The following is a 113,979-nucleotide window of genomic DNA, read 5'->3' as shown; positions in this document are numbered from 1 at the left end:
TGCTGTCGGCCAGCGCCTGGCGTACCGGCAGCACCCTTGGCGTCACCAGCGCCAGATAGGCGCCCCCCACCAGCGCCAGCACGATGCCCAGCGGTGCGATCTCGAACAGGGAGAAGGCCGGCAGGCCCAGCCCGTGCGACACGCCATCCACCAGCAGGTTGGTCGAGGTGCCGATCAGCGTGCAGGTGCCCCCCAGGATCACCGTGAAGCTGAGCGGCATCAGCAGCCGCGAGGCGCTGGTGCCCATCTGCCGCGCCAGCCCGAAGACCACGGGGATCAGGATCATCACGACGGGAGTGTTGTTCATGAAGGCCGAGGCCAGCCCGGCCAGACCGAAGAAGCCGGCCATGGTCAGCACGGGGCGGGCGCCCAGCTGGCGGCCCAGCCCCTCGGCCACGGCCTCAAGCACCCCGGTGCGCACCAGTGCGGCGCTCAGCACGAACATGGCGCCGATGGTGGCGGGGGCGGGGTTGCTGAGCGCCTTCAGCACATCCTCGACCGAGACGAGCCCGACCAGCAGCGCCAGCGCGACCCCGCCGAGGGCCGTCACTTCGGCCGAGAAACGTTCGGTCAGGAAAAGGATGAAAACAAGGACGATCAGGACAATCGCCCCATAAGGCGCGTAGGGTCCGAGGTCGAAAAGCATTTGCGGGTCCAGGGAGAATGCCGTGCTGTTCCGCGCTGACGGCAAGGCGCGTGGCGGGACAATCCCCGGGCCAGCGCCGAACATGACAGATTCTCGGGGCGCGCGCGCGGGAATTCTGCGATCCCCGCGCGCGGGCGGTCGGCTCGGCGCGAACCTGCCACAGGGGCCGGCCTGCGGGGCTCAGGCGGCGGGCGCGCTCCAGTAGGCGGCAAGGTAGTGGCGGTTGCGCGGCAGGGCGCCCTCTGCCTGCACCCTCTGACGGACCTCGCGCACGATGGCGGCTTCGCCCGCGACCCAGAGGAACAGGCCCGGTTCCGTCAGCGGGCAGGCGGCCAGCGCGGGGGCCAGGGTCTCTCCGGCGGTGCGGTCCAGCCAGCGCAGGCGGAAGCCCTCGGGGATCTCCTCAAGCAGGCGGTCGGCGGGGTCGCCGGTTTCGATCAGCACCTCTCCGGTGGTGCCGGGGGCGGCCTTCGCCAGGATGTCGCGGATCGCGGGCAGGGCGGTTTCATCCCCCGCCATCAGCAGGTGGCGGGCCGAAGGGGCGGTGCCGCCCCCGGGCCCCGAGACCATCACCGCATCGCCGGGGCGCGCCCGCGTCGCCCAGTCCGAGGAGGGGCCGCCGGCATGTTCGTAAAGATCGAAGCTGAACCAGCCGGTGTCCGGATCGCGCTGCACGAAGGTGAAGACCGCGCGGTGCAGCTTGTCCGCGCCCGCAGGCCAGACGGTGCGGCCCTTGTCGTTCAGGGCGGGCCAGACCGGCGCGCGCCCCTCGGGCGGCAGCAGCAGGGTGAAATGCATCCCCCCCTCCATCAGCTCGGCGGTGCCGGGGCAGTCCATTTCAAGGCGCAGGAAATGCGGACTGAGCCGGGTGATCCGCCGCAGCCGGGCCGGGTGCATCCCCGGCGGCAGCCCTTCGGAGACGGGAAGGCCCTGCCAGCTGATCGCCGGGGCGGCCTCGGGGCAGACCTGGTCGATCATGAAGATTGCCCCCTCGCACAGCTGGTGACGGAAGGCGGTGTCCTCGCCCGCAACCTCAAGGCGGAAGCCGCCGGGAGTGGCGTGCAGGGTGGTGGTGCCGCGCGGCAGCACCATGCGCACCCAGTCGGGCCCCTGTTCCATCGGCAGGTCGTAGCCGTTCAGGTAGCTGCGGGTGCGCGCCAGCAGGTCGTCGGGGCAGGGGCCGGAGTACTGGGCGGTGGCGGTGTGGGGATGGGTCATGGGGGATCTCCCGGTCAGCAGGGAATGACCATCGGCGTGCCGCTGACCGGATCGGGATGAACCAGCGCGGACAGGCCGAAGGCGGCATGAAGGGTGTCGGGGGTCAGCACGGCGGAGGGGGCGCCTTCGGCGACCAGCCCATCGGGCCCGAGCAGGATCAGGTGGTCGGAAAAGCGTGCCGCGAGCGAGAGGTCGTGCAGCACGCTGACCACCGTGAGGCCGCGGTCGCGGTTCAGCCGTTGCAGCAGCCGCAGCACCTCGATCTGGTGCACCAAATCAAGGAAGGTCGTCGGTTCGTCCAGCAGCAGGTGGCGCGGGGTCTGCGCCAGCACCAGCGCGATCCAGGCGCGCTGGCGCTGTCCGCCGGACAGCGCGGCCAGCGGACGGGTCGCCAGATCCTCCAGTGCGACGGCGGCCAGGGCTTCGCGGCAGGCGGCCTCGTCGCTGTCGCGCCAGGGTCCCAGCAGGCCGCGCCAGGGAATGCGGCCCCGGCGCACCAGATCGCGCACGGTGATGCCCTCGGGGGCTACGGGGGATTGCGGCAGGATCGCCAGGCGCCGGGCCAGGGCGCGGCTGTCGTACTGGCCCAGCGGTTCGCCCGCCAGCAGCACGGCGCCCGCTTGCGGCGCGGACAGCCGCGCAAGGGCCTTCAGCAGGGTGGACTTGCCGCAGCCATTGGGGCCGAGGATGGCGGTGACGCGGCCCTCGGGGATTTGCAGCGACAGGCGCTCCAGCACCGGGCGGCGGTCGTAGCCCAGGGTCAGGTCTCGGGTTTCCAGCATCAGAGCTCGCCTTTCTTCATCTCGCGCGACAGGCGCCAGAGCAGGTAGGGGGCGCCCAGCAGCCCGGTGACGACGCCCGCCGGCAGGCTGAGGCCCGGGATCGTGGCGCGCGCCAGCAGGTCGGCGGCGACGACGATCATCGCCCCGGTCAGCGCGGCGGCGGCCATCCGGGGGGCCAGCGCCGTCCGGCCCAGCAGGCGGGCGCCCAGGGGCCCGGCCATCAGCGCGACGAAGGGCAGGGGCCCCGCGACACTGACCGCCAGTGCCGCCAGCAGCACGCCGGTCACGGCAATGGCGATGCGGGCACGCCCGGGATGCAGGCCAAGGCCCGCCGCCAGCTCCTCGCCCAGATCAAGCGCCTCCAGCCGGCGGATCTGGGACAGCGCCAGCAGGCCGAGCACGGCAAGACCCGCCGCCAGCAGGGCGACATGGCCCCAGTTGCGGGCGTTCAGCGATCCGGTCAGCCAGCGCTGCGCATCGGCGGCCTGTTCGGGGGGCAGCGCCGTCATCAGGAAGCTGGAGGCCGCCTGGGTCAGGAACCCCACCCCCAGACCGACCAGCACCAGCACCAGCGGCGCCAGCGCCTGCCCGGGTTTCCACGCCAGCAGCAGCACCAGCGCCGCCGCGATCAGCCCGCCCAGTGCGGCGACCAGCGGCACCGGAAGGCCCAGCCCCAGGGTCATGGCCAGCACGATCGCCAGCCCCGCGCCCGAGGTAAAGCCCATCAGGTCGGGCGCCGCCAGCGGGTTGCGGAACAGGGTCTGGAACAGCATCCCCGACAGGCCAAGCGCCGCGCCGGTGCCAAGGGCCGCCGCCACGCGTGGCCCCCGGATCACCGCCAGCACCAGATGGGCGGGCCCCTCGGCGCCGCTCAGCCCCTGCCACAGTTGCAGCGGCGAGAGCGCCAGCTGGCCACGCATCAGCGCCAGCGCACAAAGCGCCAGCAGGGCGAGAAGCATCAGAAGAAGCCGCCTCATGCGCCCTCTCCCGGGCGCAGGCGGCGGGCGATCCACAGGAAGACCGGCCCGCCCAGAAGCGCGGTCATGACGCCGGCGCGGATTTCCCCCGGGGGGATCAGCAGGCGACCGGCGATATCGGCCAGCAGCAGAAGCCCGGCGCCCAGCAGGGCGGCGGCGATCAGGCCGCCGCGCATCTCGGTGCCCATGATGCGGCGCGCCAGCGGCGGCACCACAAGGCCGAGGAAGGCGATGGGGCCGGCGACGGCCACCGCCGCCCCGGTGCACAGGGTGACTGCCAGCAGCGCCCCCGCCAGAACGCGACCGGGATGGGTGCCAAGGCCCCGCGCCAGCGCACCGCCCAGCGACAGCGCCTCCAGCCGCGGTGCCAGCAGCAGCGCCAGCACGATGCCGCAGAGCGCCAGCAGCGCGAGGCCCGTCAGCGGGCGTTGCCCGGCCTCGGCCAGCGATCCGGCGACCCAGAAGCGGAAGACATCCAGGCTTTCGCGGCGCAGCAGCACCAGCAGCGACACCAGCGACAGCAGGAAGGCATTGAGCGCGACCCCCGCCAGCGTCAGCCGCACCGGGCCGGCATCCCCCGCCAGACCGCCGCCCAGCGAAAAGACCGCCAGCGCGGCAAGCCCGGCACCCGGCAGGGTCAGCAGCGACAGGCTGGCGGCATCGCCGCGCCCCAGAAGCGTGGCCCCCAGAAGCAGAGAGAAGGCCGCCCCCGCATTCACCCCCAGCAGGCCCGGATCGGCCAGCGGGTTGCGGGTGACGGCCTGCATGACCATGCCCGCGACGCCAAGCGCGGCCCCGGCGATCAGTCCGGCGACAAGGCGCGGCAGGCGGATCTCAAGCAGGGTGATCTGGGCGGGGTCGGTCGGGTCGTAATGGCCGAGCAGGGCCGCCAGATCGGCGGGCGCAATGCCGCGCGCCCCGGCCAGCATCGCCAGCAGCATGATCGCCACCAGCCCCGCGCCCAGCAGAAGCAGTCGCATGTTCATCCCGCCAGGCCGTTTTCCACGGCAGAGGGCACGGGCGTTGCGGGATCGCCGTCCAGCGCCAGGTTGAACTCCGGCTCCAGCCGGTCGATGGCCCAGGGCAGCGAGAGCACCGAGCCGAAGGACAGCGCGCCGCCCAGCTCTTCTCCGGCGAAGACCTCTCGGCCCTCGCGCACGGCGCGCAGGGTGCGCCGCATCGGCAGCGCGGCCAGGTCCCGCGCATGGGCCGCGTCCGAGATCCAGACCAGCAGGTCGGCGTCGATGGGCGAAAGGTCCTCGGGCGAGAGGTTGGCGTAGAAATCGCTGATCGGGGTCAGCCCGGCATAGCCCGGCGGATCGACAAAGCCCATGTCGCGCAGGAAACGGCGGCGGGCGTCCTGGGCAAGGAAGACGCCGGTCTCGCCGCCGTCATGCCAGGCGGCAGCGGCGGTGCGGCCCTGCCAGTGCGGGTTGCGGGCGCGGATCTTGTCGAAATGCGCGGTGGCCTCGCGCGTCAGCCGCTCGGCCTCGGCCTCGCGCCCGATGGCGCGTCCGATCAGCGACAGTTCCAGCTGCCAGGGGGTGCCGTAGACCGGCACGTCGGCGGGCTGGACCAGCACCGGGGCGATCATCGACAGCAGCTGGTACTCGGCCGCGCTGAGGGCGGCGCCGATGGCGACGATCAGGTCGGGGGCGAGGCCCGCGATGGTCTCGGCGGAGGGTTCGCCGCGCAGCACCACGGGCTTTTCGGACCCGGCGAGCGGCTGCGCCCAGGGCCAGAGGCCGTCCTGATAGGGGCCGTACCAGTAGCGCAGCGCCACCGGGGGCAGTCCAAGGGCCAGCAGGCTGTCCTGGGTCGCGTAGCCCAGAGAGACGACGCGGCGCGCCGGCGCCTTCAGCACCGCTTCGCCGAAGGCGTTGGGGAAGCGCAGGCTGTCATCGGCACGCAGCAGGGCGGGGGCGGCCAAGGCCGCCCCCAGTCCCGTCAGCACCGCCCGGCGATCGGGGCGAAAGACGCGGCTCACCAGCGGTACCGCAGGGTGGCCGAGACCTCGCGCCCTTCGCCGTAGTAGTTGGTGCCGTAGTAGTTCACCGCCACGTACTGCTTGTCGAAAAGGTTGGTGACGTTCAGCGACAGGTCGACGTTCTTCTGCAGCGCATAGGTCATGGCGACATCGACCAGCGTGCGCGCGCCCTGAGAGCTGGTATTGGCATCGTCCGAATAGGACTGGCCGACATAGCGCAGCCCGCCGCCCAGCGTCAGGTCGCCCCGGCTGTCGTTGCCCGGCAGGGTCCAGTCGGCCCAGAGCGCGGCCACCTGCTTGGGCACGAAGGCGGGGCGGTTGCCGGTGTTGCCGGAAATGCCGTCCTCGCGGATCTCGGCATCCCAGAGCGACCAGGAGGCGGTCAGGTCGAGGTTCTTCGTCAGCTCTCCCTTGGCTTCAAGCTCCAGCCCGCGCACGCCGACCTTGCCGATGGTGGCATAGGTGGTGGGGCTGGTCTGGGTGCGCACGTTGGTCTGCGTCAGGTCGAAGTAGGAGGCGGTGAACAGCGCGTTCATCCCCTCGGGGCGGTATTTCACGCCGACCTCGTACTGCGTGCCCTCGGTCGGTTCGGTGGCTTCCGAGAAGACATCGGGCGGGTTGAAGGATTGCGAGTAGTTGGCGAAGACCGAGAGGTTCGGCGTGGCCTTGTAGGTCAGCCCCAGGCGCCCGGTGGTCTTGGTGTAGGTCGTGTCGGTGGTGGTGCCCGCCAGGTTGTCCTGAAGCTTCATGTCGACGTCGTCGTAGCGCAGCCCGCCGGTGACGATCCACTTGTCGGCGAAGGTGAATTCCTGCTGGGCATAGACCGCCTTGGTGGTCAGCTCGGGCACCCAGTCGTAGTAGACGGTCGACAGGTCGATGCAGGCGGTGCCGCAATATTGCGGGTCGTAGATGTCGATCCCCCCGGCGGTGCCGTAGAGGTCCTTCTCGGTCACCTTGATCCAGGTGTATTCGGCGCCGACCAGGGTGCGGCTTTTTACGCCGCCGAAGGTGCCGTCGAATTGCAGGCGGTTGTCCACGCCCATCTGCCGGGAGTCGCTGTAGACCGCCCAGCTGCTGCGGTCGGCGCTGGCATCGGTGGAGGCACCGTAGACTTCCTCGTAATCCATGTCGAAGCTGGAATAGCGCCCGACCTGGTGGAAGCTGAGGCCGCCGCCGAAGTCATGGTCGAACATCCAGCCGACCGAGCGTTCGGTGGTGTCGACGCGGTTGAAATCGGGTTCCCCCAGGAAGGTCGAGGGATCAAGACCGCTGTCGGCGGGCAGGCCGGTGCCGGGGGTGCCGTTGCGCTGGTTGTACTCCAGGAAGGTCGTCAGCTTTGTTGCGGAACTCGGTGTCCAGCTCAGGCTGAGCAGGGCGAACTTGCGGTCATCATTGGAGTAATCATAGGTCTTGGCGCCGTCCTGCACCTTGGCGGTGACCCGGTAGGACAGCGTGCCGGACTTGTTCAGCACATCGCCGAAATCGGTGCCGACTTCGGTGTGATCCTTGCCGAGCGTGGTATAGGCCTCTCCGAAGCGGTAGGATTTCGGGGTCTTGGTCACCGCGTTGACCAGCCCGCCCGGGGCGTTCAGCCCGTAGAGCGAGGAGGTCGAGCCCTTCAGCACCTCGACGCGCTCGTAGGCATAGGGTTCGCGGCGCGAATAGGTCCAGCCGAAGCCGCGCACCGGCAGGCCGTCGCGGTAGGTGCCAAGCGCCATCTCGTCGAAGCCGCGGATGCGGTAGGTGTCGTAGCGGTCATCGCCGCCGCCCCATTCGTCGGTGACCACCCCGGCGGTGTAGCTCAGGATCTCTTCCAGGTCCTTGGCGCCGCGGGTCTCGATCTCCTTGGCGGTGATCACCGAGACGGAGGCGGAACTGTCCAGCGCGTCGGTCTCCATCTTGGAGCCGGTGCCATTGCCTTTCGCGGCGATGGTGGTGCTGTCGTCGTCGCCCTCCACGGCGATGGCCGAAAGGTCGGTGACATCCTGGGCCTGCGCGGTCAACGGCAGCAGCGCGGTCGAGGCCAGCAGGGCCAGCAGCAGGGGACGGCAGGAACGGGGGGCGGGGGGCGATCGGAACACGGGCAGCGCTTCTCGTTTGAGGGCAAGGAGAAAGCTGGCTGGACCGATGGGACTCGCGGGCTTGAATTCCTGAGTCGTTTAGGTGGTTAAAATCTTCGGCGCAATCCAGCCGATCCGAAAAATCCGGAAAAAGCGCGGGGTGATGCAACCGGGTCCCGGGCGGGGCTGGTCGGGCCTTAGCCGACGTTCAGGGCCAGGTCCTCTTCCATGGCCGCGATCAGCAGGTGCAGCAGCGCATGGGCCACCGGCGCGATGGTGCTGCCGTGACGGGTGACGATGCAGCTGCGGCTGCCCGCCAGCAGGTCGCTGCGGATCGGCAGCTCGACCATCTGGTCGTCCTGGCCCAGGTCCGCCCGGTCGCGGTCGGCGGTGATCGCGTAGCCCAGACCGGTGCGCGCCAGCTGGAACGCCGCCGAAAAGGAATTGGTCGTCACCGCCGCCGTCAGGGTGACGCCTTCGGAAAGCTCTGCCAGCCGCAGCAGCCGGCGCACCCCCAGCTGGTCCTGCAGCAGGATGCCCGGCCAAGGCGCCAGGTCGGCCAGCCGAACCTCGGGGCCCAGCTGCGCCAGCGGATGATCGCGGTGCACCAGCGCCGCCATGCTGTGGTGCACCTCGTGGTGGATGCGCAGCCAGGGGCTTTCGGGGGGCTGGAAGATCACCCCGATGTCGGCCTGGCCGTCGATGATGCGGCTGGCGATCTCGCGCGTGCTCTCGATCGTGAGGTTCAGCGTCACGCCGCTGCGCGCGGCGAGGAACTCGGCCACGCCGCAGGTGGCGAACCAGCGCACGAAACCCTCTCCGACGGCCAGTTCGATATGGCCGCTCTCGGCGGCCTGGATCTTGCGGATGCGGTCGAAAAGCTGCCCCTCGCGCAGCGACTGGCGGCGGCAATGGGCGGCCACCAGCTCTCCGATCTCGGTCACTTGAACGCCGCGGCCCTGCCGGCGCAGCAGCGTCGCACCCAGTTCCTCCTCCAGGGCGGCCACCGCCCGGCTGACCGCCGAGGCGTCGATATGCAGCCGCTCTGCCGCCGCCCGGACCGATCCCGTCTCGATCACTTCGAGGAAATAGCCCAGACGCCGGCCCGAAAGGCGCGAGATGCTCATGTCATGCTCCGTTGCATTAATTGCAACGAAACTAGGAGAAACGTGTCATTGGTGCAATCTCCTGCCGATTCTAAGGTCCGGCCAATGTCCCGCAGGAAGGACGCCAGGAGAGGTGACGACAGATGGCCATGACCGAGAGCAACCTGATGCAGGGGCCGCGCCCGCTGCTGGCCGGCAAGGCCAAGCTGATCATCGGGGGGCTGATCCTTGTCGCCCTGGCCGAGATGATCGGCCGGGTGGGCTTCAAGCTGGGGCCGGGGCAGGTGACGCTTCTGCCGATGCTCTGGGCGCTGCTGATGGCGGCGCTCTGGGGCGGGCTGCACCGGCGGCTGCCGGGGGCGCTGGCGGTGTCGCCGCAGGTCCAGGCCTGGGCCAGTGCCGCGCTTGGCGTCGGCGTCATGCTGTTCCTGTCGCGCATGGGGCTGACGGTGGGCCAGTCGCTGCCCACGGTGATCGCCTCGGGCCCGGCGCTGATCTTCCAGGAGCTCGGGCATTTCCTGGGCACCATCGTCATCGGGCTGCCGCTGGCGCTGGTGCTGGGGATGAAGCGCGAGGCCGTGGGGGCCACCTTCTCCATCGGGCGGGAGGGCAGCCTGATGATCATCGGAGAGCGCTACGGCCTCAACAGTGCCGAGGGGCGCGGCGTGCTGGGGGAATACATCACCGGCACCGTGCTGGGGGCGATTTTCCTGGCAAGCTTCGCGGGTTTCCTGGCCAGCCTCGGGGTGTTTGACCCGCGCTCGCTCGCCATGGGGGCGGGGGTCGGATCGGCCAGCCTCATGGCGGCCTCTCTTGGTGCGGTGATGGCGCAAACCGATCCCGCCCAGCACGAGACCCTGACGGCGCTGGCCGCCACCGCCAACATGCTGACCGGCATCGTCGGCTTCTACTTCACCATGCTGGTGTCGCTGCCACTGTGTTCCTGGCTCTATCACCGGCTGGAGCCGGTGCTGGGCCGGCTGACCCGGCGCGGTCGCGCGCCGCAGGACACCGAGGCCGGCATGGAGGCGATTGCGGCGCCGCCCTTCGGCTGGGGCGACCGGCTGCTGGCCTGGGGCTTTGTGGTGCTGGGCGCGGCGCTGGCCAACCACCTGGGCTACGGCGCCGACCTGCTGCAATCCCTGGCCGGCTGCCTGCTGCTGATGGTCCCGGTGGTGATCGCCGCCGCGCTGCGCCAGCGCTTCGCCCGCTTCCCCGAGATGATCGCCCTGTCGCTGATGACGGCGGTGGTGGCGGTGCCGGGGCTGCTGCCGGCCTTCGCGCCGCTGGTGGCGCTGGCCGCCAAGATGAACTTCCTCGCCTTCACCACGCCGGTTCTGGCGCTGGCGGGTTTCTCGGTCGCGCGGGACCTGCCGGTGTTCCGCCGGCTGGGCTGGCGGATCGTCGCCGTCTCGCTGGCTGCCGAGGCCGCGACCTTCCTGGGCGCCGTGCTGGTGGCCGAGCTGTTCCACTGATCCCGGGCGGGCCGCCCGGCCCGCCGCAACTGCCTGCGGAGAGACAAGATGCTGTCGAATTCCCTGCCGGCGTTCGAGGCCGACATCCTGGAGCGGATGGTCGCCTGGCGCCACGATTTCCACGAAAACCCCGAGACCGGCTTCGAGGAGCACCGCACCGGCGGCATCGTCGCCGAAACGCTGGAGCGGCTGGGCTACGAGGTGCATCGCGGCCTGGGGCGCACCGGCGTGGTCGGCGTGCTGAGGAACGGCGAGGGGCCCTCCATCGGGCTGCGCGCGGACATGGATGCGCTCGACATGGATGAGCTGGGAGATGTGCCGTGGAAGTCCAAGGTGCCGGGCAAGATGCATGGCTGCGGTCATGACGGCCATACCGCGATCCTGCTGGGCACGGCGGAATACCTTGCCCGCCACCGGCCCTTCAGCGGCACGGTCCACCTGATCTTCCAGCCCGCCGAGGAAAACCTGGGCGGCGCCCGGGAGATGGTGGCCGACGGCCTGTTCGAGCAGTTCCCGATGGACAGCGTCTACGGGCTGCACAACATGCCCAATCTGGCGACCGGGCGCATCGGCATGTGCTACGGCGCCGCCGCTGCCGCCTACGACAATTTCGAGATTACCATCACCGGCAAGGGCGGCCATGGCGCCGTGCCCGAGCTGACCATCGACCCGGTGCTGATCCAGGCGCAGCTGGTCAATGCCCTTCAGGGCATCGTCAGCCGCAACCTTGGCGGGCTGGACGCCGGGGTGGTTTCGGTCACGCGGGTTCATGGCGGGAACACCTGGAACGTGGTGCCCGAACAGGTCGTGCTGGGCGGCACCGCGCGCAGCTTCGATCCTGCGGTGCGCGACCGGATCGAGACGCGGATGAACGCGCTTTGCGCGGGGCTTGCCGCTGCCCACGGTGCCCAGATCACGCTGGATTACGCCCGCGGCTACCCGACCCTGATCAATGCCGAGGCCCAGACCGACCGGGCCCGCGAAGCCGCCACGCGGCAGCTGGGTGCGGACCATGTCGAGGTGATCGAACGCCCGATGATGGGTTCCGAGGATTTCGCCTACATGCTGGAGAAATGCCCGGGCGCCTATGTGCTGGTCGGCTCGGGGCGCAGTGCCTCGGATCCGATGCCGCACAATCCCTATTACGACTTCAACGACGAGATCCTGCCCATCGCGGCGGGCTTCTTTGCCGGTCTGGTGGCGCAGGAACTGCCGCGCCGCTGAGGCGGATCCGGCGTCCGGGGCAGGCCCCCGGGCGCCGTTGCGGCTCAGACCGTCCAGACGCGGTCGAGCAGAGAGAGCCAGTTCTCGCCCATGATGCGGCGGATCTTGGTCTCGGACCAGCCGGCGCGCTGCATGGCGGCGGTCAGGTTGGGGAAGTCGGCGACGCTTTCCAGCCCGTCGGGAAACTCGACCTTCCAGATCTCGGTCAGCTGGCGGGCATAGCCCTTGTCGCGGTTGAGGTATTCGAAGAACTTCGCGCCGTAGCCCATGGTGAAATCGGTGCCGAAGCCCACGCTTTCCTCGCCCACCAGGTTCACGATGTAGTCGATGGCGGCGACGTAATCGTCGATCGTGGCATCGTTGCCGGCCGCCAGGAAGGGCGGGAACATGGTCACGCCGACAAAGCCCTCGTGTTCGGCGATGAAGCGCAGCTGATCGTCGGTCTTGTTGCGGGGATGGGCCTTCAGGCCATAGGGCAGGCAGTGGCTGTAGGCGACGGGGCGTTTGGAGGCCTCGATCACGTCGCGGGAGGTCTGCGGGCCGACATGGCTCAGGTCGCAGAGCATGCCGACGCGGTTCATCTCGGCCACGACCTCATGGCCGAAGTCCGACAGGCCGCTGTCGCGCCCCTCGTAGCAGCCGCTGCCGACCAGGTTCTGGGTGTTGTAGGTCATCTGCACGATGCCCACGCCCATGTCCTTGAACAGCTCGATGTATTCCAGGCGGTCCTCGAAGGCGGTGGTGTTCTGGAAGCCCAGCACGATGCCGGTCTTGCCCTCGGCCTTGGCGCGGCGGATGTCGTCGGTGCTGCGCGCCTTCAGCAGGCTGTCGGAATGGGCGCGGATCATGCCGTTCCAGGCGCCGATGTTGCGCATCGTGTCGCGGAAGCCTTCCCAGACCGAGCAGGTGCAGTTCGCCGCCGTCAGCCCGCCCGCGCGCATCGCGCCAAAGACCTCGGGGCCCCAGTCCGAGATGATGAGCCCGTCGAACACGATCAGATCGTCATGCAAGCTTTGCTGTGCCATTGGTTTCGTAAGTCCTTCGTATCAAAGATAGATGTTGCGCACGATCGCATCGTGATCGCCCGCCATGGCCCGCACGTCGCCGCCATCGACGACCTTGCCGTCGCGCAGCACGATGAAGCGGTCCGCCGCCCGGAAGGCGAGGTTGAGGTTCTGTTCGACCATCAGCAGGGTCATGCCCTCGGCCTTCAGGCTGTCGATGATCTGCGCGACCTCCTCGCAGAACTGCGGAGAGAGCCCGCCCGAGGGTTCATCAAGCAGCAGCAGCCCCGGGCGCGACATCAGCGCGCGTCCGATGGCGACCATCTGCTGCTCGCCCCCCGAGAGGGTTCGGGTCGCCTGCTTGCGGCGCTCGGCCAGGCGGGGGAAGCGTTCGTAGATCCCGGCCAGGGTCTGCGCGGCACTGTCGCCGCCCCGCCGCATGGCCCCGAGGCGCAGGTTGTCCTCGACCGAGAGGTCGGGGAAGAGATCGCGCGCCTGGCTGACCTGGGCGATGCCGTGGCGAAAGATCCTGTGCGGCGCGAGGCCCGCGATCTCGGTGCCACGGTAGCGGATGGAGCCGGCGGTGACCTTGACGAAGCCGCAGATCACGTTGAGCGAGGTCGACTTGCCCGACCCGTTGGCCCCCAGCAGCGTCAGGCATTCGCCGGGCCGCACGTCGTAGCTGGCGCCGGTCAGGATCGGCTTCTTGCCATAGCCGGCCTCAAGGTCGGTGATGGTCAGCAGCGGGTCGGTGGGGGTGTCATGCGTAACCAAGGTAGGCCTCCAGGACGGCGCGGTCTTCGCGGATTTCGGGCACGGTGCCATCGGCGATCCGCTTGCCCGCCGCCATCACCAGGATGCGGTCGGCGACCGACATCACCAGTTCCACCGCATGTTCGATCAGCAGGATGCCGACGCCCTTTTCGCCGGCCAGACGCCGGATGATCTCCAGCATCTGGTCGCGGGCGACGGGCGAGAGGCCCACCGCCGGTTCGTCCAGCAGCAGCACGGGGGGATCGGAGGCGACGGTGCGCACGATCTCGACGATGCGCTGCTGGCCGCCGGACAGATCGCCGGCGCGGTGATCGGCCATGTGGTCCATCGACATGAGTTTCAGCAGGTCATGGGCCTGGGCGCGGGCGGCCTGTTCGGCCTCGATGGCGTGGCGGCGCCCCAGCACGATGTCGAGGAAACTGCCCGGGGTCTGGGCGTGCAGCCCGGTCATGACGTTTTCCAGCACCGTCAGTGCCGGGAACAGCCCGCCGTTCTGGAAGGTGCGCCGCACGCCGTGTTCGGCGATGGCATGGGGGCTTTGCCCGGCCAGGTCGCGCCCCTGCAGCAGCACCGCGCCGCTGGTCGGGGTGACATAGCCCGAGATGGCGTTGAAGAGGGTCGTCTTGCCGGCGCCGTTCGGCCCGATGACGGCGCGCACCTCGCCTTCGCGCAGGGTGAAGGAGACGTCGTCCAGCGCCGTCAGACCCGAGAAACGGACCCCGAGGGAGGAGACCTGGAGAAGATCGCTCATGCTGTCATTCCCTGTAGTAGCGTTCGGAGAAGAGCGGCGAGGCGCGCCGCAGCAACGAGGCCAGGCCCATCGGCAGCACCAGCAGCACGGCACCGACGATCAGACCGAAGAACAGCTCTTCCAGGCCGGGGAAGGCGCGCAGATACTCGGGCAGGGCGGTCAGCAGCACGGCCCCCAGCACGGCGCCGAGGATGGAACCGAGCCCCCCCACCAGCACCATCGCGAAGCTGGAGATCAGCTGGATCATCCCGAAGCTTTCCGGGAAGACATGGCCGACGTGACGGGCAAAGAGCGCGCCCGCGCAGCCGGTGACGAAGCCCGACCAGGCGAAGGTCATCAGGATGATGCGGGCGGTGGGAATGCCGAGCGAGGCGGTGGCGACCTCGTTCTCGCGCACGGCCATGATGGCGCGCCCCAGCCGCGAGCGCAGCAGGTTGGAGGTGGCCTTGATCAGCAGCACCGCGACCAGCAGGAAGACGTAGAACTTCACCTTGTCGTCGCTGAGCGAGAAGCCGAAGAGCGTCTCTTTCGGCAGCGCGAGGCCGTTGGTGCCGCCGGTGACGGGACGGGCGTGCACGTAGACCCACCGCATCAGCTCTCCGAAGGCGAGGGTGATGATGGCCAGGTAATAGGCGCGGATGCCGCGCAGCGCGGCAGAAGAGGCAACGAAGCCGCCAAGCGCACCGACCAGGCCCGAAAGCGGGATGGTGACGATCCAGGGCAGGCCCAGCGTGGCGCTGAGGATCGCGCTGGCATAGGCGCCAAGGCCGAAGAAGGCGGTATTGGCAAAGGCCAGCTGCCCGAGGTTGCCGATCACCAGCGAAAAGCCCAGCGTGACCAGCGCGGCGATCAACATGCCGTTGGCGACGAACTGGGTGTATTCGTTGGTCAGCAGCGGCAGCGCCAGCAGCAGCACGGGAACGGCCCAGAACAGGCGGCGGCGCAGGCGGGGAAGAGAGGAAACCTGCATCTTACACCTTCACCACGGCCTTGCGCCCAAACAGGCCCTGCGGGCGCAGGAACAGCACCAGCACGATGACCAGATAGGCGGTGATCTCGATCAGGGAGGTGTCGATATAGGCGCCGGCATATTGCTCGGCCACGCCCAGGATCAGCCCGCCCAGCACCGCGCCGAAGGGGGCGCCGAAACCGCCCAGGGTCATTGCGGCGAAGCCCTTGATCAGGAAACTGGCGCCCAGATCGGGGTGCAGCAGCGACACCGGCGCGATCAGGATGCCGCCGATGGCGCCCAGGGCCGCCCCGACGCCCCAGCTGAAATCATCGAACAGCTCGACGTTGAGCCCGATGAGACGCGCGCCCCGGGGGCTCTGGTAGACCGCCTGCACCATCTTGCCCAGATCGGTGAAGGCCAGCAGGCCGAAGAGCGTCAGCAGCAGCACGAGGACGGTGCCGATGATGAAGACCGCATCCCCGGTGATCACCAGATTGCCGATGAAGATCGGCTCGATGTCGAAGACGCGGGGCATCGGAAGGACCTCGCGGCCCCAGACCATGCGGGCGATGCCGCGCAGCACGTAGCCGGCGGCGATGCACATCAGCGCCAGACCGATATGCGGGCCGCCCCGGACCCGGCGGATCAGGCCGCGGCTGAACAGCACCCCGAGCACGAACATCGCCAGCACCGCCAGCACGGCCGCGGGCAGGAAGGCCACCCCGGCGATCACCACCAGAACGTAGCTGATGAAGGCCCCGGCCATGACGAAATCGCCATGTCCGAAGTTGACCACGGTGGTCGAGCGGTAGACGACGGTCAGCGAAAGCGCGACCAGCGCGTAGATTGCGCCCTGGGAGAGACCTCCCAAAGTCAGTTGTAGAAACATCGGTCTGTCCTGCGAGTTGCGGGTCCGGTCCGGGTCCCGCCCGGCGAAGGGGCGGGGCCCGGGTGGTCCTGGTCTCAGTGGGGGATCAGTAGGGCTGGCCCCAGGCCTTCAGCACGGTGGGCTTGCCATCGACAAAGCCCGCCACCGCCGAGCCCTTGACGCCCTGGTGATCCTCAGGCGTCCAGGTGATCGGGTCCGACAGGATCCCGGTGTCGAAATCATGCACCTGGTTCAGTGCGTCGATCAGCTTGCTCCGGGTCAGGTCGGGTCCCACGGCCTTGAGCGCGGCAACCAGCGCCTCGGCCGAGCCGATGGAGACGAAGCTGAAGGTGCTGAGCTGTTCGTCGGGGTAGTACTTGTGGATCATGTCGGCCCAGGGCTTCATCTTGGGGCCGTCCAGATTGTCGATATAGGAGTGGATCACGTAGTAGTTCTTCACTGTGTCGAAATCGCCGGTGCGCTTCATCGTGTTCTCAAGATCGGTGCCGGCGGTGCCCATGACGGGGATGTCGCCCAGCCCGTATTTCTTCAGGTCCCGCAGGAAGATCGCGGTTTCGGCCTCGTAGAGGGCGGCGATGATGAAGTCGGGCTTGTCCTGGCGCAGCCTGAGGACCTGGGCGGTGGCGTCGGTCTCGCCGCGCTCCATGGTCAGCTCTTCGGTCGGGGTGACGCCATGCTCTTCCAGATAGGCGCGGGCCGGGTCGGAATAGCTGTGCGCCCAGTCGTTGGAATGCTCGATGATGGCGACCTTCTTGGTGTCGGGCTTGGAAAGCACGAAGGCGGCCATGGCGCGACCATTGGCGCTGCCGGTGGGCACGCCGTGGAAGATGTTCTTCGCCAGCGGATCGGAGATCGAGTCGCTCACCGCATGGGCGACGATCCAGGGCACGCCGGAATCCTCGATGATCGGGCGCATGGCCAGCGCCACGCCCGAGCAGGAATTGCCCTGCAGCATGAAGACCTTGTCCTGCGAAAGCAGCTTCTTGGCGGCGGCGATGCCCTTGGCGCTGTCGCAGGCGGTGTCCTCCTGCACGGCGACCAGCTTGCGACCGTAGATCCCGCCTTCGTCGTTGATCTTGTCGTAATAGGCCATCATCCCGATCAGCGCCTTGCTGTAGGAGGCCGCGTTGCCGGAAAACGGCCCCATGACGCCGATGGTGATGGCGTCATCGCTGAGGCCCTCGGTTTCCCAGTCCTGCGACTGGGCCTGCGCGGTGACGGCGCTGGCGGCAAGCACGGCGCAGGCCAGCACTGTTTTCAGTCTCTTCATTCCAGTCTCCTGTTGGCAATAGTCATTCCCTGCACCCGCGCGGAAGGCGACGGGCACATGCGGGGTCTCTGCGGACCCCTTTAAATAAACCGTCCGGACGGTTTGTTTTTCCGGGCGGAGAGGGCATCGGATCGCCGGAGCGAGCCGGTGCCGGTTCAGGGCCGGGGCGGTGCCGGCACCGGGGTTGCGGCGCGGGTGCGTGGCCGCAGATGCGCCGCGATCATGGTCTTGAGGACATGCATGATCTCTTCGAAATAGCGCGGCTCGGGGCGCAGCACGGCCTGGACCGCCATGCCGCGGAAGACGTTCATCACCAGGTTCATCACCGGGCGGGGGCCCAGACCTTCGGGGTCGGTGGCTTCGAAGCTGCGCAGCCAGGTCGCCTCAAAGCGGGCATGCAGCACCATGATCAGCGGTTCAAGGTGCTGGCGAAGTTCTTCATCTCCCCGTGCTGCAACGATTATTTCAAGGGATGAGTAGAACCAGTCACCGTGCTGCATCTCTTCCCAAAGGGCATCGAAGAAGCTGTCGTAATCCAGCCGGCCGGCGCGCAGATCACTGCCGAGCGCCTCCAGCTGGTCGGCGAAGTTGCGGAACATGTATTCGGTGGCGGCAACGATCAGATCCATCTTGCCGGGATAGTGGTGCGTCTGCGCCCCCCGGGACACGCCGGCCCGCCGGGCGATCTCGCTGGTGGAAGTGTTGGCATAGCCCACTTCCATCAGCGAGCGCACCGTCGCTTCCTGAAGAAGGCGCCGGGTCTCGGTGCTGCGTTCGTCCTGGGTTCGGCGCTTGATCATCAATCCTGCCTCAAAGTTAAAAGCAGGTCTGTACGTTTGTTGATTCGATACAAGCCTTTCGGAGTCATTTTTCTCCGCGCGCGGAAAGCGGCGGGGGCGGAACGGTCCGAATGCCCAAATCCGATGCAGCCTGCCAGTCTGAAGAAGGGGGGCGGCGCGCGTCGCGTCGCTGGGCGGGGGGCGGTTGGGGGCCGCCCCCGGGATGTCACATCGGTTCCTTGACGCCGGCGCGCAGCAGCGCCCAGTTCATCGGGTAGGATGTGACAAAGCCGCAGAGCATGGCGATCTGCATGGCGAACCAGAACTCGGCGCTGAGCGGGGTCAGCGGCTGACCCAGAACCTGCGGGAACAGCCAGAAATGCGCGACGGCCATGAAGCCGTACATGCCGACCTGCCAGGCAATGAGCGAGGCCGCATCGGCTTTCAGCGCGTCGACCAGCGCCTGGCGCACGGTAATGTCGCGCATCGGCTTGATGGCGAAGTACTGGAAGGCGATGCCGAAGCCGAAGGCCAGCAGGAAATCCAGGATCCAGACCGCAAAGATCTGATCGCCGAACAGCCAGGGATAGCCGAAGAGCAGGGGCAGGGCGGGGATCAGCGCGGCCAGCGTTTCGGCCAGGAGGTCGCCGAGGGTGCAGCCGCTGCCGCAGTGCAGGGTGCCGTGCATCACGGAGACCGGGAAACTGTGCGCGGGCATGTGACCATGGGCATGGCCGTGGTGCTCGTGATGCCCGTGATGATCATGATGTTCATGGGTGTGGCCCTGTGCCATGCCCGGCCCGGGCTTCACAGCCCGTCCGGTGGTCAGGTAGGCGATCAGCACGAGGACGCTGCCGAACAGCGCGCAGAGCGGCCAGACCAGCGACATGATCCACATGTGCGGTGGTCGCCGTCGCAGATCGAGTGCGATCAGGAGGGCGCAGATCCCCCCGGCAACCAGCGAGACAATGGCGATGAGGTGAAGGCTTTGGGTCATGAAACGGAAACCTGACTTTGGCGGAAGGTTCCGGACTCAACGGTCAGGGGGCGGCAGGGTTCCGGTAACCCCGCCGGGCCCCCGCACCGGAGAGCGGCGCGGGGGCGGGGACGCTCAGGCGCTCAGCGGCTGCGAGTCGTAGCCGGCATCCTTGATCGCGGCGCTCAGCGCCCCGGTGGCCAGCTGGCTTTTCACAGAGACCACGTGTTCCGTCAGGTCGCAACTGACGGCGGCAGCCGGATCGGCGGCCTTGATCGCCTTTTCGATGGCGGACGTGCAGTGGCCGCAGCTCATTTCGGGAACCTTGAAGTCCATGATTCACCCTCCTTGGATTGGGGACGACCCTGACTTGGGGGTTCCAGTAGGGGGAAGGTCAAGAACCCGGTCGCATTCTGGAAAGAGTTTTCCCGTGCCCCTTGACCTTCCAGTTGATGGAAGCCCGATCTAGGCGTCATCCCGGAACACGTCCCGGCGGGAAAGGAAGACACATGAGCGAGCAAAGACCCATCACCCTTTCTGTTGAAGGCATGTCCTGCGCTTCCTGCGTGGGCCGCGTGGACCGTGGCCTGTCGGCGCTGGAGGGCGTGAAGGATGTCTCCGTCAACCTGGCCTCCGAAACGGCGCGGATGACCTTCGACCGGCCCGACCGGCTGGCCGAGGCGGTCGCCGCCCTGGACAAGCTGGGCTATCCGGCCCGCAGCGAGACGGTGACGCTGAACGTGGAATCGATGTCCTGCGCTTCCTGCGTGGGGCGGGTGGACCGGGCGCTGGAAGCCGTGCCGGGGGTGCTGGAGGTGAACGTCAACCTTGCTTCGGAAACCGCGCGGGTACGCTATGCCGAAGGGGCGGTCACCCCGGCGCAGCTGATCGCGGCCAGCGCGGCGGCGGGCTATCCCGCGACGCTGCCCGAGACGCCCGAGGCGGTGGACCCCACGGCCCGCAAGCAAGAGGAGGCGCGCAGCCTGGCGCGGCGCTTCCTGCTGGCGGCGGTGCTGACCCTGCCGGTCTTCCTGGTCGAGATGGGCGGCCATGTCTTCCCGGGCGTGCATCACTGGATCGACATGACCATCGGGCGTCAGGCCAGCTGGATCGGTCAGTTCGTGCTGACGACGCTGGTGCTGGCGGGGCCGGGGCGGATGTTCTACGCCCGCGGCCTGCCGGCGCTGCTGAAGGGCGCGCCCGACATGAACAGCCTGGTCGCCGTGGGCTCGGGCGCGGCCTATCTTTATTCCGTGGTCGCGACCTTCCTGCCGGGGCTGCTGCCCGAGGCGGTACGCGCGGTCTATTTCGAGGCCGCCGCCGTGATCGTGGTGCTGATCCTGCTGGGCCGGATGCTTGAGGCACGGGCCAAGGGCCGGACCGGGGCCGCGATCCGCAAGCTGCTGGGGCTGCGGGTGCGCCGGGCCAGGGTGCGCCGCGACGGAACCGAGACCGAGCTGGATGTCGAGCAGATCGTGCCGGGGGATCTGGTGATCGTGCGGCCCGGCGAACGCCTGCCCGTCGATGGCGAGGTGATCGAGGGCGAGAGCCATGTCGATGAAAGCATGCTGACCGGAGAGCCCCTGCCGCTGCACAAGGGGCCGGGCGATGCGGTTACCGGCGGCACGGTGAACGGCGCCGGCAGCCTGGTCTTCCGCACAACCCGGGTCGGCGCCGAGACGACGCTGGCGCAGATCATCCGCATGGTCGAGGAGGCCCAGGGCGCCAAGCTGCCGATCCAGGGCCTGGTCGACCGGATCACGCTGTGGTTCGTTCCCGCGGTGATGAGTGCTGCTGTGCTGACGGTGCTGATCTGGCTGATCTTCGGGGCGGGGGCCGGCGCGACGCTGGCGCTGGTCGCCGGGGTCTCGGTTCTGATCATCGCCTGCCCCTGCGCCATGGGGCTGGCGACGCCGACCTCGATCATGGTGGGGACGGGGCGGGCCGCCGACATGGGGGTGCTGTTCCGCAAGGGCGATGCGCTTCAGCAGCTGGCCTCGGTCGGGGTGGTGGCGCTGGACAAGACCGGCACCGTCACCGAAGGCCGCCCGGCGCTGACGGAGCTGGAGCTGGCTCCGGGGATGGAACGCGCCGGGACGCTGGCGCGGATCGCTGCCGTTGAGGCGCTGTCGGAACACCCGGTGGCGCGGGCCATCGCCCGGGCTGCCGAGGAAGAGGGGCTGCCCGTGCCTGCGGCGGAGCAGTTCGCCTCGGTCACCGGCTATGGTGTGCGGGCGCAGGTCGGCGGGGCAGAGGTGCTGGTCGGTGCCGGGCGCTTCCTGGAGCGCGAGGGGATCGACACGACCGCCCTTTCGGCGCGCGAGGTCGAACTGGCCGGGCAGGGGCGCACGGTGCTGTTTGCGGCCATCGACGGCAAGGTCGCGGCGCTGATCGGCGTGGCCGACCCGGTGAAACCCGCAAGCCGCGCGGCCATCGCCGCGCTGCACGCCAAGGGATTGAAGGTGGCGATGATCACCGGCGACCGCCCCGAGACCGCCCAGGCCATCGCCCGGGAGACCGGCATCGACCATGTGGTGGCCGGGGTGCTGCCCGATGGCAAGGTGGCCGCGCTTGAGGCCTTGCGCCAGGAGGGGCGGACGGTGGCCTTCGTGGGCGACGGCATGAACGATGCGCCAGCGCTCGCGCGGGCCGATGTGGGCATTGCGATCGGCACCGGCACCGACGTGGCGATCGAATCCGCCGACGTGGTGCTGATGTCGGGCGACCTGCGCGGCGTGGTCAACGCGGTCGAGGTGTCGCGCCGCACCATGGGCAACATCCGCGAGAACCTGTTCTGGGCCTTCGCCTACAACATCGCGCTGATCCCGGTGGCGGCCGGGGTGCTCTATCCCGGTTTCGGGATCCTGCTGTCGCCGATGCTGGCGGCGGGGGCGATGGCGCTGTCCTCGGTCTTCGTGCTGAGCAATGCGCTGCGCCTGCGCCGCATTGCACCGGTGATGGACGAGGCCGTAGCCGCCTGAAACATCCCCGGTCCGGACGTCCTCCGGACCGGGGGGCTGCCGGGGCACCGCGCGCTGCGGTGACCGCTCCTTCAGGGAAGGGGCGCATACCGGCATCGTCTTCAGGGAGGATGCCGATGCCGATAATCGATGAAGCCACCCTTTTCCGGATGGCCGGCGGCGCGCCGGATCCGGCGAATGTCGCCTCGGTCTGCGCCGGGCTCGAGATGCGGGGGCGTGCCTTTGGACTGGCGCAGCCGCATCAGCTGGCCTGCTACCTCGCCCAGTTGCTGCACGAAAGCGCCGGCCTGCGCCATGACCGGGAGATCTGGGGGCCGACGGCGGCCCAGAAGCGCTATGAACAGCGCACCGATCTGGGCAACAGCGCGGCGCTGGATGGTGACGGGTTCCTGTACCGGGGGCGCGGTGCCATCCAGATCACCGGCAAGGACAATTACCGCGCCTTCCGCGACTGGGCCCGCCGGGAATGGCGCCGGGCGCCCGACTTCGTTGCCGAACCCGATGCCGTTCTGCTGGATCCCTGGGAGGGGCTGGTGCCGATCTGGTACTGGGAAAGCCGCAACCTGCAGCGCTACGCGACCGCGGGCGACATGGAGATGCTGACCCGGCGTATCAACGGCGGCCTGAACGGCTATGCGGACCGTCTGGCCTGCTACGTCCGGGTGGCGCTGGTCCTGCTGGACCGGGCGCCCGGGGACATCACCGGCTTTCAGGCCGGGGCCGGGCTGGAGGCCGACGGCATTGCTGGGCCCCGGACCCGGGCCGCCCTGCACCAGGTCCTGTGCGCGCAACCCGAACGCGGTCGCGCGCCGGCAGGGGCGCCCTGGCTGTCGGCGCTGCTGGGCGCCGTACTGTCCCGTTTCGACAGGAGCGCGGCATGAGCCTTGTCCTGGCACGCATCCTTCTGCGTTACCTGGCCGGGGCCATGGTGTCCTACGGGCTGCTCGCGCCCGAGGTGGGCTCTTCGCTGGCGCAGGACCCGGATCTGATCGTTCTGGCCGGCGCGGTACTGGCAAGCGCGACAGAGGGGCTTTACGCCTTTGCCCGCCGGGCAGGGTGGGCAACATGATCCCGTTGGGCAAGATGCTGGGCTGGCTGGCGGGCGGGCTGGGGCCGGCACTGGTGCGGGCCTACGAGGCCCGCAACGCGGCGGGCAGCGAGCAGGAACGCATCGCCGCCGAGGTGGAGATCGCCCGGCTGCATGCGCAGCAGCAGAACCGCGCCCTTGGTGGGCGACTGACGGCGCTGATGCAGGCGCTCTGGGCGGCCCCCTTCGTCATCTACGACTGGAAGCTTCTGGTCTGGGACAAGGTCCTTGCCGCTGGGGCGACCGATGGCCTGTCCGTCAGCCTGCTGGAGATGCAGCTGCGCATCGCGACCTTCTATTTCGGGGGCGCTGCACTGGTCGGGGCGGTGCGGGCGCTGCGCCGGTGACCCTTCGGAACCCGACAGGCGGAACAGGCGGGCGGGATCCTGCCGTTCAGAGTGGCAGAAAGGGCGAAGTTTCGCGGAAGAGGGACGTGTTTCCGCCCTAGAAAGTGTCTTCGCCGCCCTTCTCTGCTACTTAGTACGTATCAGTGATCTTTTTACTCTTTATACGTACTAAAATCGTGTTACGGCTGAGTCGTTCCAAGTTCGTTTTTAGTGGAGAACAAGATGCTGAAGGCAAAATCTGTTCGCGTGGGTGCTCTGGTATCAGTCCTGTTTCTGTCTGCGGTCCCCGCCGCAAACGCCGTTGGCAAAGGCGTGATCGGTGCGGGCGCGGGCAATGCATCCGGCAGCAACGGCATGGCAGCGGCGATCAATGGGGTGATCAATTCCGCAACCCGTGCCGGGCTGAGCAACGTTTCGGTCCTGAGCGCGCAGCCCACCGGCGGCGGCTCTTTCCTGGTCACGGTCCTGGGGACCAACTCGACGGGTGACACCGTGACCTCGACCTACAGCACGTCCGTGGGCAATCACTGACATATCTTCCGGGCGTGACCGAACGCGCTCCCGGTTCGGTTTAGGCAACGTCTGGGCGGATGCCGGCACGAAAGTGCCGGCATTTTTGCGTCTGCGGTCCCCGGGGGCATACGAAGGTATAGGATTTTCATATCGAAATAAGAAAAAAATCCAATTTCAAATTATGAAAATGTGGGGCTACTGTGAGCGCAGGGAGAGGAAGACAATCCACGATGGGATCCGGGGCACCTTGAAAGAAGGCGTCCCGCCCTATCGTCTTCCCTGACAGTTCAAACGCACCTACCCGGAGGCCATGATGGACGGAAATGATATGCCGCAGGCAGGCAAGTGCCCCGTGATGCACGGAGGCATGACCTCGACCTCGAATTCGGTGACCAGCTGGTGGCCGAACGCGCTGAACCTCGACATCCTGCACCAGCAGGATCTGAAGACGAAACCCTTCGCCCCGGGCTTCGATTACCGCGAGCAGCTCAAGAAGCTGGACGTGGAGGCGCTGAAGCAGGATCTGCGCGACCTCATGGAGGACAGCCAGGACTGGTGGCCGGCGGACTGGGGCTCCTATGTGGGCATGTTCGCGCGCGTCGCCTGGCACTCCGCCGGCTCCTATCGTCTGGCCGATGGCCGTGGCGGGGCGGGCACCGGCAACCAGCGTTTCGCGCCGCTGAACTCCTGGCCGGACAACGTCAACACCGACAAGGGCCGCCGGCTGCTCTGGCCGATCAAGAAGAAATACGGCAGCAAGGTCTCCTGGGCCGACCTGATGATCCTTGCCGGCACCATCGCCTATGAGAAGGCCGGTCTGAAGACCTTCGGCTTCGCCTTCGGTCGCGAGGATATCTGGCACCCCGAGAAGGACACCTACTGGGGCGCCGAGAAGGAATGGCTGGCGCCGTCGGACAACCGCTACGGCGATGTGGCCAAGCCCGAGACCATGGAGAACCCGCTGGCCGCCGTGCAGATGGGCCTGATCTACGTGAACCCCGAGGGGGTGAACGGCAAGCCCGATCCGATGGCCACCGCCGCCCAGGTGCGCGAGACCTTCGCGCGCATGGCGATGAACGATGAGGAAACCGCAGCGCTGACCGCCGGCGGCCACACCATCGGCAAGAGCCACGGCAACGGCAATGCCGATGACCTTTCCGCGGATCCCGAAGCGGCGGATGTCGAATACCAGGGCATCGGCTGGATGAACACCAAGGGCCGGGGCATCGGGCGCGACACCGTCGTCTCGGGCATCGAGGGCGCCTGGACCAAGAACCCCACCCAGTGGGACATGGGCTGGTTCGACATGCTGTTCGGTCATGAGTGGGAGCTGACGAAATCCCCCGCCGGCGCCTGGCAGTGGAAGCCGGTCGACATCAAGGAAGAGGACATGCCCGTCGACGTGGAGGACCCGTCGATCAAGTGCATGCCGATGATGACCGATGCCGACATGGCGATGAAGGTGGACCCCGCCTACAACGCCATCTGCCAGAAGTTCATCGCCGATCCGCAGTATTTCGCGGATACCTTCGCCCGCGCCTGGTTCAAGCTGACCCACCGCGACATGGGTCCGAAGGCGCGCTACATCGGCCCCGATGTGCCTTCCGAAGACCTGATCTGGCAGGATCCGATCCCCGCCGGTCCGACGCAGTATGACATCGGCCACCTGAAGGCGCAGATCGCGGCCTCGGGCCTCTCGGTTTCCGATCTCGTCTCGACCGCCTGGGACAGCGCGCGGACCTATCGCGGCTCCGACATGCGGGGCGGGGCCAATGGGGCCCGCATCCGCCTGGCGCCGCAGAAGGACTGGGAAGGCAACGAGCCCGCGCGCCTTGCGAAGGTTCTGGCCGTGCTGGAACCGCTGGCCGCTGCCGCCGGGGCCTCTCTGGCCGATACCATCGTGCTGGCGGGCAATGTCGGTGTGGAGATGGCGGCGAAGGCTGCCGGCCACGACATCACCGTGCCCTTCACCCCGGGCCGGGGCGATGCCACGGACGAGATGACCGATGCCGACAGCTTCGACGCGCTGGAACCGCTGGCCGATGGCTTCCGCAACTGGCTGAAGAAGGACTATGCCGTCTCGGCCGAGGAAATGCTGCTGGACCGTGCGCAGCTCATGGGCCTGACCGCCCCTGAGATGACGGTGCTGATCGGCGGCATGCGGGCCATGGGCACCAACCACGGTGGCGCCGCAACGGGCGTCTTCACGGACCGTCCCGGCGCGCTCAGCACGGATTTCTTCGTCAACCTGACCGACATGGCCAATTCCTGGCACCCGGTGAAGGACGGCGGTTACGAGATCCGCGACCGCAAGACCGGCGCCGTGAAGTGGACGGCCAGCCGCGTCGATCTGGTGTTCGGTTCGAACTCGATCCTGCGCGCCTATGCAGAGGTCCATGCCGAGGACGGCGCCGAGGCGGACTTTGTCGCCGCCTTCGTCGCCGCCTGGACCAAGGTCATGGAGGCCGACCGCTTCGACGTGAAGTGATCGCGCCCAACCTGGGAAAAGGGCCCGCAGCATCCGCTGCGGGCCCTTTTCATGCCGGAACCCGGGCCTCGACGGCATCGGCCAGCGCCGCGAGCGAGGTGAAGTGATAGTCGGGCACGGTGACTTCCGCCGGATCCGGCGAGGCGCCGAAACCGTCCTGATCGGCGCGCCGCTCGATCCAGCAGGTCGTGTAGCCAAGCGCCTTCGACACGCCGATGTCGTGGTACTGGCTTTGCGCCACGTGCAGGTAGTCGGACCGGCGGAAGCCCTTGTCGAACATCAGCCCACGCACGAAGCCGAAGACCTGGGGATCGGGCTTGCAGGCCTCGGCCTTCTCGGCGGTCACCAGCACGTCGAACGGGTGGTCGAGCGTGGCATCGAAGTGATCCAGCGCCCAGTCGTCGGAATTGGTCATGGCGACCAGGGTGTAATGCTGGCCCAGCCGCTTCAGCGCCGCGACACTGTCGGGGAAAGCGGGCCAGTCGGGGATCGACAGGCGCAGCCCCTCGCGCAGCTCGGGCGTGTCGGGCAGGTCGAAAGTGTCGGCGATGGCCGAATAGATCGGTGCCAGCATCGGCGGGAAGGGGATGCCGGGGGTGCGGTGATGTTCGGCATCCTCGGCACGGCCATAGGCGGCCAGCACGGCCTGGCAATCCATCTCGCGGCCGAGGTCGGCGAAGATCGGGGCGAAATAATCGAGGATGCCGGTCTCGAAGTCGATCAGCGTGCCGACAACGTCGAAGGTGAGGATCTTGTGGTCTGTGAGGGACATGGGATTCCGTCATTCGCTGGGAGGGGGGGCCGGGGCCCTGACGGAAGGGGAGCGGAGCAGGACCCGCCCTGTCCAGAAGAAAGCCGCCCCCGCCGGTCGGGAACCGGCGGGGGCGGGATAATTTGGGCACAGTTGGGGGCAGGCGCGGGGAGGTCGCTGCCCGCCGGCCTCCCGGTTGAGCGCTCAGTCGGCGTGGGCGTCGGGTTCGGGGGCCAGTGCGCCTTCTTCGAAGTGGTACATCTGGTCCTCCGCCCAGAAGCGCACATCCTGCTTGTGGACCATCGCGCGCATGCTCTTCATGCGGTCCCGGCGTTCCTCCTCGGCCATGCCGAGGGCGAATTCGATCCCGGTGTCCATGGAGCGGTAGGAGAACGGGTTGGTCGGCACCGCCGCCGCCAGTTCCACCGCGGCGCCGGCGAATTCCGACAGCACGACGACGCCGTCGCCATCGGTGCGCGCGGCGCAGTATTCCTTGCACACAAGGTTCATCCCGTCGGCCAGCGGGGTGATCCAGGCCACGTCCGCGACCCGGTAATAGGCCACCAGATCCTTGAACGGGATGGGGCGAGAGATCAGCGCGATGGGCTGCCATTCGAAGCTGCCGTAAAGCCCGTTGATGCGGCCCGCCATGGCCTCCAGGTCATGCTGGATCTCCTCGTAGGCCACCATGTTGGAATTCGCCGCGACCGAGACATGCATCAGGCGGACCTTGCCGCGCAGGTCGGGCCGCGCCGCCAGCAGGCGCTCGAAGCTTTGCAGCTGCTCCAGCCCGCCCTTGGTGTAGTCGGTGCGTCCGACCGACAGGATCAGCTTGGCATCGCCCAGTTCCTCGCGGATCTCGGCCTCCTTCGCGGCGGTGACATCATTGGCCGAGACGGCCTCGATATAGTCGACATCGACGCCCACCGGGCTGGCCTGCAGCCGGATGATCCGGTCGTCATAGCCGATCTGGGTCACCACGCTCTGCTCCGACAGCGCCGAGGTCTGGCCCGAAAGCTCGGGCTTGACCTTCTGGCGCTTCAGCGTCTCGACATCCAGCAGCGAACGCGCGGCCGAGACGAAGTTGTTGACGTAGCGCGGAACGTGGAAGCCCACCACGTCGCAGGCCAGCAGGCTTTCCAGGATCTCGCGCCGCCAGGGCAGCACGTTGAACATGTCCGCCGCGGGGAAGGGGGTGTGGTGGAAGAAGCTGATCTTCACGTCCGGGCGCAGGGTGCGCAGATAGCCCGGCACCAGCCACAGGTTGTAGTCATGCACCCAGACCACGGCGCCCGGTGCGGCCTCGGCGGCGGCGGCCTCGGCGAAGGCCCAGTTCACCTCGCGGAAGGTCGGCCAGTCGACGGGGTCGTAATTGTAGCGTTCCTTGAAGCCGTGCAGGATCGGCCAGAACGCCTCTTTCGAGGAGATGTGGTAGAAGCTGGTCACCTGCTCCGGCGTCAGCGGCAGCCGCGAGACGGTGTATTTGCCGTAGGCGTCGTCGATCTCGATCACCTGTTCGAAATCGGGGTTGTTCGGATCGTCGGCATGTTTCCAGGCGATCCAGGCACCCTTTTCGAAACGCCCGAAGAAGCTTTTCAGCGTCGGCACGATGCCGTTCGGGCTCTTGTTCTCGCGGTACTGGATCTTCCCGTCGACCTCGACTTCCTCGTAGGGCTGGCGGTGGTAGACGATGACAAGGTTGGACGGCATCTCAGACTCCTTTCGGGCTGTCGTGCAGGTCAAGGGCGGCAATCGCTTCGAGGATCCCGGCGGCGCCATGGGCCTTTGCATGGTAGACGCTGCCGATCCCGTCGAGGCGCGCGACCAGCGCGGCTTCGGAATTGCCGACGGCAACCGCCGGCAGGCCCGAGGCCAGCATGGAAAAATCATTGAGCGTGTCGCCGGCGCAGAGCACGCGGGCTTCGGCCAGGCCCAGGTGTTCGACCAGTCGCCGGATCGAGGGCCCCTTTGAGACCCCCCTGGGCAGCACGTCGAAATAGCGGTTGTCCGAGATCAGCCAGTCGAGGCCCAGTTCCTCGACCCTTGCCTTGGCGCTTTCGTCGAAATCGGCGGGCGTCAGGTCGTAGCTGACCCGGTAGCGAAAGCGCGTCGGTTGCAGCGACAGGCCCGGCTGGCCGTCCAGCGTCGCACGCACCCGCGCGCCGCTGTCGGCCCAGCGGGTGGCAATGTCTTCCTCCAGCGGGGCGATCGGGGTGATCGAGCCGTCCGCTTCCACATGGGCGATGGTGGTGCCGACGTCGCCGACCACGTATTCCGGCCAGGGCAGGCCGCGCTCGCGGCACATCTGCATGATGAATTCGGGATCGCGCCCGGTGACGAAGATCAGGCCGATGCTGTCGCGGTTGGCCTCGATCCAGTCGTAAAGGATGGCCCTCTGGGCCTCGGTGCCACCCAGGAAGGTGCCGTCCAGATCGGTGGCAAGGGTGAAGCGGCGTTCGGCGATGGCGGGGCGGGGGGCTGCGTGTACGTTCATCTCTCAGTCGGCCTTGAATTGGATCGGCATGGCGTCGGACGGGTGCTCCAGCGAGAAGTCGAGCATGAAGGGCTCGGCCTCCAGCGGACGGGCCCAGAGCGCGTTGAAGGCATCGCGCAGGTCGGCGCCCTTGTGCAGGATGGCGTTCACCGTCTCGCAGATCGGCATGTCCACCCCGATGCGGGCGGCCAGGTCGGTGACCGACACGGCGTTCACCTCGCCCTCGACGACGACGCTGCGGCCTTCGAAGCAGGAGGGGCGGGGGATGCCCTGGCCCAGCTGCGTGCCCAGCGACATGTTCCGCGAGGTGGTCGAGGAGCAGGTCAGCGTCAGGTCGCCCGCGCCCGCGAGGCCCGTCACCGTCTCGCGCCGCCCGCCAAGCGCCTGGGCGAGCAGCTTCATCTCGTCCGTGCCGCGGGTGATCAGCGCGGCGCGGGTGTTCTCGGCAAAGCCCGCGCCCGACATCATGCCGCAGGCGATAGCGATAACATTCTTGATGGCTCCGCCCACCTCGACGCCCACCAGGTCATCCGAGACATAGGGCCGGAACGCGCCGCCCGAGAGCGACAGCGCCATGCGCGCGGCCGGGCTGTTGCGGGGCTCAAGCCGGTCGGCATAGCGGAACGGGAAGGCCACGGTGGCGGCGGTCGGGTAGTCGAGCGCGGTTTCGCGGGCAAAGGTCGGCCCCGAGACGGCGCCAACCGGATGGCCCGGCAGTTCCTCCGAGACGACCTCGGAGAGCAGGTATCCGGTGCGCTTCTCGACGCCCTTGCAGGCCAGCGCCAGGGGGATGCCCTCGGGGATGTGGGGGGCGATGGCCTGGCACATGGAGCGCAGCGTCGAGGAGGGCGTCACGAGCAGCACGGCCTCCGCCGCGTCCAGCGCTTCGGCCAGTTCGGCGGTGGCGGTGATGCCCGGGGGCAGGTCGATGCCCGGCAGGTAGGCCTCGTTGCGGCCCGTCGCGTTGATGTCGGCGGCGCGCTCGGGGCTGCGCGCCCAGAGCCGGACCTCGCAGCCGGCGCGGGCGGCGACGCAGGCCAGCGCCGTGCCCCAGCTGCCGGCCCCCAGGACCGTAAGGCGGGTATAGGGTGAAGGGCTGTCGGAAACGGTATCCTTAATGGGAAAATCCTCCGGAGTTTTCGCGATCTGTTCCTGTCCGAAATGGGCGGGACAGATCGCGGGCCTTCCCCGGAAGGGGCAAGAACGCGCGCGAAACTGCGGCGTGCCCGGCCAGTTCCGAACCGGTCGGACACCCTGATCGCCCTCGGAACTCATTGAAAAAATTAGGGTCCAGGAACCTGAGGTCAACCGCTTCTTGCCGCGGTGCAGCGTAAACTTCTGAAATGCATCGTGATTTTCCGGTTTTCCGGCAGGCATTTTCGCCGCGCGGCGGCGAACAACTTCGAATTGTCCGCAAGCCGGGGCGGATTGACGGCTTGGTCATTTCTGTCCCGCAGTCTGCCGCAGCGATGCCGTTGCCAGCGGGAAGGAGTGACCGTGGCCCTGACAAGGTTCGAGGACCTGCCGACAAAGGCAAAGATCCTGCGCGTGAACATGATGCCGCTGATCCTGATGTGCTGCATCGGGCTGGTGGGCATCGGCTCCCTGCTGTTCATCTCGCGCAGCGTGCGCCAGGTGAACGCGACCCAGGGGGTGCTGTCGGGCGCGCAGGAGGTGCTGGCGGTTGCGGTGGACATGGAAACCGGGATGCGCGGCTACCTTCTGGCCGGGCAGGAGGCCTTTCTGGAACCCTATCACACCGGGTCCGAGCGGATCGGCGCGCTGTTCGAGGATCTGGGCACCCTGGTCGCCGCAGAGCCCGGGCAGGTTGCCCGGCTCGACCAGGCGGCGCAGATCATCCGCGACTGGCAGAGCCAGGTGATTGCGCGCCAGATCGCCCTGCGCCGCGAGATCGGCGATGCCGAGACGATGAACGACATCGCCCGGATGGTCGCGCAGGATGGCAGCGAGCGCTACTTCGAGGATTTTCGCACCCAGGTCGATCAGTTCCTGAAGAACGAGCGGGCCCGGCTGGAGGCGCGCCAGGACGGGTTCGAGGCGCTGCTGTCGGCAGGGTTCGTCAGCCGCACCGCCACCCGGGAGGGGATCGAGGCGCTGGTGGCGGCTTCGGAGGCGATGGATACGGTGCGGGCGCTGCAAAGTGCGGCGCTGGACATGCAGGCGGGGCTGCGGGGCTTCCTGCTGGCCGGAGAACGCCGCTTCCTGGCGCCCTACGAGGCGGGCCAGCGGGAGGTCGAGCAGCAGCTGATCCAGCTCACGGGGCAGGTGGGCGACGACCCTGCGCAGATGGAACTGCTGACCCGGATGCAGGGCGCGCTGGACGAATGGATCCGCAACATGGCGGTGCCGATGATCGGCCTGCGCACCCGGATCGGCCATGCCAGCACCATGGACGACATGGCGGCGCTGATCCGCAAGGCCGAGGGGAAGGCCTATTTCGACCGGTTCCGCACCGTGATGACGGCGTTCGAGGCCGAGGAGCGCGCGCTGATGCAAAGCCGCAGCGCCACGCGGCAGGTGACGGAGTGGCTGGCGATGGCGGCCATCGTGCTGTTCATGATCGTCGCGGGGATCAGCGGCATCGTGCTGTCGCACCGGGCCGGTGCGGCGATCGCCGCGCCGATCATCGCCATCGTCGGCGCGATGCGGCAGATCATCGACGGGGGCACCGAAATCGAGATCGCCGGCCAGGACCGCGGCGACGAGGTCGGAGAGATCGCCCGCGCCACCCAGATCTTCCAGGAGAATTCCCGCAAGGTCGTGGCCCTGGCCCAGGCGGATGCAGAGAACGCGCGCAAGCTGGAGGAAACCGCCAAGGGCATTGCCGAGGCCGCCGAACAGGCCGCCGAGCGCGAGAAGCGTGATCGCACCGAGGCGGAGCGCCGGCGCGGCCAGGTCGACCGGCTCCAGCAGGAAATCTCGACGGTGGTGCGCGGCGCGGTGCGGGGCGACTTTTCGGGGCGCATCGAGGCCGGGTTCGAGGATGCCGATCTGGGCACGCTCGCGCAAAGGGTGAACGAGCTGATGGTGGTGGTGCAGGAGGGGCTGGACCGGACCATGGCGGTGCTGCGCCAGTTCGCCGACGGCTCCCTGTCGGTGCGCATGGAGGGCAGCTTCGAGGGCGCCTTCGGGGATCTGCGCGACAATCTCAACGTCACGATCTCGCGGTTCGAGGAGATGGTCGGCCAGCTCTCCAGGACCAGCGGCATGGTGATGTCCAAGGCCGGGTCGATCACCCGGGCCTCGGGCGACCTGTCGGGGCGCTCGGCGGAACAGGCGGCGGCCCTGGCCGAGACCGCCGTCGCGGTGGAACAGATCGGCGCCACGATCAAGAGCACCGCCGCCAATGCCCGCGAGGCCCGCGAAATCAGCACGCGCTCCTCGGACAAGGCCGAGGAGGGGGTGGGCGTGGTGCGCCGCGCGGTCGAGGCGATGTCAGCCATCGAACGCAGCGCCGCCGAGATGCGCCACATCGTCGACATGATCGAGGAAATCTCCTCCCAGACCAACCTGCTGTCGCTGAATGCCTCGGTCGAGGCCGCGCGGGCCGGCGAGGCGGGCAAGGGCTTTTCCGTCGTCGCTTCGGAGGTGCGGGCGCTGGCGCAGCGCTCGGCCGGGGCGTCGACCAAGATCCGTCAGCTGATCGAGGAAAGCCGGCGCTCGATCACCCATGGGGTGACGCTGATCAACGGGGCCGGCACCACCCTGGACGATCTCAGCGCGGCGGTGAACCGGGTCGCGGGCTTCGTCAACGACATCACGTTGGCGACCTCGGAACAGGCGACCGGGATCGGAGAGATCGAGACTGCGGTGGCCGATATCGACCGGATGACCCAGGAGAACGCCGCCATGGCCGAGGAAAGCGCCGAGGCGGCCAAGGCGATGATCCTCAGCGCCGAGCAGATGGAGGATCAGCTGGCCTATTTCGCCGCCCGGGAAGCCGCATCGCCGCGCAGCTCCTCCGGCCGGCGCCGGGCCTGAGAAGCCGGACGCCGGCCCGCGTCCTCAGGCCCGGAAGCTGCCGGGGTCGGGCCCGAAGGCGCGGCCTAAACCGCGGCGCGCGTGGTTGCGGGCCTCAGCGCCGCGCCGCCAGCAGGGCCAGGCAGTCGGCAAAGGCCGTCAGGTCGCTGTACAGCGCTTCCGGGTCAACATCGCAGGCAATCAGCTTGCCGCCCCGCGCGATGATCCCGCCGGGCAGCATCAGGTTGTCGGCCATGTCGAAATGCTCGACCGCAAGGCCGTCATCGCCGCGCAGGCTGCCGTCCTCATCCTGCATCATCTGGCCGTCGTAATAGTTCACCAGCCGCTCGAAATGGTTCGAGGCGACATTGGTGTAGCCATAGGCCAGCTTCTCGCGGCCGCACATGTAGCCCAGTTCATAGACCGTGCCCGGATCGGCACCGACGCCGCGGAAGGGCGTCAGGTTGGCGATGATCGCATCGGCGGCGTGCATCAGCGCCTCGTTCTTGCGGCTGATCCGCAGGCCCTTCTCGTGGCGGCTCTCGCCCTCGGGGCCTTCGTCCAGGTCACCGGGGGCCAGCGGCTCCAGCCCGGCCTCGCGGGTCAGGGCGATCTTGCGATCCAGCACCTCCCGTGCATCGGGGAGGAAAACTTCCGGTCCGGCGAGGTAGACCCGCATGGGCATGTCCTTTCACTAGGGCGTCTGGCAATCGCCCGACAGGAACACGCGGCCCCTGCAACCGCAAGGCCGGGCCCGGCGTCAGCTGCCAGGCCCGGGGCAGGGGGGCATTGCAACGTCCGTATCGCAGGCAGCTCCGGTCGATCCGCCTTGCCATTCCGGCGCGCGCGGGCAAGTCTGCCGCCAACCTGGGGTCCAGCCACCGCCCGACCCGCCGCCCCCCAAGGAGCTCCCATGACTGCCGTTTCCGCCTTTCTCGCCGACCGCGCGCCCGGGTACAGCACCCTGCGCCGCGACCTGCATGCCCATCCCGAGCTCGGCTTCGAGGAGCATCGCACCTCGGCCCTGGTGGCCGAGCGCCTGCGCGCAGCCGGCTACACGGTCGAGACCGGGATCGCCGGCACCGGCGTTGTCGGCACGCTGAGCCGGGGCGCGGGCGGTCCGGTGATCGGCCTGCGCGCCGACATGGACGCCCTGCCGATGCAGGAGCAGACCAACCTCGCCCATGCCTCGACCGCGGAGGGCAAGTTCCACGGCTGCGGCCATGACGGTCACACCGTCTCGCTGCTGGCCACTGCCGAGGCGCTGGCCGCCGAGGGGCGCTTCTCGGGCACGCTGCGCGTGATCTTCCAGCCTGCCGAAGAAGGCCTCGGCGGCGGGCGCCGCATGGTCGAGGAGGGGCTGTTCACCAAATTGCCCTGCGACCGGATCTTCGGTTTCCACAATGAGCCCCGGCTGCCCTTTGGCACGGTCACCACCCGGCCCGGGCCGCAGATGGCCTCGGCGGATCGCTTCATCATCCGCCTCACCGGGAAGGGGGGCCATGCCGCGACGCCGCACATGACCCGCGACAGCGCCCTGCTGGCCGCCGAGATCACGGTGGCGCTTCAGGGGCTTGTGTCGCGCGGGATCGACCCGCTGCATGCGGCGGTGCTCTCGGTCACCCAGATCCATGTCGGCAGCGCCGACAATGTCATCGCCGGGGAGGGCCAGATCAGCGGCACGGTGCGCTGCCTGCACCCCGAGGACCGCGCCTTCCTCGAGGCCGGCATCCGCCGCATCGCCCGCGCCCAGGGCGCCGCGCGCGAGATCGACGTGGAGGTGATCTGGGAAGACGGCTATCCGCCGCTGGCCAGCGATGCCGCCGCCGCGCAGGCCGCGCAAGCCCTGCTCAGCAGCGCGGCCGCGCCGGTCCGCTTCACCGATATGCCCCCGATCATGGCGGCCGAGGATTTCGCCTACATGCTGCAGGCCTGCCCCGGCGCCTACCTGTTCTTCGGCATGAAGCGCGACGGCCAGGACTGCCCGATGGTGCACAGCCCGTTCTACGATTTCGACGACGGCCTGATCCCGGTCATCGCCGAAAGCATGGCCGCCCTGGTCGAGGCCGAACTGCCGGTCTGAGGGCAGACACGCCCCGGCATTTTCTTGTTCCAAATACCTCCCGCGGAGCGTCGGGCGCGCAAGCGCCCGATCCTCATAACCCGATCCCCCGAAACCTGACCCCTAAAAACCGATCCCCCGCATCCCCGCTCACTGCCGGCTGATCTCCAGCCGGGCGCAGATCCCGCTCCTGCCGTCGCTGAAGCTCAGCCGCCCGCCATGCTGCTCGGCCACGGCGGTGACGATGGTCAGCCCCAGCCCGAAGCCCTGCACCTGGCCCACGTTGGCGCCGCGCCGGAACGGCTCGCGCAGCGCCTCGATGTCGGCGGCGCGATGATCCGAGCCGGCATCCTCGATCAGGATGCTGGCGCTCTGCGAGCTGGCCTCCAGCGCGACGCTGGCGCGGCGCCCGTATTTCAGCGCATTGTCGATCAGGTTCTCGATGGCACGCTGCAGGGCCAGGGGGCGCGCCATCACCAGCACCGGAGAGGTATCGGGCAGCTGCACGCTGCCGCGCCGCGCCGCAAAGAGCGAGGCCGCGCTTCCCGCCACCACCGGCGGCCCGGCGGGAAAGGCCACGGGCCGCCCGGTGTCCTGGTAATCCGCCACGATGGCCTCCAGCAGCGAACTGAGAGAGATCTGCCGCGGCGTCTCGTCCGAAAGCTCGGATCGCGTATAGGTCAGCACCCCCTCGATCATCCCGGTCATGCGGTCGATGTCGTGGTCGAACTTCTCGCGCAGGTGGTCGTCCTCAATCAGCGCGGTGCGCAGCCGCAACCGCGTCGCCGGCGTGCCCAGATCATGCGACACCCCCGACAGCACGCTGGCGCGCCGTGCCAGCTGGGCGCGTTCGGCCTCCAGATAGGCGTTCACCGCGCCGACGATGGCATGCAGCTCTGCCGGCCCCTCGACCCGGTAGCTTTCCGGTCCGCCCAGCCGGCGGCGCGCCTTCAGCGCCTCGGCGAAGGCGGTGAAATGGCCGGTGCTGGCGCCGATCTTGGTCCACAGCCCGCCCAGCGTCAGCAGCATGATCAGCAGCGCCGGCAGCCGCAGGTCCCGCGGCTTCGCATCGCAGCCCCAGACCGCGCGGCCGTCGATCCTTAGCCAGGGCTGCTCTCCGACCTGGGCAAACAGGATCGGGCGCGAGCAATAGGTTGCCAGCAGCCGCGTCACCGCCCCCAGCTTCTCGGGTGCGGTGCGGGCGCTGCCGTTCTCGACCCGGGCGACCTCGTAGCGCAGCCCGTCCGAGACGATGGCCAGCTTGATGCGCTGGCCGCCGAAGGTTTCGTCCAGGCTGTCGCGGACCGAGGCATGGGTGACATAGGCGGGCGTCGGCAGTCCCGAGAGGATGGCGAAATCGCCCTGGGTCACGGCGGCCTGTCCGGCGTCGGGCACCGGGGTCACGCGCACCCCCAGCGGCGCCATGGTGCCCCGGGTCAGGCTGTCGTAGAGCGCCACGCCCGCGACCTGTGCGCGGGTCAGGTAGGCGCCCCAGGCGGCGACCGATCCCATCCACATCCCCGCGCCCAGCAGGCCCGCCAGGAAGGCCAAAACCATCCAGAGCGTGCCGAGCCGACGCAGGCTGAGGGGGCGGCGCGCCATCGGGGCCTCAGGCCGGATCGGTGGTGACGTCGGCGGCCAGCACGTAGCCGGTGCCGCGCAGGGTCTTCAGGATCTCGGGGTCCTTGGGATTGCGCTCGATCTTGGTGCGCAGCCGCCCGACCAGCACGTCGATGGCCCGCCCCGAGGCCTCGGCCTCCTCGCCCATGTCGAGGGCGGCGGCGATCTCCTCCCGGGTCAGGGGGATGTGGGGATTGGCCAGCAGCACCTTCAGCAGCTCCGTCTCGCGCCGCGACAGCGCCACCTGGAAGCCGCGCGGGGACAGGGCTTCGTTCTTCTTGCCGTCGTAGTGCCAGCCGGCAAAGCGATAGGCAGAGGTGGTGCGCCGATAGGCGAGCGAGGGGGTGCGGCGGGCGCGGTTCAGCACCGCGCGCACCCGCGCCAGCAGCAGCGCCGGGTTGAAGGGCTTGGCGATGTAATCGTCCGCGCCCATTTCGTAGCCCGCCATGCGCTGGTGATCCGCCGACAGTGCCGAGACCAGGATGATCGGCATGTCGTGATCCCGGCGCAGCGCGCCGCAGATCTCGACCCCGCTTTCGTCGCCCAGCATCACGTCCAGCAGGATCAGGTCGATGCGGCCACGCGCCAGGTGGCCCTCGATCTCTGCACGGCTGGCGGCGGGCAGCACGAAGAATCCCGAGCGGCGCAGGAAGTCCGTCAGCATCTCGCGCATCTCTGCATCGTCATCGACAACCAGTAGCCGTGCGATCGTCATGTGGCCCCCCGTTGCCCCCGCTCCGGGCGCCACATTAGCGGGCGGGCAGGGGCGGGGCAATCGGCCCGGTCGGCCGGTTCGGCCTGAAAACCAAGGGGCTGGAAGCGATAGCGATAACGCCGCAATGCGGCATTTTTGCTTGCGTAACAACGTGTAACAGAGCGGCGGGAAAACTGTGCCGCAGCCCGATGCAGCCTGTTGCCAGCGCGGGGTGGGGCCTGAAAAGATGCGCTCCACGACAGCCGCCTCACGGGGTGATCACGGGATCGCGACCATGGGGCGGGCATTCGGGAGGATGACATGACAATCAAACACGTAATCGCGGCCTCGTCCGCGATGGCCCTGCTTGCGTTCCCGGCAGTGGCCGAACCGACCGCCGAAGTGCTGCACTGGTGGACTTCGGGCGGCGAGGCCAAGTCCGTGGCCGTGCTGCAGGAGCAGTTCAAGGAACGCGGCGGCGTCTGGACCGACATGCCGGTGGCCGGGGGGGGTGGCGATGCGGCCATGACCGCGCTGCGCGCCCGCGTGCTGTCGGGCAACCCGCCGACCGCCGTGCAGCTGAAGGGCCCGGCGATCCAGGAATGGTACGAAGAGGGCGTGCTGGCCGATATTTCCGACGTGGCCGAGGAACAGCACTGGGGCGACGTGCTGCCCGCGCAGATCGCCGAGCACATGAAATGCGACGGCCACTGGTGCGCGGCGCCGGTGAACGTGCACCGGGTCAACTGGATCTGGGGCAACAAGAAGATCCTCGATGACAACGGCATTGCCATGCCGACCACCTGGGAAGAGTTCAACGCGGCGGCCGAAAAGCTGAAGGCGGCGGGCATCACCCCGCTGGCCCATGGCGGCCAGGCCTGGCAGGACGCCACCGTCTTCGAGACCGTCGTGCTGGGCATGGGCGGGCCGGAGTTCTATCAGAAGGCGCTGGTCGATCTGGACATGGATGCCCTCGGCTCCGACACCATGATCAAGGTCTTCGACGAGATGCGCGTGCTGCGCGGCTTCGTCGATGAAAACTACCCGGGCCGCGACTGGAACCTGGCCACCGCCATGGTGATGAACGGCGAGGCCGCCTTCCAGATCATGGGGGACTGGGCGAAGGGCGAATTCCTGGCCGCCGGCAAGAAGCCCGGCGTCGATTTCACCTGCGCCGCCACCCCGGGCCACGGTTTCCTCTACAACGTCGACAGCTTTGCCATGTTCGACGTCGGCGATGATGCCGACAAGGTCGCCGGCCAGAAGCTGCTGGCCGAGCTGATCGTCGCCCCCTCCTTCCAGGAGACCTTCAACCTCAACAAGGGCTCGATCCCGGTGCGCACCGACGTGTCGCTCGACAAGTTCGACGACTGCGCGAAGCTGTCCTCCAAGGACATGAACGCGGATGCCAAGGACGGCTCCCTGCTGCCCAGCTATGCCCATGGCATGGCGCTGCGCGGCGAACCGGCCGGCGCCATCACCGATGTGGTGACCGCGCATTTCAACTCCGACATGACCTCTGAAGAGGCCGTGAAGCAGCTTCAGGACGCCGTCGCGAACGCGATGTGATCCCCTGACGACCCGGCGCCCGGTCGGTTTCGGCCGGGCGCTTCCTATTCCGGGAGTTCCCTATGTCCAACCTGTTGGAAAGATGGGTTCCGAAGGTGGTCCTTGCGCCAACCTTCGTGGCCGTCCTGATCTTCGTCTACGGCTTCATCGGCTGGACGGCGTGGATCTCGCTTACCAAGTCGAAGATCATGCCGCGCTACGAGATCGACGGCTTCGACCAGTATACCAAGCTTTTCGCCACGCCCCGCTGGGACACGGCGATGAACAACCTTTACCTTTTCGGCGGCCTCTTCATCGTGATCTCGATGGTGCTGGGGCTGATGCTGGCGATCTTCCTCGACCAGAAGATCCGCACCGAGGGGGTGATCCGCACCATCTACCTCTACCCGATGGCGCTTTCGATGATCGTCACCGGCACCGCCTGGAAATGGATCCTCAACCCGCAGCACGGGATCGAGGCGATGGTCCAGGGCTGGGGCTTTGCGGGCTTCCGCTTCGACTGGCTGGTGAACCCCGACATGGCGATCTACACGATCGTGCTGGCGGGCGTCTGGCAAAGTTCTGGCTTCGTGATGGCGCTGTTCCTCGCGGGGCTGCGCTCGGTCGACGGGGAAATCATCAAGGCGGCCCAGGTCGACGGCATCCCGAACTGGCGGATCTACACCGCGATCATCATCCCCTCGATGGCGCCGATCTTCCTGTCGGCCTTCATCGTGCTCTCGCACCTCGCCATCAAGAGCTTCGACCTGGTCGTTGCCCTGACGGGGGGCGGTCCGGGCTATGCCACCGACCTGCCGGCGACCTACATGTACGCCATGGCGTTCTCGCGCGGGAACCTCGGCCAGGCGGCCTCCTCGGCGATGATCATGATGGCCGTCGTCTTCGCCATCGTCGTTCCCTACCTCTACTCCGAGCTGAGGGCGAAACATGACTGACGCAACCTACGTTTCCCCGCTGGCGGGCCAGCGCTCCACCTCGGCGCGCTTCGGTCGCATCGCCCTGCGCGCGGGCCTCTACGCGATGCTGATCCTCTTCGCGCTGTGGTACCTGATGCCGCTCTTCGTGATGATCACCACCTCGCTCAAGTCCCTGGACGAGATCCGCACCGGCTCCCTCGTGGCGCTCCCGCGCGAGATCACCTTCGAACCCTGGCGCATCGCCTGGTCCCAGGCCTGCACCGGCACCCAGTGCGAGGGGCTGAAGCCCTTCATGTGGAACTCGGTCATCATCGCCATCCCCGGCGTGCTGATCTCGACCCTGATCGGGGCGCTGAACGGCTATGTCTTCGCCCAGTGGCGCTTCCGCGGCGCCAACATGATCTTTGCGCTGCTGCTGTTCGGCTGCTTCATCCCCTTCCAGGTGGTGCTGCTGCCGATGGCCAAGATGCTGGGCATCCTGCATCTTGCGGGCACCATCCCGGGGCTGATCCTGGTGCACACGATCTACGGCCTGGGCTTCACCACGCTGTTCTTCCGCAACTACTACGTGACGATCCCGCAGGAACTGGTGCGCGCCGCCAAGATCGACGGGGCCGCCTTCTTCCGGATCTTCTGGTCGATCTTCCTGCCGCTGTCGCTGCCGATCATCGTCGTCTCGGTCATCTGGCAGTTCACCCAGATCTGGAACGACTTCCTCTTCGGCGTCAGCTTCTCCGGCCCCGGCACCCAGCCGGTGACCGTGGCGCTCAACAACATCGTCAACTCCACCACCGGCGTGAAGGCCTACAACGTGGACATGGCCTCGGCGATCATCGCGGCCCTTCCCACGCTCTTCGTCTATGTCGTCGCCGGCAAGTACTTCATCCGCGGCCTCACCGCCGGCTCTGTGAAGGGGTAAGAACATGGCACCCATTCTCGATATCAAGCACCTGCGCAAATCCTACGGCCCGGTGGACATCCTCAAGGACATCAACGTCTCGATCGAGCCGGGCGATTTCCTGGTGCTGGTCGGCCCCTCGGGCTGCGGCAAGTCCACCCTGCTGAACTGCATCGCCGGTCTCGAACCGATCACCGGCGGCCAGCTGCAGATCGCCGGGCAGGACATGACCCATGTCAGCCCCAAGGACCGCAACATCGCCATGGTGTTCCAGAGCTACGCGCTCTATCCCACCATGACGGTCGCCAAGAACATCACCTTCGGCATGAAGGTGAGGGGCGTCGATCAGGCGAACCAGCAGGCCAAGCTCAAGGAGGTGGCCGAGCTTCTCCAGATCGACCACCTGCTGAACCGCAAGCCCGGCCAGCTCTCGGGCGGGCAGCGCCAGCGGGTCGCCATGGGTCGCGCCCTGGTGCGCGAACCCGCGCTCTTCCTCTTCGACGAGCCGCTCTCGAACCTCGACGCCAAGCTGCGCGTCGAGATGCGCACCGAGATCAAGAAGCTGCACCAGACCCTGAACGCCTCGATCGTCTACGTCACCCATGACCAGATCGAGGCGATGACGCTGGCCACCAAGATCGTCGTCATGAAGGGCGGCGTGATCCAGCAGATCGGCACCCCGGCGGAAATCTACAACCAGCCCGCCAACCTCTTCGTGGCCGATTTCATGGGCTCTCCGGCGATGAACCTGATCCCGGCCAAGGTCGCTCGCGACGGCGGCAGCCACCGGATCGAGATCACCCGTCCGGGCGAGGCGCCGCTGGTGCTTTCGGATCCGCGTCCGCTGGATCTGCCGGGCGATGTCATCATGGGCCTGCGCCCCGAGGATATCGCCGAGGCGGGCTTCCGCGCCGGTGCCCAGGTCCAGCAGGCCAGCTGCATGGTCGACATGGTGGAACCGGCCGGCGCCGATACCTACGTGGTCTCCAGCCTCGGCGGCCGCCAGGTCACGGCGCGGCTGCATGCGGAAACCAGCGCCCGCGCCGGTCAGCCGCTGGATCTGGCCTTCGATCTCGCCAAGGTCTCCTACTTTGCCCCCCAGACCGGCGAACGCCTGAACTGAGGCCGCAACCGACCGCCTGCTCCCCCGGCCTCCCTGTCATCTGGCTTCCCTGTCATCTGGCCGGAAATATCCCGGGGGAGTCTTCCGGCACGGAAGACGGGGGCAGCGCCCCCTTCCCGCTGCCCTTCCTGCGGCCTCACCAGGGGGCGTCCCCGACCCCGGGGGCGCCCCGCCGGTGCCTCAGCAGGCACCCACCCGAAGCCGCGGGCACAATCGCCCGCCTGGCCGCAACTCTGGTCACAGCGCCATTGGTTTCACCGCTAACATTCGCTATGGCTCGGCTCGACTTTGGAAAACAGCAAGGCATTTGGTCATGAAACTGGTAGCTGATGTCGGCGGCACCAACGTGCGTTTCGCGCTCGCCGAGGGGGCGGTGGTCCTGCCCGAGACCATCCGGTCCTTCCGCAACGACGATTTCCCCACCTTCGAGGAGGTGGCCCAGCTCTATGTCGCCGAAACCCGCCCCGAGGCACTCCAGAGCATGTGCGTCGCCGTCGCCGGCCCGGTGAACGAGACCCGCGCCCGGCTGACCAACCGCAACTGGCATTTCGACACGCTGGAACTGGGCCAGATGTTCGGCGTCACCGCCCGGCTGATCAATGACCTCGAGGCGCTCGGCTATTCGGTGCCCTCGCTGGGGCAGGGCGGTCTGAAGACCATCACCGAGGGCTATGCCCCGCGCGGCCACCAGGCGCTGGTGGCGGGTATCGGTACCGGCTTCAATGTCTCCCCGGTGGTGATCACCGCGCGCGGCCCCGTCGTGCCCAAGGCCGAGCAGGGCCATGTGCAGATCGCCTGGCGCATCCGCGACGCGATCAGCGCGCGCCTCGGTACCACGGATCACGGCTATGACACGGTCGAGCATGTCTTCTCGGGGCGCGGCTTCGAGCGGATGTTCCGCCTCGCCTCCGGATCGGATCGCAAACCCGCCGAGCTGATGGCCGAGAAGGATCCGGCGATCCTCGATTTCGTCGGCTTCTACGCCGGACTGATGGCGATGCTGGCGCAGGACCTGACGCTGGGCTTCCTGCCGGGCCGGGGGCTGCTGTTCTCGGGCGGCGTGGCGCGCGCCGTGCTGCTGGGCGGCGGCGCCCCTGCCTTCCGCGAGACCTATGCCGCGCCGCTGGCGCTCGACACCGCGGCGCATGTGCCTGTCTCGGTGATCCTGGACGACACGGCGGCGCTGGCAGGCTGCGCTGCGGCGTGACAACGCGGGGCGTGCATTGCCGTCCCGTTTGCGCCATCATGAGCCCCGAAGGGCGCGCCGGGGACGCGCGCCCGACGGACGGAGGCACTCATGACCGGATTTTCCACTTCGGGCCGCGGACGGCTCTACGATTCGATCACCGACACGGTGGGCAACACGCCGGCGGTGAAACTGGCCAATATCTCGCCTGCGGGCGTCACGGTCTATGTGAAGGCCGAATTCTTCAACCCGGCGGCCTCGGTCAAGGACCGGCTGGCGCTCTCGATCATCGAACATGCCGAGCGCACGGGGGCGCTGACGCCCGGGCAGACCGTGGTCGAGGCGACCTCGGGCAACACCGGCATCGGCCTGGCGATGGTCTGCGCCGCCAAGGGCTATCCGCTGGTGATCACCATGGTCGAGACCTTCTCTGTCGAGCGGCGGCGCCTGATGCGGATGCTGGGCGCCAAGGTGATCCTGACGCCCAAGGCCGAGAAGGGCACCGGCATGGTCCGAAAGGCCAAGGAGCTGGCCGAGGCCCATGGCTGGTTCTTCGCCCGCCAGTTCGAGACCGAGGCCAATGCCGCCATCCACGAGGCCACCACCGGCCCCGAGATCGTCGCCGATTTTGCCGGTCACCGGCTGGATGCGGTGGTCACGGGCTATGGTACCGGGGGCACCTTCACCGGCATCTCGCGGGTGCTGCGCCGGGAACGGCCCGAGACGAAGATCTACCTGGCCGAGCCCGATGCCGCGCCGCAGGTCGCCTCGGGTGAGGTCCAGCCGCGCAATCCCGACGGCACCGCCTCGGCCAGCCATCCGAAGGCGGCGGCGCATCCGATCCAGGGCTGGACCCCGGATTTCATTCCCGCCGTGCTCCAGGACGGGCTGGACCACACGCCGCCCGATGCGGTGCTGCCGGTGAGCGGGGCGGAGGGCATGGACTGGGCACGGCGGCTGGCCGCGCGCGAGGGCATCCTGACCGGCATTTCGGGCGGGGCGACGCTGGCGGTGGCGATGAAGCTGGCGGCCAAGGCCGCCCCCGGCACGGTGATCCTGGCGATGCTGCCCGACACCGGGGAGCGCTACCTGTCGACGCCGCTGTTCGAGGCGATCGAGCCGGAGATGACCGAGGAGGAACGCGAGATCATGCGCTCGACCCCCGGCGTGCAGATGTGAGACGGGCCGGGACGGGGGGCGCTGCCCCCGTCTTCCGTGCCGGAAGACTCCCCCGAGGTATTTGGAACAAGAAAATGCAGGATGTGCTGAGCGGATGAAGGCCGGGTCGGGCGATACCGGGTTGCGGCTGCGCGTGGTCTTCGGACCCGGCGGACGGATGATGGGGCCGGGCAAGGCCGAGCTGCTGGAACGCATCGGGCGCACCGGCTCGATCGCGGCGGCGGGGCGCGAGATGGGCATGAGCTACAAGCGGGCCTGGCAGCTGGTCGAGGTGATGAACGCGATGTTCCGCGAGCCTGTCGTGACCTCCAGCCGGGGCGGGGCGAAGGGCGGGGGCGCGCAGGTGACCGAGGCGGGGGAGGCGTTGCTGGAGGCCTACCGCGGCCTGGAGGCGGCGACGCGCCGCGCCGGGGGCGGGCATCTGGACCGGATGGAGGCCATGCTGGCGCCGCCGGAAGAGGAATAGGGTTGCCCCCGGGAAATCCCATGCGATATTCCCGGGGAAACATATCGAATCCGGGAGCGGCAAGGATGACCTTCTTCAAGATGACCTGCGGGGCAGGGCTGGCCCTGGCGCTGATGGCGGGCACGGCGCAGGCCGGGGATCTGACGGTCTTCGCGGCGGCGAGCCTGAAGAACGCCATGGACGAGATCGCCACGAAATACCACGACGAGACCGGCAACACGCTGCATGTGTCGCTGGCCGGCTCCTCGGCGCTGGCGCGCCAGATCCAGCAGGGCGCTCCGGCGGATGTCTTCATCTCGGCCAACGAGGGCTGGATGGACAAGCTGGAAGAGGGCGGCGAGATCGATTCGGAGACCCGCATCGACCTGCTGGCCAACGAGATCGTGCTGGTCAGCGCCAAGGCCGACGCCAAGCCGGTCGACATTGCCGAAGGGTTCGATCTGAAGGGTCTGCTGGGGCCGGACGGCCACCTGGCGATGGCCCTGGTCGATGCGGTGCCGGCGGGGATCTACGGCAAGGCCTCGCTGGAAAGCCTCGGGGTCTGGGATCAGGTGAAGGGGCAGGTGGCGCAGGCCGACAACGTGCGCGCGGCTCTGGCGCTGGTGTCCTCGGGCGAGGCGCCCTATGGCATCGTCTACGCCACCGACGCCGCCGCCGACAAGGGTGTACAGGTGCTGGGGACCTTCCCGGAGGAAAGCCACCCGCCGATCATCTACCCGGCGGCCACCGTCGCCAGCAGCAAGAACCCGCTGGACGACGAATTCCTGGCCTGGCTGCAGGGCGATGCCGCAACGGACGCCTTCACCCGCCAGGGCTTCACGGTGCTGGGCGACTGAGGTGCGATGACCGGCTGGCTGGGCCCCCAGGAATGGCAGGCGGTGGCGCTGTCGCTGAAGGTGTCGTCCCTGGCGACGCTGGTCAGCCTGCCATTGGGCCTGCTGGTGGCCTATGCGCTGGCGCGCTGGCGCTTTCCGGGGCGCCAGCTGCTGAACGGGATCGTGCATCTGCCGCTGATCCTGCCCCCCGTGGTCACCGGCTACCTGCTGCTGCTGAGCATGGGCACGCAGGGCCCTGTCGGCAGCCTGCTGAAGGAAGCCGGCATCATCTTCGCCTTCCGCTGGACCGGGGCGGCGCTGGCCGCGGGCACCATGGCCTTTCCGCTGATGGTGCGCGCCATCCGCCTGTCGATCGAGGCGGTCGATCCGAAGCTTGAGCAGGCGGCGCTGACGCTGGGCGCCCCGCGCCCGCTGGTCTTTGCCACGGTCACCCTGCCGCTGATCCTGCCGGGCATCATCGCCGGCGCCATCCTGGCCTTCGCCAAGGCGATGGGCGAATTCGGCGCCACCATCACCTTCGTCTCCAACATCCCCGGTCAGACCCAGACGCTGCCCTCGGCGATCTACAGCTTCCTGCAGATCCCCGGGCAGGAGGGCGCGGCGCTGAAGCTGGTCTGCATCTCGGTCGCCATCGCCATGACGGCGCTGCTGGCCAGCGAGGTGCTGGCGCAGCGCATCGCCAAACGGGTGGCGGGACGATGACGCTTTCGGTCCGGCTGCGCCACGGTTTCGGCGGTTTCGCCCTCGACATCGCCTTCGAGGCCCCGCCCGGCCTGACCGTGCTCTTCGGGCGCTCGGGCTCGGGCAAGACGACGGTGATCAACGCGGTCTCCGGGCTGCTGCGCCCGGAGTCGGGGCGCATCGCGGTGGATGATACGGTGCTGCTGGATCGCGCGGCGCGGATCGACCTGCCGGTGCACCGTCGCAGGCTGGGCTATATCTTCCAGGATGCGCGGCTGTTTCCGCATATGAGCGTGCGCCAGAACCTCGGCTACGGGCGTTTCTTCGCGCCCAGGGCGGCGCCGGGCCTGAAGCCCGACCGGGTGATCGAGATGCTGGGCATTGGCGCGCTGCTTGATCGCCGCCCCGGCGCGCTTTCTGGCGGAGAGAAATCCCGTGTCGCCATCGGCCGGGCGCTGCTGGCGCGGCCCCGGATCCTGCTGGCCGACGAACCCCTGGCGGCCCTGGACGAGGCCCGCAAGGCCGAGATCCTGCCCTATTTCGAACGGCTGCGCGACGAGGTGCAGATCCCGATCCTCTATGTCAGCCATTCCGCGACCGAGGTCGCGCGCCTGGCCACCACCATCGTGGCGCTGAAGGCCGGCCGGGTCGAACGCGCCGGCCCCGCCCGCGATCTGCTGGCCGATCCCGCCTTCACCCCCACCGGCATCCGCGACGCCGGCGCGATCCTCAGCGCCCGCATCGTCGCCCATCACCCCGATGGGCTGACCGAGCTTGACGCCGGCGGCCAGCCGCTGCTGCTGCCCCGCGTCGCCCAGCCCGAAGGCCAGGTGCTGCGCATCCGCATCGCCGCCCAGGACGTGATCCTGTCGCGCGCCCGCCCCGAGGGGCTCTCGGCGCTCAACATCCTGCCCGGTACCGTGGCCGCGATCCGCACCGGAGAGGGGCCGGGCGCGCTGGTCTCGCTGCAAACGCCCGCGGGTCTGATCCTGGCGCGGCTGACCCGCCGCTCGCTCGACGCGATGCAGCTTGCCCCGGGCACGCCCTGCCATGCGGTGATGAAGACCGTGGCCATCGCCCCCGACGCCGTGGGCCCGGCGCGCTGACGCCTGTCATTTTCTTGTTCCAAATACCTCCGCCGGAGGCGTCCCGACAGCGGCCAAAAGAAAACCCCCGGGGGGTGATGCCCGGGGGTCTCCTTTATGTCCGTGTCGATGCGGGACGACTTACGCGTCCCAGGCCTTGTCCTCGCCACCAAGGCCGCCGATCTGCACCCGCGTCGGCAGGCCGATCCGGTCCAGGATGGTGAAGAAGGGCTTGGGATCCAGCTCCTCGACGTTCTTCATGGTCTTCGCATCCCATGCGCCGCTGGCCACCAGCATCGCGGCGGCGACCGGGGGCACGCCCGCAGTGTAGGAAATCCCCTGAGAGCCCACTTCCTCGTAGGCTTCCTTGTGATCGGCCACGTTGTAGACGAAGACCTCGATGTCCTTGCCGTCCTTCACGCCCTTCACCAGATCGCCGATGCAGGTCTTGCCGGTGTAGTTCGGCGCCAGCGACGCCGGGTCGGGCAGCACGGCCTTGACGACCTTCAGCGGCACCACTTCCTGGCCCTCGGCGGTCAGCACCGGCTGCTCCGAGAGCAGGCCGAGGTTCTTCAGCACCGTGAAGACGTTGATGTAGTGATCGCCGAAGCCCATCCAGAAGCGCACGTCCGCCTGCGGATAGTTGGTCGCCAGCGAATGCACCTCGTCATGGCCCGACTGGTAGGCCTTCTGCACGCCCACGACCGGCAGGTCCCATTCGCGCCCCGAGGCGAACATGCTGGTTTCCTTCCACTGCCGGTCTTCCCAGTAGTAGACGGTGCCGGTGAATTCGCGGAAGTTGATCTCGGGATCGAAGTTCGTCGCGAAATACTTGCCATGGGAGCCGGCGTTGATGTCGACGATGTCGATCGACTTCACCTCGTCCATCATGTCGATGGCGAAGCGTGCGAAGGCGTTCACCACGCCCGGGTCGAAGCCCGCGCCCAGGATCGCCGTCACGCCCTTTTCGGCGCACAGGTCGCGCTTCTTCCACTCGTAGTTGCCATACCACGGCGGGGTCTCGCAGATCTTCGCCGGGTCCTCGTGGATCGCGGTGTCGATATAGGCGGCGCCGGTCTCGATGCAGGCATCCAGAACGGTCATGTTGACGAAGGCGGAGCCCACGTTGATGACGATCTCCACGCCGGTCTCGCGGATCAGGGCGGCGACGGCCGCGCTGTCCATCGCATCGACCGCATGGGCCTTCAGCACGCCCTCTTGCTTCATCGCGGCCTTTTCACGGACCGACTCAAGGATCGCCTCGCACTTGGAAAGCGTCCGGCTGGCGATGTGGATTTCGCCCAGCACATCGTTGTTCTGCGCGCATTTGTGCGCCACGACCTGAGCGACGCCGCCGGCGCCGATGATGAGAACGTTTCGTTTCAACGGTAGGGACCTCCTTAGTCTCCTGTTGAGGGGCTAGGCTTTCACGGGATCACGACGGGCTTACGACAGCGCCGCGGCAAAATCCCCGTAATCGAAATCGCGGACCAGACGTTCCGTCCCGTCCAGCTCGCGGATGGCAATGGCGGGCATCTTCACGCCGTTGAACCAGTTCTTCTTGACCATGGTGTAACCGGCCGCGTCCTGGATCGACAGGCGGTCGCCGGGCTTCAGTGCATGGTCGAACTTGAATTCGCCGAAGATGTCGCCGGCCAGGCAGGACTTGCCGCAGACCATCCAGTCCTGGTCACCCGCCTCGTTCATCTTGGCGCTTTCGCGGTAGATCAGCAGATCCAGCATATGCGCCTCGATCGAGCTGTCGACGATGGCCAGGTTCTTGCCGTTGAAGAGCGTGTCCAGCACGGTCACCTCCAGCGTGGTCGACTTGGTGATCGAGGCCTCGCCGGGTTCCAGATAGACCTGCACCTCGTTCTCGCCCGCAAAGCGCTTGAGCCGCTCGGCCAGCCTGTCCAGCGGATAGCCCTCGCCGGTGAAGTGGATGCCGCCGCCCAGCGAAATCCAGTCCATGCGGCGGATCAGGTGGCCGAAACGCTGCTGGATGGAGCCCAGCATGTTGTCGAAACGCTCGAAATCCGCGTTCTCGCAGTTGTTGTGGAACATGAAGCCGCTGATCAGGTCGGCGACGGGCTCGATATCCTCGGGGGTGTGTTCCCCCAGGCGCGAGAAGGGCCGTGCCGGATCCGCCAGATCGAAGCCCGAGGTCGAGACGCCCGGGTTCACCCGCAGGCCACGGGTGTGATCGCGGCTGACCTCCTCGAACCGGCGCAGCTGGTTCGCGGTGTTGAAGATGATCTTGTCGGAATTGCCCAGCACCTCGTCGATCTCGTGATCGGCCCAGGCCACGGAATAGGCATGGGTTTCGCCGGGGAATTTCTCGCGCCCAAGCTTGACCTCGTAGAGCGAGGAGGAGGTCGTGCCATCCATGTACTCGCTCATGAAGTCGAAGACCGACCAGGTGGCAAAGCATTTCAGCGCCAGCAGCGCCTTCGCCCCGGAGGCCTCGCGCAGCGTGGCGATCTTCTCCATGTTGCGGAGCAGGTGCGACTTGTCGATCAGGTAATAGGGCGTCTGGATCATGGTCCCGTGGTCACCTTCGTCTCGGGGTGAGGCCCATGGAAAGGGCGGTTTCGGCCCCTGCACTCGCCGATGCGGCGGGCGCAGGCAAGGGGAAAATCGTGGCAGGGGACCACCATTTAGGGGTCCGGAGCGGCGTTTACCAGTTGTTTATCTCAAACCGGAGATAAATCGAAGAGGCCGGCTGAAAAGGGGGCGGGGTGCCATGGTCCGGACGCTGTTCTTCGTCCACGTGCCGAAATGCGCGGGCATGTCGCTGATGCGGGCGCTGCAACGGGCGCTGCCGCCCGAACAGGTGTATCAGAGCACCTCTCTGATCGCCAATCTGCGCGAGGGGCGACCGGAATTCCTGGAACTGCCCAATCCGCGCGCGCTGCGCGCCGTCACGGGCCACTGGCTGCACGAGGCGATGCTGCCCTACATGGCCGGAGAGATCCGCTTTGCCACCGGGCTGCGCGATCCGGTGGCCCGCGTCAAAAGCCAGTACCGCTTTGACATGGGGCTGCGCGCCGAGGGCTGGCAGCCCCCCACGCCCGAGGCCTTCCTGGCCCGCAGCGGCAACGTGATCTGCAATTTCCTGACCGCGCCCTTTCCGGCGCTGCGCGGCGAATGCGCCTCGCGGCTGGAGGCGGCGAAGCTGGTGCTGTCGGCAATGGACACGGTGTTCGACCTGCCCGGTGCCACGCAAAGCCAGGCGGCGCTGCTGGCGGATCTGGGCCTTGATCCCTCCGGTCTGCGGACCGAGAACAGCTCGGCCGGGACGGGCATCGACTGGCCCGGGGAGGATGCCGAGATCCGCGATGCCCTGGGCGATGACCTGGCGCTTTACGACTGGTTCCGCGCTGCCGGACCGGAGGGCGATCCGCTGGGCAACCCGGTCTTCGATCCGCAGGCCCATGACCGGCTGGTTGCGCTGTGCGCCGCGCCGCGTCGTCCGCATCTGCTGGCCGATTACGTCGCACGCAAGCTGGCGCACGAGCTTTACGTGGAAACCCCGAACCCGGCGGCGATGGAGACCCGGCTCTGGCGCCGCCGCATCCAGGCCCGCGCCCTGCACGAGGCCTTCCGGGCGCGCTGTTCAGGCTGAGGCGCGCACCATGTCCACATGCAGCGCGGCACTGTCGAGATAGGCAAAGGCGTAGCTGTCGGCGAACCCGGCCAGCCGCGCCTCGGTCTCGCGCCGCTGGCGGGCGAAGGCGACGGGCAGGCTGACGCTGCGGTCCACCGGGTCGAGCGCCCGCCCGAAGACCTTGCGCATCAGCACCCACAGCTCTGCCGCGCCCTGCAGGAAGGGCTCGGCCAGGTCGGGGCGGATCGTTTCCAGCGTCCAGTGCAGCGTGTTGAAGAAGGAGACCGCGAAGGGATCGAAGCGCGGCCAGCCTTCCTCCACCGCGCGGCGCAGCACCAGGCGGTACATTTCCAGGCTGTAGATCATCCGTTCATCCCCGGCGCGGATGTCCTGTGCGGCGTGCTGGCGGTAGTGATAGCGCAGGTCCTCGCGGGTCGGGATCATCCCGGCATGCTGGCACGAGACCAGCTGGAACAGCAGGTCGTCGAAGGCGCGGATATGTTCGGGGAACCAGATGTCTCGGGCGTCCAGGAAATCGCGCCGGTAGACCCGCCGCCAGATCGAGGGTTGGCCGGTCACCGCCGCCTCCCAGGGCAGGGGATACCACTGCGCGCTGCCGAAGGGCTGGCGGGGGAACCCGGCATGGGCGGCGGCTTCGGGCGGCTCGGCGAACAGCCGTCCATGCGGCGTGTCCTCGAAGGGGGCAAAGCTGCCCTGCACGATCGGGGCGCCCGAATAGCGCGCCAGTTCCAGCAGGTTGGCGAAGAAATCCGGGTCCACGGTGTCATCGGCATCGACGAAGGCCAGATGCGCCGCATCCGAGGCCATGCGCCCGTGGTTGCGTGCCGAGGCGCAGCCGCCGTTGACCTTTTGCAGCAGCACCACCCGTGGATCGTCGCCGAAGGCGCGCCGGACTTCCTCGGCGCCGCTGTCGGTCGAGCCGTCATCGACCACCAGCGCGCGGATGTCGTCCCGCCCCGCCGTCAGGGTCGAGGCGACGCAGGCGCGGATCGTGGCGGCGCTGTTGTACATCGCCACCACCACGTCGAGGCCGGGGCGCAGGCCGCCACTTGCCGGGCCCTGCTGCAAGCGGAAGGGCGTGCCCGCCAGTGGCACATAGGCGCGGGTTTCGGGCGCCAGAAGCGTGCTGGGCACCGGCTGCCAGCTTTCCCCGATCAGCCATCTGGGCGGCGCGGCCTGCAAGGCCCCCAGCAGCCCGGCCTCCTGCCCGGGGCAGGTGAATTTCACCAGCGTCGGGGTCAGGGCGGCGACATGGGCGGGGGGCAGGGCGGGCAGGCTTTGCGCGGGGCCCGTGCCCTGCCATTCGGGCAGGTCGGCGGCCAGGAACCCGGGCTTTTCGCGATCTCCGCGCAGCAGGGCCCGCCCGCCACGCGCGCCGGGCACGATGGCGGCACGGGTGGCCTGCACCCGCCCGCGCAGCCCCAGCCGGTCGATGTTGCGGCAAAGCGCGGCATAGCTTTCCTCTTCGGGTTCAAAGCAGCGGATCTGCCAGCCGGGGAAGGCCAGGGCGAAGGGCAGGGCGAAGGCGCCGAAGCCCGCGCCGATGTCCACCGCCAGCCCGCTGTCGGGCAGCGCCTCGCGCGCCAGGGCGGGTTCGTAGATCTCGCGCAGCCGCCAGAGGCTGTCGGCGCCAAGGAACCCGCCGGGGCCGGGATCAAGCGCGACGCTGTGGCCAAAGGCGCTGACGAAAACCGGGTCGGACATGGGGGATCTCCTGCGGATGGGGGGGCAGACGCGGGTCGCGCAGCAGCCCCGAAAGCCAGTCGTGCAGCGGGGCGAGGGGGGCCAGCGGTTCCGGCAGGGCCGGCAGCACCCGGTAGATCGGGTCAGACAGGGCCAGCATGGCCACCGTCATGTCGCGGAAGGCGGCGCGGTGGGGATGGGCGATCACGCTTTCGGACCATTGGATCAGCCGCGCGCAGGACAGCAGCACCGAAAGGCGCAGCAGCGGGTCGCGGGCTTCGGCGGCCACCCGTTGCAGCGTCATCCGGGTCACCGCCAGCGTGTCGAAGCGCCGGGTATCGGCGCCGCCGGTGATCTGGCGGTGGCCATGGCGGCGGTGATAGGTGAAACCGGGGCTGTCGCTGACGGCCAGCCCGCGCGCATGGGTGACGGCGAGGGTGTGGAACAGGATGTCCTCGAAGAAATGGCCGTTGGGAAAGCGCAGCCGGTGCCGCGCGATCAGGCTGCGGCGGATCAGCTTGTTGGCCGATTGCGGCTCGCTCAGCTGGGCGAGGGGGCGGCGCAGCGGGTCGTCTGAGGGCCGCGCCGCCAGCTGGTCCAGCAGGGCGCGGTCGTAGAACGGGTGCAGGCTGTCGTCGGGTTCGCTCAGGTGGCCGGGACAGAGCACCAGCTCTGCCGGACCGGCGGCTGCCAGCATCCGCGCCAGCGCCCAGGGCGGACGCAGGTCATCGGCATCGAGGAAGCAGATCCAGTCGCCCCGCGCCTGTTCCAGCGCCCGGTTGCGCGCCGAGGACAGCCCGTCATTGGCCTGGCGCAGCAGCCGCAGCCGGGGATCGCACAGTCCTTCGGCCTCGGCCAGGGTGGCGGCATCGGCCCCGTCGGCGACCAGCAGCACCTCCAGCTCGGGGCCCTGCTGGGCCAGAACGGAACGCAGCGCCGGACCCAGCAGCGGCCCCTCGCGGTAGCAGGTGGTGATCGCCGTGATCCGTGTCATGACGCCCCTCAGGTCGCGTGTTCGCGCAGGATGTAGACGGCCATCACCGTGAGGGCCCAGCCCAGCAGCGCCACCACCGCGACCAGCAGGATCGACAGCCCGCGCTGGGGATAGAGCGGCTCCTGCGGCAGTTCAGGGGCCACGAAGGTCGCCAGGTAGCGCTGCTGGCGGTCGGCCTCGATCCGGGCGGCCTCAAGCGCGGCCAGCGCCGAGACGTAGCTGCGTTGCAGGAACTCCAGATCGACCGAGAGCGCCTCGTAGGCCGAGACGCTGTCGGTATAGGTGTCCCCGGCGCTGTCGTCCTCGCCGCTGCCCAGCCGTGCCTTCTGCGCCTCCAGCTGCTGCTCGACCGCGGCGATCTGGCCGTCGCGGATCTTGATCGGCGGGGCGTCGGGGCGCACGAACTGCAAAAGCGTGTCGCGTTCCGAGCGCAGCCGCGCCAGCTGGCCCTCAAGCTGGCTCAGCAGACCCTGCTGGGCGCCGGCAGAGGCCGTCGGGTCGATGTCCTGCCGGGTCTGGCGGAACTGAGCAAGCTCCGCACGGTGCTGGCGCAGGGCGGCCTCGACCCGGGCGACCTCGGCCTCGGCGGCGCGCATGGTGTCCAGGCGCGCGCGTTCCGAGATGTCGTTGACGAGGTTCGAGACCAGATCCAGTAGCCCCTGGGCGACCGCCAGCGCCTCTTCGGGGGTGAAGGCCTGCACCTCGACCGTCAGAACCTGCGATCCGGTGTCCAGGTAAACGGTGCGGAACCATCGGAAATGGCGTCGGAAATCCTCGAAGCTTGCAGAAGGGTCGATGCGGGCCAGCGGATCGGCGTGCGGCGAGGCATAGATGGTGCGCAGGTCCATCCGGCGGTCCAGCGCGCGCAGGGCGGCACCGCTGTCGATGTAATCCTCGACCATGTAGCTGTCGAGCAGCGTCGCCCCCGCCGAGGCCATGCCGGTCATCATCCCCAGCATGTCGGCCGCCGCATAGCCCGAGGGCGAGCGGATCGAGAACTTCATCTCGACCGCGTAGCGATCGGCGGCGACAAAGGCGAAGTACCAGACCGCCAGCAGCACCGGCAGCACCACGCAGGGCAGCGCCGAGAGCAGGACCCAGCGGCGCCGCCGTGCCTGGGCGCGCCATTGCCCGGGCTCCTGGCCCTGTAACGGCAGCACGGTCGCGGCGGGGGCCGGGGCGGGGCGGGGGATCTGGCGGGGCGTGCTCATGTCGGAAGGTCCGGTTGGCTTTGCCGGGAGACCGCCGCGGCCTGGGGCCGGGACGGGGCATTCAGCTGTTCGTAGCGGGCGATGCCCTCTTCCAGATCGGGGAAGAAAGTTAAGGTTCCGTTGTCGATGACCAGGGCGGCGTCACAGAATTCGCGCAGCATCGGCATGGAGTGGGAGACCATGACCAGCCGCGCCTGATCGGCCCGGGCCCGGAAGGCGGCGCGGCACTTGTGCTGGAAATGGCTGTCGCCGGCGCCCAGAACCTCGTCCACCAGGTAGATGCGGAAGGCGATGGCCATCGACAGGCCGAAGGCCAGCCGCCCGACCATGCCGGTGGAATAGGCCTTCACCGGCTGGTCGAAGAACGGTCCCAACTCGGCGAAATCGCGCACGAAGGCGGTGACGTATTCGGTGTTCTGCCGATAGATCCGGGCGACGAAGCGGACATTCTCGGCGCCGCTCAGCTGGCGGTGGAAGGAGCCGCGAAAGCCGATCGGCCAGGACACGCTGCCGGTGCAGCGGATGCGGCCGCGGTCCGGGGGCTCGATCCCCGCGATCATCCGCAGCAGGGTGGACTTGCCCTGACCGTTGCGCCCGAGGATCGCGATATTGGCATCTGGCAGGGTCAGGCTGACGTCCTGCAGGATCGGCCTCTGGCGTCGTCCCGACAGGGGATAGGCCTTGCTGAGCCCCTCCAGCGCGATCATGACGCCTTGCGCCCGAAGGTCAGGGTCAGCGCCAGGCCAAGCACGACCGAGCCGCCGGCGAACCAGGCCAGGTAGGCCAGGTCCAGCTCGGGGGCGCGGTAGCCGGCCAGGTAGCCGGAGCGGAACCCTTCGACGATATGGATCAGCGGGTTCCAGACCAGCATGTCGCGCGCGCCCTCCGGCATCGCGTGGAGCGAGAAGAAGATCCCCGACAGCAGGAAGGCCGGCCCCATCAGCACGCCGTAGAGATGGCCGAGCGAGGGCAGCCATTCCCGCGCCGTGGCCAGGCACATGGCGACCCCGAAGGCCAGCGTCGCCGCCAGCCCCAGCACTGCCAGAAGTTGCAGCGGATGGGCGGGGGGCGGTGCGCGCAGCCAGGCGATCTGGGCGCCGAAGACCAGCCCCATGACCAGCAGCGCCGTGGCGCTTTCCAGCAGCACCCGCGCCAGCACCGCATCCACCGGCTGCACCGGCGGGTAGTGGAACAGCGGCCGGTTCGCCTCCAGCGCGCCGGAGGCATACTGGCTGGAGGTGCGGAACAGGTTGAACGGCAGCACGCCGGTGGCGAAGAACAGCGCGAAGTCGTAGCCCGAGATCCCGCTGGAGCGCAGTTGCGAGAAGACCAGTGTCAGGAACAGGATCAGCGCCACGGGCTCGATCACCGCCCAGCCGTAGCCCAGGTGAGAGCGTCCGTGACGCACCCGCGCCTCGCGCAGGAGAATGGCGAAGATGACCCGCCCCTGGCTGTCCATAGCCGCCAGCATGATCGTGAAAAGCCCCCCGGCATCATCAATGGTTTGTTAATCGGACTCGCCTTTTGTGTCCCGTAAAGCATCGTCCGCCTTCCTTAAGGTTGTGCTAACACTTTCGGTCCGGTCGTCAGAAGCGGCGCCGGGGCGGTCGGTGGCGGGGTAATTTACGCGGAGCGGCCCTGGCTCCGGCATCGAAAGGGTTGCACATGATCAGATTCGCTGGACGCGCCTGCAGACTTCCCATGGCGCCCTCGGTCGCGGCCTTCGCCGATCTGATTTACGGCGGGCGCTGCGCGGTGACCGAGATCCCTGACAGCCGCTGGCGCAAGGCGCTCTATCATCACCCGGTGCCCGGCACACAGGGCAAGACCTACAGCTTTGCCGCCGGTGTGCTGGAGGATCCCGAGGTCTTCGATCCGGCGGTCTTCGGGATCTCGCCGCGCGAGGCGCTGAGCATGGATCCGCAGCAGCGCCTGATGCTCCAGGTGGTCTGGGAGGCGCTGGAGGATGCCTGTCTGAAACCCTCGGAACTGGCGGGCAAGGACATCGGCGTCTTTGCCGGCGCCTCGATGACCGATTACGCGGTGGTGCTGGGCCATGACCCGCGCACCGCCGACGGCTATGTCATGAGCGGCAATTCCCTGGCGGTGATCGCCAACCGGGTCAGCCATGTCTTCGACTGGCATGGCCCCTCGATGACCATCGACACCGCCTGTTCCTCTTCGCTTTTCGCGCTGAAGGCGGCGCAGCAGGCGCTGCTGTCCGGTGAGGTCGAGATCGCGGTGGTCGGCGCCACCAACATGCTGATGCTGCCCAGCCAGTTCGTCGGTTTCGCGGCAGCGCGGATGCTGTCGCCCTCGGGCCTGTGCCAGGCGTTCTCGGCGGCGGCGGATGGCTATGTGCGGGCGGAGGGGGCCGTGGCCTTCGTGCTGACCCGCGAGGATGCCGCGCTGGCCTCGCCGCAGGATCACGGGCGTCTGATCCATGTCGGCACCAACACCAGCGGCGCCACGGTCAACATCGCGCTGCCCTCGGCCGAGGCGCAGCTGCGGCTGCTGCGCGACACCTACCGCGACGCCGGGATCGACCCCGAAGACCTGGCCTTCGTCGAGGCTCATGGCACCGGCACCGCCGCCGGCGATCCGATCGAGGCGGGCGCGCTGGGCGAGGCGCTGGGCCGGCTGCGCCGCCGTCCGCTGCCCATCGGCTCGGTCAAGACCAATATCGGCCACCTCGAGCCCGCCGCCGGCTGCGCGGGCCTGCTGAAGGCGCAGCTGGCGCTGGAAAGCGGGCGGCTGGCCCCCTCGCTGCATTCGGGCGTGCTGAACCCGGCGATCCCCTTCGAAGCCCTGAACGTCTCCGTGCCGCAGAAGGTGCTGGACCTGCCCGCAGCGGCGCGGCTGGCCGGCGTCAGCTCCTTCGGGTTCGGCGGCGCCAATGCCCATGCGATCATCGCCGCCCCGGCGCCGCGTCCGGTTCCCGTGCAGGGGCCCGATGCGCCGACCGGTCTGTACGTGGCTTCCGCCTTCTGCCGCGCGGCTCTGGCTGAGACGCTGGAGAGGGCGCAGCCTGTGCTGGAGGGGGCCGAGGCCCCCCGCCTGAAGACCGAGGCGCTGCACCTGCGCGATCTGCATCCCGAACGGCTGGCAATCCTGGCCGAGGGCGGGGCGGAGGCGGTCGCGGCGGCGGTGGCGGGCACGGCCCATCCGGCGGTGCTGCGCGCGACCAGCCGGCTGCGCGACGCCCCGACGCTGTTCCTGTTCTCCGGCAACGGGGCGCAGTTCCCGGGCATGAGCCTGGCCGCGCTCGACAGCGATGCCGCCTATCGCGCGGCCCATGATGCCATCGACGCCGCCTGGCAGGCCGCCCAGGGCTGGTCCCTGCAGGAGGCGTTGCGGGCCCCCGACCTGGAGACGCGCCTGCCGCAGGCGCCGCTGTCGCAGCCGCTGCTCTTTGCCGATCAGGTGGCGATGGCACGGGCGCTGATGGCGCGCGGCGCAACCCCCGGGGCGGTGCTGGGCCACAGTGCCGGAGAGGTGGCTGCCGCCCATGTGGCCGGGCTGATCGCGCTTGACCAGGCGCTGCGGCTGGTGGCCGCGCGCAGCACCGTGCAACATGCGCTGGAGGGGCAGGGCACCATGGCCGCGCTCCAGGTCCCGGTCGAGGAGGCCGAGGCGATCCTGGCCGACTGGGGCGATCCGCAGATCGGGATCGCCGCCGACAACAGCCCGCGCAGCGTCTCTCTTGTCGGCCCGCCCGAGGCGCTGGAGGCCTTCCGCCGCCATGCCCGCAAGACCCTGCGGCTGGCCTGCGTGCCGATCCGGGTGCGTTATCCCTACCATTCCGCCCTCCAGGAGCCGCTGCGCGACAGGCTTCTGGAAACGCTGGGCCCGGTGCAGGTGCCGGATGAGGCGCCTGATGGGGCGCCGGCCTTCTATTCCACGGTGTCGGGGCGGCGCATGACGGGCGGTGACCTTGATGCCGGGCACTGGTGGGCCAACATGCGCCAGCCGGTGCAGTTCCGCAGCGCCCTGCAGCAGGCCGCCCGCGACGGCTTCCGCGTCTTCCAGGAGATCGGGCCGGATCCGGTGCTGGCCGCCTATGCCCGCGACAGCCTTCAGGGCGGACCGGGGGCGGTGGCGGTGCTGCACAGCGCGGCGCAGGCCGATGCGACTGTGCCGGGGCCGGTGGCCCGGGCGGCGGCGAGGCTTTACCTGCACGGCGGGCGCATTCCCGCAACCGCCTTTGGCCCCCGTCCGGCGGGGCCGGCGCGGCTTCTCGGGGCCTATCCCTGGCAGGGGCAGCCCTACCGGGCCGGCGATACGGCGCGGCTCAACCGCGGGATGGGACGGGATGCGGCCTGGCATCCGCTGCTGGGGATCGAGACCTCGGCGGGGGGGCATGTCTGGCAGGGCGAGGCGGATCAGCACCTGTGCCGGGCCTATCGCGATCACCGGGTCGGCGGGCGGATCCTGCTGCCCGGCATGGCCCTGGCCGAGATGGCGCTGGCGGCGGGCCAGAGGGCGCTGAAGACCGATCATCCGGTGCTGGCCGATTTCGACATGCGGTCCACCCTGCCGCTGGGCGAGCGCGACCTGCGCCGTCTGCGCACCGAGCTGGATGTCGCGGAGGGACGTCTGCGGATCCTGTCGCGCAGCCGCTTCTCGGAGGAGGACTGGCAGCTTCATGCCACCGGCGCGCTCTCCGAGGAGGGGCCCGGGTCCCAGGCCGGGGCGCCGGCCCCCGATCCCGCACCCGGGCCCGGCGACCGGCCCGGCTGGGTGATCTACCGGCAGGCGGCAGAGATCGGGCTGGATTACGGCCCCGCCTTTGCCCGGGTGGCACGCTGGCGACAGCAGGGCGCGGTGACCGAGGTGCTGCTGCGCCCGGTCGATCCCGAAGAGGCCCCCGATCCCCGCCTGCTGCTGGATGTCGTGGGCACCGACGCGGTGCTGCACGGGCTGGTCGGGCGACTCCAGAAGGGCCGGTTCGCCGATGCCGGGCTGGCTTTCGTGCCGGTCCGCATCGACCGGCTGGAGCTGCTGCGCCCGGGGGCCCGGATCGCCTCGGGGCGGGTGGTGCTGCGGCGCGAGGGGCGGCGCAGCCTGCTGTGCGATGTCATGCTCTACGATGCCGGGGGGCAGGGCTGTGCCCGGCTGAGCGGGCTGCGGCTGCGGGCGCTGCGGCTGGCGGCGCCGGTGGACCTGCAGCATCACGCCTTCGGGATGGCGCTGGAGCCGCTGACGCGGATTGCCGCCGGCCTGCCGGATCCCGAAACCCTTGCTGCGGCCTTGGCGGACAGCCTGCCGGAGGCGGATGAGCAGGCCCGTCTGCTGGATGCGATCGCCTTGCAGATCAGCGACCCGGCGCCGGATCTGCCACCGGTGCCCGCGCTGCTGGCCGACCTGCTGACCGAGGCGCCCTCCCTCGGGGCCGAGGTTGCGGCGCTGGCGCTGCGGGCGGAAGATCCCGACGCCGCGCCGACCTTGCCGGGCGGGGCGTTCGAGGCGCTGCGGGACGACTGGCTGCTGGCCCGTGTCGAGGGGCTGCACGCGGCCCTGCCGGACGGTCAGCGGGCCCGGCTGCTGGAGGTTGGCAGCGGCCCGGCGCGGCTGCTGCCCCGTTTGGCCGGGCGCAACGGCGCCGCATCCGAGCTCTGGGCCTGCGATCCCCGGGAGACGGGGCGGCGCCCGCCGCTTGCCCTTGGCGAGATCGGTCAGATCGGCCTGCCCGGACCCGAGGATGCAGGGCGTTTCGATCTGGTGGTGATTTCCGGGGCCGGCCTGGCCAGCGCGCCGGTGCTCGAGGCGCTGCGCCCGGCCCTGGCGCCGGGCGGGGTTCTGCTGCTGGTCGAACCCCGGGCGCGGCCCTTCACCACTCTGTTGAATCCCGGACTGGCCGACAGCGCGGAGGATCTGGCCGAGCGCGCCCGGGCGGCGGGCCTGGCCGAGGCCGCGACCTTCGCTGCGCCCGAGGCGCTTGGCGGGGTGCTGGGACTGGTCGCGCGCCAACCCGTCCCCGAGGCACCGTCCGGCGCGGAGGACCCTTTGGATCCCCTGGCCGCGGCCCTGGGCGGTGCGGGCCCCGGCCCGGACCCGGAGCTGACGGGCGCCGATCTTCAGCTGCTGCCGCGGACCCCGGAGGCGCCGCTGATCCTGCTGGCGCCGCCCCCCGATCCTGCCGGGGCAGAGGGCGCGGCGGATGCCTGCCTGGTGGCACGGCTGCTGGCCCTGTCGGGCCTCTTGCAAGAATTGGCGGCGGCGACCGGCGGGGCGCTCTGGCTGATCTGCCCGCGGGGGGCCTGCCATGACGGGGCCGTGCCGGTGCCGCAGCAGGCGGCGCTCTGGGCGGCGCTGCGCAGCGCCAAGAACGAATATCCCGCGCTGGAGCTGCATGCCGTCGATCCCGGCCCGGAATTGCCGACGGGCGAGGCCGCGCAAGAGCTGGCGCGGCTGATCCGCGCCGGCACGCCGGAGACGGAGATCGTCCTGACGGGCGGGCGGGCCTGCGGGGTGCGGGTGCGCCCGGGGCTGGCCGAGGCGCCGGTGCCTGCCGCCGCCGCGCTGCGGCTTGAGGCCGACCCGGCCGGTGGCATCGACCAACTGGACTGGTACGCCGCGCCCCGTCCCGATCCCGGCCCCGGAGAGGTCCGCCTGCGGGTCGAAGCCGCCGGGCTGAACTACCGCGATGTCATGTGGTCCATGGGGGTGCTGCCGGAGGAGGCGCTGGAAACCGGCTTTGCCGGCCCGGCCCTGGGGCTGGAATGCGCCGGCCGGATCGAGGCCTGCGGCCCGGGCGTCACGGGGCTGCATCCCGGCGATCGGGTCGTGGCCTTCGGATCGGCCTGCCTGTCCAGCCACCTGGTGACCGCCGCCGATTGCACCGCACCGCTGCCCGAGGAGATCCCGGCAGAGCAGGCGGCGACCCTGCCGGTGGCCTGTTTCACCGCGCTCTACGCGCTGGATCACCTGGCCGGGCTGGCGGAGGGTGAGACGGTGCTGATCCATGGCGGTGCCGGGGGCGTGGGCCTGGCGGCATTGCAGCTGGCACGGGCCCGGGGCGCCCGGGTGATCGCCACTGCCGGGACGCCTGCCAAGCGCGCCCTGCTGCGCGCCCTTGGCGCCGAGATCGTGCTGTCGTCGCGCGACGGCGGCTTCGAGGCCGGGATCCGCGCGCGCTGTGGCGGTGTCGATGTGGTGCTGAATGCGCTGTCCGGAGAGGGGCTGCGGCGCAGTCTTGGGCTGCTGCGGCCCGGCGGGCGCTTCCTGGAGCTGGGCAAGGTCGATTTCTACGCCGGCAGCCGTCTGGGGATGCGGGCGCTGAAGGACAATATCGCCTTCCACGGCATCGATATCGACAGCCTGCTGCGGCAGCGTCCGGCCCTGGCGCGGCGCCTTTTCGGGCAGGTGATGCAGGGGCTGACGGAGGGCTGGTTCTGGCCCTTGCCGCTGCATCGGGTCCCGGCCGGGGCGACCCGGGAGGCGTTCCGCGCCATGCAGCGGTCCGCGCATCTGGGCAAGCTGGTGATCACCCCGCCCGATCCGGCACGACGCGCCCCGGCGCGGCAGCGGCCGATCTACCATCCCGATCCCGGCGGGCTGAGCATCATCGCCGGCGGTGGGCGGGGTCTGGGGCTGGCACTTGCGGACCGGCTGGTGCGCGACGGGGCCAGCGCCGTGGCGCTGCTGGGCCGCTCGACCGCGCCGCCTGCGGAGGCCCGCGACCTGATCGCGCGCGCCGCCGGGCTGGGGGCCGAGGTCCGCTACCTGTGCTGCGACATCACCTGCCGCGAAACCCTTGAGCAGACGCTGGCCGAACTGCGCCTCTGGCGCCCGCCGGAACTGGTGGTGAACTCGGCCATGCTGTTGCAGGACATGCGGATGGCGGATCTGACCGGCCCCGTGCTGGAGCGGGCGCTGGCCGCCAAGCTGGCAGGTACGCGCAACCTCGACCGCGCGACGCGGGGCGATGCGCTGCGCGATTTCGTGGTCTTCACCTCCATGGCGACGCTGATCGGCAATCATGGCCAGTCCGCCTATGTCGCCGCCAATGCCGCCGCAGAGGCGCTGATCCGCGCCCGTCGCGCCGCCGGGCTGCCCGGGCTGGCCGTGGGCTGGGGCGCCATCGAGGACACTGGCTACCTGTCGCGCGAGGCAGGCACCGCCGCGCTGATCCGGCGCTTCGGCGGCGGCGTCAGCTTTACCTCCCGGCAGGCGTTGCGGGCGCTTGACCAGATCATGGGGCGCGGGCCCGGAGCGCTGAGCGATCCGGTCGCCTGGATCAGTCCGATGAGCTGGTCCGGTCCGGTCGCCGGGCTGCGGCTGCTGTCGGGGCCGACCTTCGCGACCCTGGCCGCCCGCGCCGGAGAGGGCGCCGCGCTGCAGGAGGGAGAGGGCCTGCGCCTGCAGATCCAGTCGCTGCCCGAGGCGGCGGCGGTGAAACGGCTGACCGGTTTCCTGCTGGCCGAGATCGCGCGGATCCTGCGGGTGCCCGAGGGCACGCTCTCGGCGGCGATGCCGGTTTCGGAAATGGGGGTCGACAGCCTGATGGGGGTGGAGCTTGGCCTCGCCGCGCAGCAGGCCCTGGGCGATGACATCCCGCTGATGGCGATCTCGGGGCAGTTGCCCGCCGAGGAGATCGCCCGACGCATCACCCGGCACCTGCAGGGCGGCGGAGCCGATCCGGCCTCGGCCCTGACGCTGCTGGCGGCACAGCATGGCGGCAACCGGTCAGGGGATGGCTGGGGGCGCAACGACGGCAGCATGGAGGCAGCGGAATGACCCTCTCGACGGCACGGCGCGGGCTCGATCCCGACATTCGCAGGCGTATGCTAAGCCAGGCGGGCGCGGCCCCGGTGCGACCGGAGGCGGGCCTGCCCCGCAGCGGCGGGCCGGCGCCCGGGCGGCTGGCCGGGCTTGATCGGCTGGAGGCGGTGCAGCGCGGTGCGGCGCTGGAGCGGGCGCTGGCCCTGCTGGACCTGGAACCGCCCTATTTCCGGATGCATGACGGCCATGCCGGCGCGGAAACGCGGATCGCCGACCGCGCCTGCCTGAACTTCGCCACCTACGACTACCTGGGCCTGAACGCCGATCCGCGCCCGGCGCGGGCCGCGGTGCAGGCGATCGGGCGCTACGGTGTCTCGGCGGGGGGCAGCCGCATGGTCTCGGGGGAACGTCCGGTGCACCGCGCGCTGGAGGCCCGCCTGGCCCGGCATTACAACAGCGAGGCGGCGCTGAGCTTCGTCAGCGGCCATGGCACCAACATGAGCCTGCTGGCGGCAGTGACAGGCCCCGGCGACCTGATCGTCCATGATGCCCATATCCACAACAGCGTGCGCATGGGGGCGGCGCTTTCGGGGGCCTCGGTGCGCAGTTTCGCCCATAACGATCTGGCCGCGCTGGAGCGGATCCTGGCCCATAACCGTCCGCTCTGCCGCAACCTGCTGATCGTGGTCGAGGGGCTGTATTCCATGGACGGCGACCTGCCGAACCTGCCCGGGCTGCTGGCGCTGCGCGACTGCTACGATGCCTGGCTGATGGTCGACGAGGCCCATGCGCTTGGCTGCGTGGGGGCGCGCGGGCAGGGGGTGGCGGCGCATTACGGCCTTGATCCGGCCTGCGTCGATATCTGGATGGGCACGCTGTCGAAGACGCTGGCCTCGACCGGGGGCTACGTGGCGGGCTCCGGGGCGCTGATCCGGCTGCTCAAGCACGAAGCGGCGGGGCATGTCTTTTCCGTCGCGCTGCCGCCGATGCTGGCGGCCTCGGCGCTCTGCGCGCTGGAGCTGCTGGAGCAGGAGCCGGAACGCTGCGCCCGCTTGCGCGAGAACGGAGCCTATTTCGCGGCACGCGCCGCAGAGCTTGGGCTGAACACCGGGACCGGGCAGGGCTTCGGCATCATGCCGGTGATGGTGGGGGCCTCTCCGGTGGCGGTCAAGCTGTCGGAGCGGCTGCTGGAGGCAGGCGTCAACGTCGCCCCGGTGACCTTCCCGGGCGTGCCGATGAATGCCGCGCGGCTGCGCTTCTTCCTGTCTTCGGACCATACCGAAGCGCAGATCGATCAGGGGCTGCGCGCGCTGCGCCAGGCTCTGGACCGGCTGGAGGAGGAGGGGTTCCTGGGGCTGGTCGAGGGCCTGGGGGCGGAGGGCTAGGGATGGACGGATCGGGACTTCGAGTTGCCCCAAGGCGGGTACGGGTGGTGGGCGCGGGCCTGTCGGGGGCGGTGGTCGCGCGGGCGCTGGCGGATGCCGGGCACCAGGTCACCGTGCAGGACGAACGGCCCCATGTCGCCGGCAACTGCCATACCGCCCGCGACCCGGCCACCGGGGTCATGGTGCATGTCTACGGGCCGCATATCTTCCACACCGCCAATCCGGAGGTCTGGGCCTATGTCAACCGCTTCGCGGAGATGGTGCCGTTCCGCCACCGGGTGAAGGCGGTGGCCGGAGGGCAGGTCTATTCCCTGCCGATCAATCTGCACACGATCAACCAGCTGTTCGGCCGTGCCATGTCCCCGGCCGAGGCCCGCGCCTTCCTGCGCGCCCGCTGCGAGACCGGAGAGGAGGCGCCGCGCAGCTTCGAGGATCAGGCGCTGCGGCTGGTCGGGCAGACCATCTACACCACCTTCTTCCGTGGCTACACGCGCAAGCAGTGGGGCGTCGATCCCGACCAGCTTCCGGCCTCGATCCTGAAGCGGCTGCCGCTGCGCTTCGATTATGACGATGCCTATTTCGACCATCCGCACCAGGCTCTGCCCCGCGACGGCTATACCGCCATGGTGGCGCGCATCCTCGATCATCCGGGCATCCGGCTGCGGCTGGGCCAGCCATTCCGGGGACGCCTGCCGCAGGATGCCGATCACCTGGTCTATACCGGGCCGCTGGATCGCTACTTTGATCGCGATCTGGGGCCGCTGGGCTACCGGACGCTGGATTTCGAACGCTTCGAGGGGCCGGGCGACGTGCAGGGCACCGCCGTAGTGAATTATTGCGACGAGGACGTGCCGCATACCCGGATCACCGAGCACCGGCATTTCTCGCCCTGGGAAGGGCGCGTGCAGGGCGCCAGCCCCTGTTTCCGCGAATACAGCCGGGCCTGCGGGCCAAACGATATCCCCTATTACCCGCTGCGGCTGCTCGATGACCGCAGGCGGCTGGGCCAGTATTCCGAGCGCGCCGCCGCCGAACGCGACGTGACCTTCGTCGGGCGGCTGGGGACCTATGCCTATCTCGACATGGACCGGGCGATTGAACGCGCCCTCGATACCGCCCGGGCGATCAATCTGGCCTGGGCGCAGGAGGGAAAGCCCGCGGCTTTCATCCACGCCCCGTGAGCCGACCGGAGCGGTTCCCGACCGCCGGGCTGACCGCGGTGCAGGAGGTGCTGGCGCCCTGGCCCGGGCGCCCTGCCGACCTGTACCTCGGGCTGCGCGGCGGGGCCGAGTTCTCGGGGTCGGAGATCCGCCTCGATCCCGGGGCGGTGCTGGATTTCGGACGCTGGTTCAATGCCTTCTACCTGGGCTTCTGGTCGGCCCACGGCACCATGGGTCCGCTGGCGGTGCAGCTGCGGCTGGAGGGGCGGGCGCAGCTGAGCGTCGAATGGCGGGCCGGCCCCGAAGCGGGGGAGGCGCCGGGGGCCGCCCTGCCGGGGCTGCGTCGCAGGCTGCTGCTTTCGACCGAGGTGGCCGGCAACGGCGGGCTGCAGCTGCATCCGCTTGGGCCGGTGCCGGACCATGGCCACCTGGCGCTGGTGCTGCGGGCGCAGACCGCCTGCCAGCTGCATGAGGCCGCCTGGATGACGCTTGCCAGCCCGCGTGCCGTGCGGCTGTCTCTGGGCATCTGCACCTTCCGCCGGGAGGACCGCCTCGCCGCGCTGCTGGAAAGCCTCGAGGGGCATCTGCCCGAGGGCAGCCGGCTGCGCATCGTCAACCAGGCCGGGCCCCTGTCGAACCCCAGGCTGCGGGCAGCGCGGGACCGCCTTGGCGCGCTTTGCCATGACCAGCCCAATCTGGGCGGGGCGGGCGGCTTTGCCCGCTCCATGGCCGAGGCGCTGGAGGATCCGGCCCAGCCGACCCATCACCTGCTGATGGATGACGACGTGACGCTGGATCCCCGGCTGATCGGGCGGCTGGCCCGGGCGCTGGCCTTCCTGCGCCCCGACCGCGCCCTGGGCGGCGCGATGATCGAGGCCGAGCATCCCCGCCGCCTGCACGAAGCGGGCGCCGACCTGCTGCCGATGTGGCTGGTACGCTCCCACGGTCGTGGGCGGGACCTGGGCCGGGCCGGGGTTCTGCAGCTTTTCGACCGGGCGCCGCCGGTCTCCTACAATGCCTGGTGGTTCTGCTGTCTGCCGCTGGAGGGGATGCGCCGTGCCGGTCTGCCGCAGCCGCTGTTCATCCGCGGTGACGACATCGAATACGGCTGCCGCCTGCGCCGTGCCGGCGTGCTTTCGGTCAGCCTGCCCGGGATGGCGGTCTGGCACGACAGCTTTGCCGGCAAGACCGCGCCCTGGCTTTCTTTCTACGATTTCCGCAACCTGCTGGTCGGCTCTGCCCGCTATCCCGGAGAGGCCCGCCCGCCAAGCCCGCTCGATGTGCTGGGGGCGCTGTTCTTCCGGCTGCTCAGCCATGACTACCGCCGGGCCGATGCGGTGATGCGGGCGGTGCGCGATTTCCTCTCTGGCCCCGGAGCGCTGCGGGCCAATGCGCCGGGCGTCCTGCATGCCGAGCTGCGCGAGACCCTTGGCGCCGACGGATCGCAGCCCTGGGTGCCGCCGCCCGGGCGCTGGCCGGAGCCGGGCGGCGACGGGCCGTTGCCGCCCGATGTGCCGGGGATCATCCGGGCGCTGCTGCTGCGGTTCTGCGCGATTTCGCTGGGGGTCGGTCGGGGGGCGCCGCTGCATCATTTCGCCCAGCCGTCGGTGCATCCGGGCTGCGTCGGTCCGGGTCCCTACCTGGTGCGGCTCGATCCCGAAGCCACCCGCTTTGCCCGCATGGCACCGTCGCGCCGGGCGCTCTGGCCGCGCAGCCTCGCGGCGCTGGCGCTGGCGCTGCGTTACGGGCTGCGTCGCCGGCGCGCTGCCGAACGCTGGCGCGTGGAAAGCGAGGCGCTGGCGACCCGCGCCGCCTGGGAAGACAGGTTCCGCGCATGAGCACGCCGCGCCGGGTGCTGATCCTGCAGGCGCCGCCCTCGGGCTTTGCACGCGATCTGGCGGCGGCCTTGCAGGGGAAGGGCTTTGGCTGCCTCAAAGTGAACTTCAGCCTTGGTGACTGGCTGTTCTGGCATGGGCCCGGGACCATCGGCTACCGGGGCGGCCTGCCGGAATGGGAGGGCGCGCTGCGCCGCCTGATTGCCGATCACGCCATCACCGATTTGCTCTATTTCGCCGATTGCACGCCCTGTCACCGCATCGCCCGCCGGGTCGGAGAGGATCTGGGCCTGCGTGTGACCGCCTTCGAATATGGCTACCTGCGCCCCGACTGGATCGTGGCCGAGCCCGGCGGCCAGTCCGCCTTTTCCTGCCTGACGCGCGATCCCGACCGGCTGAAGGCGGCGGCCCGTGACCTGCCATTGCCCGATCTGGCGCGTCTCTATCCCCCCTTTGGCGCGGCAGAGGCGCGGGGCGACGTGATCTATCACCTTGCCAACTACGTCGGGGCGCCGCTTTATCCGGGCTTCCGGCGGGACCGGCGCTTCAACCCGGTGATCGAATACCTTTCTTACCTGCCGCGCCGGCTGCGCGGGCGGCGCGCCGCTGCCGCCGCGCCGGGGCAACTGCACTGCTTGCGGGCAGGGCAGGGATTTTTCCTCTGCCTGATGCAGATGGAGAACGACTACCAGATCCGGATGAATGCCCCCTTCGCAGGGCAGGCGGATTATCTGGAGGAGGTGCTGACCTCTTTCGCGGCCCATGCGCCGGGGGGCACGCAGCTGGCGGTGCGGCTGCATCCGCAGGACAACGGGTTGATCGGCTGGGGGCGTCTGCTGCGCCGCCTGTCGCGGCGGCTGGGGCTGGAGGAGCGTGTGCATCTGGTCGATGGCGGCCCGCTGGAGCCCTGGCTGGAGGCGGCGCGCGGCGTGGTCACCGTGAATTCCACCGCCGGGCTGGCGGCGCTTCTGGCGGGACGCCCCACGATCTGCCGGGGGGTGGCGATCTACGATTTGCCCGGGCTCTGCCATCAGGGGCCGCTGGAGGACTTCTGGCGGGCGTCCGCGCCGCCCGATCCGGAGCTGCTGGAGGCGCTGGTCAAGGTGCTGGCCGCCCATGTCCATGTGCGCGGCGATTTCTACGGGGCGCAGGCGCGGCGCGATGGTGCCGAGGCCTTGGCGCGCCGGCTGGCGGCCCCGGTGCCGGCGGTCTTTGACCCGGCCCCGCCCGCGGCGGACAGCCTGCCGAAGGGTGTGTCCCGGCCCCGGAGGCTGCCGGATCTGGGGCGTGTGGCGGTCTCGGGGGCGAGCGGGGCGATCGGCGGCGCCCTGGCCCGCGCGCTGGCCGAGCCGGGACGCACTCTGGTCCTGGGCGGGCGCCGGGCCAGCGTGCTGGAGGCTCTGGCACAGGACTGCCGCGCCCGGGGTGCCCGGGTGCAGGTGGTGCCGCAGGATCTGGCGCAGCCCGGGCCGGACTGGCCGCCGGGGCCGCCGCCCGATCTGCTGATCTGCGCCGCCGGATGCTTTGCCGGGCGCCATCATCGCGACCGCGCCGAACCCGAGGCCGCGCTGCGCGACATGATCGCGGTCAATCTTTCGGGCACGCTGGCGCTGGCCGGGCGGGTGGCGCAGGCGATGCGGGCGCGGGGGCGCGGGCAGATCCTGCTGCTGGGGTCCTTGGCCGCGCTCGGGCCACTGCCGGATGCGCCGGGCTACAGCGCCAGCAAGGCGGGGATCGCCGCCTTCGCCCGGGCGCTCAGGGCGGATCTGGCGGGCAGCGGCGTGCGGGTGGTGCTGGTCCAGCCGGGCCATGTCGCCAGCGCCCAGACGGCCTGTCATCGCGGCCCGCTGCCCTTCCTGATGACGCCCGAAGCGGCCGCCGAACGGATCCTGAAAGGGCTGGAGGCGGGGCGCCCAAGGATCGACTTTCCGCGCCGGGCGCTCTGGCTGCTGCGGCTGGCGGCGCTGCTGCCCTGGCGGCTTCGGGTGCGGGCAGAGCGGGGGCAGGCCTTCACCGTCGCCGAAGAGGGGACAGAGCCATGAGGCCGCGCCTGATCCTGCACATCGGCACCCACAAGACCGGCACCAGCGCCATCCAGGGCTGGTTGGCGGGGCATGGTGCCGCGCTGGCCGGGGTGGGGGCGCATTACGGTGCCACCCATCGCCCGCCGCATCCGGGGCTGGCGAAACACACCAGTCTGTTCGCGGCGCTGACCGGAAAGGGCAATGCGCCGGCGCAGGAATTCGCCGCGATCCGCGCGGATTTCGCGGCCTCCGGCCAGCCCACGCTGATCCTGTCGGAGGAGGGGCTGAGCGCCCCGCGCTACCGCCTGTTCCGGGAGATTGCGCCGCTGCTGGAAGGCTTCGACGTGCGGGTCGTGCTGATGCTGCGCCGCCAGGACCTGTTCGTGGAATCGCTCTGGAATCAGGTCAGCAAGGAGGGGGTGAACCGCCTCGACCTGGGGGATTTCGCACGCCGCGACTGGAACCGCCGCCGGCTGGATTACGCAGCGATCGCGGCCTTCTGGGAGGGATTCGGCCAGCTTGTGCCCTGCGCCTATGATCCGGGGGTGCCGGGGGGATCGGTGGGGCAATTCCTGCGCGCTGCCGATCTGGGGCTTGAAGCGACAGGCGCCGGTCTCTGGGCCAATCCGAGCCCCTCGATGAACTGCGCGGCTCTGTTCGTGAGGCTGAACCGGGCGCGGCTTCAGCCGCTGATCCCGGTGGCGCGGCAGTTGTTTCGCACCGACCGGCGGCGCCACGGGCTGGGCCGCAACCTGCGGGCGGAGATCCTGAGGGACGCCGCCCCGGGCAATGCGCTGCTGGCGCGCCGATACGGGCTGCATTTCCCCGATGTCCTGCCCGACGAACCCGAGACGCCGATGCGCGGCCCCGACCTGCGGGCGCTGGCGCGGGCGTTGCGCGGCGCCGGGCCCGTCGCGCTGCCGCGTCCCTTCCGGGAAGGTTGACGTCTTGTTCAGGTTCTGAGCGTTGCCTGGACAAATTCGCTGCGACGTCACGTAGCCGTCACGCGGATGTGAACATCCTCTTTGACTTGTGATCGGGGCCGGGGCAGCCTTTCCCGGCACTGCATTGAACAAGGGGGACCCCGCGATGCCTTACCGTCTGCTGGCCAGCGTTGCGGCTCTGGCACTGACTGCCGGAACCGCGATGGCGGATTATTCGATCACCATCCTGCACACCAACGACTTCCACTCGCGCTTCGAGCCGATCTCGAAATACGACAGCGGCTGCTCGGCCGAGGATGACGGCGCGGGCAAGTGCTTTGGCGGCTCGGGCCGTCTGGTGACGGCGATCCGCGAGGCACGCGCGCGGGCCGGAAACTCGCTTCTGGTGGATGGCGGCGACCAGTTCCAGGGCACGCTGTTCTACACCTATTACAAGGGCAAGCTGGCCGCCGAGATGATGAACAAGGAGGGCTACGACGCGATGACCGTGGGCAACCACGAATTCGACGATGGCCCCGAGGTGCTGCGCGGCTTCATGGATGCGGTGAACTTCCCCGTGCTGATGTCCAATGCCGACTACGGCGATGAGCCGATGCTGTCAGACAAGCTGAAGAAATCCACCGTGCTGGAAGTCGGGGGCGAGAAGATCGGCCTGATCGGCCTGACGCCCGAGGACACCCAGGACCTCTCCAGCCCCGGGGCCCATGTGCAGTTTACCGATCCCGTCGCCGCCGTGCAGGGCGAGGTCGACAAGCTGACCGCCGAGGGGGTCAACAAGATCGTCGTGCTGTCGCATTCGGGCTACAATGTCGACAAGGCGGTCGCGGCGGGCACCACCGGCGTCGACGTGATCGTCGGCGGCCATACCAACACGCTGCTGGGCGACATGAAGGGCGCCGAGGGTCCGTACCCGACCATGGTCAACGGCGTCGCCATCGTCTCGGCCTATGCCTACGGCAAGTTCCTGGGCGAGCTGAACGTGGTCTTCGATGATGACGGCACGATCAAGGAGGCCAAGGGCGCGCCGATCATCATGGATGCCGCGGTGACCCAGGATGCCCCCACGATGGAGCGCATCGCCGAGGCCGCGAAGCCCCTGGACGAGATCCGCAACAAGGTCGTGGCCGAGGCCGCCGATGCCATTGATGGCGAGCGCGGCTCGTGCCGGGCGCAGGAATGCGCCATGGGCAACCTGGTGAGCGATGCCATGCTGGCCGCCGCTGCCAAGGAAGGCGCGACGCTGGCGATCACCAACGGCGGCGGGCTGCGCGCCTCGATCGACGCGGGCGAGGTGACGATGGGCGAGGTGCTGACCGTGCTGCCGTTCCAGAACACCCTTTCGACCTTCGACGTGACCGGCGCGCAGATGGTCGCCGCGCTTGAGAACGGCGTGAGCCAGGTGGCCGACGGCGCCGGGCGCTTCCCGCAGATCGCGGGGATGAAGTTCACCTTCGACCTGAGCCAGGAGCCGGGATCGCGGGTCTCTGACGTCATGGTGAAGGACGGGGACGCCTGGGTGCCGATCGACCCGGAGGCCACCTACAAGGCGGTGACCAACAACTTCGTGCGGGCCGGCGGCGACGGGTTCGATGTCTTTGCGGAGGCCGAGAATGCCTATGACTACGGCCCCGATCTGGCGGATGTGACGGCGGCCTATATCGCCGAGAACTCTCCCTACACGCCCTATACCGACGGGCGGATCACCGAGAAGAAGTGATGCCTGCGAAAGCGTGAAACGGCCCCCGTCCGGATGCTCCGGGCGGGGGCCTTTGCGTTCGGGGCAGGTTCACTGCGCGGCCTTGCCCAGGGCGAGCGCCAGGATCATGTTGCGCGCGCCCTGATCGCCCTCGGCCAGCTGCGCGACGGTGCTTTCGGGGCTGGCCGTCAGGAAGCCCGCCTGCTGTAGGCGGGTCACCAGCGCGTCCTCGGGTTCGCCCGAGATCTGCGCCAGAGCCGAGACCGGCGCCCGACCAAGCGCGCCGAAAAGCATCCCCGGGTTCAGCCCGCGCGGTTGGCCGGAAGGCGCCAGGCCGACCGAGGTGGCCAGTGTCACCACCACGCCCAGGATCAGGATCCCGGCGGCCAGCGGCTTCTTCAGGTAGGTCTTCGCCGGGCGCCAGTTCAGCGCGATGTGGAACAGCGCGGCGGCGCAGATGCCGAAGCCGATCCAGATATGCGCCCATCGCGACAGGCTGCCGCCGGCATGGAAATAAAGGACGACGCCGGTGACGGCGGTGACGAGGAATGTGGCGGCGGTCACGGGCGTGGCCCATTTGCGCAGGGCTAAGGTCATCCTGGGATCCTGTGGTTGAATGGCCTGTGTGTTACGCGCGCGGGGGCCTGTTCCGTCGGGGGCGCTTGGCTACGTGGGCGCCGGGTTCCGGGGGCGGGCGGGTTGCGGCTGTTGCGACGTGCATATTTATGGAAAGATGAAAGCGGGAAACGGCAGGAGGGGATGATGGATCATCCGCTGATCGACCTCATCAACGCGAAGATCGCCGAGGCTGAGGCCGAGGGCGCCTTCGACAACCTGCCCGGGGCCGGCAAGCCTCTGCCGGCGGTGGCGGATCCGGAGAACGCGCTGCTGAACCGGCTGGTGAAGGAGGCCGGCGGGGCGCCCGAATTCGTGTCCCTGTCAAAGGAGCTTGCGCGGCTGCGCGATGAGCTGCGCGAGGAGGGGGATCGCACGAGGCGGCGCGACCTCATGAAGGAGATGTCGATGATGGAGGCGCGCATCGCCATGGCCCGGAAATCCTGGGAGAAATAGGCCCATGTGCGGGCGTTTTGCCACCACCCTGCCGCCCGATGCCATGGCGCGGCTGTTCGGGGCGGCGCCCGACAACGACCTGCCGCCGGTGCCCGATTTCAACGTCTGCCCGACGGTGCCCGTGGCCGTCGTGCGGGCGGGCGAGGCCGGGCGGCGGCTGGTTGCGATGCGATGGGGCTTTCTGCCGGGCTGGTACAAGACGCCCTCCGGGGGGCCGCTGCTGATCAATGCCCGCGCCGAGACCCTCGCCGAGAAGCCGGCCTTTCGCGCCGCCTGCCGGGCGCGCCGCTGCCTGATCCCGGCGGCAGGGTTCTACGAATGGAACCGCGCGGGGGCGGAAAAGCTGCCCTGGTTCCTTCACCGCCGCTATGGCGCGCCGCTGGTCATGGCCGGCATCTGGCAGGACTGGGAGGGCGAGGGGAGGCGCATCGCCACCTGCGCCATTGTCACCACCCAAGCCAACGCGGTGCTGGAACCGATCCACCACCGGATGCCGGTGATCCTGGAGGCCGCCGACTGGGGCAAGTGGCTGGGCGAGGAGGGCCATGGCGCGGCGCGTCTGATGAAGCCCGCACCGCCCGGGGTGATCGCCGCCTACCGGGTCGGCACGGCGGTCAATTACAACCGCGCGCAGGGGCCTGCGCTGATGGCACCGCTGGATATGGCCTGAAGCCGGGAACTTCGGCGCCGGTGTTGCGTTGCATCAAGGACGGGCGCACTGTGATCTGGCAGAAAGCCCGAACAGCTTCAGATCCAGGAGGATACCATGGCGACGGCAAATGGTTCTGCTGCCAGCAGCAGCGCAAAGGCATCGGCAGCCAAGGCAGCAGCGGAGGCAGACAGCGTGACGATCCAGGAACAACTTGAAATCCTGCGCAAGGACGTGGCGACCCTGACGCAGACGCTGGGCGAATACGGCAAGGCCCAGAAAGAGGCGGCGGCGGCCTCGGCGCGTTCCAAGGCGGAACAGTTGCGCTCGGATGCCGAAGCGGGCCTGCATGAGGCCGAGGAACGCGCCCGGCGCGCCTATGCCGGCGCCGAGGCCAAGGTGCAGGAGAACCCCGGTGCGGCGCTGGCAATTGCCGGCGGTGTCGGCTTCCTGATCGGCCTCTTCATGTCGCGCCGCTGAGAGCCGCATGTTCGGATCGCTGCGCTATTCCATCGACCGGGCGGTGCGCCGCGCGGGCTATTCCATCGGGGCGGTGATCCTGCTGGTCATCGGCTGGGGCTTTCTGACCGTGGCCGCCTGGCTGTACCTGAGCACGGTGAAGGACGCGATGTTCGCGGCGCTGATCATCGGCTGCGTCTATGTCGGCCTCGGGCTGATCCTGATGTTCCTTGCCAGCCGCTCGCGCCCGGTGCCGATGGCGCATCCCGCCGCCGCGCCGCCGCCCTCGGCGGCCAGCTTCGCGGGTCTTGCCTCGGCGCTGATGCAGGGGGTGGGGGCCGGCATGGCCGCCGGGGCTGCGCGCAAGGCGGCTGCGGAACCGCCGCCACCGCCACCGCCGCAGCACTGACAAAGCGCAAGGCGTGTCCAAGGGGCGCGCCTTCTGCATTGCGGCGGGTCAGTGATATTGGGGGGGAACCTGGAGCGGGTAGACGGAATCGAACCGACATAACCTGCTTGGAAGGCAGGGGCTTTACCATTAAGCTATACCCGCTCGGGTCTGATGAGGGATAGGCGAGCGTCGCGGAGAGGTCAACCGGATTCGGCGGCCCCCGAAACGGAAAAAGGCCCGCCGGTTTGGCGGGCCTTTTCGTTTGTGGCGCGGGGCTTACATCGAATTGGGCAGCACCAGCACCAGCCAGGGCACGAAGATCAGCAGGGCGATGCGCACCACGTCCATGGCGATGAAGGGCATGAGCCCCGAGAAGATCGTCTTCAGCTCCACATCCTTGACGACCGAGCGCAGCACGAAGGCGTTCATGCCCACCGGCGGGGTGATGTAGGAGATCTCGGTGATCACGACGACGAAGATGCCGAACCAGATCAGATCAAAGCCCTGGGCGGCGACGACCGGGTAGAAGATGGGCACCGTCAGGGTGATCATCGACAGCCCCTCCAGCACGCAGCCCAGCACCAGGTAGATGACCAGCACGGTCAGGATGGTGGCATAGGGCGAGGTGCCGAAATAGGCGATGAAGGCCTGCATGTCCGCCGTCATCCCCGAGAGGTTGACGTAGTTGGTGAAGGTCAGCGCGCCGAACAGGATGAAGAACATCATGGCGGTGGTCTTGGCGGCGTCGAAGAGGGTGCGGAAGGTGCCGCTGATGCTGAACTTGCCCGACAGGATGGTCAGCAGCAGCGCGCCGCCCGCGCCCATGCCGGCGCTTTCGGTGGGGGTGAAGACGCCAAGGTAGATGCCGCCCATGACGAAGACGAAGAGGATCAGCGCCCCCAGCGTGCCCTTCAGCGCCGCGAAACGTGCGGAGAGTGGCAGCTTGGCCTCGACCGGCATTTCCAGCCCCTTCAGCCGGACGCTGATCGAGACGGCGATGGTATAGCCGAGAATGCCGATCAGCCCCGGGATGATGCCCGCCAGGAACAGCTTGCCGATGTCCTGCTGGGTCATGATGCCGTAGAACACCAGGATGACCGAGGGCGGGATCAGGATGCCCAGCGTGCCCCCCGCCGCGATCGAGGCGGTGGAAAGATCGTCCGGGTAGCCGAACTTGCGCATCGAGGGCAGGGAGATGCGGCTCATGGTGGCAGCGGTCGCCATCGAGGATCCGCAGACCGAGGAGAAGCCGCCGCAGGCGATCACGGTGGCCAGCGCCAGACCGCCCTTGCGGTGGCGCAGCCAGGCATGGGCGGCAGCATAGAGGTCCTGCGCGATGCCCGATTGCACCACGAAATTGCCCATCATCAGGAACAGCGGCAGCACCGAGAGCGAATAGCTGCGCCCCTGATCGAAGAAGGTGGTGCCCAGCAGCGACAGGGCGGGCGTCCAGCCGATGATCGAAACGGTGCCCAGAACGCCGATCAGCGTCAGCGCGAAGGCGATCGGCATGCCCACCAGCAGCAGAACGAACATCAGCACGATGCCGACGGGCCAGGAAGAGAGAATGTCCATGGAAAGCTGTCCCGTCAGGAGGACCGCAGCGCGCGCCGCAGGTCGCGGGCGGCCACGTAAAGCGTGATGAGGACCGAGACCGCGGCGCAGCAGGCGCAGAGCCAGGCGAAGGGCGCGACGGGGATCCGCAGGGAGTTGGTGACGCCGTGGTAGCTGTCGATCTGGTCGCCATAGACCCAGACGCGCCAGGTCACAACGCCGATCACCGCGACCGAGATCAGCGACAGCACCGCCTTGCGGAACGGGTGGATCCAGTCCGGCATCCGGGCCGTCAGCAGGTCCACGGTGACGTGTTCGTCATCCATGCAGACCGCCGGCAGACCGATGTAGATCACCGAGACCAGCAGCATCTCGGTCAGCTCGGTGGCGCCGATCAGGGGGTGGTTGAAGATGTAGCGGCCGATGACGTCGACGACGGTCAGCGACATCATGACCAGAAGGATGACCCCGCAGACCACCGCCAGCACGCGGCGGGGCCAGCGGGCATGTCCGGGCCCCGGAGACGTTTCCGCCTCCGGGCCGCGGGCAAAATGATCCGCGGGTTGGGAGTTCATTCCGCTTCGACCTTGGCGATCTCGGATTTCATCATGTCGTAGGCGGCCTGCGCATCGACACCGGTCTCCGAGACCTCCTTCAGCTTGGCATCGACCACCGGCTGAAGCGCTTCCTTCCAGGCGGCGACCTGGGCGTCGGTGGCGGGATGGATGGTGATCTTGCCTTCCATCGCGGCCTTGCCCTTGGCGTCCTGGGCATCCCACATTTCGCCGGCCATGCGGGCCAGGGCCTCGCCGGTGACGCTGTCGATCTCGGTCTGCTCTTCCGGGGTCAGCGCGTCCCACTTGGCCTTGTTCATCACCACGTAGAACGAGGTGTTGTAGAGGCCGCCGGGCACGTCGATCGCATCGGTCAGTTGCGGGATCAGGCCGAAGAAGTTCACCGATTCATAGGGGAAGAAGATCCCGTCGGCGACGCCCTGGCTCAGCAGTTCGTAGGCCTTGGAGGAGGGGCCTTCGACCGGCACGGCGCCCAGCTTGGTCGCGATGTCGTTGATGATGCCGCCGCCGACGCGCATCTTCGTGCCGCTCAGCACGTCGGTGGCGGAGGGGTCCTTGCCCTTGACGAAGATCTCGCCGGGGCCGTGGGTGAAGACGCCCAGCACGTGCACCTTGTCGTATTCGCCGGCCTGTTTCAGCATCGCGTTCCATGTCCGCCAGTAGGCGACCGAGGTGGCGACGGCCGAGGGGCCCATGAAGGGCAGTTCGGCGATGTTGGTGGTCTTGAAGCGGCCCGGGGAATAGCCCTGCACGCCGAAGGTGATGTCGGCCACGCCGTTGACGGCAAAGTCGAAATGCGCCGCCGGCGGGCCCAGGGGGGCGGGCAGCATGGTCGGGACGACCTCGCCGTGGGTGGCTTCCTTGATCTTCTCCATCATCGGCACGATCACGTCCGAGACGAGCGGGTGGGAGGGCGGCAGCCAGTTCGCCACGGTCAGCTTGGTCTCGGCCGAGACCGGCGCCGCGAGCACGACGGCGGCCACTGCCGCAAGCGTCAGTTTCTTCATCAGCATTCTGCGTTTCCCTGTTGTCTGCTGGTGGTTGTTTGGTGGTCAGTCGAGAGCGATTATGCGACTCTTCACATGAACTTTCTTGTTTTTACTGGTCAGTAACAGTCCTGTCAGCGAGAACTTGGAACATCCGGCGCAGAAGCTGCGCGATGGACGAGAAATGAGGCATCATGACGCGAACCTCCGAAAACGGACCGGACGCAGAGGGGATGGAAGCCCGCTTTCGCAAGCAGGACTGGCCCTATTACTGGATCACCCGCACCTCGGCGCGCTACTTCATGGCGATGGAAAAGCGGCTGAAGCCCATCGGTCTGGACGTGCCGCGCTACCGGGTGCTGATGTCGCTCTACGAGGACGAGTACCTTTCGGTCAGCGAGATCGCGGAGTTCTGCATCATCAAGCTGAACACCGCCACGAAGATCATTCAGCGCATGGTGGCGGATGGTCTGGTGACGACGCGCCAGCGCCCCACGGATGCCCGCGTGACCGAGGTGACGCTGACGGGGAAGGGCGACGCGCAGCGCAAGAAGGCCCGCGCCATTGCCGCAATGATCTTCGACCACAGTTTCCCCGATGTCTCGCCTGAAGAGCAGGTGGTGCTGAACGGCCTGCTGGAACGGGTGTTCCGGCGTCTGGGAGAGCTTTGAGGCCGGCACGTCCAAGGGATCAGTCCCGGGCCTTCAGGGGATGGAAGGCCCGGTCGAACCAGATCAGGCTTTCCGCCTGACCCTCGCGCAGCTCCATCGCCTCGACCTCGCAGAAGAAGACGGTGTGCGATCCCACGGTCGCGGTTTCGCTGATGCGGCAGTCGAAGGCGACGGGGGCATCGGCCAGCACCGGCGCGCCGGTCGACAGGCGCCGCCATTGTGCCGCGGCAAAGCGCTCCTCCATCGGGCCGCGGGCGAAGGCGCCCGAAAGCGCCTGGTGCCGTTCTGCCAGCAGGTTGACCGCGATCACGCCGTTTTCCAGCATCGGATCGTGGCTGCGGGCCTGGCGGTTCACGCAGACCAGCAGCGTCGGCGGCTGGTCGGTCACGGAACACACCGCCGAGGCGGTCATGCCGAAACGTCCCGCCGGCCCGTCGGTGGTCAGCACGGTGATCGCGGCGCCAAGGCGGGCCATGCCTTCGCGGAAGGTGGCGACCTCGACCGCCCTGGGGGCGGGGCCGGAGGCGGGCAGGCCGCTCACAGGTCCAGCACCAGACGGGCGCTTTTCGCGCGCGAGCAGCACAGGCAAACCTCTGTGTTCTCTTCCTTTTCCTCGTCGGTCAGGAAGTGGTCGCGGTGATCGGGCGTGCCGTCCAGCACATCGGTCAGGCAGGTGCCGCAGATGCCTTCCTCGCATTTCACTTCGACCTTGATGCCGGCCCGCGCCAGCGCCGTGACGATGCTTTCCTCGGCGCCCACGGTGACGGTGACGCCGGACTGGGCGCATTCGACCTCGAAGCTGTCGCCGCTCAGGTCCACCTCGGCCGAGAAATATTCCCGGTGCACATTCGCCCCCGTATGGCCCATTGCCTCGGCGGCGGTCAGGATATGCTCCATGAAGCCCTCGGGGCCGCAGATGTACAGATGCGTTCCGGCGGCGGGGGCGGGCAGCAGGGTCTTCGGATCCAGGCCGCGCACGCCGTGATGCAGGGTGACATGGCCGGCGAAGGGGGGCTGGTCCAGCAGGTCGGCAAAGGCGGTGCAGTCGGGCGCGCGGGTGCAGTAGTGCAGCTCCCACTCCGCGCCGCTGGCGGCCAGTTCATGGGCCATGGCCAGCATCGGCGTCACTCCGACACCGCCGCCCAGCAGCACGGTCTTCCTGGCCGGGACCAGCGCGAAATGGTTGCGCGGGCCGGTGATCTGCACGGCGGTGCCGGGCACCAGCGCGCCATGCAGCGCCACCGATCCCCCGCGCGAGGCCGGGTCCTTCAGGATGCCCAGTTGCCACTGGTCGGCGCGCGCCGGATCGCCGGCCAGCGAATACTGGCGCCAGGTCTCCTCGGCCATGCCGGGGACCAGGATGTCGACATGGGCGCCGGCGCGGACTTCGGGCAGCGCCGCGCCGGAGGGATCGGCCAGGGTCAGCCGCAGGATGTCGCCGCGATCCTCTTGGCGCTCGGTGACGATCAGGGTCAGGGTCGTTTCGCTCATCTTCATCCCTCGGCGCCTCAGCGCATGTAGAGGCCACCGTTGTAGTCCCAGCAGGCGCCGTTGACAAAGGCTGCCGCCGGGGAGGCCAGCATTGCCACCATCTGCCCGACAAAGCCCGGCTCTCCCAGGCGTCCGACGGGGATGTTCCTCAGCATCTGGGGCATGTTCTCGCCCACCAGCTCATGCACCATGGGGCTGTCGAGCGGCCCCGGAGAGATGCAGTTGCAGGTGATGCCGTATTGCGCCAGATCGCGGGCAAAGACCTTGGTCAGGGTCATGATGGCGCCCTTGGAGGCCGCGTAATGCGCCCCCGTGGTGGTGCCGCCGTTCTGCCCGGCCAGAGAGGCCATGTTGATGATGCGCCCGTAGCCGCGTTCGATGAAGTGGCGCGCGAAGGTCTGGCTGCCGGCAAAGACGCCGCCCGCGTTGATCCCCATCACGGCGTTGAAATCGGCGGGGTCGATCTGCATCAGCGGCTGGGCGCGGGTGACGGCGGCATTGTTCACCAGCACCTCGACCGAACCCCAGCGGTCCACCACCTTGTCGAGCACCTCCTGGAAGTCGGAGGGTTTCGAGACATCCAGCGTCGCGGTCAGCGCCAGTTCCGAGGCCAGGTCCAGCTCTTCCGCCAGGCGGTAGGTGGCCTCGGTGTCGATATCGGTCAGGATGACCCGGAAGCCGGCGGCATGGAGCGCGCGGGCGATCTCCGCGCCGACGCCGTTGCCGGCGCCGGTGATCACGGCGGTCTGGGTCTGCAGGGGGAAGGGCGCCGACATCAGAACAGATAGCTGATCGAGGTCAGCATCCCATCGGCATTCAGCAGGTGGACGACCTTGCCCGCGATCTTCAGCCCCTCTTCGGTGGCGACCAGTTCATGCGTGACATTGGCCGCGAACAGGCGCTGGCGGCCGAACTTGTCCTCGATCACATGCAGGGCCGAGCGCAGGGTGATGCGGCCCGGGGCCTGGTCTTCGATCACGAAGCGCGACAGGGTGCGCACGCATTGCGCGGGCGGCGCCGCCGAGATCGAGAAGCCCCCCGACAGCCGCGCCGCGCGCATCCTGCGCATCTCGGCATCGTCGTAGACGATGTTGAGCGAATTGGCGAAATCGGTGGTCTGGGTGTCGGTGGGGATGACGTACATGCCGTCTTCGGTCCACAGCGGCAGCCAGGCCGCGTAATCGTGACGGTCGAGGATGTCGGCCTCTTGCCAGAGGAACTTCACCGCCGCGTCCAGGGTGATTTCCGTATCGGTCAGCACGTCCTTCATGCCATCATCTCCTTCCACTTCGCATAGGCTGAACGCATCCCCGTCTCGGCCGAGATGTCGCCCACCGGCAGGCCGTTGCCGCTTTGCTTTTCAAGCCCCAGGCCGCGGTGGACCATGACGTCCATGTCGCCCGCCCCGGCCGAGCCGCGCTGCACGCGTTCCCAGACCTCGGCATCATCGGGGCTGCCGAAACCCATCGGGCCCTGGAAGTGTTCGTGCAGGCGCATCCGCATCTGGTTCGCCTCGATCGGGCCGCCATCCATGCCAAGCGCGACATGGCGGATCTCGGTCTCGTGGACCGAGACAGGGCGCAGCACGCGGAAGAAGCTCAGCGAGCAGGCGATGTTGGGGAACATGTTGAGGTTGAAGCCGCAGCCGCCCACCGCGCGGACGATCTTGCGCACCTTGGCATCCTCATAGCCCTGCGCCGCCAGGCTTTCGGCCAGCTTGGCGAAGCGTTCGGGGATCGGCGCGTCGAGGTTTTCGTCGAGGTCGATCAGCTCGGGCATCATCACCATGACCGAATGGCCGTTGCCGAGGTCTTCGACATAGCCGTCGTCGTCATCCATGAACGAGAAGGTCTGGTTGGTCTCGCCGTCCAGCGATTGCAGGAAGGACTTGTGCACGATCGGGAAGTGATAGGCGTCGGTGGTGTTTTCCAGCTGGATCTTCCAGTTCATCGGCACCTTGAACTGATGCTCGCCCAGCACCTTCACCGGGAAGCCGCCGCCCTGCTTCATGAACAGCTCGATCCAGGGTTTGGCATTGCCCAGGAAGTCCTCCAGCGGTTCGACGTCGAAGTTGAAGGAGGCAAAGATCATGCCGCAGAAAATGCCGACCTTCAGGGGCTTCAGGCCGAATTCGGTCTTGTCGAATTCGCCCGCGTAGCCCTCGGGGTAGGGGATGGCACGCAGGCTGCCGTCCAGCGCATAGCCCCAGCCGTGATAGGGGCACTGGAAGGAGGAGGTCTTGCCCTTCTTCACCTCGCAGACGGTGGCGGCGCGGTGGCGGCAGCGGTTGACGAAGACATGCACCTCGCCCTTGCGATCGCGCGAGATGATCACCGGCTGGGTGCCGACCCAGGAAAGCTTGAAGTTGCCCTTGCCGGGCACCTCGCTTTCATGGCCGACCCAGACCCAGGTCGTCTCGAAGATCTTCTTCATCTCGGCGTCGAAGATCGCCGGATCCTCGTACATCGGGGTGGTGACGCGGTCGCCCTTGGCGTTGCCGCTGTAATCGGGCTCGGGGCCGGTGGGGAAGGTTTCCAGGGGCATTGGGAGGCTCCTCAGGTCAGGGCGGTGGCGGGGGGCTGGGGGATCTGGACCGGCTGGTTCCAGGCGCCCACGGGCCGGGCATAGAGGTTCTCGGTCTGGAAGACGGCCATGCGCCAGCGGCCCTCTTCCTTCTCGAAGCGGATGGTCAGGCGGGCGGCCATGACAAAGCTCTGGCCGTCGTGGAAGCTGGGGGTCTGCAGCATGATCCAGCGTCCCTCGCAGGCGTCGGCGTCCCAGCGGAGTGCCTCGGAGGTGAGGAAATGCGCGTTGGAGGCGAAATGCGGCGGCGTGGTGCAGAACCGGCCCAGCCAGTCGATGATGGCCCGGCGCCCGTGATGGGCGCCGAAGTCCTTGGCGTAACGGTCGCCCGCGCCGCCCCAGACCGCGCCCCTGGTGAAGAGCGCGCCGAGGGCGTCGAGATCGCTTGCGGCGGTGAGCCGGTCGCAGATGTCCATGTAATCGGACAGGCAGCGGCGGATCTCGGCCTCGGCTTCCAGCCGTTCGAGCCGCGCCAGGATCGGGGCGAGCGCATCGGTCATCGGATCACAGGTCCGGAATTTCCAGCGCGCGGCCCATGCGGGCCTCGACCGTCATGTATTTCCAGAGCCGGTCGTTGCCTTCGCCCACGACGATGGTGCGCAGCAGGTTGCAGGCGGCCTGGACGGCCTCTCGGTTGGGGAAGTCGGCCATGATGTACCAGGTGTAGGGAAAGCCCTGGGTGGCGCCGACCAGGGTCTGGTCATCGTCGAAGGTGCCGACGATCTGCACGCCCTCAAGCTTGGCGATGCCCGACATCAGCTGCTGGGTGGCCTGCCAGACCGGGCCGATCTGGTCGAAGGGCAGTGAGAAGAAGGTCGGGTGGTTGTTGAAGCACAGAAGCGCGCGGAGGGGGGGCTGAGACATGGGTTTGGTCCTTTCGTGGGGCGAAGGGGTGGGGGCGCTGCCCCCCTTGGCCTGCGGCCAATTCCCCCCGGCATATTTTCGGAAAGATGAATTGGGTTACGGGTAGCCGGGGGGCGTCTGCTGGGCGAACATGCCGGCGCCGGCGGCGGTCCAGGTGCCGGAGTTCATGAAGGCGTGCTGGGCGACGCAGGCCGCATCCAGCATGCAGCGGCCCAGCGGATGGCCCGCCATCATCGCCCCCGAACCGCCCATGACGAAGGCCATGCGGGCGGCCTCGGCGGCCTGGTGGGCCGCCTGGGTGGCGACGAGGCGCAGGCGGATGCGGGTGTCGGGGGTGACTTCGCCGGCGGCCTGCATCTGCTGCCAGGCGTCCTCGATCACGTCGTAGAAATGGGCGCGGGCGCCGCCGAGGATCGCTTCGGCCTTCGCGAGGTCGCTCTGGATATAGGGGCGCTGGCCAGGGTTCGGGGCCCCGGTGATCGAGGCCTTCTGGGCGGCGTCGGATCTGATCCAGTCGAGGGCCTCGCGTGCGGTGCCAAGGCCCACCACCGCCAGCACCTGGGCGGCCAGGGCCATGGCCGGGTAGCGGAAGATCGCGTCGTCCATCTGCGGCGCCGAGCCGCGCACGAAGGTCCAGTCCATGTCGACCAGCCTGTCCTCGACCACCACGTCATGGGAACCGGTGGCACGCAGGCCGATGGTGTCCCAGGTTTGGTCGATGCGGACCTGTTCGGCGGGGAAGATGGCGGAACGGGGCAGCGGTGTCGCCTCGCCCTCGATCTTGATGCCGACGCCGATCAGCGACGCCCCCATGGAGCCCGAGCACCAGGGCCAGCGGCCCGAGACGCGCAGCCTGTCGCCTTCGCGGGTGGCGGCCTGGGGCGGGAACATGGCGCCGGCGAAGACGGTGTTCGGGTCGCGCCCGTAGATCGTTCTGAATGTCTCGGGCGGGAGGGCGGCAAGGTAGGTCGAGGAAACGCCGAAGCTGGCCACCCAGCCGGTCGAGGCATCTGCGGTGGCGATCTGTTCGATCAGGCGGCAGAAGGCCGCCGGGGACAGGGCATCGCCGCCGAAGCGGGTCGGCACGAAGGCCCGGTAGCAGCCCACCGCCTGAAGCTTGGCGACCATGTCGCTGGGCACATGGGAGAGGCGCTCGAATTCCGCGCGGCGGTGACGGATCTCGTCCAGCACGGTGGCGAGCGTGACGGCCTGCGGATCGGTCGGGATATCGGCGAGGGCGCTCATGCGGTCTCCTTCTCGGTCAGGCGGAGGGCGATCCATTCGGCCAGCGCGCAGAGCAGCGCATCGCTGCCCCTGGCGCCGACCAGCTGCAGCCCGGCGGGAAGGCCGGCGGCGGTGCGGATCGGAAGGGTCAGGGCCGGGTGGCCCGAAAGATTGAAGGGCCGCACGAAGCGGGTCAGCGGCAGGACGTTCATCGGGTCCTGCGCCTCTTGCCAGGTCGGCGGGACCTGCGGCAGCGTCGGCAGAAGCAGGGCATCGACGCCCTCAAGGGCGGCGTCGGTTTCGGCGGTGAAGGCGGTGCGGATGGCCTCGGCCTCGGCGATTTGGGCCGCGGTGGTCGTGCGGGCCTTCAGGATGCGGCCGCGCACATCGGCACCGAGGCTGGCGTCCGATAGCGCCAGCGCGCCCAGCTCGGCGGCCATCTCGGCGTTCATGATGGTCATGCCGGCGGCGAAGGCGGCCTCCAGTCCCGGCAGAGTCACGGTTCGGGCCGGGGACAGGCGGGCGGCTGCGGTCTCGAAGGCGGCGCTCACCTCGGGGCTGGCATCGAACCCGGTGACCCGGGCGATACGCGGTGTCCCGGGGCAGGGGACGGGGGCAAAGCCCGGATCCATGGCGGCCATGGCGCGGGTCAGCATCGGGGCGCTGGCGGCCAGCGGGCCGATGCAGTCGATCGAAGAGGCCACGGGCAGTGCTCCGGCGCGGGAGATCCGCCCATAGGTCGGCTTCAGCCCGTAGGTGCCGCAGCAGCAGGCCGGCTGGCGGACCGAGCCGCCGGTATCGGTGCCGATGGCGAAATCCACCGCGCCGGAGGCGACCAGCGCCGCACAGCCCGAGGAAGAGCCCCCGGGAATGCGATCGGGCCAGAGCGGGTTCTCCGGCGTGCCGGTATGGGCATTGGCGCCGGTCATCCCGAAGGCCAGCTCGTGCATGTTGGCCTGCCCGATGACATGGCAGCCGGCCTTCAGCACCGATTGCACCACATCGGCATGGGTCAATGCGGGCGGGGCATTTTCGAAGGCGGCAGAGCCCGCGCGGATCGGCAGGCCCGCGATGGCCAGGCATTCCTTCACCGCGACCCGCAGCCCGCCGGGGGTGCCAAGGTCCAGAACCCGCGTCATCGCGGCGTCGGCATGGGGCAGAGAGGGGGGCGAGTCGGTGGTCATCGGAACATCCCTTGTTGCGTGAAAATTACCGCAATAACCCGCTTTGCCCGAGGAAAACCGGATCGGGCGGCGCGGAAAAACGTGCCCTGGCACGTTTTTTACGCATCTCCGGGCCTCGATGGCCCGGGGAAGCGTCGCCTGCCTCAGAGCGAGGCGCCGACGTAGTTCGGGTCGCGCTTCATCTTGCGGACCATGGCGTCGAACAGCAGCGTCGCGAAGCTGGCATTGTCCTTCAGGCGCTGCGCATCTGCGGCGCATTTCGCCTTCACCTCTTCCGTCAGGACCGAGTTCGGGCCGGGGATCCCCGAGGCGGCGCACTGGATCTCGGCGGCGCGCTGGACGGTCCAGAGCAGGAAGAAGGTCAGCGGGATGTCGGCCTCGCAGACGGCGATGCCGTGGTTGCGCAGCACCAGAACGTGCTTCTCGCCCAGGCTCTCCAGCATGCGGGCCCGTTCGTCGTCATAGATCGTGATGCCCTCGAAGCTGTGATAGGCGACCCGGCCGAACAGCTGCGCGCCGTAGAAGCTGTCATGGTCGATCCCGAAGCCCTTCATCGTGATGGCCGAGATCGGGGTCGTGTGGGTATGCGCCACGCAGCCCACATCGGGGCGGTGCTGGTGGATCACCCCATGCAGGGCGAAGCCGGCGGGGTTGGGCCTGTAGGGGCTTTCGCGTTTCAGCGTGCCGTCGACGCCCACCACCAGCAGGTTCTCGGGCGTCACCTCGTCATAATGCAGGCCCATCGGGTTCACCAGATAGGCGTGCTCCTCGCCGGGCAGGCGCACCGAGATGTGGTTGAAGATCAGCTCGGTCCAGCCGAGGTAGCTGACCAGGTGGTAGAAATCCGCAAGCTGCACGCGCAGCGCGTCTTCCGTCATGCCGGCAAGCGGATCGGTCTTGGTTTGCACGTTCATCGCTTGGTTCATCTCTGGGCTCCTTGGACAGGCGGGGTTCCGGGGGGCGCCAGCCCGGCCACAAGCTCGGCTTGAAGCTCGGCCAGGAGGCGGGTGGTTTCGGGCATGGCGATGGCCCGGGCCTCGGCCAGTTCCAGCGGCGCCAGCGCGATCGGCGCCAGCTCCAGCGGGCGACCGGCCAGGCGATCCTGCAGCATCGAGGTGCGGAAGGCGCCGGCGCGGGTCATGGCGGCGGGCAGCCCGGCGGCCACCGCGATCTGGCAGCCCCAGGCGCGGGCCAGGTGCTCGGTCTCGGCGGCGACGGCCACGGCGCGGGCGCAGAGCGCGGGATCGGCGGCGATCTCTTCCAGGGTGTGCCCGCAAAGCGCCGAGAGCGTGTTGGTGGACAGGTTGATCGCCAGCTTTTCCCAGACCAGCGGGCGGATGTGATCGGCGCGGTCGAGGTCGATCCCCGCAGCAGTCAGCACATCGGCCAGATCGACGGGGCGGGGGCCATTCGGGGTGGTCGGGCCAAGCGCCAGCTTGTGGGGGATGGTCGAGACGACGGTGCCGTCGGCCTCGAAACCGGCGGTCATCATGGTGACCGAGCCGACGATCTGGTCGAAGGGCACCATCTCGAACAGGCGGCCGCCGGGGTCGACGGCGTGGATCGGGTGGCCAAGGTCGTCGAAGAACCACCAGGGGATACCGTTGACCAGCGGCACGACGCGGCTGTCGGGCCCCATGCCGGCAAGGTTGTCGCTGAGCGCGGCCTCGAGCGCCGGGGCCTTGACGCAGAGAAACAGCACGGAGACCGGGGATTGGAGGCGGTCGGTCACCTTGAGGGCCCCGGGGACGGTCAGGGTGAAGGCGCCGCCCAGGTCGCGGAAGCGCAGCCCGTCGCGGCGCAGCGCCTCCAGCCGGGCGCCGCGTGCCACCAGCGTGACATCGGCCCCCGCCCGCGCCAGCAGCCCCGCCAGCAGGGAGCCGATGGCCCCGGCACCGATGATGGCGATCGAGGGACGAGGCATCGGGGCGTCGGGCATCGGGGGCTCCTGTCCGAGGATGTTTACGTGATTTGTAACGTAACTCTGAGTCCTCGCTTTCGCGCAACGCCCGCGTGCCCCAGGGTCAGGTGAAATGTGGGAAAAATACTGTAATGGCGAAAATAGCGGCGCTGCCGGGGCGGGCTGCCCGGGAATTGGACGGTTGAATTGGGTGGTTGGATCGAAGGGAGGCGAGAAGGGGGAGCGGTGCAGGGGGCTCTGCCCCCGCCGGCCTGCGGCCGACTCCCCCGCCATATTTGGAGAAAGATGAAAGCCGCGGCGTCAGGGGCGTTTCACGGCGGCTTCACGGACTGTTGTAACGTCAGGGAGTTTGCCGACAGGCGGGCGGACGGGCGGAAACCGGCCCTTTGGGCCCTGTGGCATAGGCGGAAACCGGCCCGGGGGCGGCGCGGCGCGCCCTGCGGGAGAGCCGGGCGCCCGGGTTGACCGCGCTTGGTTGTGGCGGCATGAAGCCCCTGCCCATCAAGGGCCCTGAGGAGGTGGAGCACTTGGCCCGCAGACCCAAAAACGATCCCGCCGCGCTTGACCGCGAAAGCTCCCGCAGGGTGAAGGCCCTGGCGGAGCTCTGGCCGTTCCTGAGACCCTACCGGCTGCTGATGCTGGGGGCGCTGCTGGCGCTGACGCTGACCGCCTCGGTGTCGCTGATCCTGCCGGTGGCGGTGCGCCGGGTGGTGGACAATTTCAACACCGAGACCGTCGGGCTGCTGGACCAGTATTTCGGCGCCGCCATCGGCATCGCCGCGGCGCTGGCCGTGGGGACCGGGCTGCGCTACGCGCTGGTCACCGTGCTGGGGGACCGGGTGGTCGCCGATATCCGCAAGGCGGTCTTCGCCCGGGTGATCGGCATGAGCCCGGCTTTCTACGAGCGTACGATGACCGGCGAGGTGCTGAGCCGGATCACCACCGATACCACGCTGATTCAGTCGGTGATCGGCTCTTCCGTGTCGATCGCGCTGCGCAATACGCTGATCTTCTTCGGCGGTTTCGCGATGATGCTGCTGACCTCGGCCAAGCTGACGGGGCTGGCGCTGCTGATCGTGCCGCTGGTCGTCGTGCCGATCCTGACGCTGGGGCGGCGGCTGCGCAAGCTGAGCCGCGAGAACCAGGACTGGATCGCCGAAAGCTCTGGCAATGCCAGCGAGGCGCTGCTGTCGGTGCAGACCGTGCAGGCCTTCACCCATGAGGCGCTGAACCGTGCCGCCTTCGACAAGGTGACCGAGGCCAGCTACGACGCGGCGGTGCGGCGGATCAGGACGCGGGCGGTGATGACCGTCATCGTGATCTTCCTGGTCTTCGCCGGGGTCGTCGGCGTGCTGTGGATCGGCGCCCATGACGTGCGCGGCGGGGGCATGAGCACCGGGGCGCTGCTGCAATTCGTCATCTACGCGGTGATGGTCGCGGGCTCGGTCGGGGCGCTGAGCGAGATCTGGGGCGAGCTGCAGCGCGCCGCCGGGGCCACCGAGCGGCTGGTCGAGCTGCTGTCCATCCGCGACAGCGTGCTGGATCCGGCGGCGCCCGTTGCGGTGCCGTCCCCGGTCACCGGCGAGATCCGCTTTGACGACGTGACCTTCTTCTATCCTTCGCGCCCCTCGGTGGCGGCGCTGGAGGGGATCGACCTGACGATCCGCCCCGGAGAGACGGTGGCGGTGGTCGGGCCTTCGGGGGCCGGCAAGTCGACGCTGATCCAGCTGATCCTGCGCTTCTACGATCCGGTGGCCGGCAAGGTGAGGCTGGATGGGGTGGCGCTGGATGCGATGGCGCGTCCGGCCTTCCGCCGCTCCGTGGCGCTGGTGCCCCAGGATCCGGTGATCTTTGCGGATACCGCCCGCGCCAACATCCGCTTCGGCTGGCCCGAGGCCTCGGATGCGGAGGTCGAGGCGGCGGCGAAGGCGGCCTTTGCCCATGACTTCATCGAGGCGCTGCCCGGGGGCTACGACAGCCCTCTGGGCGAGCGCGGCGTGATGCTTTCGGGCGGGCAGAAGCAGCGCATCGCCATTGCCCGGGCGATCTTGCGCGACGCGCCGGTGCTGCTGCTGGACGAGGCGACCAGTGCGCTGGATGCGGAGAGCGAGCGCGCGGTGCAGGGCGCCATCGACACGCTGTCGGAGGGCCGCACCACGGTGATCATCGCGCACCGCCTGGCCACCGTGAAGAAGGCCGACCGGATCATCGTCATGGAGGCGGGGCGGATCGTCGCCCAGGGTACCCACGAGGCGCTGGTGGCCGAGGGCGGGCTTTACGCCCGCCTGGCGCGGATGCAGTTCACCGACGGGCCGGTCGCGGCCTGATATCTTCGGGGGGCAGGCCGGCTTCGGGCGCGCGCCGCGCGCCGTCAGCCGGCCTGGCCCGCCCCCTGCGGGGACGGGCGGTGCCCTGCTGCCTCTGCCGGTGCATCACCCGAGGGTGTTTCCTTTTCTTCCCGGCCTGTTAAGGTGCCGATACATCGGCAGGTTGAGTGCGGTGCCCACGGGTGCCGGTCTGCCGGTGCCAGGATCGGATCCGGCCCCCTGGCCGGGGATGTCCACCCGAAGGGAAGGACATGAAAGGGAGGAGTCATGACCTTTTCAGGCGTGCCTGATGCGCTCAGGCTGACCGGGGAGATGCCCTGGTCCGACCGCGACGTGCCGCGGACCCTGCTGCAGATGCTGGCCTCGACCGCGGCGGCCTTCCCGGCCCACAAGGCGGTCACCTTCCAGCTGCAATCTGGCCCCCGCGACCGGGCCCATACCCTGACCTGGGCCGAGCTGCATGCCCGCACCTGTCAGGCCGCGAACCTGTTCCGCAGCCTTGGCGTCGGGCGCGAGGACGTGGTGGCGCTGATCCTGCCCAACAGCCTTGAGACCGTCGTGGCGACCCTTGGCGCGATGATCGCCGGGCGGGTCAGCCCGATCAACCCGCTGCTGGAGCCCGAACAGATCGCCGCCATCCTGCGTGAGAACGACGCCCGCGTCGTCGTCACCCTGAAAAGCTTTCCGCGCGCCGACGTGGCGCAGAAGGCTGCCGAGGCGGTGCGCCATGCGCCCTGCGTGCACACCGTCCTGGAGGTCGACCTGCAGGACTACCTGTCGCCGCCGAAATCCTGGATCGCCGGGCTGATGCGGCCGAAGCCGGGCCCTGCGCATCACGCCGACATCCGCGACTTCAACGACGAGCTGGACCGGCGCGGCCGGCGCCCCGAGTTCGAGGACCCCGAGGACGATCGCATCGTCGCGCTGTTCCACACCGGGGGCACCACCGGGATGCCGAAGGTGGCGCGCCACCTGGCTTCGGGGGTGATCTACAACGCCTGGATCGGGGCCACGCTGCTGTTCGACGAGAACGACAGCATCATGTGCCCGCTGCCGCTGTTTCATGTCTTCGCCTGCCAGGTCATGCTGATGGGGGCCTGCATGTCGGGGGCGCATATCGTCTTCCCGACGCCTGCCGGCTACCGGGGCGAGGGGGTCTTCGACAATCTCTGGAAGCTGTGCGAGCGGTACGGGACCACCTTCATCATCTCCGTGCCGACCGCAATCTCGGTGCTGATGCAGCGCCCCGTCGATGCCGATCTCTCGACCGTCAAGCTGGCCTTTTCGGGCTCGGCGCCGCTGCCGAAGGAGCTGTTCCGCCGCTTCGAGGAGGCGACCGGGGTCAAGATCCTGGAAGGCTACGGGCTGACCGAGGCGACCTGCCTGGTCTCGTGCAATCCCGATGTCGGACCGCGCAAGCATGGCTCGGTCGGGGTGCCCTTCCCCTATACGGAGGTGCGCATCTTCGACCATTCCGAGGAGCCGCCCCGCGAATGCGCCACCGACGAGGTGGGCGAGATCTGCGTCGCCAGCCCCGGCGTGTTCCCCGGATCGACCTATACCGAACCCGCCAGGAACCTCGGGCTGTTCCACTATGACCGTTACCTGCGCACCGGCGACCTGGGGCGGCTTGATGGCGACGGCTACCTGTTCATCACCGGGCGCAAGAAGGACCTGATCATCCGCGGCGGCCACAACATCGACCCTGCCGAGATCGAGGAGGCGCTGCTGTCGCATCCGGCGGTGGCCTTTGCCGGGGCCATCGGCCAGCCCGATGCCCGCCTCGGAGAGCTGCCCTGCGCCTATGTGGAGCTGGTGGCCGGTGCCTCCGTCACGGAGCAGGAGCTGCTGGAGCATTGCCGCCGCCATGTCCACGAACGCGCCGCCGCGCCCAAGCACGTGGAGATCCTGCCGGCATTGCCGAAAACCGCCGTGGGCAAGGTCTTCAAGCCGGCGCTGCGTCAGCGCGCGATCACCCGGGTGCTGGATGCCGCCTTTGCCGAGGCCGGGCTGGCGCTGCGGGTTGCGCAGGTTGTCGATGACCGCCGGCGCGGCCTGACGGCGGTGCTGGAGGCTTCCGGGGCCGCACCGGACGAGGCCGCTGTCGCTGCGCTGATGGAGCGTTTCACGATTCCCTGGAACTGGGTCGGGACGGAGACGGACGCACCGGAGGAAAGCCGCGCGGCTTCCTGATCCGCGGGGGGGCAAAGCGCCCCGCGCGGCGCGGCCTTCGGTCATCGACCGGGGGCTGCCCGCCTGGGGGTGTGGCAGCTGTTCCCTTGAACGGAAACAGGATGCAACGGGCTGAACAGATCACCCCAAGCAATGCAATTCGGCTGCCAGAGATCTGACAAGTCTTTGATTTTTGGTGATTTGTGGTGCCGCAGGGGAGGATTGAACTCCCGACCTCACCCTTACCAAGGGTGCGCTCTACCACTGAGCTACTGCGGCGTCCGGCGGACCCTGAAAGCCTCAACTTTCGTCAGTCCGACTGTCCGTGTCAGCGTCTCCGCCGACCGTGAGCGGGTATCTAGCGGTGAACTCCGAAGGGCGCAAGCAGAAACTGGACGCTTTTTTTCGGCTCCTTTACAGAAGGCGCATGAGCGATAGATCCCCCCATGAAAAGGGCCTGCAGAGCAGGGAAGACCGGCTGAAGGCGGCCCTCAAGGCGAATCTCGGGCGGCGCAAGGCACAGGCCCGGGCACGCAAGGCAAACGAGTCGGGCGAAGAAGACGCGCGCGACGACAAGAACAAGGATTGAGAGAGCAGATGGATTCGATTCTGGTGACGGGCAACGGCCCTCTGAACGGGCAGATCCCGATCGCGGGGGCGAAGAATGCCTGCCTCACGCTGATGCCGGCCACGCTGCTTTCCGAGGAGCCGCTGACGCTGACCAATGCGCCGCGTCTGTCGGACATCCGGACCATGACCACCCTGCTGGAATCGCTGGGTGCGGAAGTGACCCGGATGCAGGACGGCAAGGTGCTGGCCATGTCCAGCCATGACCTGAACAACCACCGCGCCGATTACGACATCGTGCGCAAGATGCGGGCCTCGATCTTGGTGCTGGGGCCGATGCTGGCGCGCGAGGGCCATGCCATCGTGTCGCTGCCCGGCGGCTGCGCCATCGGGGCGCGCCCCGTCGATCTGCACCTGCGCGCTTTGGAGGCCATGGGCGCCGAGCTTGAGCTGAAGGAAGGCTATGTCCATGCCAAGGCGCCGGGCGGCCTGAAGGGCGGCATCTACGAATTCCCGCTGGTCTCGGTCGGGGCGACGGAGAACGCGCTGATGGCGGCGACGCTGGCCAAGGGCACCACGGTGCTGAAGAACGCCGCGCGCGAGCCCGAGATCGTCGATCTGGCCCAATGCCTGCGTCGCATGGGCGCGCAGATCGAGGGCGAGGGGGCCTCGACCATCACCATTCAGGGCGTCGACCGTCTGGGCGGCGCGACGCACCCCGTCGTCACCGACCGGATCGAGCTGGGCACCTACATGCTGGCCCCCGCGATCTGCGGCGGCCGGGTGGAGCTGCTGGGCGGGCGTCGCGATCTGCTGGCGGCCTTCTGCGACAAGCTGGAAGAGGCCGGCGTTTCGGTTGAAGAGACCGCGCAGGGCCTGGCGGTCGAGCGCCGCAATGGCCGGGTGAAGGCCGTGGATGTGGTCACCGAACCCTTCCCGGGTTTCCCGACCGATCTGCAGGCCCAGATGATGGCGCTGATGTGCACCGCCGAGGGCACCGCCGTGCTGGAAGAGAAGATCTTCGAGAATCGCTTCATGCACGCGCCGGAACTGATCCGCATGGGCGCCAATATCGAGGTCCACGGTGGCCATGCGACCGTTCACGGCGTGCCCAAGATGAAGGGCGCACCGGTCATGGCGACCGATCTGCGCGCTTCCGTCAGCCTGATCCTTGCAGGTCTGGCCGCAGAAGGCGAAACTGTGGTCAGCCGCGTCTACCACCTCGACCGCGGATATGAACGCGTCGAGGAGAAGCTGGGGGCCTGCGGAGCCAAGATCGAACGGATCACGGGGCAGTAAATGACCGAAGACGCACGTTTCGAAGACGCCCGCGAGGCACCGCTGAACCTGGGCGCGCTGGAGCCCGAGGACCTTCAGGTGATCTCGGCGCTGGTGCAGGATGCCATCGTTCCGCTGAAGGAGATGCGCTTTCTCAAGCAGGAACGCCGCTTTGCCCTGCTGGTGAACCGCTTCCGCTGGGAAGATGGCGGGCGCGACCGACACGGCGCCGAACGGGTCCAGTCGATGCTGGTCTTCGAGAACGTGCTGGGGGTCGCGGGGCAGGGGATCAGCCGGGAGGATCCCGAGACGATCCTCTCGATCCTCTCGGTCGATTTCACCCCGGATGCAGAACCGCCGGGCGGCACGCTGGTGCTGACGCTGGCAGGCGATGGCGCGATCCGCCTGACCCTGGAGGCGCTGGAGGTGCGGCTGCGCGACGTGACGCGGCCCTATCGTGCGCCTTCGGGCAAGGCCCCGGACCACGGGGTCTGACACGACCTTGAGGCGCGGGCGCCCCCCCTGTAAGGAGGGGCGAACCGCGCCGGAGGGTCCCATGCCGCAATTCCTGTCCACGGCTGACGCCGATTTCGAAACCCGTTTCACCGCGCTGCTGAACGCCAAGCGCGAGGACAGCCCCGATGTGGACGCGGCCGTCGCCGCGATCATCGCCGATGTGCGTGCCCGTGGCGATGCCGCCGTCATCGACTACACCTCGCGCTTCGACCGGCTGGAGCTGACGCCGGAAACGCTGGCCTTCTCGGAAGCCGAGATCGACGCCTACTGCGCCCAGGTCCCCCCGGCCGAGAAGCAGGCGCTGGAAACCGCCGCGCAGCGCATCCGCGCCTACCACGTCCGCCAGATGCCCGAGAACGCCTTCTGGACCGATCCCGATGGCGCCTCGCTGGGCTGGCGCTGGTCGGCGGTGTCGGCTGCGGGTCTCTACGTGCCGGGCGGGCTGGCCTCCTATCCCTCTTCGGTGCTGATGAACGCCATTCCCGCCAAGGTCGCGGGGGTAGAGCGTCTGGCGATTGCCGTGCCGACGCCCGATGGCAAGGCCAACCCGCTGGTGCTGATGGCCGCGCGCCTGGCCGGGGTCGACGTGATCTACCGCGTCGGCGGTGCCCAGGCGATTGCCGCGCTGGCCTATGGCACCGAAAGCATCCGCCCCGTCGACAAGATCACGGGCCCGGGCAATGCCTTCGTGGCGGCCGCCAAGCGCCGGGTCTTCGGCAAGGTCGGCATCGACATGATCGCCGGCCCGTCGGAAATCCTGGTGATCGCCGACAGCGACAATGATCCCGACTGGATCGCGCTCGACCTGATGAGCCAGGCCGAGCATGACGAAAGCGCCCAGTCGCTGCTGATCACCGATGACGCCGCCTTCGGTCAGGCCGTGGCCGAGGCCGTCGAGAAGCGCCTTGAGACGCTGGAGCGCCGCAGTATCGCCGGGGCAAGCTGGCGCGACTATGGCGCGGTGATCACCGTGCGCGACATGGACGAGGCCACGGCCCTGTCCAACCGCATCGCCCCCGAACACCTGGAGCTGTGCGTGGCCGATCCGCAGGCGCTGGCGGAGCACTGCACCCATGCCGGCGCGATCTTCCTGGGCGCCTGGACCCCGGAGGCGATCGGCGATTACGTCGGCGGGCCGAACCACGTGCTGCCCACTGCGCGCTCGGCACGATTCTCCTCCGGCCTCTCGGTTCTGGACTTCCTGAAGCGTACGACCTTGGCACAAATGACGCCTGCGGCGCTGCGTGCTATCGGACCGGCAGCCGAAACCCTCGCGATCTCGGAAAGCCTTGAGGCCCATGGCCTTTCCGTTCGGGCCCGCCTGAACAAGCTGAACGACACCCCCGAAGGTTGAGGCCAAGGCGCCACAGGATCGCGCAAACGCGTTTACCGTTTGTTAAGATTTTGTGGCGTTTTTCTGCGATGCAGCATAAGTTGCTCGCAGGAAAATCCACAACCCGAGGGGATCCGATGCTCATGTCTCGCATCACCCATATCGAACTGGACGACCGCAATCTGCCGCCCCCGACCCCGGAGATCGAGCAGGAGCGCCGCGTCGCCATGTTCGACCTGATGGAGGAGAACTCCTTCACCCTGCCGAAGCGGGATGATCGGGTCGTGCCCGAGGGGCCCTACAAGGTGGGTCTGTCGATTCGGGAAAAGCGGCTGGTCTTCGATATCCGGACCGAGGACGGGGCGGAGGCCACCACCTTCCTGCTGTCTCTGGGCCCGTTCCGGCAGGTGGTGAAGGATTATTTTGCGATCTGCAAAAGCTACTTCGATGCAGTCAAGAATCTGCCCCCCGCGCAGATCGAGACCATCGACATGGCGCGCCGGGGCATCCATGATGAGGGCGCGCGCGTGCTCGTGGAGCGTCTCGAGGGCAAGGCCATCGTCGATCATGACACGGCGCGCCGATTGTTCACGCTGATCTGCGTGCTGCACTTCGGAGGTTGAAGCGACTTGCCAGCGGAACGTCCGCAATCGGTGTTGTTCTGCTGCGATCACAACGCGGTTCGATCCCCCATGGCAGAGGGGATCATGAAGGCGTTCTACGGGCGCGACATCTACGTCCAGTCCGTCGGCGTCCACAATGATCTGGAAGTCGACGGCTTCTGCATCGCGGTCTGCGCCGAGATGGGCGTGGAGCTGGAACGCCACCGCTCGCGCTCTTTCGAGGAAATGCAGGAATGGGGGGACGATCTTTCGTCCTTCGATCTGGTCGTCGCCCTGTCGCCGGCCAGCCAGCGCTCGGCGCTGGAGCTGACGCGGCATTTCCACCTCGAGGTGGAATACTGGCCGATCATGGATCCCACCGGGATCGGCGAAACCCGTGATCAGAAGCTGAATGCCTACCGGCAAAGCCGCGATCAGATCATCGAGCGCCTGAAACGGCGGTTCGGAGAACCGCCCAAGCGCTGACTTTCCAAGGATATCCTGATGACCGACACCATCCGCCGCTATTTCGCGGCCTTCAACGCCGGTGACACCGACGCCATGCTGGACTGCCTGTCCGAGGACATCGCGCATCATGTCAACGAGGGCCAGATCCGTCGCGGCAAGGCGCTGTTCGCGGAATTCAACGCCCACATGACCCGCAGCTACCGCGAAACCCTGACCGACATGGTGATCTTCGAGGCCGAGGGCGGTCGGCGCGCGGCGGCAGAGTTCATCGTCAACGGCACCTATCTTCAGACCGACGCGGGCCTTCCCGAGGCCCGGGGCCAGACCTACCGCCTGCCGGCGGGTTCGTTCTTTGATCTGGATGAGGATGGTCTGATCTCGCGGGTGACGACCTATTACAACCTGGCCGACTGGATCCGTCAGGTCTCGGCGTGAAGGTCGAGGTGCTGACCGGCGCCCGGCTGGAAGGCGCCCTGGACGACGTGGCCCGGCTGCGCATCGCGGTGTTCCGGGACTGGCCCTATCTTTACGAGGGCACTCTGGAGTACGAGCGCGGCTATCTGGCCGACTACCTGTCGGAAACCGCCGTGGTGGTCGCGGCCTTCGACGGTCCCCTAATTGTCGGTGTCGCCACCGGCATGGGGATGGAGGCACATTCGGACGATTTCGCCGCCCCCTTCGCCGGGCGTCCCGAAGCGCTGGAACAGGTCTTCTACTGCGCGGAATCGGTGCTGCTGCCCGACTACCGGGGGCAGGGGATCGGACATGCCTTCTTCGATGCCCGCGAATCCCATGCCCGGGCGCTTGGGCGCCGCTACAGCGCCTTCTGCGGGGTCCAGCGCCCCGCCGATCACCCGGCCCGGCCCGCGGACTACCGCCCCCTTGACGGTTTCTGGCGCAAGCGTGGCTATGCCCCGCTGCCCGGGGTCGTCGCGACCTTCCACTGGACCGATATCGGTGCGGCCGAAGCCACGCCGCACCCGCTGCAATTCTGGATGAAGAGCCTCTGATGAAACTTGCCACCGCCGCCTATCCGCTTCACGCCTTCGAGGACTGGTCCGCCTACGAGACCAAGCTGACCGCCTGGGTCGCCGAGGCGGCCGGGGCGGGGGCCGAGTTGCTGGTCTTCCCGGAATATGCCGCGATGGAGCTGGCCACCCTGGGCGGGGCCGGAGCCTGCGCCGATCTGGAACGCGCCAGCCGCACCGTCTCGGATCTGTTCCCGAAGGTGCATGGGCTGCACCTGGCGCTGGCGGCGCGCTTCGGCGTGCATATCCTGGGTGCCTCGGGGCCGGTCTACCTTGAGGACGGGATGCTGGTGAACCGCGCGCATCTTTACACCCCGACCGGGCAGATGGGGTTCCAGGACAAGCTGATCATGACCCTTTGGGAGCGGGATCCCTGGGGCGTCTCGGGGCTGGCGCCGCTGAAGGTCTTCGACACGGCGCTTGGCAAGATCGCCGTCAACATCTGCTACGACAGCGAATACCCGCTGCATGCCCGCGCGCAGCGCGATGCGGTGCTGCTGCTGGTGCCCTCCTGCACGGAGGCGCTGGAAGGCTACTGGCGGGTGCGCATCGGTGCCATGGCGCGGGCGCTGGAAAACCAGTTCATCAGCGTCATGTCCTCGATCGTGGGGGATTTTCCGGCGATCGAGGCCGTGTCGCAGAACGTCGGCATGGGCGGCGTCTTCGGCCCTCCCGATGCCGGTTTTCCGCCCACCGGCGTTCTGGCCGAGGGGAATTTGAACCAGCCCGGCTGGACCTATGCCGAGGTGGACCTTGCCCGGGTCGCCGAAGTGCGCGAGAACGGCAACGTGCGCAACCGCGCGCACTGGACGGAACAGCCCGGCGGGACGGTCGCAGGACCCGAGCCCGTGGAACTTTGCGTTCTTAAGTAGATTCAGCCTTGAATTTTCGTCGAACAAGGCTCATTTACGCGCCATCCGTTCCGTGGGAACGGATTCCCTCAAATATGGAGTACACATGGCCAAGGAAGACATTCTCGAATTCCCCGGCGTCGTGAAGGAACTCCTGCCCAATGCGACTTTCCGGGTCGAGCTCGAGAACGGCCATGAGATCATCGCACACACGGCAGGCAAGATGCGGAAGAACCGTATCCGCGTCCTCGCAGGCGACCGCGTGCAGGTCGAAATGACCCCCTACGATCTGACCAAGGGCCGGATTAACTATCGCTTCAAGTAAGAAGCCTCCGCGCAAGCGGCACGACAGAATGCAAAGGGCCTGCCGGAGACGGCGGGCCTTTTTCTCAACGGGGAACAGGTTTTCCCCGCAGGACTTTGAGAGGCCCGCATGAAACTCATCCTCGGATCGGGCAGCCCCCGCCGGCTGGAGCTTCTGGCCCAGCTCGGGCTGGTCCCCGACGACATCCGCCCCCCCGACATCGACGAGACGCCGCTGAAGGCCGAGCTGCCGCGCCCCTATTGCCAGCGCATGGCCCGCGAGAAGGCCGAGGCCGTCGTCGCCACTGCCGATGAGCTGGTGCTGGTTGCCGATACCACCGTGGCGCTTGGGCGTCGCATCCTGGGCAAGCCCGCCGATGCCGGAGAGGCCGCCGCCTTCCTGCATGCGCTTTCCGGGCGGCGCCACCGGGTGATCACCGCGCTGGCGGTGAAGCTGGGCGATCGCCTCTGGGAGCGGGACGTGGTGACCCAGGTCAGCATGAAACGCCTCTCGGATATCGAGGTGAACGGCTATCTTGCCACCGGAGACTGGCAGGGCAAGGCCGGGGGCTACGGCATTCAGGGGCCTGCGGGCGCCTTCATTCCCTGGATCCAGGGATCGTTTTCCGCGGTGATGGGCCTGCCCGTCGCCGAAACCGCAACATTGCTGAGCGCCGCCGGCTGGCCGCTCTGGAGGGAAGAGGCATGAAGGGCAGCCAGATCGTCCTCGATCACATCGACATGGACGGCGAGACCGTCGAAGCTGCGGCGCTGATCGCGGAGGGGCGGCTTCAGGATCTGATCGTCGATCACCCCGACCAGCCCGCGCCGGGCGCCATCTACCGTGCCATCTGCGACCGTCCCGTGAAGGGGCAGGGGGGGATGTTCGTGAAGACCCCCGAGGGCATGGGCTTCCTGCGCCAGCTGCGCGGCTATGCGCCGGGCCAGACGGTCATGGTGCAGGTCACCGGCTATGCCGAGCCCGGCAAGGCGCTGCCGCTGACCACCAAGGTCCTGTTCAAGAGCCGCTATGCCATCGTCACCCCCGGCGCGCCGGGCATGAACATCTCTCGCGCGTTGAAGGACGACGACCTGCGCGACGAGCTGACGGTGATCGCCCATGAGGTCTTCGGATCGCATCCGGTGGCCGAGCTGGGCGCGGGGCTGATCCTGCGATCGGCCTGCGAGGGCGCCGACATGGAGGACGTGGCCGAGGATATCGCCGCCATGGCCGATCTGGCCGCGCAGGTGCTGGCCGACGAGGGCAGCGAGGCCGAGCTGCTGGTCGATGGGCCCACCGCCCACGAGCTTGCGCTGCGCGACTGGCCGCAGTCCCAGGTCAGCGATCCCGGCGCCAAGCCGCTGGCCGCCTTCGAGGCCGAGGGCGTGCTGGATCTGCTGGGCCCGTTCGGCACCGAGGCGCCGCTTTCGGGCAGCGGGTCGCTTTTCATCGAGGCGACGCGGGCCTGCGTTAGCATCGACGTGAACACCGGCGGCGACAACAGCCCGGCGGCAGGCCTGAAGGCCAACCTCAACGCCGCACGCGAGCTGCCGCGCCAGTTGCGGGTGCGCGGCCTTGGCGGCATCATCTACCTCGACCTCGCGCCGATGGGGAAGAAGGACCGTCGCCAGTTCGAGGGGGCCATCAAGGCGGCCTTCCGCGCCGACCAGATCGAGACGGTGCTGGCCGGCTGGACGCCGCTTGGCAATTTCGAGCTGCAGCGCAAGCGGGACCGTTTGCCCCAGGCCGGAATTCTTGCGAAGCTGATGGCATGACCTGCCCGATCTGCTCTGCGAAAACCGATCCGAAGTACCGGCCCTTCTGTTCCAAGCGCTGCGCCGACATCGACTTGTCGCGCTGGCTGGGCGGCGGCTATGCCGTCCCCTCGACCGATCCCAAGGACATCGAGGAAGCCCTGGATGCGCTGGAGCAGGACCTGCTGAAGGGCCCGCCTTCGGGACGGCTTTCCTGAACAGTCTCAGGGGGTTGTAAGGTAAACCTGTCCGGGGGTGATTTTTTCGAAAAAGCCTCTGGACAGGACCGGCGCCCTCACTTAGAAGACGCCTCACCCGAGGACGACAACAGCGTCCTCCCCGGTGCCCGGGTAGCTCAGGGGTAGAGCAGTGGATTGAAAATCCTCGTGTCGGTGGTTCGATTCCGCCCCTGGGCACCACTTCTTACCTAGAAGATCATCAAGACGCGTCCTTCGGGGCGCGTTTCTTCGTTTCGGGCCTGCGGTTGCCGCCGGGCCTCGGCTTGGCATCCGCGCAAGGGCCGGGGATCCGGGCAGGGGCGCCCGCGAACGGACCCATGGCAGGCCCGTCCGGCGGCTTTGGTTGTCTGGCAGGTTGGGGGCGGGCGCTCAGCTCAGCGACAGGTCGCGCTTCACCGTCTCGATGGCATGGCGGGCCCGTTCGGCGGCTTCTTCCAGACCATCGGCCAGCTGCGCAAGCATCGGGTCGTCATAGTTGCGCCGCAGGATGTTGGCGCTGCTGGCACTGATGCCCGAGATGTTCGCCATGGCATGCAGTGCCTCGCCCAGGCGCTGCATCAGCGGATCCGGGCCGGCCTCTGCCGCCTCCGCCTCCGAGACCTCCAGCAGCGTGGAGACGGTCAGCGCGCTCAGGACCTGGCCGTCCTGCCATTCCAGCGGCAGGACCTCGACGTCCCAGAGGGTGGGGTAGGGTGTGCCGTGGTAGAGGGCGCGGAACCGCGAGGCGGAGCCCTCGAAGGCCGCGGCCACCGCGATCTCTGTCCGCTCCTGCGCCATACCGCCCCACAGGGCGCTCCAGGTGCTGCCGCAGACCGAGGCCTCCTCCAGGCGGAACTGGTCCAGGCCGCGCCGGTTGATCGCCATGACCTCTCCGGCGCGGTTCAGCACCGTCGCGCAGAGCGGGTTGCGTTGCGCCAGATGGTCACGCATCACGGAAACGGACCGCGCCGTCAGCTTTTCCGGGTCGAAGACTACCACCATCACCTTTATCCTCACGTCACCGCGAGAGATATACGCCGGCGGATTGTCGCTTTCCAAGCGCCGAGTGATTACCCGGCGGTCAAATCGCCCGCCTGTGCCCGGGTGAAGGCGGCGGCCAGGGAACTGGCCGAGAACGGCTTCTGGACGACGACGCAGGGCGGGTAGGCTTCCAGCAGTTCGGGCGTGGCGCCATAGCCGGTCGCCAGCACGAAGGGCGTGCCCATGGTATGCAGCCGTTCCGCCACCGGGATCGACTGTTCCTCTCCGAGGTTGACGTCGAGCAGGGCGAAATCGACCCGGTTGTCCTCCAGGAAACGCAGCGCGGCCTGCACGCCGGAAAAGATCTTGACCTCCTCGGCGCCCATGTCCTCAAGGATGCCGGCGGCGTCCATGGCGATGATCAGCGTATCCTCCAGCACGATCCCGGTGCCGGTCAGGCCCGTCGGGACACTGTCGCCGGCGGGGGCCGGGGCTGCCGCAAGCGCCGGGTCCGTTCCGATCGAGGAGATCACTTGCGCGGGCAGTCGGAAGCGCGCCTCAAGCCCGGTCAGCCGGTAGGAGACATCGGCATCGCCCTTCAGTTCATGCGGGATGGATCCCTCGATGATCATCGTGCCGAAGCCGCGCCGCTTGGGCGGGGTCACCGCCGGACCGCCGCGTTCGATCCAGGCCAGCGACAGGCTGCCGCCGGGCTCTTCCTTCAGGGTCACGTTGACCCGGCCCGAGGGTTCCTTCAGCGCGCCGTACTTGACCGAATTGGTGGCCAGCTCGTGCAGCACAAGCGCCATGGTGGTGAAGGCCTGAGGCGAGATCATCGCGTCCGGTCCCTCGATCACCAGCCGCTCGGCGCCGCCGCTGGCATAGGCGGCGATCTCGCAGCGGATCAGGGCGCAAAGCGAGGCGGGCTCCCACTGTTCGCTGGTCAGCTGGTCATGGGCCCGGGCCAGCGCGTGGATGCGGCCATCGAGGTTCTGGGTGAACTCCTCCATCGTGCGCGCCGAGGAACGCGTCTGCGCCAGCAGCCCGCGCATCAGGTTCAGGATGTTGCGCACCCGGTGGTTCAGCTCGGAGATCAGCAGCTGCTGCTGTTCCTGGGCGCGCTTGCGTTCCAGGTTGGAGGCATCGGTGATCTTCAGGAAGATCTCCAGCAGGACGATGCGCAGCAGCTCGGCGGAATGCAGTTCCTGGTCCGACCAGGCGACCGAGCGTCCCTCGACGGTTTCCTGCCAGATCTCGAAGCTGCGGCGCGGGGTCAGGCGGGTGCCGTTCGGGCCGACCTCCATGGCCTTGGCGGGTTCGCCCGCCCATTCCACGGTGTCGCGCACCTCCCGGCGGCACAGCACCAGATAGTCGCGCGGTCGTTTCGAGATCGGGATTGCCAGCAGCCCGGCACAGCGCCCGGCATAGTCGCGCGCCGGCGGATGCCCCGCCGACAGCCGGTCGGTGGCGTGGACGCCATTGCCGATGCTGCGATCAAGATAGCGCGCGAGCGAGCGGAACTCCTCTTCCGAGGGGGTGCGCCCGCGGGCGTGGAACGTGTCGTTCTCGAACAGGATGATGCCGTCATGGGGAATCACGCCGGCGATGTCCTCGGACACGGCCATCAGGCTTTCGGACAGGCCGTGGCCATCGGCCATCTGCGCCATCAGCCGGGTCTGCAGGCGGTTGGTCTCGGATTCGGCCTGCTTGCGGCGGGTTTCCTCAAAGCGGCTCAGCTCATAGGCGAACATGTGGGCGAACATCTCGATCGCGGTGCGCCGCTCGTAGTCGATGTAATGCGGCGTGGCATTGTGGCAGGCGAAGAGGCCCCAGAGCTCTCCGTCCTTCATGATCGACACCGACATCGAAGCCCGCACCTTCATGTTGCGCAGGTATTCGATATGGATCGGGGACACGGCGCGGGTCACCGCCAGCGACAGGTCGAGCGGCAGCCCGCCATCGTCGAGCCCCGGACGCACCGGGCTGCCGGGATCATCGACATCGGCGATCAGCCGCAACAGGGAGCGCTTGTAGAGCGCGCGCGCCTGCACCGGAATGTCGGAGGCCGGGAACATCAGCCCGTCGTAGCGGTTCTTCCCGTCCAGCCGGCTTTCGGCGATTACCCGGCCCGACAGGTCGGGCTGGAACTGGTAGACCATCACGCTGTCGAAGCCCGAGAGGGCCTGCAGCGCGCGGGCGGCGTCCCGGGCCAGCGCGGTCAGCCCGCGATCGCGGCGCAGGGCGGCGATCTGGGGATAGACCTCGGTCATCAGGTCGCGTTCGGAGCGCGCGTGCTTGGGCTCCAGCTCGATCAGGATATGGTTGCCGGACTGGTGCAGGCAGATGTCGTAGGTGCCCCGGCGCGGGCGCAGCGGCACCGCGAACAGCCGCACCGCGCCATCGCGGTTTTCCAGCCCGTGCAGGTTGCGCCGGATCAGCGACAGCCCCTCGGGCGAGATCAGCTCGGACAGGGGGCGGCCCAGGGCGGCGCAGCTTTCCACCCCGAAGATGGCCAGCAGGTTGTCGGAGGCATGTTGCACGATCCAGTCCGAGGAGACCGCCAGCAGCGCGCCGTAGGACTGCACCCGGCCCAGCAGGTGGATCGGCTCTCGGTCGCAATTGGTCAGATCGGTGGCGGCCTCAGGCGATTGCGGCATGGTCGGGGGCTCCGGTCGGGTGGGGCTGGGCAAGGGCGGCGCGGCGGAAAAGGTCGAAGGCGGTGCAGGCCTGGTCGATCAGCCGCAGCGCCTGTTCGGAAGCCGGGTCGATGGCGTCCAGCTCGGCGCACAGGGTGCTCCAGGCGCGGCCATGATCGGCGGGGGCGAAATAGCCGGGGATGCGGGTGTCGGGCAGATGCTGGGCCAGCCGGCGGCGCAGCAGTTCCGTGCCCAGCCGCGATCCCAGCACGATGTAGCGCACCGCCAGCGGATCACAGGAGACCGGCGCGGGCAGGGGGGTCCAGGGCTGGTCCAGGGCAGCGAGGTCGGCGTCGAGGATCCGGCACAGCCGGTCCGGCAGGATACGGGCGGGATCGTCTGCAGGCAGCCCCTGGGCAAGTGCGCCGAGGCCGCTGCGTTGCGCCGCCAGGAACCAGCCCAGCCGACCGGTCATGTCGGCCTGGAAGGGGGCAAACAGCGTCTCCGTCTGGTCGTGGCTGGAATGCGTGGCAAGACGCAGCTGGTGGCGAAAGCCCGAGGTCTGTTTCGGTGCGGGAAATTCCCGGCCTGTCTGTCGTCCCAATCGTTGTCCCGTCCGGTGATCTGGCTGCCGGCCCGGCGAAAATATCCGGGCCATTCGCAATCAACGCGCGGGACGGCCATCCGGTTCCCGCGGGGCCTGCATTTTTTCGACGGGCCGGCGCAGGGGCGGAGAGGCGCGGCGAAAGACAGGGTGACGCAGGGAAAAAGATGCGGAGCGAAAAATACCTCTTGCGTGGTCCGGGCAGGGCGGGTACATCGCCCCCCACGACGCGCTGGTAGCTCAGTTGGATAGAGTACTTGACTACGAATCAAGGGGTCGGGGGTTCGAATCCTCCCCAGCGCGCCACTTCCCTCATCTGAGGTGTGAGGCAAAACTGACTTTCATGTCAGGTGCCTGCCCCGCAGGAAGACCTTCCGGAACACGAAGTGGCGTTGCCCAACTGAGCGCATGATCGCAAGGTCAGGATCTTCCTGCCTGTGTCTGATCCCGGGCGTCTCGTTTTGCCAGGAACCTCTTGGCCATCCCCGGAAATACCTTTCCTCAGTTGCCGCTGACTGTGACCTTGCTGCGTTCGAGTCTGCATCGTCCATGCCGCGATTCGGCGGCGACATTGCTTTCCTATTGATCGCCTCTTCCGTGGGGAGGGGGATTGAGGAATTGGCGCAGCTGGCGGGGTGTGACGTGGCCGCATTCAGGGGGCCAGCTCCGAACAGGCCCTGGGATCTTCCCTTGAGGTGCCATCGGTCGGGACCCAATGGATGACGATTTCACCGACGTCGCCATCTGGAGGGGCTTCGGCATGTCGCAGCCATCGACGCCTGGGCACGCCGGATCGAAGGCTGGCGGGCTCGACACCCCGGAACAGGCTGTTCAGGATTCCCGCACGCTCAGGGGCGCGGGCCTCGTCCCCCTTTCGGACCGCGGGCCGCAATATCTGTCCATGGGCGACGCCGAGCGCTTGGGTGGTCATGCGCGATTGTACCGGAACCCATGGCGTAGAAATGGCGCATCATCGGTGCCTCCCTGGGCCGCGTCGACGGCAGCTCTCCCTCTCGGGCGATTGCTTCGCACTGCCCTGCCGGGGTGTGGACTTCGCGTTGGCCGAGGCGATCAACGGCCTCTTCGGGGGCGGGGGCATCCACCGTCGCGGGCCGTGGCACAACTTCGGGGCTGTCGGATATGCCGCCCTCGAACGGGTCGAGTGGTTCAGCAACGTTCGCAGTCTCTCGGAACAATGGCCTTCGCCTGCTCCCCCTGCTCAAGCCAATCGGGGCCATCCCTTCGGCGGAAGCAGGGGTAAACTTCCACGCCGCTGCGGAAATTGAAGACATGGCCGCATCACGAATCCCGATCCCCCTCCCGGCTTTTGTTTCATGCGCTGATCGTGCTGCTCTACCTCTTCCTGCTGCTGCCTGTCGCGGCGGTGACCTATGTCAGCTTCTTCGACAGTCAGTTCCTCAGTTTCCCGCCGCCCGGCTATACTTTTCACTGGTTTGCCAATGCCCTGGATCAGGCCGATTTCGTCAGCGGCTTCCTGACCAGCACGCAGGTCGCGCTGGTGGCCACGGTGATCGGCGTCGTTTCGGGGGTGCTGGCCAGCCTGGCGCTGGTGAAGTTCGACTTTCACGGCAAGGCGGCGATCAAGGTTTTCCTGATGGCACCGCTGCTGGTGCCGGGCATCGTGATCGGCACGGCGCTTTATGTCTTCTTCCTGCAGATCGCGCAGATGACGGGCTATAACGCGACCCGGTCGATGGCGGGACTGGTGATTGCCCATGTCATGCTGACGATCCCCTGGAGCGTCCGCCTGATCGTCGCCTCGATGGGGATGCTGGACCGTTCGGTCGAAGAAGCCGCCCGCAACCTCGGCGCCAGCGCCTGGACCGCCTTCTGGCGCATCACGCTGCCCCGGATGCGCTCCGGCATCGTCGCGGCGGCGCTGTTCAGCTTCGTCGTCAGCTTCGAGAACCTCGAGGTCTCGGTCCTGCTGGTAAGTCCCGGCAACACGACCCTGCCGATTGCCATGCTCCAGTACCTGGAATGGAGCATGGATCCGACCCTGGCTGCGGCCAGCACCATCCAGATCCTCATCATCGGGGCGCTTCTGCTGATCTCCGATCGCTTCGTCAAACTTTCGCAGGTGGTGTAACCGTGGCTGACCTCAATATCCGTAACCTCCAAAAAGACTACGGCAATTTCAGCGCGGTGGATGGTGTCAACCTGACCGCGGGGGCCTGCGAACTGGTCGCGCTGCTGGGCTCGTCGGGCTGTGGCAAGACCAGCTGCTGCGCTCGATCGCCGGGTTCGTGCCCGTCACCTCGGGCCAGATCGAGATCAACGGCCGCGATGTCACCCGGCTGGCCCCGAACAAGCGCAACACCGGCATGGTGTTCCAGAACTAGGCCCTGTTCCCGCATCTGACGGTCGAGAAGAACGTGGGCTTCGGTCTGGAAATGCGCGGGATCACCGGCCCCGAGGCCGCCCGGCGCATTGCCGAGGCGCTGGAGCTGGTCTCGCTGGGCGCCTATGGCCACCGCTATCCCAAGGAGCTGTCGGGGGGCCAGCAGCAGCGCGTCGCGGTGGCCCGCGCGCTGGTGGTGAACCCGGATGTCTTCCTGCTGGACGAGCCGCTGTCGAACCTCGACGCCAAGCTGCGCCAGAGCGTCGGCATGCAGTTGCGCGACCTGCAGAAGTCGCTGGGCCTGACCACCGTCTTCGTGACCCATGACCAGAAGGAGGCCCTGATGATGGCCGACCGGCTGGTGATCATGCGGGCGGGCAGGGTGGTGCAGGAGGGCAGTGCCGAACAGCTCTACGCTGCGCCCGCGTCCTATTTCGTGGCGGATTTCCTGGGCCATTCCAACGTGCTGACCGGCAAGGTCGTGCCCGAGGGCTTCCTGTCGGCGGGTGGCACGCTGTTCCGCTGCGACAGCGCCGGGGTGCCGGCGGATCGCGTCATGATCCTGCGACCCGAGAACCTGATCCTGGGACCGGCCGCGACCGGGCTGCCCAACAGCTTCGAGGCGCGGATCCAGTCCATCACCTATCTCGGGGCGCAAAGCGAGGTGGCCCTGGCCCTGCCGGGCGGCGACCTGCTGGTCGCGACGCACCAGAACCGGACCGGCGACAGCCTGACGCTGCGGGTCGGGGACAGGATCGCCGCCGGCTGCCGGCCCGAGGCCGTGCAGCTTCTGGTCGACGACATGACAAAAACCAACTGATCCACAGGAGAGACAAGAATGACGATGACGACCCGCCGCGCCTTCCTGGCCGGCACCGCCGCCGCAGGGGCCACCCTTGCAACTCCCGGCCTGCTGCGCGCGCAAAGCGGCGGCAAGGTCGTCGTGGGCACCTGGGGCGGCGACTATGCCCGCCTGCTCACCGACGAGGTCCAGCCCGCCCTGCGCAAGACCGCCGACTATCGCCTGGTGCTGGACACCGGCGGCGCGACCGCCCGCAAGACCAAGCTGCTGACCGCAGCGCGCGTCGGCGGCGGCGCGATGGACGTGACCTGCCTGTCGGACACCGACATGTACCAGATGTACGCGCAGGACATCCTGACGCCGGTCGCGGACCTGGACATCCCGAACTACGCCAACGTCTTCGACACCTTCGCCAGCGACTACTCGATCCCGCATATCTACAGCGGCATGGTCATCGTCTACGACACCACCCAGGTCAGCAAGGCGCCGACCTCCTACGCCGATCTCTGGACCGAGGAATACCGTGGCGCCGTCGGCTTCTCGGACATCCTGTTCAATCCGCTGCTGCTGGCCGCCTCGCTGGCCCATGGCGGCGGCGCGACGGACTTCGACACCGCCAAGGAGGCCCTGATGGAGCTGAAGGCCGCCGGCGGCGGGGCCAAGGTCTATCCCTCGAACGAGGCCATCGCCAACGCCTTTGAAGCCAAGGAAATCAAGGCAACCCTGATGTGGAAGGCCCGCGCCTACCAGTGGAGCAAGGCCGGTCTGTCCGTCGCCGCCGCCACCCCGTCCGAAGGCGCCATCCCCGTCACCTTCAACGCCGCCGCGACCCGCTTTGCCGAGAACCCGACCGGGGCCGCTGCCGTGCTGAACACCATGCTGGACCCGGCGATGCAGCTGGTCTTCGCCAAGGCCATGGGCTATCTGCCGACGGTCTCGAACGCCGAGATCCCGGACGAGATGCGCCAGACGCTGGGCTTCACCGATGCCGAGCGCGAGGCCTTCGTGCACCCCGACTACGGTTACGTGGCTGCACAGCTGTCGGACACGCTGACCTGGTGGAACCAGACCTTCAAGGCGTGATGATGGCGATGTCCAACCTCAACGCCCGGCGGATCGGTTCGGTGGCAGGTCTCCTGTCGCCGGCCACCCTGCTGGTGCTGGGCAGCCTCGTGCTGCCCATGCTGACCCTGCTGCGGTACAGCTTCAACGCCTATGACCCGATCGTTCTGATGCGCGAGACCTTCACGCTTGAGAACTATCTGCGCTTCCTGGCCGAGCCCTATTTCCACGAGGTGATCCTGACCACGCTGGCCGTGGCCCTGGTCTCGACCTGCGGCAGCAGCATCCTGGGCTTCCCGATTGCCTATTTCCTGGCCCGCACCCAGAGCCGGTTCAAAAGCCTGCTGGTGGTGCTGGTGATCTTCCCGTTGCTGGTGGGCAACGTGGTGCGTGCAGCCGGCTGGATCGCGCTGTTCGGCTCTCGCGGGGTGATCAACGTCACGCTGATGAAGCTCGGCCTGATCTCCCAGCCGATCGAGATCATGTATACCGACTTTGCCGTCATCATCGGCACGCTGTCGGTGGTCCTGCCCTTCATGATCCTGACCCTTCAGGGGGTGATCGAAAACGTCGATTTCTCGATCGTGGATGCGGCGCTGAATCTGGGCGCCAGCCGTGCCAAGGCCTTCACGCGGATCTTCCTGCCGATGATCATGCCCGGCGTCCTGGCCGGTTTCGTGCTGATCTTCATCCTGTGCATGAACGCCTATGCCACGCCCTACCTGCTGGGCGGACCGGGCTACAAGATGATGGCCCCGGCCCTCTACGACCAGATTTCCTCGGCGGCGAACTGGCCCTTCGGGTCGGCGCTGGCCTTCATCCTGATGGCCGTCACCGTCATTTCCACCCTGCTGGTCACCCGGCTGACCACCCGTCGCCGCCGCTGAGCGCAGGCCAAAGACCTTAGAAAGAACGACCATGGGTTTCCTCTCTTCCGACGTATTCGACTATCGCCTCATGGGGCTGCGCGACGCGATGGGCCGTAAGGGCCTGGACGCGGTCATCCTGTTCGGCGCGGATTCAGAGTTCTATACCAACTGGATCGTCGACGTGGCTGTCTGGGAACGCCCGATTGCCGTCGTGATCCCGCGTGAGGGCGAGATTTTCGCCGTCCTGCATTCGCTGTCGACCAACCATTTCCGCTTCGCGCGGGAACGCAACTCGACCTGGCTGCAGGACGTGGAGTTCTACTACGAGCATCGCCGCGAGGGCGCGCGCCTCTACGATGGTTTCCACGATCATGTCGCCGACCGCCTGCGCGCCCGCGGCCTTGACGGGGCCCGGTTCGGCCATGACGGCGCCGTCGGCCACATGCAGAAGATCCTGGCCTCGCTGGGCAGCGGCCAGATGGCCCCGGTGGACGCGGACCTGCGCGCCCTGCGTCTGGTCAAGCACCCCGAGGAGCTGGCCCTCATGCGCGAGGCGGCGGATATCTCGGACTGGCTGCAGGACCGCTATCGCGAGAACATCCGCCCCGGCCGCCTGATTCAGGAGCTTGACCTCGAGATGCAGCGCCAGGCGATTGTCGAGGGCGCCCGCCGCTTTCCGGGACAGAACTGCGAATGGCGCATCTACACGCTGCGCGGGGATCACTCGGCCTCGCCCCATGGCAACGGCGCCCAGACCGGCGCCGCGATCCAGGAAGGCGATGGCCTGGTGAACATCCTGATCCCGCGCCTGAACGGCTGCACGGTCGAGAATGAGCGGATCTGGTTCTGCGGCCGCCCGAATGCGGAGCAGGAGAAGGCCTTCCATGTCGCGGTCGAGGCCCAGGAGGCCGCGATTTCCGTCATGCGCCCCGGCAATCCGGTCTGCGAAATCGACATCACCGCCCGCCGCGTGATCGAAGGCGCCGGCTATGGCGAGAACATCCTGCACCGCACCGGTCACGGCGTGGGGATGCGCGGGCACGAGTATCCCGCTGACACGGCTTTCAATGCGCGCCCGCTCATGGCGAACGAAGTTTTTTCTGCCGAGCCCGGTATTTACATCTGGGGCCTTGGCGGTTTCCGTATGGATGACACCGTCGTTGTCGGCGATACACCCGAGGTGCTGACCAAGGCGCCCAAGGACCTGGCAAGCCAGACGGTCCTCTGACACCTTGCCCCCATCCGCCGACCGGATGGGGGCCCCATTCATCGGCGGCGAGGGAGAGAGCGATGAGCGAACCACGACAGGCACGGCAGACACAGGCGGACAAGTCCGCCGCGATGCAGCGCCGTCTCTGCGAGGCCACGCTGGAGACGCTGGCCGAGGTCGGCTACGAAAAGCTCAGCACCACGCTGGTCTGCGAAAAGGCCGGCGTGTCGCGCGGGGCGATGACCCATCACTTCAGCTCTCGCAACGCCCTTTTCGCGGCGGCCTTTGCCCATCTTCTGGCCAAATGGCGGGACGAGCGCAAAGCCTATTACGATGCGATGCCGCCGGGCGTGACCATCTCGCTGGCCGAGCAGACCGAGTATCTGTGGCAGCATGTCTTCGGCACGCCGACCTATGTTGCCTCGCTCGAACTGATGCTGGCCGCGCGCATGGACGTGGAATTGGGGCAGTTGCTGCGCGATATACTGGGCGAGTGGCGGGATCTGCGGGACGCGCGCCTGATCGGGGCGCTTGGCGGGGATCCGGACGATCCCGTGTCGCTGCAGTTCATCCGTCTGAATTCCTGCATGTTGCGCGGGATTGCCGTTCACATGGCCTTCGACAAGAGCGAGGAAGAGCGCGAGACGCTGCTGGCCTCCTGGCGCGACTTCCTGCGCGCCAACGACGACCGCTTGCCCTGGAACCTGCCCGGGGTGATGGCCTAGTCCAGCGCCACGCCGCTGGCAGGGCCCCCCGGCCTGCGCCCGGACGGTTTCGGAGACCTTTCTGGTCACGGGGCCCTTCCTGCGCGCGATGCTGCGGGCATCCCCCACGCCCGCCACATCTTCGGCACGCTGCCGATGCCGGATTATGCCACATCAGGCGGGCAGGTCGGGATGGGCCTGCCGTGCCGCCGCACGACCGCCTCTGGCCGAGGCTGTGTGAAAACGGGCCGGCAGGGGCTCACGGCTGCTGGTTTACCCGGTTGCTCACTTTCAGCCGCCTCCGACGCCCTTTGCGCGCGTTACGGCTTGGTGATCCCTTTCAAGCAATGCGTTACGGCGGCGCTTGAGGTGCGACAGCCCCCGATCAGGCGGCAATGGCCCGCATCAGGCCCCGAATGCCGATCAACGCGACCACCCGCTTGATGTTGTAGGCAAGGACATTCAGCGCCATTTCGCTGCCGACGTTCTTCAGCCTCCGCGTCAGGAAATGGGTGTGCCCCATCCAGGCCTTGAGCGTGCCGAATGGGTGTTCAGCCGTGCAGAGGCGCAGGGTCATCCGATCGGCCTCTCCACCC

At 68.3% G+C, this 113,979-nt stretch carries 103 protein-coding genes, 4 tRNA genes and 1 pseudogene (1 of these 108 only partly in view); 56 read left to right on the top strand and 52 right to left on the bottom strand.

What is annotated here, in order from left to right; all coding sequences use genetic code 11:
• From KM176_RS22090 to KM176_RS22055, 8 genes are all read right to left on the bottom strand, one after another.
• A protein-coding gene (locus tag KM176_RS22090) for an SLC13 family permease (protein ID WP_160896721.1) crosses the window boundary here: on the bottom strand, nt 1–646 show its beginning. It extends 1,133 nt beyond the left edge of the window; only the first 646 of its 1,779 coding nucleotides appear in the window; its start codon is at nt 644–646; its stop codon lies beyond the left edge, outside the window.
• A 180-nt stretch (nt 647–826) separates the two neighbouring features.
• On the bottom strand, nt 827–1,864 hold the full coding sequence (locus KM176_RS22085) for a siderophore-interacting protein (RefSeq protein ID WP_160896720.1): 1,038 nt from the start codon (nt 1,862–1,864) through the stop codon (nt 827–829).
• Between the two features lie 14 nt (nt 1,865–1,878).
• Nucleotides 1,879–2,646, bottom strand: coding sequence for an ABC transporter ATP-binding protein (locus KM176_RS22080; RefSeq protein ID WP_160896719.1), 768 nt, complete (start codon nt 2,644–2,646; stop codon nt 1,879–1,881).
• Entirely contained in the window at nt 2,646–3,623 is a 978-nt protein-coding gene (locus KM176_RS22075) for a FecCD family ABC transporter permease (protein ID WP_160896718.1), read from the bottom strand. Before KM176_RS22075 ends, KM176_RS22080 begins: the two co-directional genes overlap by 1 nt.
• Nucleotides 3,620–4,603 (bottom strand): FecCD family ABC transporter permease, encoded by a 984-nt coding sequence (locus KM176_RS22070; RefSeq protein ID WP_160896717.1) that lies wholly within the window; start codon nt 4,601–4,603, stop codon nt 3,620–3,622. Before KM176_RS22070 ends, KM176_RS22075 begins: the two co-directional genes overlap by 4 nt.
• A gap of 2 nt (nt 4,604–4,605) precedes the next feature.
• A complete protein-coding gene (locus KM176_RS22065; protein ID WP_311136196.1) occupies nt 4,606–5,610 on the bottom strand; it encodes an ABC transporter substrate-binding protein in 1,005 nt (334 codons plus the stop codon).
• Complete coding sequence (locus KM176_RS22060; RefSeq protein WP_311136195.1) at nt 5,607–7,691, bottom strand: TonB-dependent siderophore receptor; 2,085 nt, start codon at nt 7,689–7,691, stop codon at nt 5,607–5,609. The genes KM176_RS22065 and KM176_RS22060 overlap by 4 nt, the downstream gene beginning before the upstream one ends.
• 176 nt (nt 7,692–7,867) lie before the next feature.
• Complete coding sequence (locus KM176_RS22055) at nt 7,868–8,797, bottom strand: LysR family transcriptional regulator (RefSeq protein WP_160896716.1); 930 nt, start codon at nt 8,795–8,797, stop codon at nt 7,868–7,870.
• A gap of 122 nt (nt 8,798–8,919) precedes the next feature.
• Here KM176_RS22055 and KM176_RS22050 point away from each other — a divergent pair, with 122 nt between their 5' ends.
• Nucleotides 8,920–10,251 carry a DUF3100 domain-containing protein gene (locus KM176_RS22050; protein WP_202398068.1) on the top strand — a complete coding sequence of 444 codons (1,332 nt, stop codon included), beginning with the start codon at nt 8,920–8,922 and terminating at the stop codon, nt 10,249–10,251.
• Nucleotides 10,252–10,299: 48 nt separating this feature from the next.
• Nucleotides 10,300–11,475 carry a M20 aminoacylase family protein gene (locus KM176_RS22045; protein ID WP_160896715.1) on the top strand — a complete coding sequence of 392 codons (1,176 nt, stop codon included), beginning with the start codon at nt 10,300–10,302 and terminating at the stop codon, nt 11,473–11,475.
• Between the two features lie 44 nt (nt 11,476–11,519).
• Here KM176_RS22045 and KM176_RS22040 read toward each other — a convergent pair whose 3' ends face one another.
• The 9 genes from KM176_RS22040 to KM176_RS22000 all read right to left on the bottom strand — a co-directional run bounded on the left by KM176_RS22040 (nt 11,520) and on the right by KM176_RS22000 (nt 19,206).
• Nucleotides 11,520–12,500: a dipeptidase gene (locus tag KM176_RS22040; RefSeq protein WP_160896714.1), complete on the bottom strand. Its 981-nt coding sequence runs from the start codon at nt 12,498–12,500 to the stop codon at nt 11,520–11,522.
• Nucleotides 12,501–12,521: 21 nt separating this feature from the next.
• On the bottom strand, nt 12,522–13,253 hold the full coding sequence (locus tag KM176_RS22035) for an ABC transporter ATP-binding protein (protein WP_236045419.1): 732 nt from the start codon (nt 13,251–13,253) through the stop codon (nt 12,522–12,524).
• Complete coding sequence (locus KM176_RS22030) at nt 13,240–14,004, bottom strand: ABC transporter ATP-binding protein (protein WP_160896712.1); 765 nt, start codon at nt 14,002–14,004, stop codon at nt 13,240–13,242. The genes KM176_RS22035 and KM176_RS22030 overlap by 14 nt, the downstream gene beginning before the upstream one ends.
• Before the next feature lie 4 nt (nt 14,005–14,008).
• Nucleotides 14,009–14,974, bottom strand: coding sequence for a branched-chain amino acid ABC transporter permease (locus KM176_RS22025; RefSeq protein WP_160896711.1), 966 nt, complete (start codon nt 14,972–14,974; stop codon nt 14,009–14,011).
• 1 nt (nt 14,975) lies between these two features.
• The gene (locus KM176_RS22020; protein ID WP_160896710.1) at nt 14,976–15,845 is read right to left on the bottom strand and encodes a branched-chain amino acid ABC transporter permease; all 870 of its coding nucleotides are present in this window, start codon (nt 15,843–15,845) and stop codon (nt 14,976–14,978) included.
• 85 nt (nt 15,846–15,930) lie between these two features.
• Nucleotides 15,931–17,115 (bottom strand): ABC transporter substrate-binding protein, encoded by a 1,185-nt coding sequence (locus KM176_RS22015; protein WP_160896709.1) that lies wholly within the window; start codon nt 17,113–17,115, stop codon nt 15,931–15,933.
• A gap of 155 nt (nt 17,116–17,270) precedes the next feature.
• Nucleotides 17,271–17,915 (bottom strand): TetR/AcrR family transcriptional regulator, encoded by a 645-nt coding sequence (locus tag KM176_RS22010; RefSeq protein WP_160896708.1) that lies wholly within the window; start codon nt 17,913–17,915, stop codon nt 17,271–17,273.
• 205 nt (nt 17,916–18,120) lie between these two features.
• The gene (locus tag KM176_RS22005) at nt 18,121–18,891 is read right to left on the bottom strand and encodes a DUF4396 domain-containing protein (RefSeq protein WP_160896707.1); all 771 of its coding nucleotides are present in this window, start codon (nt 18,889–18,891) and stop codon (nt 18,121–18,123) included.
• A 114-nt stretch (nt 18,892–19,005) separates the two neighbouring features.
• Nucleotides 19,006–19,206 carry a heavy-metal-associated domain-containing protein gene (locus tag KM176_RS22000; protein WP_160896706.1) on the bottom strand — a complete coding sequence of 67 codons (201 nt, stop codon included), beginning with the start codon at nt 19,204–19,206 and terminating at the stop codon, nt 19,006–19,008.
• A gap of 173 nt (nt 19,207–19,379) precedes the next feature.
• Between KM176_RS22000 and KM176_RS21995 the strand changes: the two genes are divergently transcribed.
• From KM176_RS21995 to katG, 6 genes are all read left to right on the top strand, one after another.
• Nucleotides 19,380–21,851, top strand: a complete 2,472-nt coding sequence (locus KM176_RS21995; protein ID WP_160896705.1) for a heavy metal translocating P-type ATPase — start codon at nt 19,380–19,382, stop codon at nt 21,849–21,851.
• Nucleotides 21,852–21,967: 116 nt separating this feature from the next.
• A complete protein-coding gene (locus KM176_RS21990) occupies nt 21,968–22,732 on the top strand; it encodes a glycoside hydrolase family 19 protein (RefSeq protein ID WP_160896704.1) in 765 nt (254 codons plus the stop codon).
• On the top strand, nt 22,729–22,920 hold the full coding sequence (locus KM176_RS21985) for a hypothetical protein (RefSeq protein WP_160896703.1): 192 nt from the start codon (nt 22,729–22,731) through the stop codon (nt 22,918–22,920). The genes KM176_RS21990 and KM176_RS21985 overlap by 4 nt, the downstream gene beginning before the upstream one ends.
• Nucleotides 22,917–23,285: a hypothetical protein gene (locus KM176_RS21980; RefSeq protein WP_160896702.1), complete on the top strand. Its 369-nt coding sequence runs from the start codon at nt 22,917–22,919 to the stop codon at nt 23,283–23,285. The genes KM176_RS21985 and KM176_RS21980 overlap by 4 nt, the downstream gene beginning before the upstream one ends.
• Nucleotides 23,286–23,507: 222 nt before the next feature.
• The gene (locus KM176_RS21975; RefSeq protein WP_160896701.1) at nt 23,508–23,816 is read left to right on the top strand and encodes a hypothetical protein; all 309 of its coding nucleotides are present in this window, start codon (nt 23,508–23,510) and stop codon (nt 23,814–23,816) included.
• Between the two features lie 295 nt (nt 23,817–24,111).
• Nucleotides 24,112–26,286 (top strand): catalase/peroxidase HPI, encoded by a 2,175-nt coding sequence (gene katG, locus KM176_RS21970; protein ID WP_160896700.1) that lies wholly within the window; start codon nt 24,112–24,114, stop codon nt 26,284–26,286.
• 49 nt (nt 26,287–26,335) lie between these two features.
• Here katG and KM176_RS21965 read toward each other — a convergent pair whose 3' ends face one another.
• From KM176_RS21965 to KM176_RS21950, 4 genes are all read right to left on the bottom strand, one after another.
• The gene (locus KM176_RS21965; protein ID WP_160896691.1) at nt 26,336–27,058 is read right to left on the bottom strand and encodes an HAD-IA family hydrolase; all 723 of its coding nucleotides are present in this window, start codon (nt 27,056–27,058) and stop codon (nt 26,336–26,338) included.
• A 183-nt stretch (nt 27,059–27,241) separates the two neighbouring features.
• On the bottom strand, nt 27,242–28,747 hold the full coding sequence (gene ggpS, locus KM176_RS21960) for a glucosylglycerol-phosphate synthase (RefSeq protein WP_160896690.1): 1,506 nt from the start codon (nt 28,745–28,747) through the stop codon (nt 27,242–27,244).
• 1 nt (nt 28,748) lies between these two features.
• A complete protein-coding gene (locus KM176_RS21955; protein WP_160896689.1) occupies nt 28,749–29,531 on the bottom strand; it encodes an HAD-IIB family hydrolase in 783 nt (260 codons plus the stop codon).
• 3 nt (nt 29,532–29,534) lie between these two features.
• Complete coding sequence (locus KM176_RS21950; RefSeq protein ID WP_160896688.1) at nt 29,535–30,806, bottom strand: NAD(P)H-dependent glycerol-3-phosphate dehydrogenase; 1,272 nt, start codon at nt 30,804–30,806, stop codon at nt 29,535–29,537.
• Between the two features lie 222 nt (nt 30,807–31,028).
• On the opposite strand from KM176_RS21950, the gene KM176_RS21945 reads away from it, so the two are divergent.
• Nucleotides 31,029–33,533 carry a CHASE3 domain-containing protein gene (locus KM176_RS21945; RefSeq protein WP_160896687.1) on the top strand — a complete coding sequence of 835 codons (2,505 nt, stop codon included), beginning with the start codon at nt 31,029–31,031 and terminating at the stop codon, nt 33,531–33,533.
• A gap of 94 nt (nt 33,534–33,627) precedes the next feature.
• On the opposite strand, the gene KM176_RS21940 is transcribed toward KM176_RS21945, so the two are convergent.
• On the bottom strand, nt 33,628–34,191 hold the full coding sequence (locus tag KM176_RS21940) for a nucleoside 2-deoxyribosyltransferase (RefSeq protein WP_160896686.1): 564 nt from the start codon (nt 34,189–34,191) through the stop codon (nt 33,628–33,630).
• A gap of 234 nt (nt 34,192–34,425) precedes the next feature.
• Here KM176_RS21940 and KM176_RS21935 point away from each other — a divergent pair, with 234 nt between their 5' ends.
• Nucleotides 34,426–35,595, top strand: a complete 1,170-nt coding sequence (locus KM176_RS21935) for an amidohydrolase (RefSeq protein ID WP_160896685.1) — start codon at nt 34,426–34,428, stop codon at nt 35,593–35,595.
• Between the two features lie 129 nt (nt 35,596–35,724).
• Here KM176_RS21935 and KM176_RS21930 read toward each other — a convergent pair whose 3' ends face one another.
• Both KM176_RS21930 and KM176_RS21925 read right to left on the bottom strand, forming a co-directional pair.
• The gene (locus KM176_RS21930; RefSeq protein WP_160896684.1) at nt 35,725–37,176 is read right to left on the bottom strand and encodes a sensor histidine kinase; all 1,452 of its coding nucleotides are present in this window, start codon (nt 37,174–37,176) and stop codon (nt 35,725–35,727) included.
• A 7-nt stretch (nt 37,177–37,183) separates the two neighbouring features.
• Complete coding sequence (locus KM176_RS21925) at nt 37,184–37,909, bottom strand: response regulator transcription factor (protein ID WP_160896683.1); 726 nt, start codon at nt 37,907–37,909, stop codon at nt 37,184–37,186.
• Between the two features lie 300 nt (nt 37,910–38,209).
• Here KM176_RS21925 and KM176_RS21920 point away from each other — a divergent pair, with 300 nt between their 5' ends.
• The 10 genes from KM176_RS21920 (at nt 38,210) to modC (ending at nt 47,849) form a co-directional block, all read left to right on the top strand.
• Complete coding sequence (locus KM176_RS21920; RefSeq protein ID WP_160896682.1) at nt 38,210–39,457, top strand: ABC transporter substrate-binding protein; 1,248 nt, start codon at nt 38,210–38,212, stop codon at nt 39,455–39,457.
• 62 nt (nt 39,458–39,519) lie between these two features.
• On the top strand, nt 39,520–40,392 hold the full coding sequence (locus tag KM176_RS21915; protein WP_160896681.1) for a carbohydrate ABC transporter permease: 873 nt from the start codon (nt 39,520–39,522) through the stop codon (nt 40,390–40,392).
• Nucleotides 40,385–41,293 carry a carbohydrate ABC transporter permease gene (locus KM176_RS21910; protein ID WP_160896680.1) on the top strand — a complete coding sequence of 303 codons (909 nt, stop codon included), beginning with the start codon at nt 40,385–40,387 and terminating at the stop codon, nt 41,291–41,293. Before KM176_RS21915 ends, KM176_RS21910 begins: the two co-directional genes overlap by 8 nt.
• 4 nt (nt 41,294–41,297) lie before the next feature.
• A complete protein-coding gene (locus KM176_RS21905) occupies nt 41,298–42,395 on the top strand; it encodes an ABC transporter ATP-binding protein (RefSeq protein ID WP_160896679.1) in 1,098 nt (365 codons plus the stop codon).
• A 313-nt stretch (nt 42,396–42,708) separates the two neighbouring features.
• Nucleotides 42,709–43,602, top strand: a complete 894-nt coding sequence (locus KM176_RS21900; protein WP_160896678.1) for a glucokinase — start codon at nt 42,709–42,711, stop codon at nt 43,600–43,602.
• Nucleotides 43,603–43,692: 90 nt separating this feature from the next.
• Complete coding sequence (gene cysK, locus KM176_RS21895; RefSeq protein WP_160896677.1) at nt 43,693–44,760, top strand: cysteine synthase A; 1,068 nt, start codon at nt 43,693–43,695, stop codon at nt 44,758–44,760.
• Between the two features lie 94 nt (nt 44,761–44,854).
• A complete protein-coding gene (locus KM176_RS21890) occupies nt 44,855–45,226 on the top strand; it encodes a winged helix-turn-helix domain-containing protein (protein WP_160896676.1) in 372 nt (123 codons plus the stop codon).
• A 65-nt stretch (nt 45,227–45,291) separates the two neighbouring features.
• Nucleotides 45,292–46,062 carry a molybdate ABC transporter substrate-binding protein gene (gene modA / locus KM176_RS21885; RefSeq protein WP_160896675.1) on the top strand — a complete coding sequence of 257 codons (771 nt, stop codon included), beginning with the start codon at nt 45,292–45,294 and terminating at the stop codon, nt 46,060–46,062.
• Nucleotides 46,063–46,068: 6 nt separating this feature from the next.
• The gene (gene modB, locus KM176_RS21880) at nt 46,069–46,764 is read left to right on the top strand and encodes a molybdate ABC transporter permease subunit (RefSeq protein ID WP_160896674.1); all 696 of its coding nucleotides are present in this window, start codon (nt 46,069–46,071) and stop codon (nt 46,762–46,764) included.
• A complete protein-coding gene (gene modC, locus KM176_RS21875) occupies nt 46,761–47,849 on the top strand; it encodes a molybdenum ABC transporter ATP-binding protein (protein ID WP_160896673.1) in 1,089 nt (362 codons plus the stop codon). The genes modB and modC overlap by 4 nt, the downstream gene beginning before the upstream one ends.
• 120 nt (nt 47,850–47,969) lie before the next feature.
• Here the strand turns inward: modC and KM176_RS21870 are convergent, their stop codons facing one another.
• Both KM176_RS21870 and KM176_RS21865 read right to left on the bottom strand, forming a co-directional pair.
• Complete coding sequence (locus tag KM176_RS21870; RefSeq protein ID WP_160896672.1) at nt 47,970–49,214, bottom strand: saccharopine dehydrogenase family protein; 1,245 nt, start codon at nt 49,212–49,214, stop codon at nt 47,970–47,972.
• A 60-nt stretch (nt 49,215–49,274) separates the two neighbouring features.
• Nucleotides 49,275–50,366, bottom strand: a complete 1,092-nt coding sequence (locus tag KM176_RS21865) for a carboxynorspermidine decarboxylase (protein WP_160896699.1) — start codon at nt 50,364–50,366, stop codon at nt 49,275–49,277.
• Nucleotides 50,367–50,571: 205 nt separating this feature from the next.
• Between KM176_RS21865 and KM176_RS21860 the strand changes: the two genes are divergently transcribed.
• The gene (locus KM176_RS21860; RefSeq protein WP_160896671.1) at nt 50,572–51,453 is read left to right on the top strand and encodes a hypothetical protein; all 882 of its coding nucleotides are present in this window, start codon (nt 50,572–50,574) and stop codon (nt 51,451–51,453) included.
• Here the strand turns inward: KM176_RS21860 and KM176_RS21855 are convergent.
• The 5 genes from KM176_RS21855 to KM176_RS21835 are packed head-to-tail and all read right to left on the bottom strand — an operon-like array spanning nt 51,445 to nt 56,815.
• Entirely contained in the window at nt 51,445–53,160 is a 1,716-nt protein-coding gene (locus KM176_RS21855; protein ID WP_160896670.1) for a glycosyltransferase, read from the bottom strand. The genes KM176_RS21860 and KM176_RS21855 overlap by 9 nt on opposite strands.
• Complete coding sequence (locus tag KM176_RS21850) at nt 53,111–54,133, bottom strand: glycosyltransferase family 2 protein (protein ID WP_160896669.1); 1,023 nt, start codon at nt 54,131–54,133, stop codon at nt 53,111–53,113. Before KM176_RS21850 ends, KM176_RS21855 begins: the two co-directional genes overlap by 50 nt.
• Before the next feature lie 8 nt (nt 54,134–54,141).
• A complete protein-coding gene (locus tag KM176_RS21845; RefSeq protein WP_160896668.1) occupies nt 54,142–55,344 on the bottom strand; it encodes a hypothetical protein in 1,203 nt (400 codons plus the stop codon).
• Nucleotides 55,341–56,051, bottom strand: coding sequence for an ABC transporter ATP-binding protein (locus KM176_RS21840; protein WP_160896667.1), 711 nt, complete (start codon nt 56,049–56,051; stop codon nt 55,341–55,343). Before KM176_RS21840 ends, KM176_RS21845 begins: the two co-directional genes overlap by 4 nt.
• A complete protein-coding gene (locus KM176_RS21835) occupies nt 56,048–56,815 on the bottom strand; it encodes an ABC transporter permease (RefSeq protein ID WP_160896666.1) in 768 nt (255 codons plus the stop codon). Before KM176_RS21835 ends, KM176_RS21840 begins: the two co-directional genes overlap by 4 nt.
• A gap of 194 nt (nt 56,816–57,009) precedes the next feature.
• On the opposite strand from KM176_RS21835, the gene KM176_RS21830 reads away from it, so the two are divergent.
• The 7 genes from KM176_RS21830 (at nt 57,010) to KM176_RS21800 (ending at nt 73,133) form a co-directional block, all read left to right on the top strand.
• Nucleotides 57,010–64,083, top strand: a complete 7,074-nt coding sequence (locus KM176_RS21830; protein WP_160896665.1) for a type I polyketide synthase — start codon at nt 57,010–57,012, stop codon at nt 64,081–64,083.
• Nucleotides 64,080–65,453 carry an aminotransferase class I/II-fold pyridoxal phosphate-dependent enzyme gene (locus tag KM176_RS21825; RefSeq protein ID WP_160896664.1) on the top strand — a complete coding sequence of 458 codons (1,374 nt, stop codon included), beginning with the start codon at nt 64,080–64,082 and terminating at the stop codon, nt 65,451–65,453. Before KM176_RS21830 ends, KM176_RS21825 begins: the two co-directional genes overlap by 4 nt.
• 2 nt (nt 65,454–65,455) lie before the next feature.
• Nucleotides 65,456–66,634, top strand: coding sequence for a UDP-galactopyranose/dTDP-fucopyranose mutase family protein (locus KM176_RS21820; protein ID WP_160896663.1), 1,179 nt, complete (start codon nt 65,456–65,458; stop codon nt 66,632–66,634).
• Entirely contained in the window at nt 66,631–68,451 is a 1,821-nt protein-coding gene (locus KM176_RS21815) for a glycosyltransferase (protein WP_160896662.1), read from the top strand. The genes KM176_RS21820 and KM176_RS21815 overlap by 4 nt, the downstream gene beginning before the upstream one ends.
• The gene (locus KM176_RS21810; RefSeq protein ID WP_160896661.1) at nt 68,448–70,490 is read left to right on the top strand and encodes an SDR family NAD(P)-dependent oxidoreductase; all 2,043 of its coding nucleotides are present in this window, start codon (nt 68,448–68,450) and stop codon (nt 70,488–70,490) included. The genes KM176_RS21815 and KM176_RS21810 overlap by 4 nt, the downstream gene beginning before the upstream one ends.
• Entirely contained in the window at nt 70,487–71,416 is a 930-nt protein-coding gene (locus KM176_RS21805) for a hypothetical protein (protein WP_160896660.1), read from the top strand. Before KM176_RS21810 ends, KM176_RS21805 begins: the two co-directional genes overlap by 4 nt.
• A 145-nt stretch (nt 71,417–71,561) precedes the next feature.
• Nucleotides 71,562–73,133: a bifunctional metallophosphatase/5'-nucleotidase gene (locus KM176_RS21800; protein WP_160896659.1), complete on the top strand. Its 1,572-nt coding sequence runs from the start codon at nt 71,562–71,564 to the stop codon at nt 73,131–73,133.
• 69 nt (nt 73,134–73,202) lie between these two features.
• On the opposite strand, the gene KM176_RS21795 is transcribed toward KM176_RS21800, so the two are convergent.
• A complete protein-coding gene (locus KM176_RS21795) occupies nt 73,203–73,709 on the bottom strand; it encodes a DUF4405 domain-containing protein (protein ID WP_160896658.1) in 507 nt (168 codons plus the stop codon).
• 165 nt (nt 73,710–73,874) lie between these two features.
• On the opposite strand from KM176_RS21795, the gene KM176_RS21790 reads away from it, so the two are divergent.
• The 4 genes from KM176_RS21790 (at nt 73,875) to KM176_RS21775 (ending at nt 75,700) form a co-directional block, all read left to right on the top strand.
• The gene (locus KM176_RS21790) at nt 73,875–74,183 is read left to right on the top strand and encodes a DnaJ family domain-containing protein (RefSeq protein ID WP_160896657.1); all 309 of its coding nucleotides are present in this window, start codon (nt 73,875–73,877) and stop codon (nt 74,181–74,183) included.
• Nucleotides 74,184–74,187: 4 nt separating this feature from the next.
• A complete protein-coding gene (locus KM176_RS21785; RefSeq protein ID WP_160896656.1) occupies nt 74,188–74,853 on the top strand; it encodes an SOS response-associated peptidase in 666 nt (221 codons plus the stop codon).
• Between the two features lie 174 nt (nt 74,854–75,027).
• Nucleotides 75,028–75,312, top strand: a complete 285-nt coding sequence (locus KM176_RS21780; RefSeq protein ID WP_160896655.1) for a DUF883 family protein — start codon at nt 75,028–75,030, stop codon at nt 75,310–75,312.
• Nucleotides 75,313–75,319: 7 nt separating this feature from the next.
• Nucleotides 75,320–75,700: a phage holin family protein gene (locus tag KM176_RS21775; RefSeq protein WP_160896654.1), complete on the top strand. Its 381-nt coding sequence runs from the start codon at nt 75,320–75,322 to the stop codon at nt 75,698–75,700.
• A gap of 70 nt (nt 75,701–75,770) precedes the next feature.
• Here the strand turns inward: KM176_RS21775 and KM176_RS21770 are convergent.
• From KM176_RS21770 to KM176_RS21755, 4 genes are all read right to left on the bottom strand, one after another.
• Nucleotides 75,771–75,844: transfer RNA gene (locus KM176_RS21770), tRNA-Gly, on the bottom strand.
• A 114-nt stretch (nt 75,845–75,958) separates the two neighbouring features.
• Complete coding sequence (locus KM176_RS21765) at nt 75,959–77,257, bottom strand: TRAP transporter large permease (protein ID WP_160896653.1); 1,299 nt, start codon at nt 77,255–77,257, stop codon at nt 75,959–75,961.
• Between the two features lie 14 nt (nt 77,258–77,271).
• Entirely contained in the window at nt 77,272–77,811 is a 540-nt protein-coding gene (locus KM176_RS21760; protein ID WP_160896652.1) for a TRAP transporter small permease, read from the bottom strand.
• Nucleotides 77,808–78,824, bottom strand: a complete 1,017-nt coding sequence (locus KM176_RS21755) for a TRAP transporter substrate-binding protein (RefSeq protein ID WP_236045417.1) — start codon at nt 78,822–78,824, stop codon at nt 77,808–77,810. Before KM176_RS21755 ends, KM176_RS21760 begins: the two co-directional genes overlap by 4 nt.
• A 167-nt stretch (nt 78,825–78,991) precedes the next feature.
• Between KM176_RS21755 and KM176_RS21750 the strand changes: the two genes are divergently transcribed.
• Nucleotides 78,992–79,468: a MarR family winged helix-turn-helix transcriptional regulator gene (locus KM176_RS21750; protein ID WP_160896651.1), complete on the top strand. Its 477-nt coding sequence runs from the start codon at nt 78,992–78,994 to the stop codon at nt 79,466–79,468.
• 19 nt (nt 79,469–79,487) lie between these two features.
• Here KM176_RS21750 and KM176_RS21745 read toward each other — a convergent pair whose 3' ends face one another.
• The 11 genes from KM176_RS21745 to KM176_RS21695 all read right to left on the bottom strand — a co-directional run bounded on the left by KM176_RS21745 (nt 79,488) and on the right by KM176_RS21695 (nt 88,753).
• On the bottom strand, nt 79,488–80,009 hold the full coding sequence (locus KM176_RS21745; protein ID WP_311136194.1) for a flavin reductase: 522 nt from the start codon (nt 80,007–80,009) through the stop codon (nt 79,488–79,490).
• The gene (locus KM176_RS21740) at nt 80,006–80,959 is read right to left on the bottom strand and encodes a PDR/VanB family oxidoreductase (protein ID WP_160896650.1); all 954 of its coding nucleotides are present in this window, start codon (nt 80,957–80,959) and stop codon (nt 80,006–80,008) included. The genes KM176_RS21745 and KM176_RS21740 overlap by 4 nt, the downstream gene beginning before the upstream one ends.
• A gap of 17 nt (nt 80,960–80,976) precedes the next feature.
• Nucleotides 80,977–81,735: an SDR family NAD(P)-dependent oxidoreductase gene (locus KM176_RS21735; RefSeq protein ID WP_160896649.1), complete on the bottom strand. Its 759-nt coding sequence runs from the start codon at nt 81,733–81,735 to the stop codon at nt 80,977–80,979.
• Complete coding sequence (locus KM176_RS21730) at nt 81,735–82,229, bottom strand: aromatic-ring-hydroxylating dioxygenase subunit beta (RefSeq protein ID WP_160896648.1); 495 nt, start codon at nt 82,227–82,229, stop codon at nt 81,735–81,737. The genes KM176_RS21735 and KM176_RS21730 overlap by 1 nt, the downstream gene beginning before the upstream one ends.
• Nucleotides 82,226–83,503 carry an aromatic ring-hydroxylating oxygenase subunit alpha gene (locus tag KM176_RS21725; protein WP_160896647.1) on the bottom strand — a complete coding sequence of 426 codons (1,278 nt, stop codon included), beginning with the start codon at nt 83,501–83,503 and terminating at the stop codon, nt 82,226–82,228. The genes KM176_RS21730 and KM176_RS21725 overlap by 4 nt, the downstream gene beginning before the upstream one ends.
• An 11-nt stretch (nt 83,504–83,514) precedes the next feature.
• Nucleotides 83,515–84,042: a nuclear transport factor 2 family protein gene (locus tag KM176_RS21720; RefSeq protein ID WP_160896646.1), complete on the bottom strand. Its 528-nt coding sequence runs from the start codon at nt 84,040–84,042 to the stop codon at nt 83,515–83,517.
• 4 nt (nt 84,043–84,046) lie between these two features.
• Complete coding sequence (locus tag KM176_RS21715; RefSeq protein ID WP_160896645.1) at nt 84,047–84,406, bottom strand: hypothetical protein; 360 nt, start codon at nt 84,404–84,406, stop codon at nt 84,047–84,049.
• 96 nt (nt 84,407–84,502) lie between these two features.
• Nucleotides 84,503–85,651, bottom strand: coding sequence for an acyl-CoA dehydrogenase family protein (locus tag KM176_RS21710; RefSeq protein WP_160896644.1), 1,149 nt, complete (start codon nt 85,649–85,651; stop codon nt 84,503–84,505).
• Nucleotides 85,648–86,814: an amidase gene (locus KM176_RS21705; protein WP_202398063.1), complete on the bottom strand. Its 1,167-nt coding sequence runs from the start codon at nt 86,812–86,814 to the stop codon at nt 85,648–85,650. Before KM176_RS21705 ends, KM176_RS21710 begins: the two co-directional genes overlap by 4 nt.
• A 143-nt stretch (nt 86,815–86,957) precedes the next feature.
• A complete protein-coding gene (locus tag KM176_RS21700) occupies nt 86,958–87,740 on the bottom strand; it encodes a class II aldolase/adducin family protein (protein ID WP_202398061.1) in 783 nt (260 codons plus the stop codon).
• Nucleotides 87,737–88,753: a ketopantoate reductase family protein gene (locus KM176_RS21695; RefSeq protein ID WP_160896643.1), complete on the bottom strand. Its 1,017-nt coding sequence runs from the start codon at nt 88,751–88,753 to the stop codon at nt 87,737–87,739. Before KM176_RS21695 ends, KM176_RS21700 begins: the two co-directional genes overlap by 4 nt.
• A 509-nt stretch (nt 88,754–89,262) precedes the next feature.
• On the opposite strand from KM176_RS21695, the gene KM176_RS21690 reads away from it, so the two are divergent.
• Nucleotides 89,263–91,062, top strand: coding sequence for an ABC transporter transmembrane domain-containing protein (locus KM176_RS21690; protein WP_236045416.1), 1,800 nt, complete (start codon nt 89,263–89,265; stop codon nt 91,060–91,062).
• 267 nt (nt 91,063–91,329) lie between these two features.
• Complete coding sequence (locus KM176_RS21685) at nt 91,330–93,255, top strand: acyl-CoA synthetase (protein ID WP_160896641.1); 1,926 nt, start codon at nt 91,330–91,332, stop codon at nt 93,253–93,255.
• A gap of 183 nt (nt 93,256–93,438) precedes the next feature.
• On the opposite strand, the gene KM176_RS21680 is transcribed toward KM176_RS21685, so the two are convergent.
• Nucleotides 93,439–93,513 (bottom strand) — tRNA-Thr (locus KM176_RS21680).
• A gap of 148 nt (nt 93,514–93,661) precedes the next feature.
• Here KM176_RS21680 and KM176_RS21675 point away from each other — a divergent pair.
• The 14 genes from KM176_RS21675 (at nt 93,662) to KM176_RS21610 (ending at nt 102,354) form a co-directional block, all read left to right on the top strand.
• Entirely contained in the window at nt 93,662–93,823 is a 162-nt protein-coding gene (locus tag KM176_RS21675) for a hypothetical protein (RefSeq protein WP_202398059.1), read from the top strand.
• An 8-nt stretch (nt 93,824–93,831) separates the two neighbouring features.
• Complete coding sequence (gene murA, locus KM176_RS21670) at nt 93,832–95,100, top strand: UDP-N-acetylglucosamine 1-carboxyvinyltransferase (RefSeq protein WP_160896640.1); 1,269 nt, start codon at nt 93,832–93,834, stop codon at nt 95,098–95,100.
• Nucleotides 95,101–95,574 carry a DUF2948 family protein gene (locus KM176_RS21665; RefSeq protein WP_160896639.1) on the top strand — a complete coding sequence of 158 codons (474 nt, stop codon included), beginning with the start codon at nt 95,101–95,103 and terminating at the stop codon, nt 95,572–95,574.
• A gap of 61 nt (nt 95,575–95,635) precedes the next feature.
• Nucleotides 95,636–96,949, top strand: coding sequence for a histidinol dehydrogenase (gene hisD / locus KM176_RS21660; protein WP_160896638.1), 1,314 nt, complete (start codon nt 95,636–95,638; stop codon nt 96,947–96,949).
• A gap of 122 nt (nt 96,950–97,071) precedes the next feature.
• Nucleotides 97,072–97,551, top strand: coding sequence for a UPF0262 family protein (locus KM176_RS21655; protein ID WP_160896694.1), 480 nt, complete (start codon nt 97,072–97,074; stop codon nt 97,549–97,551).
• 6 nt (nt 97,552–97,557) lie between these two features.
• Nucleotides 97,558–98,016, top strand: coding sequence for an arsenate-mycothiol transferase ArsC (locus KM176_RS21650; RefSeq protein WP_268946176.1), 459 nt, complete (start codon nt 97,558–97,560; stop codon nt 98,014–98,016).
• An 18-nt stretch (nt 98,017–98,034) separates the two neighbouring features.
• Entirely contained in the window at nt 98,035–98,433 is a 399-nt protein-coding gene (locus KM176_RS21645; RefSeq protein ID WP_160896637.1) for a ketosteroid isomerase-related protein, read from the top strand.
• The gene (locus tag KM176_RS21640) at nt 98,430–99,008 is read left to right on the top strand and encodes a GNAT family N-acetyltransferase (RefSeq protein ID WP_160896636.1); all 579 of its coding nucleotides are present in this window, start codon (nt 98,430–98,432) and stop codon (nt 99,006–99,008) included. The genes KM176_RS21645 and KM176_RS21640 overlap by 4 nt, the downstream gene beginning before the upstream one ends.
• Nucleotides 99,008–99,898, top strand: coding sequence for a carbon-nitrogen hydrolase family protein (locus tag KM176_RS21635; protein ID WP_160896635.1), 891 nt, complete (start codon nt 99,008–99,010; stop codon nt 99,896–99,898). Before KM176_RS21640 ends, KM176_RS21635 begins: the two co-directional genes overlap by 1 nt.
• Before the next feature lie 85 nt (nt 99,899–99,983).
• Complete coding sequence (gene infA / locus KM176_RS21630) at nt 99,984–100,202, top strand: translation initiation factor IF-1 (protein ID WP_007792573.1); 219 nt, start codon at nt 99,984–99,986, stop codon at nt 100,200–100,202.
• 108 nt (nt 100,203–100,310) lie between these two features.
• Nucleotides 100,311–100,889: a Maf family protein gene (locus KM176_RS21625; protein WP_160896634.1), complete on the top strand. Its 579-nt coding sequence runs from the start codon at nt 100,311–100,313 to the stop codon at nt 100,887–100,889.
• Nucleotides 100,886–101,956, top strand: a complete 1,071-nt coding sequence (locus tag KM176_RS21620) for a ribonuclease E/G (RefSeq protein WP_160896633.1) — start codon at nt 100,886–100,888, stop codon at nt 101,954–101,956. The genes KM176_RS21625 and KM176_RS21620 overlap by 4 nt, the downstream gene beginning before the upstream one ends.
• The gene (locus KM176_RS21615) at nt 101,953–102,153 is read left to right on the top strand and encodes a DNA gyrase inhibitor YacG (RefSeq protein ID WP_160896632.1); all 201 of its coding nucleotides are present in this window, start codon (nt 101,953–101,955) and stop codon (nt 102,151–102,153) included. The genes KM176_RS21620 and KM176_RS21615 overlap by 4 nt, the downstream gene beginning before the upstream one ends.
• Nucleotides 102,154–102,279: 126 nt before the next feature.
• A tRNA-Phe gene (locus tag KM176_RS21610) sits at nt 102,280–102,354 on the top strand.
• 189 nt (nt 102,355–102,543) lie between these two features.
• Here the strand turns inward: KM176_RS21610 and KM176_RS21605 are convergent.
• From KM176_RS21605 to KM176_RS21595, 3 genes are all read right to left on the bottom strand, one after another.
• Nucleotides 102,544–103,155, bottom strand: a complete 612-nt coding sequence (locus KM176_RS21605) for a PAS domain-containing protein (RefSeq protein WP_160896631.1) — start codon at nt 103,153–103,155, stop codon at nt 102,544–102,546.
• Nucleotides 103,156–103,223: 68 nt separating this feature from the next.
• On the bottom strand, nt 103,224–105,791 hold the full coding sequence (locus tag KM176_RS21600) for an HWE histidine kinase domain-containing protein (RefSeq protein WP_160896630.1): 2,568 nt from the start codon (nt 105,789–105,791) through the stop codon (nt 103,224–103,226).
• Nucleotides 105,775–106,374 carry a biliverdin-producing heme oxygenase gene (locus KM176_RS21595; protein ID WP_160896629.1) on the bottom strand — a complete coding sequence of 200 codons (600 nt, stop codon included), beginning with the start codon at nt 106,372–106,374 and terminating at the stop codon, nt 105,775–105,777. Before KM176_RS21595 ends, KM176_RS21600 begins: the two co-directional genes overlap by 17 nt.
• Before the next feature lie 229 nt (nt 106,375–106,603).
• Here KM176_RS21595 and KM176_RS21590 point away from each other — a divergent pair.
• The 7 genes from KM176_RS21590 (at nt 106,604) to KM176_RS21560 (ending at nt 113,404) form a co-directional block, all read left to right on the top strand.
• Nucleotides 106,604–106,680 (top strand) — tRNA-Arg (locus KM176_RS21590).
• A gap of 1,039 nt (nt 106,681–107,719) precedes the next feature.
• Nucleotides 107,720–108,484, top strand: coding sequence for an ABC transporter permease (locus KM176_RS21585; RefSeq protein ID WP_311136193.1), 765 nt, complete (start codon nt 107,720–107,722; stop codon nt 108,482–108,484).
• Nucleotides 108,485–108,740: 256 nt separating this feature from the next.
• A complete protein-coding gene (locus tag KM176_RS25030) occupies nt 108,741–109,556 on the top strand; it encodes an ABC transporter ATP-binding protein (RefSeq protein WP_375372136.1) in 816 nt (271 codons plus the stop codon).
• An 18-nt stretch (nt 109,557–109,574) separates the two neighbouring features.
• The gene (locus KM176_RS21575; protein WP_160896627.1) at nt 109,575–110,621 is read left to right on the top strand and encodes an extracellular solute-binding protein; all 1,047 of its coding nucleotides are present in this window, start codon (nt 109,575–109,577) and stop codon (nt 110,619–110,621) included.
• Nucleotides 110,597–111,487, top strand: coding sequence for an ABC transporter permease (locus KM176_RS21570; protein ID WP_311136191.1), 891 nt, complete (start codon nt 110,597–110,599; stop codon nt 111,485–111,487). The genes KM176_RS21575 and KM176_RS21570 overlap by 25 nt, the downstream gene beginning before the upstream one ends.
• A 31-nt stretch (nt 111,488–111,518) precedes the next feature.
• Complete coding sequence (locus KM176_RS21565; RefSeq protein ID WP_160896626.1) at nt 111,519–112,697, top strand: M24 family metallopeptidase; 1,179 nt, start codon at nt 111,519–111,521, stop codon at nt 112,695–112,697.
• Nucleotides 112,698–112,759: 62 nt separating this feature from the next.
• Entirely contained in the window at nt 112,760–113,404 is a 645-nt protein-coding gene (locus KM176_RS21560; protein WP_160896625.1) for a TetR/AcrR family transcriptional regulator, read from the top strand.
• A gap of 364 nt (nt 113,405–113,768) precedes the next feature.
• Here KM176_RS21560 and KM176_RS21555 read toward each other — a convergent pair.
• Nucleotides 113,769–113,979 (bottom strand): annotated as a pseudogene (locus tag KM176_RS21555) (IS5/IS1182 family transposase); the annotation flags it as partial.

It is taken from the genome of Pseudooceanicola endophyticus, from assembly GCF_018760365.1.
GTDB classification, from domain to species: domain Bacteria; phylum Pseudomonadota; class Alphaproteobacteria; order Rhodobacterales; family Rhodobacteraceae; genus Pseudooceanicola; species Pseudooceanicola endophyticus.
This window is presented reverse-complemented; position numbering and strand designations above follow the sequence as displayed.

Coding starts and splice junctions, on each gene's coding strand:
- KM176_RS22085 (WP_160896720.1), bottom strand. CDS start 1,864: ATGACCCATCCCCACACCGCCACCGCCCAGTACTCCGGCCCCTGCCCC.
- KM176_RS22080 (WP_160896719.1), bottom strand. CDS start 2,646: ATGCTGGAAACCCGAGACCTGACCCTGGGCTACGACCGCCGCCCGGTG.
- KM176_RS22075 (WP_160896718.1), bottom strand. CDS start 3,623: ATGAGGCGGCTTCTTCTGATGCTTCTCGCCCTGCTGGCGCTTTGTGCG.
- KM176_RS22070 (WP_160896717.1), bottom strand. CDS start 4,603: ATGCGACTGCTTCTGCTGGGCGCGGGGCTGGTGGCGATCATGCTGCTG.
- KM176_RS22055 (WP_160896716.1), bottom strand. CDS start 8,797: ATGAGCATCTCGCGCCTTTCGGGCCGGCGTCTGGGCTATTTCCTCGAA.
- KM176_RS22050 (WP_202398068.1), top strand. CDS start 8,920: ATGGCCATGACCGAGAGCAACCTGATGCAGGGGCCGCGCCCGCTGCTG.
- KM176_RS22045 (WP_160896715.1), top strand. CDS start 10,300: ATGCTGTCGAATTCCCTGCCGGCGTTCGAGGCCGACATCCTGGAGCGG.
- KM176_RS22040 (WP_160896714.1), bottom strand. CDS start 12,500: ATGGCACAGCAAAGCTTGCATGACGATCTGATCGTGTTCGACGGGCTC.
- KM176_RS22030 (WP_160896712.1), bottom strand. CDS start 14,004: ATGAGCGATCTTCTCCAGGTCTCCTCCCTCGGGGTCCGTTTCTCGGGT.
- KM176_RS22025 (WP_160896711.1), bottom strand. CDS start 14,974: ATGCAGGTTTCCTCTCTTCCCCGCCTGCGCCGCCGCCTGTTCTGGGCC.
- KM176_RS22020 (WP_160896710.1), bottom strand. CDS start 15,845: ATGTTTCTACAACTGACTTTGGGAGGTCTCTCCCAGGGCGCAATCTAC.
- KM176_RS22015 (WP_160896709.1), bottom strand. CDS start 17,115: ATGAAGAGACTGAAAACAGTGCTGGCCTGCGCCGTGCTTGCCGCCAGC.
- KM176_RS22010 (WP_160896708.1), bottom strand. CDS start 17,915: ATGATCAAGCGCCGAACCCAGGACGAACGCAGCACCGAGACCCGGCGC.
- KM176_RS22005 (WP_160896707.1), bottom strand. CDS start 18,891: ATGACCCAAAGCCTTCACCTCATCGCCATTGTCTCGCTGGTTGCCGGG.
- KM176_RS22000 (WP_160896706.1), bottom strand. CDS start 19,206: ATGGACTTCAAGGTTCCCGAAATGAGCTGCGGCCACTGCACGTCCGCC.
- KM176_RS21995 (WP_160896705.1), top strand. CDS start 19,380: ATGAGCGAGCAAAGACCCATCACCCTTTCTGTTGAAGGCATGTCCTGC.
- KM176_RS21990 (WP_160896704.1), top strand. CDS start 21,968: ATGCCGATAATCGATGAAGCCACCCTTTTCCGGATGGCCGGCGGCGCG.
- KM176_RS21985 (WP_160896703.1), top strand. CDS start 22,729: ATGAGCCTTGTCCTGGCACGCATCCTTCTGCGTTACCTGGCCGGGGCC.
- KM176_RS21980 (WP_160896702.1), top strand. CDS start 22,917: ATGATCCCGTTGGGCAAGATGCTGGGCTGGCTGGCGGGCGGGCTGGGG.
- KM176_RS21975 (WP_160896701.1), top strand. CDS start 23,508: ATGCTGAAGGCAAAATCTGTTCGCGTGGGTGCTCTGGTATCAGTCCTG.
- katG (WP_160896700.1), top strand. CDS start 24,112: ATGGACGGAAATGATATGCCGCAGGCAGGCAAGTGCCCCGTGATGCAC.
- KM176_RS21965 (WP_160896691.1), bottom strand. CDS start 27,058: ATGTCCCTCACAGACCACAAGATCCTCACCTTCGACGTTGTCGGCACG.
- ggpS (WP_160896690.1), bottom strand. CDS start 28,747: ATGCCGTCCAACCTTGTCATCGTCTACCACCGCCAGCCCTACGAGGAA.
- KM176_RS21955 (WP_160896689.1), bottom strand. CDS start 29,531: ATGAACGTACACGCAGCCCCCCGCCCCGCCATCGCCGAACGCCGCTTC.
- KM176_RS21950 (WP_160896688.1), bottom strand. CDS start 30,806: ATGAGTTCCGAGGGCGATCAGGGTGTCCGACCGGTTCGGAACTGGCCG.
- KM176_RS21940 (WP_160896686.1), bottom strand. CDS start 34,191: ATGCGGGTCTACCTCGCCGGACCGGAAGTTTTCCTCCCCGATGCACGG.
- KM176_RS21935 (WP_160896685.1), top strand. CDS start 34,426: ATGACTGCCGTTTCCGCCTTTCTCGCCGACCGCGCGCCCGGGTACAGC.
- KM176_RS21930 (WP_160896684.1), bottom strand. CDS start 37,176: ATGGCGCGCCGCCCCCTCAGCCTGCGTCGGCTCGGCACGCTCTGGATG.
- KM176_RS21925 (WP_160896683.1), bottom strand. CDS start 37,909: ATGACGATCGCACGGCTACTGGTTGTCGATGACGATGCAGAGATGCGC.
- KM176_RS21920 (WP_160896682.1), top strand. CDS start 38,210: ATGACAATCAAACACGTAATCGCGGCCTCGTCCGCGATGGCCCTGCTT.
- KM176_RS21915 (WP_160896681.1), top strand. CDS start 39,520: ATGTCCAACCTGTTGGAAAGATGGGTTCCGAAGGTGGTCCTTGCGCCA.
- KM176_RS21910 (WP_160896680.1), top strand. CDS start 40,385: ATGACTGACGCAACCTACGTTTCCCCGCTGGCGGGCCAGCGCTCCACC.
- KM176_RS21905 (WP_160896679.1), top strand. CDS start 41,298: ATGGCACCCATTCTCGATATCAAGCACCTGCGCAAATCCTACGGCCCG.
- KM176_RS21900 (WP_160896678.1), top strand. CDS start 42,709: ATGAAACTGGTAGCTGATGTCGGCGGCACCAACGTGCGTTTCGCGCTC.
- cysK (WP_160896677.1), top strand. CDS start 43,693: ATGACCGGATTTTCCACTTCGGGCCGCGGACGGCTCTACGATTCGATC.
- KM176_RS21890 (WP_160896676.1), top strand. CDS start 44,855: ATGAAGGCCGGGTCGGGCGATACCGGGTTGCGGCTGCGCGTGGTCTTC.
- modA (WP_160896675.1), top strand. CDS start 45,292: ATGACCTTCTTCAAGATGACCTGCGGGGCAGGGCTGGCCCTGGCGCTG.
- modB (WP_160896674.1), top strand. CDS start 46,069: ATGACCGGCTGGCTGGGCCCCCAGGAATGGCAGGCGGTGGCGCTGTCG.
- modC (WP_160896673.1), top strand. CDS start 46,761: ATGACGCTTTCGGTCCGGCTGCGCCACGGTTTCGGCGGTTTCGCCCTC.
- KM176_RS21860 (WP_160896671.1), top strand. CDS start 50,572: ATGGTCCGGACGCTGTTCTTCGTCCACGTGCCGAAATGCGCGGGCATG.
- KM176_RS21855 (WP_160896670.1), bottom strand. CDS start 53,160: ATGTCCGACCCGGTTTTCGTCAGCGCCTTTGGCCACAGCGTCGCGCTT.
- KM176_RS21850 (WP_160896669.1), bottom strand. CDS start 54,133: ATGACACGGATCACGGCGATCACCACCTGCTACCGCGAGGGGCCGCTG.
- KM176_RS21845 (WP_160896668.1), bottom strand. CDS start 55,344: ATGAGCACGCCCCGCCAGATCCCCCGCCCCGCCCCGGCCCCCGCCGCG.
- KM176_RS21840 (WP_160896667.1), bottom strand. CDS start 56,051: ATGATCGCGCTGGAGGGGCTCAGCAAGGCCTATCCCCTGTCGGGACGA.
- KM176_RS21835 (WP_160896666.1), bottom strand. CDS start 56,815: ATGCTGGCGGCTATGGACAGCCAGGGGCGGGTCATCTTCGCCATTCTC.
- KM176_RS21830 (WP_160896665.1), top strand. CDS start 57,010: ATGATCAGATTCGCTGGACGCGCCTGCAGACTTCCCATGGCGCCCTCG.
- KM176_RS21825 (WP_160896664.1), top strand. CDS start 64,080: ATGACCCTCTCGACGGCACGGCGCGGGCTCGATCCCGACATTCGCAGG.
- KM176_RS21820 (WP_160896663.1), top strand. CDS start 65,456: ATGGACGGATCGGGACTTCGAGTTGCCCCAAGGCGGGTACGGGTGGTG.
- KM176_RS21810 (WP_160896661.1), top strand. CDS start 68,448: ATGAGCACGCCGCGCCGGGTGCTGATCCTGCAGGCGCCGCCCTCGGGC.
- KM176_RS21805 (WP_160896660.1), top strand. CDS start 70,487: ATGAGGCCGCGCCTGATCCTGCACATCGGCACCCACAAGACCGGCACC.
- KM176_RS21800 (WP_160896659.1), top strand. CDS start 71,562: ATGCCTTACCGTCTGCTGGCCAGCGTTGCGGCTCTGGCACTGACTGCC.
- KM176_RS21795 (WP_160896658.1), bottom strand. CDS start 73,709: ATGACCTTAGCCCTGCGCAAATGGGCCACGCCCGTGACCGCCGCCACA.
- KM176_RS21790 (WP_160896657.1), top strand. CDS start 73,875: ATGGATCATCCGCTGATCGACCTCATCAACGCGAAGATCGCCGAGGCT.
- KM176_RS21785 (WP_160896656.1), top strand. CDS start 74,188: ATGTGCGGGCGTTTTGCCACCACCCTGCCGCCCGATGCCATGGCGCGG.
- KM176_RS21775 (WP_160896654.1), top strand. CDS start 75,320: ATGTTCGGATCGCTGCGCTATTCCATCGACCGGGCGGTGCGCCGCGCG.
- KM176_RS21765 (WP_160896653.1), bottom strand. CDS start 77,257: ATGGACATTCTCTCTTCCTGGCCCGTCGGCATCGTGCTGATGTTCGTT.
- KM176_RS21760 (WP_160896652.1), bottom strand. CDS start 77,811: ATGAACTCCCAACCCGCGGATCATTTTGCCCGCGGCCCGGAGGCGGAA.
- KM176_RS21755 (WP_236045417.1), bottom strand. CDS start 78,824: ATGCTGATGAAGAAACTGACGCTTGCGGCAGTGGCCGCCGTCGTGCTC.
- KM176_RS21750 (WP_160896651.1), top strand. CDS start 78,992: ATGACGCGAACCTCCGAAAACGGACCGGACGCAGAGGGGATGGAAGCC.
- KM176_RS21740 (WP_160896650.1), bottom strand. CDS start 80,959: ATGAGCGAAACGACCCTGACCCTGATCGTCACCGAGCGCCAAGAGGAT.
- KM176_RS21735 (WP_160896649.1), bottom strand. CDS start 81,735: ATGTCGGCGCCCTTCCCCCTGCAGACCCAGACCGCCGTGATCACCGGC.
- KM176_RS21730 (WP_160896648.1), bottom strand. CDS start 82,229: ATGAAGGACGTGCTGACCGATACGGAAATCACCCTGGACGCGGCGGTG.
- KM176_RS21725 (WP_160896647.1), bottom strand. CDS start 83,503: ATGCCCCTGGAAACCTTCCCCACCGGCCCCGAGCCCGATTACAGCGGC.
- KM176_RS21720 (WP_160896646.1), bottom strand. CDS start 84,042: ATGACCGATGCGCTCGCCCCGATCCTGGCGCGGCTCGAACGGCTGGAA.
- KM176_RS21715 (WP_160896645.1), bottom strand. CDS start 84,406: ATGTCTCAGCCCCCCCTCCGCGCGCTTCTGTGCTTCAACAACCACCCG.
- KM176_RS21710 (WP_160896644.1), bottom strand. CDS start 85,651: ATGAGCGCCCTCGCCGATATCCCGACCGATCCGCAGGCCGTCACGCTC.
- KM176_RS21705 (WP_202398063.1), bottom strand. CDS start 86,814: ATGACCACCGACTCGCCCCCCTCTCTGCCCCATGCCGACGCCGCGATG.
- KM176_RS21700 (WP_202398061.1), bottom strand. CDS start 87,740: ATGAACCAAGCGATGAACGTGCAAACCAAGACCGATCCGCTTGCCGGC.
- KM176_RS21695 (WP_160896643.1), bottom strand. CDS start 88,753: ATGCCCGACGCCCCGATGCCTCGTCCCTCGATCGCCATCATCGGTGCC.
- KM176_RS21685 (WP_160896641.1), top strand. CDS start 91,330: ATGACCTTTTCAGGCGTGCCTGATGCGCTCAGGCTGACCGGGGAGATG.
- KM176_RS21675 (WP_202398059.1), top strand. CDS start 93,662: ATGAGCGATAGATCCCCCCATGAAAAGGGCCTGCAGAGCAGGGAAGAC.
- murA (WP_160896640.1), top strand. CDS start 93,832: ATGGATTCGATTCTGGTGACGGGCAACGGCCCTCTGAACGGGCAGATC.
- KM176_RS21665 (WP_160896639.1), top strand. CDS start 95,101: ATGACCGAAGACGCACGTTTCGAAGACGCCCGCGAGGCACCGCTGAAC.
- hisD (WP_160896638.1), top strand. CDS start 95,636: ATGCCGCAATTCCTGTCCACGGCTGACGCCGATTTCGAAACCCGTTTC.
- KM176_RS21655 (WP_160896694.1), top strand. CDS start 97,072: ATGTCTCGCATCACCCATATCGAACTGGACGACCGCAATCTGCCGCCC.
- KM176_RS21645 (WP_160896637.1), top strand. CDS start 98,035: ATGACCGACACCATCCGCCGCTATTTCGCGGCCTTCAACGCCGGTGAC.
- KM176_RS21635 (WP_160896635.1), top strand. CDS start 99,008: ATGAAACTTGCCACCGCCGCCTATCCGCTTCACGCCTTCGAGGACTGG.
- infA (WP_007792573.1), top strand. CDS start 99,984: ATGGCCAAGGAAGACATTCTCGAATTCCCCGGCGTCGTGAAGGAACTC.
- KM176_RS21625 (WP_160896634.1), top strand. CDS start 100,311: ATGAAACTCATCCTCGGATCGGGCAGCCCCCGCCGGCTGGAGCTTCTG.
- KM176_RS21620 (WP_160896633.1), top strand. CDS start 100,886: ATGAAGGGCAGCCAGATCGTCCTCGATCACATCGACATGGACGGCGAG.
- KM176_RS21615 (WP_160896632.1), top strand. CDS start 101,953: ATGACCTGCCCGATCTGCTCTGCGAAAACCGATCCGAAGTACCGGCCC.
- KM176_RS21605 (WP_160896631.1), bottom strand. CDS start 103,155: ATGGTGGTAGTCTTCGACCCGGAAAAGCTGACGGCGCGGTCCGTTTCC.
- KM176_RS21600 (WP_160896630.1), bottom strand. CDS start 105,791: ATGCCGCAATCGCCTGAGGCCGCCACCGATCTGACCAATTGCGACCGA.
- KM176_RS21575 (WP_160896627.1), top strand. CDS start 109,575: ATGACGATGACGACCCGCCGCGCCTTCCTGGCCGGCACCGCCGCCGCA.
- KM176_RS21565 (WP_160896626.1), top strand. CDS start 111,519: ATGGGTTTCCTCTCTTCCGACGTATTCGACTATCGCCTCATGGGGCTG.
- KM176_RS21560 (WP_160896625.1), top strand. CDS start 112,760: ATGAGCGAACCACGACAGGCACGGCAGACACAGGCGGACAAGTCCGCC.